The organism is Blastococcus capsensis (genome assembly GCF_030165005.1).
Classification (GTDB): Bacteria; Actinomycetota; Actinomycetes; order Mycobacteriales; family Geodermatophilaceae; genus Blastococcus; species Blastococcus capsensis.
In genome coordinates, this window is sequence record NZ_JASNNW010000004.1 from 1 (window position 1) to 113,043 (window position 113,043).

General features: G+C 73.5%; 111 protein-coding genes, 1 tRNA gene, 1 other RNA gene and 2 riboswitches (1 of these 115 only partly in view). Of the genes, 62 read left to right on the forward strand and 51 right to left on the reverse strand.

Annotated features, from left to right (window positions below; translation table 11 throughout):
* Positions 1-238 precede the first annotated feature (238 nt).
* From QOZ86_RS04770 to QOZ86_RS04795, 6 genes are all read right to left on the reverse strand, one after another.
* Positions 239-1,651 (reverse strand): acyl-CoA carboxylase subunit beta, encoded by a 1,413-nt coding sequence (locus QOZ86_RS04770; RefSeq protein ID WP_284490815.1) that lies wholly within the window; start codon positions 1,649-1,651, stop codon positions 239-241.
* Between the two features lie 44 nt (positions 1,652-1,695).
* Positions 1,696-2,937, reverse strand: a complete 1,242-nt coding sequence (locus QOZ86_RS04775; protein WP_284490816.1) for a beta-ketoacyl-[acyl-carrier-protein] synthase family protein — start codon at positions 2,935-2,937, stop codon at positions 1,696-1,698.
* 112 nt (positions 2,938-3,049) lie between these two features.
* Entirely contained in the window at positions 3,050-3,295 is a 246-nt protein-coding gene (locus QOZ86_RS04780) for an acyl carrier protein (protein ID WP_284490817.1), read from the reverse strand.
* A gap of 133 nt (positions 3,296-3,428) precedes the next feature.
* On the reverse strand, positions 3,429-4,397 hold the full coding sequence (locus QOZ86_RS04785) for a beta-ketoacyl-ACP synthase III (protein ID WP_284490818.1): 969 nt from the start codon (positions 4,395-4,397) through the stop codon (positions 3,429-3,431).
* Complete coding sequence (locus tag QOZ86_RS04790; RefSeq protein ID WP_284490819.1) at positions 4,394-5,596, reverse strand: acyltransferase domain-containing protein; 1,203 nt, start codon at positions 5,594-5,596, stop codon at positions 4,394-4,396. Before QOZ86_RS04790 ends, QOZ86_RS04785 begins: the two co-directional genes overlap by 4 nt.
* 160 nt (positions 5,597-5,756) lie before the next feature.
* Positions 5,757-6,935 carry a PucR family transcriptional regulator gene (locus QOZ86_RS04795; RefSeq protein WP_284490820.1) on the reverse strand — a complete coding sequence of 393 codons (1,179 nt, stop codon included), beginning with the start codon at positions 6,933-6,935 and terminating at the stop codon, positions 5,757-5,759.
* Positions 6,936-6,979: 44 nt separating this feature from the next.
* Here QOZ86_RS04795 and QOZ86_RS04800 point away from each other — a divergent pair, with 44 nt between their 5' ends.
* Both QOZ86_RS04800 and QOZ86_RS04805 read left to right on the forward strand, forming a co-directional pair.
* Positions 6,980-7,576, forward strand: coding sequence for a pirin family protein (locus QOZ86_RS04800; RefSeq protein ID WP_284490821.1), 597 nt, complete (start codon positions 6,980-6,982; stop codon positions 7,574-7,576).
* 2 nt (positions 7,577-7,578) lie between these two features.
* Entirely contained in the window at positions 7,579-8,832 is a 1,254-nt protein-coding gene (locus QOZ86_RS04805; RefSeq protein ID WP_284490822.1) for a M20 metallopeptidase family protein, read from the forward strand.
* 181 nt (positions 8,833-9,013) lie between these two features.
* On the opposite strand, the gene aceE is transcribed toward QOZ86_RS04805, so the two are convergent.
* Entirely contained in the window at positions 9,014-11,815 is a 2,802-nt protein-coding gene (gene aceE / locus QOZ86_RS04810) for a pyruvate dehydrogenase (acetyl-transferring), homodimeric type (protein WP_284490823.1), read from the reverse strand.
* A gap of 422 nt (positions 11,816-12,237) precedes the next feature.
* Between aceE and QOZ86_RS04815 the strand changes: the two genes are divergently transcribed.
* The 3 genes from QOZ86_RS04815 (at position 12,238) to QOZ86_RS04825 (ending at position 13,471) form a co-directional block, all read left to right on the forward strand.
* Entirely contained in the window at positions 12,238-12,657 is a 420-nt protein-coding gene (locus QOZ86_RS04815; protein WP_284490824.1) for a DUF3052 domain-containing protein, read from the forward strand.
* 236 nt (positions 12,658-12,893) lie between these two features.
* A complete protein-coding gene (locus QOZ86_RS04820) occupies positions 12,894-13,355 on the forward strand; it encodes a peroxiredoxin (protein ID WP_284490825.1) in 462 nt (153 codons plus the stop codon).
* A 44-nt stretch (positions 13,356-13,399) separates the two neighbouring features.
* Positions 13,400-13,471 (forward strand) — tRNA-Val (locus QOZ86_RS04825).
* A gap of 496 nt (positions 13,472-13,967) precedes the next feature.
* Here QOZ86_RS04825 and QOZ86_RS04830 read toward each other — a convergent pair.
* Entirely contained in the window at positions 13,968-14,117 is a 150-nt protein-coding gene (locus QOZ86_RS04830; RefSeq protein WP_284490826.1) for a hypothetical protein, read from the reverse strand.
* Between the two features lie 62 nt (positions 14,118-14,179).
* On the reverse strand, positions 14,180-14,992 hold the full coding sequence (locus QOZ86_RS04835; RefSeq protein ID WP_284490827.1) for an esterase/lipase family protein: 813 nt from the start codon (positions 14,990-14,992) through the stop codon (positions 14,180-14,182).
* 220 nt (positions 14,993-15,212) lie between these two features.
* Between QOZ86_RS04835 and QOZ86_RS04840 the strand changes: the two genes are divergently transcribed.
* Positions 15,213-16,124 (forward strand): alpha/beta hydrolase, encoded by a 912-nt coding sequence (locus tag QOZ86_RS04840; protein ID WP_284490828.1) that lies wholly within the window; start codon positions 15,213-15,215, stop codon positions 16,122-16,124.
* A 19-nt stretch (positions 16,125-16,143) separates the two neighbouring features.
* Here QOZ86_RS04840 and QOZ86_RS04845 read toward each other — a convergent pair whose 3' ends face one another.
* From QOZ86_RS04845 to QOZ86_RS04860, 4 genes are all read right to left on the reverse strand, one after another.
* On the reverse strand, positions 16,144-17,196 hold the full coding sequence (locus QOZ86_RS04845; RefSeq protein WP_284490829.1) for an NAD-dependent epimerase/dehydratase family protein: 1,053 nt from the start codon (positions 17,194-17,196) through the stop codon (positions 16,144-16,146).
* Positions 17,193-18,629 (reverse strand): WS/DGAT/MGAT family O-acyltransferase, encoded by a 1,437-nt coding sequence (locus QOZ86_RS04850; RefSeq protein ID WP_284490992.1) that lies wholly within the window; start codon positions 18,627-18,629, stop codon positions 17,193-17,195. Before QOZ86_RS04850 ends, QOZ86_RS04845 begins: the two co-directional genes overlap by 4 nt.
* Positions 18,630-18,781: 152 nt before the next feature.
* Positions 18,782-19,774 (reverse strand): alpha/beta fold hydrolase, encoded by a 993-nt coding sequence (locus tag QOZ86_RS04855; RefSeq protein ID WP_284490830.1) that lies wholly within the window; start codon positions 19,772-19,774, stop codon positions 18,782-18,784.
* Positions 19,775-19,901: 127 nt separating this feature from the next.
* Positions 19,902-21,863, reverse strand: a complete 1,962-nt coding sequence (locus QOZ86_RS04860) for an FUSC family protein (protein ID WP_284490831.1) — start codon at positions 21,861-21,863, stop codon at positions 19,902-19,904.
* Positions 21,864-21,924: 61 nt separating this feature from the next.
* On the opposite strand from QOZ86_RS04860, the gene QOZ86_RS04865 reads away from it, so the two are divergent.
* Positions 21,925-22,746, forward strand: coding sequence for a Nif3-like dinuclear metal center hexameric protein (locus QOZ86_RS04865; RefSeq protein WP_284490832.1), 822 nt, complete (start codon positions 21,925-21,927; stop codon positions 22,744-22,746).
* 10 nt (positions 22,747-22,756) lie between these two features.
* On the opposite strand, the gene QOZ86_RS04870 is transcribed toward QOZ86_RS04865, so the two are convergent.
* Positions 22,757-23,494 (reverse strand): hypothetical protein, encoded by a 738-nt coding sequence (locus QOZ86_RS04870; RefSeq protein ID WP_284490833.1) that lies wholly within the window; start codon positions 23,492-23,494, stop codon positions 22,757-22,759.
* A 105-nt stretch (positions 23,495-23,599) separates the two neighbouring features.
* On the opposite strand from QOZ86_RS04870, the gene QOZ86_RS04875 reads away from it, so the two are divergent.
* The 4 genes from QOZ86_RS04875 (at position 23,600) to QOZ86_RS04890 (ending at position 27,880) form a co-directional block, all read left to right on the forward strand.
* Complete coding sequence (locus QOZ86_RS04875; RefSeq protein WP_284490834.1) at positions 23,600-25,399, forward strand: carbon starvation CstA family protein; 1,800 nt, start codon at positions 23,600-23,602, stop codon at positions 25,397-25,399.
* Positions 25,396-25,851 (forward strand): hypothetical protein, encoded by a 456-nt coding sequence (locus QOZ86_RS04880; RefSeq protein ID WP_284490835.1) that lies wholly within the window; start codon positions 25,396-25,398, stop codon positions 25,849-25,851. Before QOZ86_RS04875 ends, QOZ86_RS04880 begins: the two co-directional genes overlap by 4 nt.
* A gap of 93 nt (positions 25,852-25,944) precedes the next feature.
* Complete coding sequence (locus QOZ86_RS04885) at positions 25,945-26,685, forward strand: zinc ribbon domain-containing protein (RefSeq protein WP_284490836.1); 741 nt, start codon at positions 25,945-25,947, stop codon at positions 26,683-26,685.
* A 100-nt stretch (positions 26,686-26,785) separates the two neighbouring features.
* Positions 26,786-27,880 (forward strand): bifunctional RNase H/acid phosphatase, encoded by a 1,095-nt coding sequence (locus QOZ86_RS04890; protein ID WP_284490837.1) that lies wholly within the window; start codon positions 26,786-26,788, stop codon positions 27,878-27,880.
* A gap of 29 nt (positions 27,881-27,909) precedes the next feature.
* Here the strand turns inward: QOZ86_RS04890 and QOZ86_RS04895 are convergent, their stop codons facing one another.
* Complete coding sequence (locus QOZ86_RS04895) at positions 27,910-28,083, reverse strand: hypothetical protein (protein WP_284490838.1); 174 nt, start codon at positions 28,081-28,083, stop codon at positions 27,910-27,912.
* Here QOZ86_RS04895 and QOZ86_RS04900 point away from each other — a divergent pair.
* The 5 genes from QOZ86_RS04900 to QOZ86_RS04920 all read left to right on the forward strand — a co-directional run bounded on the left by QOZ86_RS04900 (position 28,082) and on the right by QOZ86_RS04920 (position 32,030).
* Complete coding sequence (locus tag QOZ86_RS04900) at positions 28,082-28,441, forward strand: DoxX family protein (RefSeq protein WP_284490839.1); 360 nt, start codon at positions 28,082-28,084, stop codon at positions 28,439-28,441. The genes QOZ86_RS04895 and QOZ86_RS04900 overlap by 2 nt on opposite strands.
* A gap of 140 nt (positions 28,442-28,581) precedes the next feature.
* A complete protein-coding gene (locus tag QOZ86_RS04905; RefSeq protein ID WP_284490840.1) occupies positions 28,582-29,304 on the forward strand; it encodes a PIG-L deacetylase family protein in 723 nt (240 codons plus the stop codon).
* A 29-nt stretch (positions 29,305-29,333) separates the two neighbouring features.
* An RNA gene (rnpB, locus tag QOZ86_RS04910) (RNase P RNA component class A) lies at positions 29,334-29,736 on the forward strand.
* Between the two features lie 301 nt (positions 29,737-30,037).
* A complete protein-coding gene (locus QOZ86_RS04915; protein ID WP_284490841.1) occupies positions 30,038-30,811 on the forward strand; it encodes a GVDTG sorting domain-containing protein in 774 nt (257 codons plus the stop codon).
* 374 nt (positions 30,812-31,185) lie between these two features.
* A riboswitch (cyclic di-AMP (ydaO/yuaA leader) is annotated at positions 31,186-31,280 on the forward strand.
* A 24-nt stretch (positions 31,281-31,304) separates the two neighbouring features.
* On the forward strand, positions 31,305-32,030 hold the full coding sequence (locus QOZ86_RS04920) for a LysM peptidoglycan-binding domain-containing protein (protein WP_284490842.1): 726 nt from the start codon (positions 31,305-31,307) through the stop codon (positions 32,028-32,030).
* A 126-nt stretch (positions 32,031-32,156) separates the two neighbouring features.
* Here QOZ86_RS04920 and QOZ86_RS04925 read toward each other — a convergent pair whose 3' ends face one another.
* The 3 genes from QOZ86_RS04925 to QOZ86_RS04935 form a co-directional block, all read right to left on the reverse strand.
* Positions 32,157-32,786 carry a class I SAM-dependent methyltransferase gene (locus QOZ86_RS04925; protein ID WP_284490843.1) on the reverse strand — a complete coding sequence of 210 codons (630 nt, stop codon included), beginning with the start codon at positions 32,784-32,786 and terminating at the stop codon, positions 32,157-32,159.
* Between the two features lie 111 nt (positions 32,787-32,897).
* Positions 32,898-34,160: an APC family permease gene (locus tag QOZ86_RS04930; protein ID WP_284490844.1), complete on the reverse strand. Its 1,263-nt coding sequence runs from the start codon at positions 34,158-34,160 to the stop codon at positions 32,898-32,900.
* Between the two features lie 82 nt (positions 34,161-34,242).
* A complete protein-coding gene (locus QOZ86_RS04935; RefSeq protein WP_284490845.1) occupies positions 34,243-34,662 on the reverse strand; it encodes a flagellin in 420 nt (139 codons plus the stop codon).
* Between the two features lie 47 nt (positions 34,663-34,709).
* Here QOZ86_RS04935 and QOZ86_RS04940 point away from each other — a divergent pair, with 47 nt between their 5' ends.
* The 9 genes from QOZ86_RS04940 (at position 34,710) to QOZ86_RS04980 (ending at position 42,620) form a co-directional block, all read left to right on the forward strand.
* Complete coding sequence (locus tag QOZ86_RS04940) at positions 34,710-35,369, forward strand: prepilin peptidase (RefSeq protein WP_284490846.1); 660 nt, start codon at positions 34,710-34,712, stop codon at positions 35,367-35,369.
* Between the two features lie 184 nt (positions 35,370-35,553).
* Positions 35,554-35,772: a Flp family type IVb pilin gene (locus tag QOZ86_RS04945; RefSeq protein WP_284490847.1), complete on the forward strand. Its 219-nt coding sequence runs from the start codon at positions 35,554-35,556 to the stop codon at positions 35,770-35,772.
* 89 nt (positions 35,773-35,861) lie between these two features.
* The gene (locus QOZ86_RS04950) at positions 35,862-36,272 is read left to right on the forward strand and encodes a TadE/TadG family type IV pilus assembly protein (protein WP_284490848.1); all 411 of its coding nucleotides are present in this window, start codon (positions 35,862-35,864) and stop codon (positions 36,270-36,272) included.
* A complete protein-coding gene (locus QOZ86_RS04955) occupies positions 36,260-37,231 on the forward strand; it encodes a pilus assembly protein TadG-related protein (protein ID WP_284490849.1) in 972 nt (323 codons plus the stop codon). The genes QOZ86_RS04950 and QOZ86_RS04955 overlap by 13 nt, the downstream gene beginning before the upstream one ends.
* Before the next feature lie 10 nt (positions 37,232-37,241).
* Positions 37,242-37,985: a Flp pilus assembly protein CpaB gene (gene cpaB / locus QOZ86_RS04960; protein ID WP_284490850.1), complete on the forward strand. Its 744-nt coding sequence runs from the start codon at positions 37,242-37,244 to the stop codon at positions 37,983-37,985.
* Positions 37,986-38,040: 55 nt separating this feature from the next.
* Entirely contained in the window at positions 38,041-39,234 is a 1,194-nt protein-coding gene (locus tag QOZ86_RS04965) for a CpaE/TadZ family protein (protein ID WP_284490851.1), read from the forward strand.
* Positions 39,231-40,703 (forward strand): TadA family conjugal transfer-associated ATPase, encoded by a 1,473-nt coding sequence (locus tag QOZ86_RS04970; protein ID WP_284490852.1) that lies wholly within the window; start codon positions 39,231-39,233, stop codon positions 40,701-40,703. The genes QOZ86_RS04965 and QOZ86_RS04970 overlap by 4 nt, the downstream gene beginning before the upstream one ends.
* 2 nt (positions 40,704-40,705) lie before the next feature.
* A complete protein-coding gene (locus QOZ86_RS04975) occupies positions 40,706-41,647 on the forward strand; it encodes a type II secretion system F family protein (protein WP_284490853.1) in 942 nt (313 codons plus the stop codon).
* Positions 41,648-41,711: 64 nt separating this feature from the next.
* A complete protein-coding gene (locus tag QOZ86_RS04980; RefSeq protein WP_284490854.1) occupies positions 41,712-42,620 on the forward strand; it encodes a type II secretion system F family protein in 909 nt (302 codons plus the stop codon).
* Positions 42,621-42,759: 139 nt separating this feature from the next.
* Here QOZ86_RS04980 and QOZ86_RS04985 read toward each other — a convergent pair whose 3' ends face one another.
* Positions 42,760-43,104: a DUF8129 domain-containing protein gene (locus QOZ86_RS04985; RefSeq protein WP_284490855.1), complete on the reverse strand. Its 345-nt coding sequence runs from the start codon at positions 43,102-43,104 to the stop codon at positions 42,760-42,762.
* 174 nt (positions 43,105-43,278) lie between these two features.
* On the opposite strand from QOZ86_RS04985, the gene QOZ86_RS04990 reads away from it, so the two are divergent.
* From QOZ86_RS04990 to QOZ86_RS05015, 6 genes are all read left to right on the forward strand, one after another.
* Positions 43,279-44,412: a baeRF2 domain-containing protein gene (locus QOZ86_RS04990; protein WP_284490856.1), complete on the forward strand. Its 1,134-nt coding sequence runs from the start codon at positions 43,279-43,281 to the stop codon at positions 44,410-44,412.
* A gap of 34 nt (positions 44,413-44,446) precedes the next feature.
* Positions 44,447-44,704: a DUF2795 domain-containing protein gene (locus QOZ86_RS04995; RefSeq protein WP_284490857.1), complete on the forward strand. Its 258-nt coding sequence runs from the start codon at positions 44,447-44,449 to the stop codon at positions 44,702-44,704.
* Between the two features lies 1 nt (position 44,705).
* Positions 44,706-44,936: a hypothetical protein gene (locus tag QOZ86_RS05000; RefSeq protein ID WP_284490858.1), complete on the forward strand. Its 231-nt coding sequence runs from the start codon at positions 44,706-44,708 to the stop codon at positions 44,934-44,936.
* 1 nt (position 44,937) lies between these two features.
* Positions 44,938-45,321 carry an acyl-CoA thioesterase gene (locus QOZ86_RS05005; RefSeq protein WP_284490859.1) on the forward strand — a complete coding sequence of 128 codons (384 nt, stop codon included), beginning with the start codon at positions 44,938-44,940 and terminating at the stop codon, positions 45,319-45,321.
* 1 nt (position 45,322) lies between these two features.
* Positions 45,323-45,955, forward strand: coding sequence for an alpha/beta fold hydrolase (locus QOZ86_RS05010; RefSeq protein ID WP_284490860.1), 633 nt, complete (start codon positions 45,323-45,325; stop codon positions 45,953-45,955).
* A gap of 69 nt (positions 45,956-46,024) precedes the next feature.
* On the forward strand, positions 46,025-46,453 hold the full coding sequence (locus tag QOZ86_RS05015) for a ChaB family protein (RefSeq protein ID WP_284490861.1): 429 nt from the start codon (positions 46,025-46,027) through the stop codon (positions 46,451-46,453).
* 38 nt (positions 46,454-46,491) lie between these two features.
* Here the strand turns inward: QOZ86_RS05015 and QOZ86_RS05020 are convergent, their stop codons facing one another.
* Positions 46,492-47,796, reverse strand: coding sequence for a M24 family metallopeptidase (locus QOZ86_RS05020; RefSeq protein WP_284490862.1), 1,305 nt, complete (start codon positions 47,794-47,796; stop codon positions 46,492-46,494).
* 89 nt (positions 47,797-47,885) lie between these two features.
* The gene (locus QOZ86_RS05025) at positions 47,886-48,998 is read right to left on the reverse strand and encodes a GGDEF domain-containing protein (protein WP_284490863.1); all 1,113 of its coding nucleotides are present in this window, start codon (positions 48,996-48,998) and stop codon (positions 47,886-47,888) included.
* A gap of 175 nt (positions 48,999-49,173) precedes the next feature.
* Between QOZ86_RS05025 and QOZ86_RS05030 the strand changes: the two genes are divergently transcribed.
* From QOZ86_RS05030 to QOZ86_RS05045, 4 genes are all read left to right on the forward strand, one after another.
* A complete protein-coding gene (locus QOZ86_RS05030) occupies positions 49,174-49,356 on the forward strand; it encodes a hypothetical protein (protein ID WP_284490864.1) in 183 nt (60 codons plus the stop codon).
* Between the two features lie 70 nt (positions 49,357-49,426).
* On the forward strand, positions 49,427-50,122 hold the full coding sequence (gene npdG, locus QOZ86_RS05035) for an NADPH-dependent F420 reductase (protein ID WP_284490865.1): 696 nt from the start codon (positions 49,427-49,429) through the stop codon (positions 50,120-50,122).
* Positions 50,123-50,176: 54 nt separating this feature from the next.
* Positions 50,177-50,872: a helical backbone metal receptor gene (locus tag QOZ86_RS05040; protein ID WP_284490866.1), complete on the forward strand. Its 696-nt coding sequence runs from the start codon at positions 50,177-50,179 to the stop codon at positions 50,870-50,872.
* A 19-nt stretch (positions 50,873-50,891) separates the two neighbouring features.
* Entirely contained in the window at positions 50,892-51,278 is a 387-nt protein-coding gene (locus QOZ86_RS05045) for a DUF2784 domain-containing protein (protein WP_284490867.1), read from the forward strand.
* A 93-nt stretch (positions 51,279-51,371) separates the two neighbouring features.
* Here the strand turns inward: QOZ86_RS05045 and panB are convergent, their stop codons facing one another.
* The 3 genes from panB to QOZ86_RS05060 all read right to left on the reverse strand — a co-directional run bounded on the left by panB (position 51,372) and on the right by QOZ86_RS05060 (position 55,177).
* Positions 51,372-52,202, reverse strand: coding sequence for a 3-methyl-2-oxobutanoate hydroxymethyltransferase (panB, locus tag QOZ86_RS05050; RefSeq protein ID WP_284490868.1), 831 nt, complete (start codon positions 52,200-52,202; stop codon positions 51,372-51,374).
* Complete coding sequence (locus tag QOZ86_RS05055) at positions 52,199-54,031, reverse strand: NAD+ synthase (protein WP_284490869.1); 1,833 nt, start codon at positions 54,029-54,031, stop codon at positions 52,199-52,201. The genes panB and QOZ86_RS05055 overlap by 4 nt, the downstream gene beginning before the upstream one ends.
* A gap of 114 nt (positions 54,032-54,145) precedes the next feature.
* Positions 54,146-55,177, reverse strand: coding sequence for a universal stress protein (locus QOZ86_RS05060; protein WP_284490870.1), 1,032 nt, complete (start codon positions 55,175-55,177; stop codon positions 54,146-54,148).
* A 103-nt stretch (positions 55,178-55,280) separates the two neighbouring features.
* On the opposite strand from QOZ86_RS05060, the gene QOZ86_RS05065 reads away from it, so the two are divergent.
* From QOZ86_RS05065 to QOZ86_RS05090, 6 genes are all read left to right on the forward strand, one after another.
* Positions 55,281-55,709, forward strand: coding sequence for a MarR family winged helix-turn-helix transcriptional regulator (locus QOZ86_RS05065; protein WP_284490871.1), 429 nt, complete (start codon positions 55,281-55,283; stop codon positions 55,707-55,709).
* Between the two features lie 123 nt (positions 55,710-55,832).
* Positions 55,833-57,173: a glutamine synthetase family protein gene (locus QOZ86_RS05070; RefSeq protein ID WP_284490872.1), complete on the forward strand. Its 1,341-nt coding sequence runs from the start codon at positions 55,833-55,835 to the stop codon at positions 57,171-57,173.
* A 129-nt stretch (positions 57,174-57,302) separates the two neighbouring features.
* Complete coding sequence (locus tag QOZ86_RS05075; protein ID WP_284490873.1) at positions 57,303-58,022, forward strand: type 1 glutamine amidotransferase; 720 nt, start codon at positions 57,303-57,305, stop codon at positions 58,020-58,022.
* Positions 58,019-61,129 carry a bifunctional [glutamine synthetase] adenylyltransferase/[glutamine synthetase]-adenylyl-L-tyrosine phosphorylase gene (locus QOZ86_RS05080; protein WP_284490874.1) on the forward strand — a complete coding sequence of 1,037 codons (3,111 nt, stop codon included), beginning with the start codon at positions 58,019-58,021 and terminating at the stop codon, positions 61,127-61,129. Before QOZ86_RS05075 ends, QOZ86_RS05080 begins: the two co-directional genes overlap by 4 nt.
* Before the next feature lie 117 nt (positions 61,130-61,246).
* A complete protein-coding gene (locus QOZ86_RS05085; protein ID WP_284490875.1) occupies positions 61,247-62,377 on the forward strand; it encodes an AMIN-like domain-containing (lipo)protein in 1,131 nt (376 codons plus the stop codon).
* A gap of 49 nt (positions 62,378-62,426) precedes the next feature.
* Positions 62,427-62,753, forward strand: coding sequence for a CDGSH iron-sulfur domain-containing protein (locus tag QOZ86_RS05090; RefSeq protein WP_284490876.1), 327 nt, complete (start codon positions 62,427-62,429; stop codon positions 62,751-62,753).
* 46 nt (positions 62,754-62,799) lie between these two features.
* Here QOZ86_RS05090 and QOZ86_RS05095 read toward each other — a convergent pair whose 3' ends face one another.
* Complete coding sequence (locus tag QOZ86_RS05095; RefSeq protein WP_284490877.1) at positions 62,800-63,813, reverse strand: iron-containing redox enzyme family protein; 1,014 nt, start codon at positions 63,811-63,813, stop codon at positions 62,800-62,802.
* A gap of 97 nt (positions 63,814-63,910) precedes the next feature.
* On the opposite strand from QOZ86_RS05095, the gene QOZ86_RS05100 reads away from it, so the two are divergent.
* The 4 genes from QOZ86_RS05100 (at position 63,911) to QOZ86_RS05115 (ending at position 67,446) form a co-directional block, all read left to right on the forward strand.
* Positions 63,911-64,732 (forward strand): SDR family NAD(P)-dependent oxidoreductase, encoded by an 822-nt coding sequence (locus QOZ86_RS05100; RefSeq protein WP_284490878.1) that lies wholly within the window; start codon positions 63,911-63,913, stop codon positions 64,730-64,732.
* Positions 64,733-64,836: 104 nt separating this feature from the next.
* Positions 64,837-65,421 carry a hypothetical protein gene (locus QOZ86_RS05105; protein ID WP_284490879.1) on the forward strand — a complete coding sequence of 195 codons (585 nt, stop codon included), beginning with the start codon at positions 64,837-64,839 and terminating at the stop codon, positions 65,419-65,421.
* A gap of 122 nt (positions 65,422-65,543) precedes the next feature.
* Entirely contained in the window at positions 65,544-66,083 is a 540-nt protein-coding gene (locus QOZ86_RS05110) for a DUF1353 domain-containing protein (RefSeq protein ID WP_284490880.1), read from the forward strand.
* A 676-nt stretch (positions 66,084-66,759) separates the two neighbouring features.
* Positions 66,760-67,446 carry an SPFH domain-containing protein gene (locus tag QOZ86_RS05115; RefSeq protein WP_284490881.1) on the forward strand — a complete coding sequence of 229 codons (687 nt, stop codon included), beginning with the start codon at positions 66,760-66,762 and terminating at the stop codon, positions 67,444-67,446.
* Between the two features lie 110 nt (positions 67,447-67,556).
* Here the strand turns inward: QOZ86_RS05115 and glnA are convergent, their stop codons facing one another.
* Positions 67,557-68,993, reverse strand: a complete 1,437-nt coding sequence (gene glnA / locus QOZ86_RS05120) for a type I glutamate--ammonia ligase (protein ID WP_284490882.1) — start codon at positions 68,991-68,993, stop codon at positions 67,557-67,559.
* 191 nt (positions 68,994-69,184) lie between these two features.
* Here glnA and QOZ86_RS05125 point away from each other — a divergent pair, with 191 nt between their 5' ends.
* Positions 69,185-69,607 (forward strand): RDD family protein, encoded by a 423-nt coding sequence (locus QOZ86_RS05125; RefSeq protein WP_284490883.1) that lies wholly within the window; start codon positions 69,185-69,187, stop codon positions 69,605-69,607.
* A gap of 258 nt (positions 69,608-69,865) precedes the next feature.
* Here the strand turns inward: QOZ86_RS05125 and QOZ86_RS05130 are convergent, their stop codons facing one another.
* The 3 genes from QOZ86_RS05130 to QOZ86_RS05140 form a co-directional block, all read right to left on the reverse strand.
* Positions 69,866-70,738, reverse strand: coding sequence for a DUF4191 domain-containing protein (locus QOZ86_RS05130; RefSeq protein WP_284490884.1), 873 nt, complete (start codon positions 70,736-70,738; stop codon positions 69,866-69,868).
* 60 nt (positions 70,739-70,798) lie between these two features.
* A complete protein-coding gene (gene lipA / locus QOZ86_RS05135; protein ID WP_284490885.1) occupies positions 70,799-71,785 on the reverse strand; it encodes a lipoyl synthase in 987 nt (328 codons plus the stop codon).
* A 79-nt stretch (positions 71,786-71,864) separates the two neighbouring features.
* Positions 71,865-72,920, reverse strand: a complete 1,056-nt coding sequence (locus tag QOZ86_RS05140) for a hypothetical protein (RefSeq protein WP_284490886.1) — start codon at positions 72,918-72,920, stop codon at positions 71,865-71,867.
* Positions 72,921-73,037: 117 nt separating this feature from the next.
* Here QOZ86_RS05140 and QOZ86_RS05145 point away from each other — a divergent pair, with 117 nt between their 5' ends.
* Positions 73,038-73,967 (forward strand): LLM class F420-dependent oxidoreductase, encoded by a 930-nt coding sequence (locus tag QOZ86_RS05145; RefSeq protein WP_284490887.1) that lies wholly within the window; start codon positions 73,038-73,040, stop codon positions 73,965-73,967.
* 10 nt (positions 73,968-73,977) lie between these two features.
* Here the strand turns inward: QOZ86_RS05145 and QOZ86_RS05150 are convergent, their stop codons facing one another.
* Entirely contained in the window at positions 73,978-76,293 is a 2,316-nt protein-coding gene (locus QOZ86_RS05150; protein ID WP_284490888.1) for a putative bifunctional diguanylate cyclase/phosphodiesterase, read from the reverse strand.
* Positions 76,294-76,561: 268 nt separating this feature from the next.
* Between QOZ86_RS05150 and leuS the strand changes: the two genes are divergently transcribed.
* Both leuS and QOZ86_RS05160 read left to right on the forward strand, forming a co-directional pair.
* Positions 76,562-79,480, forward strand: a complete 2,919-nt coding sequence (gene leuS, locus QOZ86_RS05155; RefSeq protein WP_284490889.1) for a leucine--tRNA ligase — start codon at positions 76,562-76,564, stop codon at positions 79,478-79,480.
* A gap of 71 nt (positions 79,481-79,551) precedes the next feature.
* Complete coding sequence (locus QOZ86_RS05160; RefSeq protein WP_284490890.1) at positions 79,552-79,725, forward strand: hypothetical protein; 174 nt, start codon at positions 79,552-79,554, stop codon at positions 79,723-79,725.
* Positions 79,726-79,757: 32 nt separating this feature from the next.
* On the opposite strand, the gene lipB is transcribed toward QOZ86_RS05160, so the two are convergent.
* Together lipB and QOZ86_RS05170 are read right to left on the reverse strand one after the other, a co-directional pair.
* Complete coding sequence (gene lipB / locus QOZ86_RS05165; RefSeq protein ID WP_284490891.1) at positions 79,758-80,420, reverse strand: lipoyl(octanoyl) transferase LipB; 663 nt, start codon at positions 80,418-80,420, stop codon at positions 79,758-79,760.
* A 213-nt stretch (positions 80,421-80,633) separates the two neighbouring features.
* Positions 80,634-81,890 carry an NAD(P)/FAD-dependent oxidoreductase gene (locus QOZ86_RS05170; RefSeq protein ID WP_284490892.1) on the reverse strand — a complete coding sequence of 419 codons (1,257 nt, stop codon included), beginning with the start codon at positions 81,888-81,890 and terminating at the stop codon, positions 80,634-80,636.
* A 118-nt stretch (positions 81,891-82,008) separates the two neighbouring features.
* On the opposite strand from QOZ86_RS05170, the gene QOZ86_RS05175 reads away from it, so the two are divergent.
* Complete coding sequence (locus tag QOZ86_RS05175; RefSeq protein ID WP_284490893.1) at positions 82,009-83,622, forward strand: serine/threonine-protein kinase; 1,614 nt, start codon at positions 82,009-82,011, stop codon at positions 83,620-83,622.
* A gap of 19 nt (positions 83,623-83,641) precedes the next feature.
* Here the strand turns inward: QOZ86_RS05175 and QOZ86_RS05180 are convergent, their stop codons facing one another.
* The 3 genes from QOZ86_RS05180 to lpdA form a co-directional block, all read right to left on the reverse strand.
* Positions 83,642-84,547, reverse strand: a complete 906-nt coding sequence (locus QOZ86_RS05180) for a TIGR01777 family oxidoreductase (RefSeq protein ID WP_284490894.1) — start codon at positions 84,545-84,547, stop codon at positions 83,642-83,644.
* A gap of 84 nt (positions 84,548-84,631) precedes the next feature.
* The gene (gene sucB / locus QOZ86_RS05185) at positions 84,632-86,503 is read right to left on the reverse strand and encodes a 2-oxoglutarate dehydrogenase, E2 component, dihydrolipoamide succinyltransferase (protein WP_284490895.1); all 1,872 of its coding nucleotides are present in this window, start codon (positions 86,501-86,503) and stop codon (positions 84,632-84,634) included.
* A gap of 48 nt (positions 86,504-86,551) precedes the next feature.
* Complete coding sequence (gene lpdA / locus QOZ86_RS05190) at positions 86,552-87,931, reverse strand: dihydrolipoyl dehydrogenase (RefSeq protein ID WP_284490896.1); 1,380 nt, start codon at positions 87,929-87,931, stop codon at positions 86,552-86,554.
* Between the two features lie 155 nt (positions 87,932-88,086).
* On the opposite strand from lpdA, the gene QOZ86_RS05195 reads away from it, so the two are divergent.
* Positions 88,087-88,425 carry an oxidoreductase gene (locus QOZ86_RS05195; RefSeq protein WP_284490897.1) on the forward strand — a complete coding sequence of 113 codons (339 nt, stop codon included), beginning with the start codon at positions 88,087-88,089 and terminating at the stop codon, positions 88,423-88,425.
* Positions 88,426-88,551: 126 nt separating this feature from the next.
* On the opposite strand, the gene QOZ86_RS05200 is transcribed toward QOZ86_RS05195, so the two are convergent.
* Positions 88,552-90,063, reverse strand: coding sequence for a leucyl aminopeptidase (locus QOZ86_RS05200; protein WP_284490898.1), 1,512 nt, complete (start codon positions 90,061-90,063; stop codon positions 88,552-88,554).
* A gap of 35 nt (positions 90,064-90,098) precedes the next feature.
* On the opposite strand from QOZ86_RS05200, the gene gcvT reads away from it, so the two are divergent.
* Complete coding sequence (gcvT, locus tag QOZ86_RS05205; protein ID WP_284490899.1) at positions 90,099-91,217, forward strand: glycine cleavage system aminomethyltransferase GcvT; 1,119 nt, start codon at positions 90,099-90,101, stop codon at positions 91,215-91,217.
* Positions 91,218-91,232: 15 nt separating this feature from the next.
* Here gcvT and QOZ86_RS05210 read toward each other — a convergent pair whose 3' ends face one another.
* The 4 genes from QOZ86_RS05210 to QOZ86_RS05225 form a co-directional block, all read right to left on the reverse strand.
* The gene (locus tag QOZ86_RS05210; protein WP_284490900.1) at positions 91,233-92,378 is read right to left on the reverse strand and encodes a YihY/virulence factor BrkB family protein; all 1,146 of its coding nucleotides are present in this window, start codon (positions 92,376-92,378) and stop codon (positions 91,233-91,235) included.
* Between the two features lie 91 nt (positions 92,379-92,469).
* A complete protein-coding gene (locus tag QOZ86_RS05215; RefSeq protein ID WP_284490901.1) occupies positions 92,470-92,742 on the reverse strand; it encodes a DUF4235 domain-containing protein in 273 nt (90 codons plus the stop codon).
* Positions 92,739-93,236, reverse strand: a complete 498-nt coding sequence (locus QOZ86_RS05220) for a DUF3618 domain-containing protein (RefSeq protein WP_284490902.1) — start codon at positions 93,234-93,236, stop codon at positions 92,739-92,741. The genes QOZ86_RS05215 and QOZ86_RS05220 overlap by 4 nt, the downstream gene beginning before the upstream one ends.
* The gene (locus tag QOZ86_RS05225; protein ID WP_284490903.1) at positions 93,233-93,679 is read right to left on the reverse strand and encodes a phage holin family protein; all 447 of its coding nucleotides are present in this window, start codon (positions 93,677-93,679) and stop codon (positions 93,233-93,235) included. The genes QOZ86_RS05220 and QOZ86_RS05225 overlap by 4 nt, the downstream gene beginning before the upstream one ends.
* 109 nt (positions 93,680-93,788) lie before the next feature.
* Between QOZ86_RS05225 and QOZ86_RS05230 the strand changes: the two genes are divergently transcribed.
* Entirely contained in the window at positions 93,789-94,001 is a 213-nt protein-coding gene (locus tag QOZ86_RS05230; RefSeq protein WP_284490904.1) for a hypothetical protein, read from the forward strand.
* Positions 94,002-94,070: 69 nt separating this feature from the next.
* Here the strand turns inward: QOZ86_RS05230 and QOZ86_RS05235 are convergent, their stop codons facing one another.
* A complete protein-coding gene (locus tag QOZ86_RS05235) occupies positions 94,071-95,456 on the reverse strand; it encodes an aldo/keto reductase (protein ID WP_348637948.1) in 1,386 nt (461 codons plus the stop codon).
* Positions 95,457-95,610: 154 nt separating this feature from the next.
* Positions 95,611-96,228, reverse strand: a complete 618-nt coding sequence (locus QOZ86_RS05240) for a DUF3043 domain-containing protein (protein ID WP_284490906.1) — start codon at positions 96,226-96,228, stop codon at positions 95,611-95,613.
* A gap of 152 nt (positions 96,229-96,380) precedes the next feature.
* On the opposite strand from QOZ86_RS05240, the gene QOZ86_RS05245 reads away from it, so the two are divergent.
* Positions 96,381-96,728, forward strand: coding sequence for a HesB/IscA family protein (locus QOZ86_RS05245; protein WP_284490907.1), 348 nt, complete (start codon positions 96,381-96,383; stop codon positions 96,726-96,728).
* Positions 96,729-96,847: 119 nt separating this feature from the next.
* Here QOZ86_RS05245 and asnB read toward each other — a convergent pair whose 3' ends face one another.
* From asnB to QOZ86_RS05260, 3 genes are read right to left on the reverse strand one after another with little or no spacing between them, the layout of a single operon-like run.
* Positions 96,848-98,779, reverse strand: coding sequence for an asparagine synthase (glutamine-hydrolyzing) (gene asnB, locus QOZ86_RS05250; protein ID WP_284490908.1), 1,932 nt, complete (start codon positions 98,777-98,779; stop codon positions 96,848-96,850).
* Positions 98,780-98,823: 44 nt separating this feature from the next.
* On the reverse strand, positions 98,824-99,174 hold the full coding sequence (locus QOZ86_RS05255) for a DUF3817 domain-containing protein (RefSeq protein WP_284490909.1): 351 nt from the start codon (positions 99,172-99,174) through the stop codon (positions 98,824-98,826).
* Complete coding sequence (locus QOZ86_RS05260; protein ID WP_284490910.1) at positions 99,164-99,532, reverse strand: metalloprotease; 369 nt, start codon at positions 99,530-99,532, stop codon at positions 99,164-99,166. Before QOZ86_RS05260 ends, QOZ86_RS05255 begins: the two co-directional genes overlap by 11 nt.
* 253 nt (positions 99,533-99,785) lie before the next feature.
* On the opposite strand from QOZ86_RS05260, the gene ctaC reads away from it, so the two are divergent.
* Together ctaC and QOZ86_RS05270 are read left to right on the forward strand one after the other, a co-directional pair.
* Positions 99,786-100,688 (forward strand): aa3-type cytochrome oxidase subunit II, encoded by a 903-nt coding sequence (ctaC, locus tag QOZ86_RS05265; protein ID WP_284490911.1) that lies wholly within the window; start codon positions 99,786-99,788, stop codon positions 100,686-100,688.
* A 51-nt stretch (positions 100,689-100,739) separates the two neighbouring features.
* The gene (locus QOZ86_RS05270; protein WP_284490912.1) at positions 100,740-101,144 is read left to right on the forward strand and encodes a cytochrome c oxidase subunit 4; all 405 of its coding nucleotides are present in this window, start codon (positions 100,740-100,742) and stop codon (positions 101,142-101,144) included.
* Between the two features lie 1,018 nt (positions 101,145-102,162).
* On the opposite strand, the gene qcrB is transcribed toward QOZ86_RS05270, so the two are convergent.
* From qcrB to ctaE, 4 genes are all read right to left on the reverse strand, one after another.
* On the reverse strand, positions 102,163-103,848 hold the full coding sequence (gene qcrB, locus QOZ86_RS05275; protein ID WP_284490913.1) for a cytochrome bc1 complex cytochrome b subunit: 1,686 nt from the start codon (positions 103,846-103,848) through the stop codon (positions 102,163-102,165).
* The gene (gene qcrA / locus QOZ86_RS05280; protein ID WP_284490914.1) at positions 103,848-104,960 is read right to left on the reverse strand and encodes a cytochrome bc1 complex Rieske iron-sulfur subunit; all 1,113 of its coding nucleotides are present in this window, start codon (positions 104,958-104,960) and stop codon (positions 103,848-103,850) included. The genes qcrB and qcrA overlap by 1 nt, the downstream gene beginning before the upstream one ends.
* 73 nt (positions 104,961-105,033) lie before the next feature.
* Entirely contained in the window at positions 105,034-105,876 is an 843-nt protein-coding gene (gene qcrC / locus QOZ86_RS05285; RefSeq protein ID WP_284490915.1) for a cytochrome bc1 complex diheme cytochrome c subunit, read from the reverse strand.
* A 7-nt stretch (positions 105,877-105,883) separates the two neighbouring features.
* Entirely contained in the window at positions 105,884-106,501 is a 618-nt protein-coding gene (ctaE, locus tag QOZ86_RS05290) for an aa3-type cytochrome oxidase subunit III (protein ID WP_284490916.1), read from the reverse strand.
* Positions 106,502-106,634: 133 nt separating this feature from the next.
* Here ctaE and QOZ86_RS05295 point away from each other — a divergent pair, with 133 nt between their 5' ends.
* Positions 106,635-107,063, forward strand: coding sequence for a response regulator (locus QOZ86_RS05295; protein WP_284490917.1), 429 nt, complete (start codon positions 106,635-106,637; stop codon positions 107,061-107,063).
* A complete protein-coding gene (gene trpD, locus QOZ86_RS05300) occupies positions 107,060-108,118 on the forward strand; it encodes an anthranilate phosphoribosyltransferase (RefSeq protein ID WP_284490918.1) in 1,059 nt (352 codons plus the stop codon). The genes QOZ86_RS05295 and trpD overlap by 4 nt, the downstream gene beginning before the upstream one ends.
* Before the next feature lie 20 nt (positions 108,119-108,138).
* On the opposite strand, the gene QOZ86_RS05305 is transcribed toward trpD, so the two are convergent.
* Positions 108,139-108,426, reverse strand: a complete 288-nt coding sequence (locus tag QOZ86_RS05305) for an Lrp/AsnC family transcriptional regulator (protein ID WP_284490919.1) — start codon at positions 108,424-108,426, stop codon at positions 108,139-108,141.
* Complete coding sequence (locus QOZ86_RS05310; protein ID WP_284490920.1) at positions 108,423-110,204, reverse strand: DEDD exonuclease domain-containing protein; 1,782 nt, start codon at positions 110,202-110,204, stop codon at positions 108,423-108,425. The genes QOZ86_RS05305 and QOZ86_RS05310 overlap by 4 nt, the downstream gene beginning before the upstream one ends.
* Positions 110,205-110,297: 93 nt before the next feature.
* On the opposite strand from QOZ86_RS05310, the gene QOZ86_RS05315 reads away from it, so the two are divergent.
* From QOZ86_RS05315 to QOZ86_RS05330, 4 genes are all read left to right on the forward strand, one after another.
* A complete protein-coding gene (locus tag QOZ86_RS05315; protein ID WP_284490921.1) occupies positions 110,298-110,555 on the forward strand; it encodes a M15 family metallopeptidase in 258 nt (85 codons plus the stop codon).
* A gap of 82 nt (positions 110,556-110,637) precedes the next feature.
* Positions 110,638-110,958: a hypothetical protein gene (locus QOZ86_RS05320; protein ID WP_348637947.1), complete on the forward strand. Its 321-nt coding sequence runs from the start codon at positions 110,638-110,640 to the stop codon at positions 110,956-110,958.
* Between the two features lie 182 nt (positions 110,959-111,140).
* Positions 111,141-111,319: riboswitch (cyclic di-AMP (ydaO/yuaA leader) on the forward strand.
* 40 nt (positions 111,320-111,359) lie between these two features.
* Positions 111,360-112,421 carry a C40 family peptidase gene (locus QOZ86_RS05325; protein ID WP_284490922.1) on the forward strand — a complete coding sequence of 354 codons (1,062 nt, stop codon included), beginning with the start codon at positions 111,360-111,362 and terminating at the stop codon, positions 112,419-112,421.
* Between the two features lie 349 nt (positions 112,422-112,770).
* Positions 112,771-113,043 carry the start of a M48 family metallopeptidase gene (locus QOZ86_RS05330; RefSeq protein WP_284490923.1) on the forward strand. It continues 993 nt past the right edge of the window, so the window shows 273 of its 1,266 coding nt (coding positions 1-273); its start codon is at positions 112,771-112,773; its stop codon lies off the right edge, out of view.

Genomic DNA, 113,043 nt, shown 5'->3' on the forward strand with positions numbered 1-113,043 from the left:
CGAACACGACACTTCCGGCCGGACCCGGAAGGCGTCGTAGCCTGGAACCGGTCGTCCGGGCGCCGTCGGGGAAGCGGCGCCCGGACGACCTTCCACGTTTCCGGGAGCGTGATGGCCCGCGCCGACGACGTCCCCGAGGCGGTCATTCCGCAGCCCGGGATGTCCGCCTCCGGGACATCGTTGAGAGGCGGCCCCGGCCGGCGGGAGGCCCAGTGATCGGCGGCCGCGCCCGCCCCTCTCAGAGCGGGATGTTGCCGTGCGCCCCGCGACCGAGCGGCGCCGAGGCGAGCGCCTCCACCAGCCGCTGGCGGGTCCGCGACGGCTCGACCACCTCGTCGACGACGCCGATCTGCAGCGCCCGGTTCACCCCGCCGGCGATCCGCTCGTGCTCCTCGGCCAGCTGGGCGTGCAGCGCTTCCCGCTCACCGGGCGGTGCGGCGGCCAGCTTCTTCCGGTGCAGGATGCCCACGGCGGCCTTCGCGCCCATGACGGCGACCTCGGCTCCGGGCCAGGCGAAGACCGCGGTGGCGCCCAGGGACCGGGAGTTCATCGCGATGTAGGCGCCGCCGTAGGACTTGCGCGTCACCAGCGTCACGCGGGGGACGACCGCCTCGGCGAAAGCGTGCAGCAGCTTGGCCCCACGCCGGACGACGCCGTCCCACTCCTGGCCGACGCCGGGCAGGTAGCCGGGCACGTCGACCAGCACCAGCAGCGGAACCCCGAACGCGTCGCACATCCGCACGAACCGGGCCGCCTTCTCCGCCGACGCGGAGTCCAGGCAGCCGCCCAGCCGCAGGGGGTTGTTGGCGATGACCCCCACGGTGCGCCCCGCCAGCCGGCCGAGGGTCGTGACGACGTTCGGTGCGAACCGCGGGTGCAGCTCCAGGCCCGGCCCGTCGAGCATCGCCGACACCAGCGGCTTCACGTCGTAGGCACGGTTGGTCTGCTCCGGCAGGAAGGACGCCAGCTCGGTGGCGGAGTCCTCGCCGGTGGGGGCGAAAGTGCCCTGGGCGGCGAGCAGGTCGACGGCCAGCCGGGCCGTCTCGAGCGCGGCGGGCTCGGAGTCGGTGACCACGTGCACCACGCCGCTGCGCCGGCCGTGGGTATCCGGGCCGCCGAGGCTCTCCATGTCGACGTTCTCCCCGGTGACCGAGCGGACCACCTCGGGACCGGTCACGAACACCCGGCCGGCCGGCCCCATGATCACCAGGTCGGTGAGCGCCGGGCCGTACGCGGCGCCGCCCGCGGCCGGGCCGAGCACCACCGAGATCTGCGGGATCCGCCCCGAGGAGCGGACCATCGCGGCGAACACCTCGCCGACGGCGTGCAGCGCGGTGACGCCCTCGGCCAGCCGCGCGCCGCCGGAGTGCCAGATGCCCACGACCGGCACCCGCTCGCGCAGCGCGGTGTCGATCGCGTCGACGATGTGCCGGCAACCGTCGACGCCCATGGCGCCGCCCATGACCGTCGCGTCGGTGCAGAAGGCGACGGCCGGGCTCCCCGAGACGGTGCCGCGGGCGGCCATGACCCCGGAGGTGTCCCGGGCCCCGAGCTGCTGCATCGTGTCCGTGTCGAAGAACCGGCGCAGCCGGTCCTCGGGGTCACGCGGGTCGTGGGTGGGCAGCGGGGGCGCGGCCTGGGCGGTCGTCACGGCGTCTCCTCGGGAAGCGGGCCAGGGGCCACGGGGTGGGGCGCTCAGGCGGTCGTGAAGACCAGCGCGATGTTGTGCCCGCCGAAGCCGAAGGAGTCGTTGACCGCCGCGCTCAGCGTGGTCCGGCGCGGCTCGTGCCGGACGATGTCCAGCGCCTGGACGGCGGCGTCGTCGTCGGGGTCGTCCAGATTGGCCGTCGCCGGGACGATCTGCTCGCGCAGCGCCAGGATGGCGAACACCGACTCCAGGGCACCGGCCGCGCCGAGCAGGTGGCCGGTCTGGCTCTTGGTGGCGCTGACCAGCACGTGCTCGCCCAGCGAGGAGCGGATCGCCGCGGCCTCGGCGGTGTCGCCGACCGGGGTCGACGTCGCGTGCGCGTTGACGTGCCCGATGTCGGCAGGGGAGAGCCCGGCGTCGCGCAGTGCGGCCGTGATCGCCCGGCCGGCGCCCTCGCCCTCCGGGTGCGGGGCGACGAGATCGTAGCCGTCGGCGCTGGCGCCGGCTCCGGCCAGCTTCGCATGCACGCGGGCGCCCCGGGCGGCGGCGGAGTCGGCCCGCTCGAGCACCAGCGCGGCCGCGCCCTCGCCGAGCACGAAGCCGTCGCGGGCCTTGTCGAACGGGCGGGACGCGCGCTCGGGCTCGTCGTTGCGGGTGGACATCGCCCGCATGGCGGCGAACCCGGCCATCGGCAGCGGGTGGACGCAGGCCTCCGCGCCGCCGACCAGGACGATGTCGGCCCGATCGAAGCGCAGCAGGTCCAGGCCCCAGCGGATGGCCTCGGCGCCGGAGGCGCAGGCGCTGACCGGTGCGTGCACGCCGCCCTTGGCGCCGACGGCCAGCCCGACGGCGGCGGCCGGGCCGTTGGGCATGAGCATCGGGATGGTGAAGGGCGAGACCCGCTTGGGGCCCTTCGCCTCCAGGACGTCGTCCTGCCCCAGCAGGGTCAGCGCGCCACCGATGCCGGTGCCGAAGACGACGGCGATCCGCTCGGGGGCCACGCCGGAGTCCGCGGCGCCGGACCCGGCCCAGGCCTGCTCGGCGGCGATGACGGCCACCTGCTGGCTCCGGTCGAGCCGGCGGGCGCGCACCCGGTCGATCTGCTCGGCCGGGTCGGCGGCGAGGCGGGCGACGAGCTGGGCCGGGAACTCCTGCGCCCACTCGTCGGTGATCCGGCTGACGCCCGAGCGCCCGGCGAGCAAGGCGTCCCAGGTGCTGGCCACGTCGCCGCCGAGCGGCGTGGTGGCACCCAGGCCGGTGACGACGACGTCGGTGGTGGACGGGCTCATGGGATCTCCTCGTGCGGGACGACGGCCGGGGAGGCCGGATCGGGGGGGAGGGCTTTCCCCCGGTGTGGGAGCGCGGCGCAGCCGCTCCGCTCCCACACCGGAGGTGCGAGGGTCAGCCCTGGTTCTTCTCGATGAAGCTCATCGCGTCGCCGACCGTCTTGATGTTGGCGAGCTGGTCGTCGGGGATGGCGACGCCGAACTTGTCCTCGACGGCGGTGGCGATCTCGACCATCGACAGCGAGTCGACGTCGAGGTCCTCGGTGAAGGACTTCTCCGGGGTGGCGTCGGCGGGGGACACCCCGGCGACCTCCTCCAGGATCTCGGCCAGACCGGACTGGATCTCCTGGGTGCTGCTCACGCGACGGGTCCTCTCTCTCGGATGGGGCGGTAGAAGGACCCCGTCCTGCCCACCACTCGCAAGCTCGTGGCGGTGCCCTGGACGGGGCCGTTCGTCGTCCGGGACTGGGTGTCCCGGGGATCTGGGGCGGCGCTCACGGCAGGACGACGACTTGGCCGGCGAAGGTCAGGCCCGCTCCGTACCCGAGCAGCAGGGCGACGTCCCCGCTCTTGGACTCGCCGCTCTCCTGCAGGGCCGAGAGCGCCAGCGGCACCGAGGCCGAGGACGTGTTGCCGGAGCGGACGATGTCGCGGGCGATGACCGTGCGCTCGGGCAGCTTCAGCCGCTTGGCCATGAGCTCGATGATCCGCAGGTTCGCCTGGTGCGGCGCGAACACGTCGATGTCGTCGGGCCCGACGCCGGCGCGGCGCATGGCCTCCACCAGGGTGTCGGTGAGCTTGGTGGTGGCCCAGCGGTACACCGCCTGGCCGGCCATGCTCATGCCCGTCTCGTCCGGGGGGATGGCGATCGCCTCGTGCAGGTCGCCGTCGCTGCCCCACACGGCCGGGCCGATGGCCGGCTCGTCGGAGGCGCTGACGACCGCCGCCCCCGCGCCGTCGGCGAAGATGACCGCCGTCGCCCGGTCGTCGAGGTTGGTGTAGTCGGTGAGCCGCTCGCCACCGATGACCAGGGCGTTGCGCGCCGTGCCGCTGCGGATGGCGTCGGCGGCCGCGCTGAGCGCGTAGCACCAGCCGGCGCAGCCGGCGTTGAGGTCGAAGGCGCCGGGGCGGGGCACGCCGAGCTGGTAGGCGATCCGGGGCGCGAGACCGGGGATCGCCTTCGGCGGGCTCGTGGTCGCGAGCAGGACGAGGTCGATGTCGCCGGCGTCGAGTCCGCTGGCCGCCAGCGCCTTGCCGCCGGCGGCGACGGACATCTCCACGAGCGTCTCGTCGGGTTCGGCCCAGCGCCGTTCGGCGATGCCCACCCGGCTCTGGACCCACTCGTCGTTGGTGTCCATCCGCTGGGCGAGGTCGTGGTTGGTCACCCGGCGGCGGGGGCGGTAGCTCCCGAAGCCGAGGATGCGGGCACCGGGGGCGCCGGCCGGTAGCTGGAGTCGGGTCACGCGGTCACCTCCGGGTAGAGCCGGGCGATCGGGTCGCCGGCGTCGACGAGGTCGCCCTCGTGCACCAGCCATTCGGCCAGCACACCGTCGTAGGCGGCGGAGACGTTGAGCTCTTCCCGCCGGCCGCGGATGCACCCCAGCGGCGTGCCCGCAGGCAGGCGCGTGCCCTCGGCGACCTCGGCGGGGCTGACGGTGCCGCGGGCGGGGGCGACGACCATCCGCCAGTCGGGGAAGTACTCGGCCTCGGCGCGGCCGCGCTCGGCCTCGATGAGCGCCCGGGCGTGGTCGAGGTCCGCCGGGCTGCTGACGGCGAGCACCTCGATCCCCGCGCCCTTCCACTCGCGCTTGGCCAGCCCCGCCAGCGCCCCGGCGGGCGGCAGCTCGATCACGGCGGTGACACCGAGCTCGCGCATGGTGGCCAGGCAGGAGTCGAAGCGCACCGGGCTGGTGACCTGGCTGACCAGGCGGGCCAGCGCCTCGCGGCCGGAGTCGACGGCGGCGCCGTCGGCGTTGGAGAGCAGCAGCCGGCTCGGGTCGGCCGGACGCACCCCGCCGACCAGACTTTCGAGCTCCTCGCGCGCCGGGGCCATGTACTCGGTGTGGAAGGCGCCGGCGACCGGCAGCGGCATGACGCGGGCCTTGGTCGGCGGGTCGGCCTTGAGCGCGTCGAGCCCGTCGAGCGGGCCGGCGGCCACGATCTGGCCTGCCCCGTTCATGTTCGCCGGGGTCAGCCCGTGCCGGCCTATCGCCTCGAGGACCTCGTCGGGGTCGCCGCCCAGGACGGCGGACATCCCGGTGGGTGTGCGGGCGCACGCGGCGGCCATGGCCCGCCCGCGGACGGCGGTGAGCGCGATCGCCGCCTCGACGGACAGCACGCCGGCCAGCGCGGCGGCGGTGAGCTCACCGACGCTGTGCCCGGTGATGACGACGTCGCGACCGGTGTGCGGCGTGTGGGTGACCGTCCCGGGGAGGCCGCCCAGCTCACGGGCGACGAAGATGCTCATCGCGACGACGAGCGGCTGGGTGACGGCGGTGTCCTTGATCGCCTCGGCGTCACCGGTGGTGCCCAGGGTCAGCAGGTCCGCGCCGGCGATGGCCCCGGCCCAGCGGAAGAACGGCTCCGCTCCCGGCAGGTCGAGCCAGTCGGTGAGCATCCCGGGCTTCTGGGCCCCCTGACCAGGGGCGAGGACGGCGAGCACCTCCACACCGTGCCAGTGATCACCGCGGCGCGCGGCAGGATCGAGTACGAAAGGACACCGTTGATCTTTGTAGGATTCCTCCAACACGCGCACGCGTTCGGCGTCGTCACCGATCGCTCAGTGGTGGGAACCGCACGCCTGACGCCCCTCGGCGACGGGCTCAGTGCCAGAGCGACCGGTCGCGGTCCAGGGCCGCCAGGACGAGCGCGACCTGCAGGGTCCAGCTGCCGCGGGGGTCGGTCGCCGAGAGGCCGGTCAGCTCGGCGGCGCGCTTGAGCCGGTACCGGACCGTGTTGGGGTGCACGAAGATCGCCCGCGCGCTGGCCTCCAGGTTGCCGCCGCTGTTGAGCACCGCCCGGACGGTCTCCAGCACACCGCCGCCGGCCGAGCGCAGCGGCGCGGCCACCCGCTCCTGCAGCGCCGCCCGGGCCAGCGGGTCGCCGTCGAGCGCGCGTTCGGCGAGCAGCGCGTCCGCGGCGACCGGGCGGGGGGCCTCGGGCCAGGCGCGCGCCGCCCGCAGCCCGGCGAGCGCCGCCGCCGCCGAGACCGCGGCCCGGCCCAGCCCGTCCACGACCGGGCCGGTGACCACCGGGCCGTCGCCGAACTCGTCGCTGATCCGTTCCGCCACGGTCTCGAGGTCGCCGGTGCCGCCCAGCACCACGACCAGCTGCTCGGCGTGCACGCCGACCAGGATGTCGCAGCGCAGGCTCCGCGCGGCGCGGCGCACGGCGCCGTGCGGGTCGGCGAGCCCGGACGGGGTCGCCCCGACGACCACGAGGGCGAACGTGCCGGCCGCCCAGCCGAGCGCCGCCGCCCGGCCGGAGAGCTCGTCGGACCGTTCGCCACGCACCAGGGCGTCGACGACGAGCGCCTCCAGGCGCGCGTCCCAGGCCCCCCGGCTCTCGGCGAAGCTGGCGTAGACGTGCGCCGTGGCGAAGGCGACCTCCCGGCTGAACTGGAGGACCGCCAGCCGCAGGTCCTCCTCGTCCCCGGGCGCGGCCACGGAGGCGACGCGCTCCTCGACCACCTCGACGGTGACCTTGATCAGGTCCACCGTCTGCTTGAGCGCCACCGCCCGGACGAGCTCCCGGGGGGCCGCGCCGAACACCTCCCCGGTGAGCCGGGGCGGACGGCCGGGGCTGCGGCACCAGTCGACCAGGGAGGCGATACCGGCCTGCGCCACGAGCGTCACCCACGATCGCTGGTCGGCCGGCATGGCCCGGAACCAGGACAGGTCCTCGTCCATCCGGGCGACGGCCTGGGTGGCCAACGACCCGGACGCGCGCTCCAGCCGCCGGAGCGTGGCATCGCTCGGCGGGCGGTTGGTCACCCGGCTCACCCGGTCAGCGTGTCACGTCGGCCGAGCTCGGGAAGAGTGGAGTGGTGAACGTTCCCCCGGTCGGCGCCCTCGGGACCACCCCGGTGACCGGTCTGGAGTCCCGGGTCGTCCTCGCCCCCGACGACGGCTCCCTCGGCCCGCTGCTGCGGATCGCCGACGACCGGCTGGCCCCCGGGGCCGGCTACGGCCGGCACGAGCACCGCGCGGTCGACGTGGTCGCCGTCGTGCTCGCGGGGACGCTGACCCACCGGTGGGCGGCCGGGGCGCAGCTGACCACCGGCGACGTCGCGGTGCTGCGTGCGGGAGCGGGGCTGGCCCACGACGAGGTGGCCGGCAGCGAGGGTGCCTGGGTGCTGCAGTGCTACCTGCGCAGCGCCGCACCGGCCGTCCCCGCGGCCCCGGCGGCCCACGTCGTCCACCGGGGGGCCGGTGGATGGGTGGACCTCGGCCGCGCGGACGCCCGCCTGTGGATCGGGCGCACCGAGGCGGGCGGTGAGCTGACGGCGCCCCCGGGGACGACGCTGGTCGCCGACGCCGGAGCGGTGCGCCGAGCCGACGGCGGGCGGGTGCGGCTGCAGGGACCGGGCCGCGTCCTGGTCTGGCAGCTCGACGTCGAGCGACCGGCCTGGGCAGAGTGGTGAGCATGGAATCGGCCTCCTCGCAGGGTCCCGCCGCGAGCGTGCGAGCGGAGGGGGGCGAGGAGGTCCTTTCTCTGCTCGCCGCCGCGTACTCCGACGCCGACCGCACCATCGAGCTGCGCCGGCAGCTGCACCGCACCCCGGAGATCGGGCTGCACCTCCCACGCACCCAGGCCACGGTCCTCGAGGCCTTCGCCGAACTGCCCATCGAGGTGACCACGGGTACCACCACCAGCTCCGTCGTCGGGGTGCTGCGGGGTGCCCGCCCGGGGCCCACCTACCTCTTGCGCGGCGACATGGACGCCCTCCCGGTGCACGAGGACACCGGCCTGCCCTTCGCCTCGCAGGTGCCCGGCGCGATGCACGCCTGCGGGCACGACACCCACGTGGCGATGCTGGTGGGTGCGGCCCGGCTGCTCGCGGCGCGGCGGGAGGCGCTGGCCGGGCAGGTCGTCTTCATGGTCCAGCCGGGGGAGGAGGGCTTCCACGGCGCGCGCTACATGCTCGAGGAGGGCCTGCTCGACGTCGTCCCGGAGGCGCCGGTCAGCGGGGCGTTCGCGCTGCACGTCTCGTCCACGCTGCCCAGCGGCACGGTCAACGTCCGCCCGGGGGCGATGATGGCCGCCGCGGACCAGTGGCGGATGACCGTGCGCGGCCGCGGGGGGCACGCCTCCGAGCCGCACGCGGCCGCGGACCCCATCCCGGTGGCCGCCGAGATCGTGCTCGCGCTGCAGTCGATGGTCACCCGCCGGGTCGACGTCTTCGACCCCGCCGTGGTGACCGTCGCCCACATCGAGGCCGGCTCCACCAACAACGTCATCCCCGACACCGCCTACCTGGAGGGGACGATCCGGACCCTTTCGCCCGAGCGGCGGGCCGATGTGGTGGCCTCGGTGGAGCGGGTGGCCGGCCACGTCGCGGCCGCGCACGAGATGGCGCTGCACTGGGAGCACATCGAGGGCTACCCGGTCACCATGAACGACCCGGGCATGGCCGCCCAGGTGCTGGAGGCGGCGGCCGACCTCCTGGGCCGGGAGGCCGCGGTGCTCATGCCCGCGCCGCTGATGGGTGCCGAGGACTTCTCCTACGTGCTGCAGCGGGTGCCCGGCGTCATGGCGTGGCTCGGCGCCCGGCCGCACGGCGTCGACCCGGCCACCGCGCCACCCAACCACTCCAACCTCGTCGTCTTCGACGAGGAGCCGCTGCCGGCCGGCGTGGCGCTCTACGCGCGGATGGCGCTGCAGGCACTGTCCGGCTGATGCGACCGGGCGGGTCCAGCCTGCCGAACCGACGTGGGGGCCCCCCCGGGCGCGGGGCCCCGCCAGGCCGGCCGGGGGGAAGCGCGGGGGGCCCCCCGCCCGCCCCGGGGGGGGGGGGGGGGGGGGGGCCGCCCCCCCCCCGTCAGCCGGTCAGGGTCGATCCGCGTGGGGCACCGGTCGTTCAGGTCGCCGGGCTGGGGTCCGACCGCTCCTCGGCCGGCGCGGCCTGCACGTCGCGCACCTGGTACTTCTCCACGGCCTGCCGGACCGTCGCGCGTTCGACCTGCCCCTCGTCGGCCAGCGACGCCAGCGTGCGGACCACGATCGACTCGGCGTCCACGTGGAAGTGCCGGCGCAGCGCCGGGCGGGTGTCGGACAGCCCGAACCCGTCGGTACCCAGCGTCGACATGCCGCCGGGCACGTACGGCGCGATGAGGTCGGGGACGGCGCGCATCCAGTCCGACACCGCCACGACCGGGCCCACGGTCTCCTGCAGGCGCGAGGTCACGAACGGCATGCGCGGCTCCTCCTCCGGGTGCAGGAGGTTCCACTCGGCGCACTCGTCGGCCTGCCGGCGCAGCTCGCCCCAGGACGTCACCGACCAGACGTCGGCCGAGATCCCCCAGTCCTGCGCCAGCAGTTCCTGCGCCCGCAGCGCCCACGGCACCGCGACGCCGGAGGCGAGGACCTGTGCCTTCGGGCCGTCTCCCTGTGGGCCCTCGGCGTAGCGGTACATGCCCGCCAGCAGCCCCTGCACGTCGAGCCCCTCGGGCTCGGCCGGCTGGACGAACGGCTCGTTGTAGACCGTCAGGTAGTACATGACGTCCGGCGACCGGTGCCCGCCCAGCGGCGAGCCCTGGTCCTGGCCGTACATGCGCACCAGGGCGTCCTTGGTGATGTGCGCGACCTCGAAGGAGAACGCCGGGTCGTAGGAGACCACCGCCGGGTTGGTGTGCGCCAGGAGCAGCGAGTGCCCGTCCTCGTGCTGCAGGCCCTCGCCGTTAAGCGTCGTCCGGCCGGCCGTGGCGCCGAGCACGAAGCCCCGCGTCATCTGGTCCGCCGCCGCCCAGAAGCCGTCACCGGTCCGCTGGAACCCGAACATCGAGTAGAAGATGTAGATCGGGATCATCGGCTCGCCGTGCGTCGCGTACGAGCTGCCGACGGCGGTGAACGATGCCGTGGACCCGGCCTCGTTGATTCCTTCGTGCAGGATCACGCCCTGCTCGGATTCCTTGTAGGCCAGCATCAGCTCGCGGTCGACCGACGTGTAGCGCTGCCCGGCCGGGTTGTAGATCTTCTGCGACGGGAAGAGGGAATCCATCCCGAAGGTCCGTGCCTCGTCGGGGATGATCGGCACGAAGCGGGGGCCGAGCTCCTTGTCCTTCAGCAGCTCCTTCAGCAGGCGGACGAACGCCATCGTCGTCGCCACCTCCTGCTTGCCCGAGCCGCGGCGCAGCACCTCGAGCGCCTTGTCCTCGGGGGCCTTGAGGGTCTTGAACTCCGCCCGCCGTCGCGGCACCGCGCCGCCCAGCGCCCGGCGCCGCTCGAGCATGTACTGCATCTCGTCGGACTCGGGGTCGGGCTTGTAGTAGGGCGGCAGGGTCTTGTCCAGCGCCTCGTCCGGGATCGGCAGGTAGAGCCGGTCGCGGAAGTCGGCGAGGTCCTCCGCGGTCAGCTTCTTCATCTGGTGGGTGCTGTTGCGGCCCTCGAAGTGGCTGCCCAGCGTCCAGCCCTTGATGGTCTTGGCGAGGATCACCGTGGGCTGGCCCTTGTGCTCCATGGCGGCCTTGTAGGCGGCGTAGACCTTGCGGTAGTCGTGCCCGCCGCGGGCGAGGTCCCAGACCTCCTTGTCGCTCATCCCCTCGACGAGCTTGCGGGTGCGGGGGTCCCGCCCGAAGAAGTGCTCGCGGACGAACGCGCCGTCCTCGGCCTTGTAGGTCTGGTAGTCGCCGTCGGGCGTGGAGTTCATCAGGTTGACCAGCGCGCCGTCGCGGTCGGCGGCCAGCAGCTTGTCCCAGCCGCGGCCCCAGATCACCTTGATCACGTTCCAGCCGGCGCCCCGGAAGAACGACTCCAGCTCCTGGATGACCTTGCCGTTGCCGCGGACCGGGCCGTCGAGCCGCTGCAGGTTGCAGTTGACGACGAAGGTGAGGTTGTCCAGCTCCTCACGGGCCGCCAGGCCGATCACGCCCAGCGACTCGGGCTCGTCCATCTCGCCGTCGCCGAGGAAGGCCCACACGTGCTGGTCGGAGGTGTCCTTGATGCCCCGGGCGTGCAGGTAGCGGTTGAACCGGGCCTGGTAGACGGCGTTCATCGGCCCGAGGCCCATGGAGACGGTGGGGAACTCCCAGAACTCGGGCATGAGCCGCGGGTGCGGGTAGGACGACAACCCGCCGCCGGGGTGGCTGACCTCCTGGCGGAAGCCGTCGAGCTGGTGCTCGGTCAGCCGGCCCTCCAGGAAGGCGCGGGCGTAGATGCCCGGGGAGGCGTGGCCCTGGAAGTAGATCTGGTCGCCGCCGCCGGGGTGGTCCTTGCCGCGGAAGAAGTGGTTGAAGCCCACCTCGTACAGCGAGGCCGAGGAGGCGTAGGAGGAGATGTGCCCGCCGACGCCGATGCCCGGGCGCTGCGCCCGGTGCACCATGATCGCGGCGTTCCAGCGGATGTACGCGCGGATCCGTCGCTCGACGTGCTCGTCGCCGGGGAACCACGGCTCCTGCTCCGGCGGGATGGTGTTGATGTAGTCGGTGCTGCGCAGGGCCGGCACGCCCACCTGCTGCTCGCGGCTGCGCTGCAGCATGCGGAGCATCAGGTACCTGGCGCGGTTCCGGCCGGCGTGGTCCACGACGGCGTCGAGGGACTCCAGCCACTCCTGGGTCTCGTCGGGGTCGGTGTCGACCAGCTGACTGGGGAGCCCGTCGGTGATGACCGCTCGGGCGTGTCCTTCCCGGGCGGGGTCGCCGACCGGCTGCTGCGGTGCGCTCATGGCCCTATCGTCCACCGCCGACGTAGCCCTCGTCACGTCCGCTGCCGCTGGATGGAGAAGTCGTGTCGCGCCGCGGCCCGTCCCTGCGGCGGAGGCGGTGGCCCTACCAGGCTTGCGTCGTGCCGGTCATGGCCTACGCTTCCGCCTGCGGTGCCGTGACCTACGGCGCCTCCCGGATGTCCGGCCCTGACGGGCCGGGCGGCGGGCGCGTCGGTGGAGCGAGAGGGGTGACATGACCGGGGTGCGGGTGGTTCTCCCGCTGGTCGTGTCCGTCGTCCGCGCGCGCCCGTCCGGCCTCGTCCCGATCTCGTGGCCCGTACGGTCGTCGGTGTGACGCGTCCCCGTGCGCTCACCGGTCCGACAGGGCACCATCCACCCCACACCAGGTCAGCAGAGGACCCACCCATGGAGGAGCAGCAGGGATGAGCGTCGACAGCGCCGGCATGGCGGCCCGGCTGGGCATCAAGCCGGGCATGGTCGTGCAGGAGCTCGGCTGGAGCGAGGACGCCGACGAGGACCTGCGCGACTCCGTCGTCGAGGTCTCGGGCAGCGAGATGGTGGACGAGGACACCGACGAGGTGGCCGACGTCGTGGTCCTGTGGTGGCGGGAGGACGACGGCGACCTGTTCGACGCCCTCACCGACGCGCTGACCTCGCTGGCCGACGAGGGCGTGGTCTGGCTGCTCGTGCCGAAGTCCGGCCGCCCCGGCCACGTCGAGCCCGGTGACGTCACCGAGGTCGCGCCCACCGCCGGTCTGTCGCAGACCAGCAGCATCTCCGCGGCTAAGGACTGGTCGGGCATCCGCCTGGTCACGCCGAAGGCCGCCCGCAGCCGCCGCTGATTGAAGGGCCACCCCTCCCCCCACGCCTCGCAGGCTCGGCGCAGGCCCCTGAGGGGTGGCCGCTCCAGCACGTCACCAGGCTCGCGGCGGGTCCCTGCAGGAGGGCCGTTCCAGCCCGTCACCAGGCTCGGCGCGGGCCCTTGAGGGGTGGCCGTTGCAGTACGTCACCACGCTCGCGGCGGGCCCCTGGCAGGGGGCCGTTCCGGCACGTCACCACGTGAGGCACGATCACGGGCATGAGCCTCTCCGTCGGTGACCGCGCGCCCGAGTTCAGCCTCCCCGACCAGGACAAGCAGGTCGTCTCACTCGCCGACCTGCGGGGCACGCCTGTGCTGCTGGTCTTCTACCCGTTCGCCTTCTCCGGCATCTGCACCGGTGAGCTGTGCCAGCTGCGCGACGAGCTGGGCGCCTACACCGGTGCCGGGGTGAAGGTGCTCGCGATCAGCACCGACCCCGTCTTCAGCCTCAAGGCGTTCCAGGCACAGGAGAACCTCGACTTCCCGCTGCTGTCGGACTTCTGGCCGCACGGGGCCACCGCCCAGACCTACGGGGTCTTCAACGAGAAGGCCGGCATGGCCGTGCGGGGAACGTTCCTCATCGACGCCGAGGGCACCATCGCCTTCGCCGAGGTCAACGGGCCCGGGGACGCCCGCCAGCAGAGCGGCTGGAAGGACGCGGTCGCGAAGCTCGCCGCCTGAACGCCGACCGGCCACAGGGCCCGGGGCCATACCCTGGGCCCGCGGGGCGCGTAGCTCAGCGGTAGAGCTCTCGCCTTACAAGCGAGCGGTCGCAGGTTCGAACCCTGCCGCGCCCACCCCACCTGACCGCGTCGTACGGGGTGCACCCGGTTTCCGGCCCGCGTGCGTAGGACGGCGGTCGTGCGACCCGCGACGGCGACCCTCCTGCGCATCGTGGCGCACTACGGTCGCCGCATGCCGTACTGCGACGCCGACGACGGGACCCGGCTGCACTACGACCGGCTCGGGGTCGGCGGCGGCGAGCCGCTGGTGGTGCTGGCCGGCGGCGCGGCGCGGCATCCGTCCTACCTCGGCGACCTTGCCGGGCTCGGTGAGGTGCGCCCGCTGGTGGTCCCGCACCTGCGGGGGATCGGGCGCTCGCCCCCGGAGCGCTGCGCCGGCGTAGCGGTTGAGCACGCTGAGCACGGTGACCAAGCGCAGCAGGCGCAGTGGTCGCAGCATCGGCAGGACCACGACGGCCAGGTCGAGCAGGTGCGTGCGGACGAACCGCCCTCGGTCGTGCGCGAGCACCAGCCGCACGACGTAGTCGACGGCGAAGGCGGCCCAGGTCACTCACGCGACGACGTCGAAGGCGGTCCGCCACGGCCGGGCCAGGTCGGGGTCGAGGATCGGCCATGCGCAGGCGGCGAGGAACAGCAGCGAGGCTGCGGTCAGCGGCCACTCCGCCGTCCGTTCCCAGCGTTGGAGGCGGGTGGGGGACACCCGCCGAGGATCCCGTCCGCCCATCCGGCGCTTTCCCCGCCGGAGAAGGGGATGCGCCGTTCTCAGGCGGCGGACTGCGCGGAGATGGTGTCCGGGCTCGGCGCCGCCGGCGTGGCGGGCTTCGGGAAGGCGGGGCGCAGGAACGCCGGGGCCTTGAACGGCGCCCACTCGCCCTCGGGCTGGGCCAGCCGGTCGGCGATCGCCCACAGCGCCGCCGGGTGGTGGCCGATGCCCAGGTGGCTGGCGGTGACCGCGATGTTCTCGCAGCGCTCGCCGGGCACGTCCAGGCAGGTCTGCCAGTGCACGATGCCGTCGTAGTGCGAGTAGATCGACGTCGCGGGCACCGGCAGGGGGCAGCCTTCGGACTCGAGCGGGAACTGACGCTGCTCCACGTGCAGGTGGGCGTAGCGGTCGAACGCCTTGCTGGCCCGGGTCTGGCTGTGCCGCTCGATGCGGAACGGGCTGCCGAGGGTGATCACCTGGCGCACCTGGTCGGGGCACTGCCGGGCGAGGTCGCGGGCGAAGATGCCGCCCAGGCTCCAGCCGATGACCGTCACCTCGCGGCGGTAGCGGCCGTGCAGGTAGTCGAGCTTGTCGCGCAGTCCGTTGACGCAGGTGGCGGTCGGGCCGATGTTGCGGCCCAGGCCCCAGCCGTGCACCCGGTAGTCGAGCCGCCGGAGCGTCGCGCGGAGAACCCGGGTGGAGGAGTCGTCGGCGAGCAGCCCGGGCAGGACCAGCACCGGGTGCCCGTCGCCCCTGGGTAGCCGCTGTGCGAGCGGGCGGGCGGCCAGGTAGAGGCCGAAGTCCGCGACCGCCCGCCCGGGCTCGCTCAGGTAGAGCGGAAGAGCCGGACCGTCACCCTGCTGTCGTGCCACGTCGTCCTCCTGGCTGCCGTCCGTTGGTGGAACCGCTGTACCAATGTGCGGTCTGGCTCACACTTCCGCGGGCGCCCCGCGCGCACAGATGTTGCCGAACTGTGTCCTGCGTCATATCAGTCGTGGTCGTTCCGCTGGTGGGCGGCCGGAGGGCTGGTGCTGCGGGAGCTGGCAGGACGTGCCACCGTACGGGCGGCCTGACACGGGGAGAGGGGTACCGATGGCGCAGAGCGGCATGCCGGGGCGCAGCGGCATCGTGGATCTGGGCGGGCCGGTGCACTACGTCGACTTCGGCGGCCCGGAGGAGGGGCCGGCGGTCGTGCTCGTGCACGGGCTGGGTGGCTCGCACCTGAACTGGGACCTCGTCGCCCCACTGCTGCGCGACCACGCGCGCGTGTGGGCGATCGACCTGCCAGGTTTCGGACGCAGCGAGCCGGGGAGCCGCACGGCCGGCGTGACCGCGAACGTCGGCGTCCTGCACCGCTTCCTCACCGAGGTGGTCGCTGGACCGGCCGTGCTCGTCGGCAACTCGATGGGCGGGATGATCTCCATCCTGGAGGCGGGCGAGCACCCGGAGGCGGTGCGCGGCCTGGTGCTGCTCGACCCCGCCGTCCCCGGTCCCCGCCGTGCCCTCGACCCGCTCGTCGCGGTGACCTTCGCCCTGTACGCGATCCCCTTCGTCGGAGAGCGGTTCCTCTGGTGGCGGCGGCAGCGTCGGTCGGCGCTCGGCCGCGTCTGCGACATGCTGCAGCTGGTGGGCGTCGACCCCGACCAGGTGCCGTCGCACGTCATCGACCGCTCGGTCACCCTCCTCGAGGAGCGGCGCGACGTCGCGGGCATGGACCGCGCCTTCCTGGCCGCCGCTCGTTCGGTGCTGCGGGTGCTGGCCGATCCTCGCCGCTACCGCGCGGCGATGGCAGCGATCGACGTCCCCGTGCTGCTGGTGCACGGCGACCGCGACCGGCTCGTGTCCGTGCAGGCGGCCCGCGACATCGCGGCCCGCCACCCCGGATGGCGCTACTCCGAGTGGGCCGGCGTGGGCCACGTGCCGCAGCTGCAGGCGCCGGGGCGGCTGGCCGACGAGCTGCTCGACTGGATGCGCGAGTCCGCACTGACTCGCTCCCCGGCCTGAGTCCGAACACCGCGGGCCGTTAGTTTCCGGGGTGGAGCGTGTCGCGCAGCGCCTCCAGCCCGGTGTACCGGGGCGACCACCCGAGCTCCTCGCGGGCCCGCGTGGTGTCCATGATCGCCGGCCGACCGGCTGCCTCGATCCACTCGGCCACCGGCGGCAGGAACGGCAGCCGCGAGACCGCCCGCGCCGCCGCCTGCGCGGGCGCGGCGGGGAGAGGGATCGGGATCGCACCGAACTCCCGGGCGACGTCGGCGGCGGTCAGCACGCCGTCGCCAGCGATGTTGTAGGCCCCGGGCGGGCCGGCGCCGAGCACGCACAGCAGCAGGGCCTGGCCCACGTCGTCCTCGTGGACGAACTGGAGCGGGTGCTGCGGCACGAGCAGCGGTACGGGGAGCGGGCGGGGCCGGTCGAACAGCCGCCGCCCCAGCGGGGCCAGCGGGCCGGGCAGCACGTCCTTGGCGCCGACGGCGTTCGGACCCAGCACCACCGGCGGGCGGATGAGGTAGAGGGCCGGCTCGGGCGCCGTCGCGGCCGCGTCCCGCAGGAGGTGCTCCAGCTCGGCCTTCTCCTGGGCGTAGAAGAGCCGCGCCGCCGGCCGCACCGGCCACTCCTCGGAGATCAGCTCCGGGTTGTCGCGGTGGAAGCCGTAGGCGGCCACCGACGAGGCGTGGACGAAGCGCCGGGCGCCGACGGAGGCAGCCGCCCGGAACGCGTTGAGCGTTCCGTCGACGTTGATCGACCGGGTCGTCCCGCGCGAGGCGTTCCCGGTGACGAGGAATGCCAGGTGGACGACGACGTCGGCGCCGGCGAACGCCTCCCGCAGGGCGTCGGGGTCCCGCACGTCGCCCTGCCGGTACTCCATCTTGGTCCAGCCGCGCTCGGCCGGGTCGAACGGCCGGCGGGCGATGCCGATGATCCGGGCGATCCGGTCGTCGTCCTGCAGGAGAGGGACCAGCCCGGCTCCCAACGTGCCGGTCGGCCCGGTGACTGCGACGGTGAGGCCGTCGTCGTCCCTCCGCTTGCGCTTCCGGGAGCCGTTGCCGGCGCTTCCGCGCTGCTCGACCGGGCTCACCGAGCGCCCGCCCGGGCCGACCGCGGACCCTTCGGCTGGGTGACGTCCGGGGTGGCCTGGTCGGCCCGCGCGTACTCCAGCAGCTCCTCGATGCCGCGCCGGATGCCGCCGGAGAGGACGTCGACGTCGGGGAAGGCGTCGAAGTCGGCGTTGATCCCGAAGGTCATGGTGTTCAGGTAGCTGAAGATCCCGATGGAGCAGCGGGTGCCGCCGGCGATCGGCACGTAGGCGTGCGCGGTGCACATCCGCCGGCCGAGGACGTAGAGCGGCACGCGGGGCCCCGGCACGTTGGTGGTCACCGCCTGGCACCACATCTGCCCGGCCTTCACCGCCGACCGGATACCGAGCGACAACAGGGTGGGGGCCACGAAGTCGCCCATCGAGATGATCGACGGCACGTCGACGGCCTGCATGGCCTTCTTGTACTCGTCCATCTGGCCGCGGACGGTCCGCAGCCGGGAGACGGGGTCGGGGTCGCCGACGGGGAGGTCGACGAAGACGCACGAGACCTGGTTGTCCAAGGTCCCGCGCTGCTTCGCCGAGCGCACCGACACCGGGACCATCGACCGGACCACGAGCTTCTCCGAGGAGAGCTCGCCGCGGCCCTGCAGGAGGTCGCGGAAGCCCTTGGTGATCGCGGTGAGGACGACGTCGTTCACGGTGCCGCCCAGCGCGGTGCGGACCGCCTTGAACTCCTCGAACTTCCCCTGCGTCCAGGCCCAGCGCCGGTGCGGGCCGATGTGCCCGTTCAGCGACCGGGCGGTGGGGGTGGCCGCCTGCTTGGCCAGCGAGGGCAGCGTCTGGGCGAGCGTGCGCCCGGCCCCGGTGACGCTGCGGGCGGCGGTGCCGACGCCCGGCAGGCTGGTGAGGGTCCGCATCGGCTGGGCGGCCGCCTCGGCGACCGCGCCGGCGACGAGGGCCACCGACGACGGGTCACGGCGCGGCGTCCAGTCCCGGGGGTCGTCGTGCGCCGCCTCCGGGTCGAGGTCGAACATCAGCTGCATCAGGTCGGTGCCGGCGACGCCGTCGACCATGCAGTGGTGGACCTTGGAGATGATCGCCCAGCGCCCCTCGGCCAGGCCCTCCACGAGCCACAGCTCCCACAGCGGCTTGGCCATGTCCAGGCGCTGCCCGAGCACCCGGCCCGCGAGGTTCCGCAGCTGCTCGTCGTTGCCGGGAGAGGGCACCGCGGTGTGCCGGACGTGGTACAAGATCTGGAAGTGGGGGTCGTCGACCCACATCGGACGGCCGAGCTGCAGCGGGACCTCGCGCACCCGCTGCCGGTACCGCGGCACGAGGGGCAGCTTGCTCAGCAGCAGGCGCACCACGTCGCCGTAGCTGGGGGCGGGCCCCTCGAAGACGGCCACCGACCCCACGTGCATGGGCGTGTTCTCGCTCTCCGCGAAGTAGAACCCGCTGTCGAGGGCGCTCATGCGGTCCACGTCTCACTCCTCGCCGCCCCGGTCGCCTCTGGCCAGGGCCGTCGCACGTATCGGCCGGCAGCCGAAGTTATGTGTGCCGCGCAGTGCGCGCCAACCGATCTTGTGGCCCGGCGCACATCCTGGGGTGCCCGGGATCCGGCTGCTCAACCGGCCTCGCGCGCCCGGTGGTCCACGCGGTCGAGCAGGTCGAGGAAGGCGCGGTCGACCACGGCCCGGCGGGTGAGGTTGACGCTGTGACCGGCCCCCGGCACCACCACCAGTTCGGCACCGGCCCCGATGGTCTCGGCGATCCGCCGGCCGTGGGAGGCGGGGGTGAGCCGGTCGTGCGTCGCGGCCACCACCGTGACCGGCACGCGGCGCAGCACCGGCAGGGCGGCGGTCTCGTCGTGGTCGAGGAATGTCGCGTAGAACGCCATCGTCACCGGCAGCGGGGTCTCCTCCAGCAGTTGCTGGACCAGGCGCACGCTGCGCGGATCGGCGTCGTCCCGCCCGAAGAGCAGCCGGCGGATCGCGCGGCGGCCGAGGACGGTCCCGCGCCGGCGCCGCCGCTCGAGGAACGGGGCCAGCCTCTGCAGCACCCACAGGTAGACCGACAGCAACCCCACCCGGCGCATGACCTTCACGGCGAACGCGAGCAGCCCGGTGTCCACGAGCCCGCCGGCGGAGGTGGCCAGCAGGAACGCGCCGACGACGCGGGTGCCGAACAGCTCCGGACGCTGCCGGGCGAGCGCCAGGATGCTCATCCCGCCCATCGAGTGCCCGGCCAGCACGACCGGTCCGCTGGGGACGACGGCGTCCAGCACCTGACCGAGGTCGCGCCCGGTCCGGTCGATCGTGGCCCGGGTCAGCGGCGTCCAGCCGGAGCGACCGTGCCCCCGCTGGTCCCACAGCACCAGGCGGACCCGGCCGCGCAGCGCTTCCCGCTGCAATTCCCACTCGGCCAGCCGGGCGGTGAACCCGTGGGAGAGGACGACGGTCAGCGGCGCGTCCGAGCCTCCGCCCGACCCACCGCCCCCGGCCGGTCCGTCGAACTCCACGTGCAGGTCGACGCCGTCGTCGGTGGTCACCGTCCGGGACCCGGGTGGAGGCGGCCCGTCGAGCGGGGGCAGGGTCAGCAGCGGCGGGTCGTTCGGCACGGCGCCATCCCAGAGGGCGCGGCCGCCCGGCGCAACCGGGGGCGGGACGGGATGCGGTTGCGACGACCGCTAGAAGCCGCCTGCGCCGGGACGACGACGGGCGCGCGAGGACCACCGATGGAGCGGCTCAGTGCCCGGCACGGCGACCGGGCGCGGCCTCGCGGACCAGCCGGCGGGCGGTGTCCACCTCCCGGGCCACCGGGGCGAGCACGCCCTCGGCGTGCAGTTCGGCGTCGTCGGCGGCCTGCTGTGCCCGGACGTCGCCTTCCAGCCGGCGGATGGCCCGGCGCAGCACCGCCACCTGCGCCGGGTCGGGGGCCGGCTCGCCGCCGCGCGTGGCGATCACCGCTTCGGTGACCGCGTCGGAGGTGCGTTCCAGCTGCACGATCACCGGCCACCACGCAGCCGCGCGGCTGCTGATCGGAGGAGGCTCGGCCAGCCGCCGCTGCAGCTGGGTCTGCAGCTCGGTGAGCGCGCGGTAGTTCCGCCGGCGGGCTCGGCGGCGCTCGGCCGGGCCGCCGGTGAAGGCGGCGTCGACGAAGGCATCGAGGGCCAGCACCGCGTCCCGGAAAGCCTCGTCCAGCGGCGCCCGCCAGGTCTGCGGCCAGAGCAGGTAGCCGAAGACCAGCACGATCGCGCAGCCGATCAGCGTGTCGAGCAGCCGCGCGCCGACCAGCCCCGGGCCGCTGGGCAGCGCGAGGTCCAGCAGCAGGATGATCAGCGGCGTCTGGAACACCGAGAACATGCCGAAGTTCGCATCCCGGGCCCACGGCAGCACGGCCGCCGAGACGGTGAGCGCGACGAGCACCCAGGCGTCGTGGGGGAGGACCGCCAGCAGCGCCGAGCCGAGCAGGACGCCCAGCAGCGTGCCGGCGCCGCGCTGCACGGCGCGGGTGAACACCGACCCGAAGTCGGGCTTCAGCACGATCGCGACGGTGAGCAGCACCCAGTAGGCACGTTCGATCGGCAGGTGCTGGCGGGCGATCTCGGCCACGGTCATGCACAGCGACAGGCGGACGGCGAAGGCACGGGTGTCGGCGCTGCCCAGGGTGTGCTCGACCAGCTCGTGCGCCCGTGCCCGCAGGCTCCGCGGCGCGGTCGTCGCTGCGGCGCTGGCCCGTTCTCCGGGATCGCCGACGACGTTCCAGACCAGCCGCACGCCGTGCCGCACCGCGCGCACGGCGGGGGAGCCCGCATCCAGCGGCGCCGGCAGCCGGCCGGTCAGCTCGCCGCTGCCGGTGAGCGCCGCGGCGAAGGCGTGGACGGCGGCCACGTCCTCCGGGTCGGGCGGTGTCCCTGCCCGGGCCGCGGCGACGGCGCCCTCGACCAGCGGTGCGGCGGCGTTCAGCACCCCCGCGAGCTCCGACAGCTCGCGGCTGCGGCCGGCCGATCGGCTCCGGCTGCGGATCACCCGGTCGTAGGCGGCGTTGAGCGCGGTGGTGAGGGCTCGCCGCGCCTCCTGTGCGCGGTCGGTGCCGACGGCGGCGAGGAGGGCCTCGATGCGGCTGAACACCGCCGCCACCGCGGCCCGGTCCGGGTCCAGGAGCTCGCTCCGGGCCTGGACGAGCGTGGTGAGGGCCGCCCATCCCGCGCCGCACAGGAAGAAACCGACTCCCGCGGCGGCCGGCAGCGGGGTGACCAGCCCCGAGGCGAGCGCGGTGTAGATCAGCAGCTGCAGCGCGCCGAGGGAGAGCGCCGCGTTGACGGCGCTGACCAGCGCCGCGATCGCCGAGAGCGCGGCGATGACGACGACGGGCGCCCAGCCGCCGCCGGTGGCGTACTGGCCGGCCAGGAGCCCCAGCATGCCGAAGACCGTGGCGGCGCCGGTCCGGCGCAGCCGGTCGCGCAGCGGCCCGGGCTGGGGCGCCAGCGCCGCCGCCAGCGCACCCATCGTCCCGAACACGCCGGCGCCGAGGACGGCCTCGGACTCCAGCCCGCCCAGGGTCACCGCCAGCGCCAGCGGGGCGGGTACCGAGACGGCGAAGCGGGCGACGTCGCGCCACGGCACCGGTGGCGGCGTGGTGCGCACCAGCTCCTCGAGCCACGCCGGGGCCCGCAGCGCCCGTTCCCGACGCCGCTGGTCCGCCACAGGGAAAGCTTGGCATTCCACCGGGTCGGTCGCCGGGACCTTCCGCCTACCCTGCGGAGTCGTGACCGTGCGACTCGGTGAAGTTCTCGCCGCCCTGGACGCCCGCTACGACCCCGCGCTCGCCGAGAGCTGGGACGCCGTCGGCCTGGTGTGCGGCGACCCGGCCGAGGAGGTGCGGCGGGTGCTGTTCGCCGTCGATCCCACGGCAGCCGTCGTCGACGAGGTGATCGAGACCGGGACCCAGCTGCTCGTCACCCACCACCCGTTGTTCCTCAGCCCCGTCCACGGGGTGCCGGCCGACGACCCCAAGGGCCGGCTGGTGCACCGGCTGGTGCGGGCCGGCGCGGCGCTGTTCGTCGCGCACACCAACGCCGACCGGGCGCCCGACCACGGGGTCAACGCCGCGCTGGCCGGCGTCCTGGGGCTCGTCGACGCTGTTCCGCTCCAGCCGGTCGCGCACGATCCCCGGGCGGGCCTGGGGCGGGTGGGCCGCCTCCCGGAGGCGATCCCCCTCCGGGAGTTCGCCGGGCGGGCCGCCGCGGCGCTGCCGGTCACCGCCGGCGGGGTGCGCGCCGCCGGCGACCCGGACCGGATCGTCGGCACGGTCGCGGTGTGCGGCGGCAGCGGCGGCTCGCTGCTCGGCGCGGCGGCTGCGGCCGGCGCCGACGTGCTGCTGACCAGCGACCTGAAGCACCACCCGGTGTCCGACGCCCTGGAGGTGCCCGGCCCGGCGCTGTGCGACGTGGCGCACTACGCCTCCGAGTGGCCCTGGCTGCCGGTGGCCGCTGAGGTGCTGCGCGGCGACCTGGGCGGCCGGGCGGAGGTCGCCGTCTCCACCCGGCGGACCGATCCGTGGAGCCTCCGGGCGGACGCGCCGGGGTGACCGGTCCGGGCTACGCGTGACCGGCGGCCTTGAGCGCCTGGATGCAGGCCCGCTCGAGGCTCCGCTGGCGGCGCATCCGGGCGAAGAGCCCCGGCACCGGCTCCAGCTGCCGGGTGGCGGCCGGCCGCACCCCGGTCAGCCCGCCGTCGGCGTACCGGCCGGTGGTGGTGTGCACCGTCCACCGTTCGACGTCGGGCACGGAGATCTCCTGGCCGATCAGCACGGCCGGGCCGGAGGCCTCCGGAGGCCCGTCGAGCACCGGCAGGGGATCGGCGTCCCAGTCGGGGACCCGGACGGTACGGACGTGCAGGCGACCGTCGTCGACGCCGAGGACGGCGTCCGCCGGGCCGTCGCGGCGCCCGCCCGGGACGACGTCGACGGCATCGAGCACGAGCACCAGACGCGGGAGGTACCACCAGTGCTCGCGGCGCAGCATGGGTGAGTCCGCCAGGGCGCGCGCCGGCGGGTGCTTGCGCACCTCCTGGGCGAGCAGCTCCTCGGTGAACAGGTCGCCGTCGCCGTCCTCGACGAGGGTCAGGCGGCCGGTCGCCACGAGCGGCGCCCACCGGGAACCGGCCAGCCGCGGATCGGAGAGGACCAGTGCCGCGGTGTCGCTCGCGGCTGCCGCACGGGCCGTGCCGACGTGCGCCCAGGGCATCGCGACCGTCGGCTTCCCTCCCAGGAGGAGGGGGACGACCCCGATGGCGCCCGGAGGTCCGTCCGGGCTGCGCCATAACAGTTCGGCCACGCCCGCCGAGCGAAATGCGGCCTCAACACTTGTGGGGTCCATCACCTGGTTGTCTACTCCCCTCGGACGGCGGCAACCGAGCCGCCTTGGGACCAGGGAGTCGCCGTGCCTGCGATCGTCGTGGCCGTCGTGGTCGGGGTGCTGTTCTTCCTCGGCTACCGGTACTACTCCAGCTATCTCGCCAGGAAGGTCTACGCCCTCGATCCGGCGTTCGTCACGCCGGCGCACGAGTTCAACGACGGCAACGACTTCGTGCCGACCAACAAGCACGTGCTGTTCGGCCACCACTTCACCTCGGTGGCCGGTGCCGCGCCGATCGTCGGCCCGGCCATCGCGGTCTTCTGGGGCTGGGGACCGGCGTTGCTGTGGATCGTCCTCGGCACGATCTTCGCCGCCGGGGTGCACGACTTCGGCGCGCTGGCGGTCTCGGTGCGGCACAAGGCCAAGAGCATCGGCACGCTGGCCGGCGACGTGATCAACGGCCGCGCGCGCATGCTCTTCATGATCATCATTTTCTTCCTGCTCACCCTGGTGAACGCGGTCTTCGCCGTCGTCATCGGCAACCTGTTCGTGGGCAACCCCGCGGCCGTCATCCCGATCATCGTGGAGATCCCGATGGCCATGGCGATCGGGCAGTACATCTACAAGACGCGCTCGTCGGCGCTGATCCCGTCGATCGTCGGCGTGATCGTCCTGTACGCGCTGATCCTCGTCGGCCAGGCGTTCCCGATCTCGCTCGACGGCCTGGCCGAGGCGCTGGGTGTCGAGCAGACCCGCAACGTCTGGGTCGTCCTGCTGTTCATCTACACCTGGGTCGCCTCGCGCATCCCGGTCTGGATGCTGCTGCAGCCGCGGGACTACATCAACAGCCACCAGCTCTTCATCGCCCTCGGTGTCATCGCGCTCGGGGTGATCGTCGGCATGAACACCATCCAGGCGCCGGTGGTCAACGACGTGCCGGAGGGGTCGCCGAACTTCTTCCCGTTCCTGTTCATCACCGTGGCCTGCGGGGCGGTCTCCGGATTCCATTCACTGGTCTCCTCGGGTACGACGTCCAAGCAGCTGGACAAGGAGACCGACGCCCGCTACGTCGGTTACATGGGCGCGGTCGGCGAGGGCTCGCTGGCCACCGGCGCAGTGCTCGCGGCCACCGCCGGCGTCGCGGCGTCGGAGGTGGAGTGGAACGCGCTGTACGCCGACTTCGCGACCGCGTCCGGCGGCGCCGCCGGCAACTTCGTCAACGGCGTGGCGCAGTTCGCCAACAACCTCGCGATCCCGCTGGACCTCGCGACCACCTTCGCGGCGGTCGTCGTCATCAGCTTCGCGGCGACGACGATGGACACCGGCGTCCGGCTGCAGCGCTACCTCGTGCAGGAGATCGGCGAACAGCTCAGGATCAAGGTGCTCGCCCGCAACCTCACCGTGGCGACGACCGTCGCCGTCCTCATCCCGCTGGCGATGGCGCTGCTGCCCGGTGGCGGCGCGTCGGGCTACACCTTCGGCGTCCTGTGGCAGCTGTTCGGGACGACCAACCAGCTGACCGCCGGGCTGGCGCTCTCGGTGATCGCGGTGTGGGTGACCCGCCGCGGGCGCAACCCGCTCGCCGCGATCATCCCGCTGGTCTTCCTGCTGGCCATGACCACCTGGGCGCTGATCCTGAACCTGCGGAACTTCATCGAGGCCGAGCAGTGGGTGCTGGCGCCGCTGGACGCGCTGATCTTCGTCCTGGCGATCTGGCTGATCGTGGAAGCGGTGCTGGCGCTGGTCGCGGCCCGGCGGGAACGCCCCGCCGTGCCGGTCGAGGGCACGGGCACCGGGGAGGAGTCCGTCGTCGCCCGGGCCAACCCGGACCAGGCGACGTCCGACGTCCCGCTGGGCGGGGCCGACCGGGACGACCGCCGGTGACCTCGCGGGTCGTCCTCGTCCGCGGCCTCCGCGACGTCGCTGCCTCCGGCGGGTGCTGCAGCGGCGACGTGCGGCCGTTCGACGAGGGCGGCTCGCACTGCCACGCACCGCGCGACGAGAGCGACGACGGCGTCGCCCCGGTGTACCGCGCCCTGCGCGCGGCGCTGCCGGGCGACGTCGCCGTCGAGATCGTCTCGCCGTCGAACTGGGTGTGGCTGGTGCCGGAGCTGGTGCGGGGCGGCCGCCGAAGGGGCCTGCGCGGCCCGGCGCTCCGGCGGTCGGTGCGCGCCGGGATGGCGGTCGAGTCGCTGATCGTCGACGGCGTGGTGCTCGCCTCCGGCCGGCTGCCGGCCCCCGCTGCCGCGGTCGCCGCGGTCGAAGCCGAACTGGCCCTGCGGGAAGCCGGGCACGGGCCGGCTCACCGGCGCGGGGCGAGGGCGGTGCGCAGGTAGCAGAAGGACCCCCGTGCCCCCCACCACTCGCATGCTCGTGGTGGGCCCCTGCACGGGGGCCGGAGGTGGTGGGCGCACGGGTAGGTTGGACGGGTGAAAGCTGACCATTTCGAGCAGCAGAAGCTTCTGGAGCTGGCGGCGGAGGACGTCGCGCTGACCCAGCTCGCGCACCGCAGGCGGACGTTGCCGGAGGCCGCCGCCGTCGAGTCCGCCGCCGGGGCGGAACGGGCGCTGGCCGACGACGCCGTCCGGGCCGAGACCGCGGCGCGGGACCTGCAGCGTGAAGTGAAGCGGCTGGAGGCCGACGTGGAGACGGTCCGGGCGCGCGCGGCCAAGGACCAGAAGCTGCTCGACTCCGGCAGCGTCTCGCCGAAGCAGATGACCGACCTGCAGCACGAGCTGCAGTCACTGGCGCGCCGTCAGTCGGATCTGGAGGACCAGGAGCTCGAGCTCATGGAACAGCTCGAGACCGCCGAGGCGGCGCTCCGGTCCGCCCAGGAGGGCCGGGACGAGGCGCGGGCAGCGCTCGAGCGGGCCGAGCAGCTGCGCGACGACGCGCTGGCCGACATCGCCGACGGCACCACCCGGCACGAGGCTGCGCGGGCCGCCGTCGCCGGGGGCATCTCGGCGCCCTTGCTGAGCCTCTACGACCGGATGCGCACGCAGACCGGCACCACCGGGGCGGCGATGCTGAAGACCCGGCAGTGCCAGGGGTGCCGGATCGAGCTGAACGGCCGAGACCTGGCCACGGTGCGCAACGCCGACCCGCACGAGGTCGTCCGCTGCGAGAACTGCGGCCGGATCCTGGTGCGCACGGCTGAGTCAGGACTGTGACCGCGAGAGCGACGGTCGAGGGAGCATCGCCCCAGGCTGGGGGCACCTCCCGCTTGCGGGGGACAGCGACCGAGGAGCGGATCGAGACCGGAGCCGAGCGATGACTCGCCGGTTCATCGTCGAGGCGGACGGCGGCTCGCGGGGCAACCCCGGGCCGGCCGGTTACGGCGCGCTGGTGCGGGACGCGCAGACCGGGCGGGTGCTGGCCGAGCGCGCCGCATCCGTCGGCCGGGCGACCAACAACGTCGCCGAGTACGGCGGCCTGGTGGCCGGCCTGCAGGCAGCGCTCGACCTCGATGCCTCCGCGCAGGTCGAGGTCCGCATGGACTCCAAGCTCGTCGTCGAGCAGATGTCGGGGCGCTGGAAGATCAAGCACCCGGACATGCAGCAGCTGGCGCTGCAGGCCCAGCAGATCGCCCGCAAACTCGGCGGCGTCCGGTACACCTGGGTGCCGCGGGCGCAGAACGGCGCCGCCGACGCCCTGGCCAACAGCGCGATGGACGGCAAGCCGGTCCACCGCGACATCGCGGCCGAGCCGTCCGTGGCCGAGGACGACGTCCAGCCCACGGCCGAGCCGGCGCCCGTCGTCACCACGGTCACGCACCTGCTCCGCCACGGCCAGACCGAGCACACCCCCGAACGCAGGTTCAGCGGCCGAAACGACCTGCCGCTGTCCCGCACCGGGCGGGCCGAGGCCGAGGCGGCCGGGGTACGCGTCGCCGCGCTGGGCGTCGAGGTGGTCGTCGCCTCCCCGCTGCGCCGGACCCGGGAGACCGCCGAGATCGTGGCCGCCGCGCTGGGGCTGCCCGTCGAGTTCGACGACGACCTGGTGGAGCTGGACTTCGGCGACCTGGAGGGGCTCACCTTCGACGAGGCCCGGGCCCGGCACCCGCTCGCGGTGCGCCGGTTCATGGGGGAGGTCACCGTCGCCGCGCCCGGCGGGGAGTCCATCGCCGACGTGAGCGCGCGGGTGGCCGGTGCGCGGCGTCGCGTGCTGACCCGGCACGCCGGCAAGACGGTGCTGCTGGTCAGCCACGTCACGCCGATCAAGCTGCTGCTCGCGGCCGGGCTGGGAGTGGGCGACGACGTCGTCCACCGGGTGTTCCTGGAGGCGGCCTCCCTGTGCACCGTCGCCTGGACCTCCGACGGCCGGGCTTCGGTACGGCTGGTGAACGACACCGCGCACCTGCGCTGACCCCTGTCGCGTCGACCATCGGCGAACGGCTAGTTGGTCACGTTCGCCGCCACGGTGCCCAGCCCGAGCGCGACGAGCGTGGGGAAGAGGATCAGCGAGCCGCCGCCGGCGATGGAGTTCACGACGCCCGCCAGGAGTGCGATCCCGGCCGCGATGAGCAGGTCGGCGGCGGATATGACGCGTGACCCTACGGTGAGACGCATGCGGGCAGAGACGCGAGCGCTGGGAATGGCTGCCGGGCTGACCGGGACCGGGGTGTTCCACCTGGTGCGGCCGCAGGTCTACGAATGGATGATCCCTCCGGAGCTCGGCCCCGCCCGGCCGTGGGTGATCGGCAGCGGTGTCGTCGAACTGGCCACCGCGGCGCTGCTCGCGGTGCCCGGGACCCGGCGCGCCGGCGGCTGGGCGGCGGTCGGGCTGCTGCTCGGGGTGCTGCCGGCGCACCTGCAGACGCTTCGGGCCACCCGGCACCAGCCCGCCAAGCTGGCGGTGGCCGCGGCCCGCATCCCTTTCCAGGTGCCCATGCTGCAGGCCGCGCTGCGGGTGGCCCGCGGCCGCTGACCCGGTGCATCGTCGCCGTGCCGGCGACCGCGCCTGGGCGCGCTGACCGCCGGTGCCGCGGCGCGGTGCCCAGGACCGCGCTGCGGGGCGGCATCCCCGCCACACCGCGGATCCGCCCCATCGACGGCAGACTCGGCTCCGTGCCCACCGCTCCCATGCCCGACGACTGGCAGCGCGCCCTCGTCGTCGCCGCCCATCCCGACGACATCGAGTACGGCCTCGCCGCCGCCGTCGCGGTGTGGACGGCGGCCGGCAAGGAGGTGCACTACCTGCTGGCCACCCGTGGTGAGGCGGGCATCGCCGGCATGCCGCCGGAGGAGGCCGCGCCGCTGCGCGAGGCGGAGCAGCGCGCATCGGCCGCCGCCGTGGGGGTGACCGAGGTGGAGTTCCTCGACCACCGGGACGGCGTGCTGGAGGCCGGCCCGGCGCTGCGGCGGGAGCTGGCCGGGGGGATCCGGCGGCACCGGCCCGACCTCGTGGTGACCATGTGGGGCGGCGACACCTGGACGCCGCCGGGCGTGAGCCCCGGGGCGCTCAACTCGCCCGATCACCGGGCGCTGACCCGGTCGGTGCTCGACGCGGTCGCCGACGCCGCGAACGAGTGGATCTTCCCGGACCTGACCGAGGAGCCCTGGTCGGGCGTGCAGTACGTCGCGGTGCAGCACATGGGCGGCGAACCGCCGCACGCGATGGACGTCAGCGGGGGAGTGGCGGCCGCCGTCGCGTCGCTGACCGAGCACCGGCGGTACCTCGAGGCTCTCTCGGACGAGTCGGTCGATGAACAGGCACGGCGACAGATCGACATGTCGACCCTGACCGAGGACGGCGACCGCCGGGTGGGCTTCTCGCTCTACTGGGGATGACCGCCCCTTACACTGGCCGGCACGACGGACGAGTCGGCTGGGCGGTCGCGTCGGCGGGGGAGACCCCGTCGCCGAGGAACGTCCGGGCTCCACAGGGCAGGGTGGTCGTTAACGGCGACCCGGGGTGACCCGCGGGACAGTGCCACAGAGAACAGACCGCCAGCGGCTCGCCGCTGGTAAGGGTGAAACGGCGGTGTAAGAGACCACCGCACACCGGGTGACCGGTGTGGCTCGGTAAACCCCACCCGGAGCTAGGTCAAGAAGGGACGGCGGTTCGCCGACGTCCTGCGCAGGCGTTCGAGGGCGGCCCGCCCGAGCCTGCGGGTAGACCGCTCGAGCCGGCCGGCAACGGCCGGCCTAGATGGATGACCGCCCATCGGGAGGCCGCGAGGCGCCCGTGGACAGAACCCGGCGTACAGGCCGACTCGTCCGTCGTCCCCCTCCGGCCGGGACCTGCCGGCGCGGTCCGATCGGTGTGTCACGGAACGTCATGTGCACGATCGGGTGATGCGCGTTCGAGATGAACCGGTCCGGGCATCGGATGCGAACGCCCTGTGGCGGGCCTGGTGGACGCGGACCTCTCCGGGGCCGACCACCGCACTGCCGGGTTCTCCCCGACCTGCGTTCTCCGATCGGCGAACCGATTCGCCGTCCGCACACGGGTGCCGGTTCCGAACCGTGCCCGATGCCCTCCGCACCACGGGAGGGTTGACCCCGAGACGAAGGAGTCCTCATGCGCAAGGCATTCGCACTTCCGACCGTCGCCCTCGCCGCCGCGGCGTTCCCGCTGCTGACCGCGACCTCGGCGCTGGCCGCCCACGACGGCAGCTACCAGGCCGACCTCGGGTCGCTGAACGACTCCGGCGTCACCGGCACGGGCATGGTCACGCTCGAGGGCGACCAGGCCACCGTCACGGTCGAGGCGAACGGGGTCCTCGCGGGCTCCCCGCACGCCCAGCACTTCCACATCGGCGCCCAGGGCGTCTGCCCGCCCGCGTCCGCCGACTCGGACGGTGACGGCATCATCAGCACCGCCGAGGGGCAGCCGTTCTACGGCATGATCGGGACCTCGCTGACCACCGAGGGCGACACCGGGCCGGACAGCGGCCTGGCCGTCGACCGGTTCCCGACCCCCGAGAACGACTCGTACACCTACGAGCGCACCTTCACGGTGACCCAGGACGTGCAGGAGGCCTTCGCGGCCGGCAACGCGGTGCTGGTCGTCCACGGCATCGACGTCAACGGCAACGGCTCCTACGACGCCGAGGCCGGCCAGAGCTCGCTGGACCCGTCGCTGCCGCTGGAGGCCACTGCTCCCGCTGCCTGTGGCGTGCTGAACGCCTCGCAGATGGGCCAGATGCCCGCCGGTGGTGCCGAGACCGGTGCCGGCTCGACCAGCGGCATCGAGCAGCAGGCCGCGATCGGCGTGGGTGCCCTCGCCGCGGCCGGTGCGGCCGCCGCCGGCGCCGTCGCCTACCGCCGCCGTCAGGCCACCGACCAGGCCTGATCGCACAGCCCGGTCCGGGGGGGGGGGGGCGGCCCCCCCCCCCCCCCCCCGGCCCCCCCCCCCCGGGGGGCCGCGGGGGCCCCCCCCCCCCCCCCCGGGCCCCCCGGCCCCGGCTCGATCGGCGGCCCGTGATCCCGGTCGCCGATCGGGCCTTCGGGTATCGAGGCCCACCGATCATGGAGGAGCGGGGCGCTGCGCTCATGGCTGGTGACGCGCCGTGCTTCTTCGCGGAGGGTCCCAGAAAAGCTAGCGCGTGACCTATTGGCGCCCCGCCCGGCCTGTCTAGCCTTCGCAGGTCCGCCGATCGGCGGACCCGGATGGCCGCCCGCCGAACCTGCCCACGGCCACCGGAGGCGTCGAGACGACGGGCAGACGCGGGGGACCCACGGACAGTGGCCCTCCGGGCCTCGGGGTGAAGCCGCACGACGCGGCCGGGCAGCTCTCGCCCGAACCCGACAGCTAACTCCGCAGGCGGTGAGAGGCTCACCACTCCATGCGCACCAGCTACCGCACCAAGCAACGACACCGTCGTCCCACCCGCAACCGCGCCGTCGCGGCCGTGGCGTACCCCGCCGTCGTCCTCGCGGCGGTATCGGCCGTCTCGCTCGGGAACATCGCTCCGGCGGCGGCACACACCGGGGAGCACACGGTTCGTTCCGGCGACACCCTCAGCAAGCTCGCGGCCGGCCATGGCACCTCCTGGCGGGGCATCTACGCCGACAACCGCGCCACGATCGGCGCCAACCCGAACCTCCTGCGCGTCGGGCAGGTTCTGCGCATCGGCGGCGCAGCGACCCTGGCGGCCGCGCCGAGTGCGGCTCCTGAGCGTGCCAGCCGATCGGGCCGGGCCGCCCCGGCTCCGTCGCCCGCACCGGCTGCGGCTCCGCGCTCCTACGGTGCCTGGGACCCGCACGTCCGGCCCGCCGTCCAGGAGGTCGCCGAGCGGTTCGGCGTCTCGACGGTCGTCACGCGCCCCGGCCACAGTCCCACCCAGGGCCGCGCGGCCGACTTCATGGTCCACACCGACCGTGCCAAGGGTGACGCCGTCGCTCAGTACGTGATCGACAACGCGGCCCGATTCGGCGTCGAGTACGTGATCTGGGCCCAACGGGTCGCCGGTCCGTGGACCGGTTGGGCGTGGCGAGACATGGCCGACCGCGGATCCGCCACGGCCAACCACATGGATCACCCCCACGTGTCCTTCCGGCCGGCTGGATGACCCACCTCGGGGCCGCGGGGCTCCGGGACCGATGAACGAGCGCCCCCTGCCCGGTTCAGGGCAGGGGGCGCTCGTCGGTGCAGGGGCGCGGCTCGCGCCGCCCGCGCTCGGACGTCGCCGCGGCGGTCAGGCGGCGACAGCGGTGACGAACGTGCAGATCCCCTCGCCGGAGTCGGCCCGCTGGCGCACCCCGATGAGCCACAGCAGGCCGATCTCGACCCGGTGGGCGATCCGGCGCGGCCCTTCGAACCAGGTGCTGCCGGCGGTCGTCACCGTGACGTCCTCGAACCCGGCCAGCCGGACGTGCTCGGTGAGCATCCAGTCGGGGAGGATCGTGATGTGTCCGGGCCGGTGGTAGTGCGTCGGGCCGAAGATGAACGGCGCGCCGCGCAGGAACATCTTCAGCCGGGAGTGCGGGTGGGTCACGTTCGGCGTGCTCACCAGCAGCTTGTCGCCGGGCCGCAGCAGTGACCTGATCGAGCGCAGCACCTTCCGCGGGTTCTCCACGTGCTCGAGGGTCTCGACGCAGACCACCATGTCGAAGGGGCCGCGGGTCTCCTCGGTCCACTCCGGATCGTCGAGGTCCAGGCGGTGGATCCAGTCGTGGTCGTGCGGCGGCTCCAGGTCGGTCGGCACGACGTCGAAACCGGCGTCGCGAAGCCGGCAGGCCAGCGCGCCGCACCCGGCGCCGACCTCCAGGATCCGACCGCCCTCCGGCAGCGCCCGGCGCACCAGCTCGACGGTGTACTCGTGCACCCCCGGAGCGGCATGGACGCCGTGTCCCCGGTACGACCCTGTGGCAGCGGTCCGGGGCGGGGTGGGGCGCGGTTCCGCGGTCACGTCGGGAGTCTGACCCACCTGCGGTCGTCAGGCGCGGTGATCGGGCGGGCGGCGCCCGAGTGCCCGGAGACCGGCACCCACGGCAAGGGTGGCGACGCCGACCGCTACCGATGACCAGGGCAGTGTCGCGGCCAGGACGATGCAGCCGGTGCCGCCGGCCACCTGCAGCGCCCGCGGCCAGCGCCGGTGGTCGGCCGGCTGCGTGTACGCGGCCACGTTCGCGACCAGGTAGTACAGCAGGACGCCGAACGACGAGAACCCGATGAGGGCCCGCAGGTCGGCGGTCAGGACCAGCCCGCACACGACCGCGCCGAGGGCGAGCTCCGCGTGGTGCGGCACCCGGTGCCGGGGGTGCACCGCGGCCAGCCAGCCGGGGAGGTCACCGGTGCGGGCCATCGCCAGGCCGGTCCGTCCCACCCCGGCGACCAGCCCCAGCAGCGCGCCGAGCGAGGCCGCCGCCGCGCCGATGCCGACGAGCGGGGAGGCCCACTCCCACGGCCCGGCCGCGACCGCGCCGGCGACGGGGGTCCCCGATGCGGCGATGCCCCGCGGTCCCAGCGCGACCAGCAACGTTCCCGCCACGACGGCGTAGACGGCGACGGCGATGCCGAGCGCCAGCGGGATGGCCCGGGGGATCGTCCGGGCCGGGTCGCGCACCTCCTCCCCGAGGGTGGCCAGGCGGGCGTAGCCGGCGAAGGCGAAGAAGAGCAGCCCGGCCGCCTGCAGCACGCCGTACCAGCCGTGCGGGACGTCGGACCAGTCGGTCAGCCGACCGGCGTCCGCGGTCTCCGCCGAGAGGGCCGCGAGCACCGCCACGGCGAGCGCGGCGAGCACGACCGCCAGGAGCAACCGGGTCAGGCGGGCCGTGCGGGTGATGCCTCGGTAGTTCACCGCCACCAGCGCGACGACGGCGGCGACCGCGGCCGGGCGCTGCCAGGCCGGCGGAACGGTGTAGGCGGCGAAGGTCAGCGCCATGGCGGCGCAGCTGGCGGTCTTGCCGACGACGAACGCCCAGCCGGCGAAGAAGCCCCACCAGGGGCCGAGGCGTTCGCGGCCGTAGACGTAGGTGCCGCCGGACTCCGGGTACTGCGCGGCCAGCTGCGCCGAGGCGGTCGCGTTGCAGTAGGCCACCACGGCGGCCAGGCCCAGACCGATCAGCAGCCCCGAGCCGGCGGCGCGGGCCGCCGGGGCGAAGGCGGCGAAGACCCCGGCGCCGATCATCGACCCCAGACCGAGGACGACGGCGTCCCCGGTGCCCAGCCGGCGGTCCAACCGCGGCTCGCTGCTCATCGGACCCCTCTCCGCCTGGCGCCGCGGGTGACTCCATCACACCGGCCCGCGCGCTCACCGGGCAGCCGGCCGCGGGGTCAGTTCAGCAGGTGCAGGATGCCCTGGGTGCCTGGTCGGCCTCGGCGAGCATCGCCGTCCCGGCCTGGACCAGCACCTGGTTCCGGGTGAGGAGGGTCATCTCCGCCGCGACGTCGGCGTCGCGGATGAGGGAGAACGCGGCCGTCGTGTTCTCCACCGACACGTCCGGCCGGGCGACGGTGTGCTCCAGGCGGTTCTCGATCGCGCCCAGGCCCGCCCGGATCGCGCTGACCCGGCTGATCGCCCCGTCGATGGCGCGCACCGCCGCGCCGGTGTCCAGCGTGGCCGAGTAAGTTCCAGCTGAGCCGTTGCCCGTCGGCGACGGTCGATCCGGTGCCCGGGGTGGGGTCTCGCCGGTGGACACCAGTCCGCTGGAGGCCGCGGTGCGGAGTCGCCACCCAGCCTGCCGGAACAGGGGTCGCACCTGTGCGAGGGTGACGTCGTGATCACGCCGCGTCAGGTACGCACGCCGTGACCGGGGTGCTCGTGGGCCTCGCGGCAGCCGCCGGGCTGGTCGTGGGCGCGGGCGCCAACCGGGCAGCCGGTGCCTTCCCGTGGCGCGCCGACGGAGCGCCCGGCGCCCGGCGTGCCGTTCGTCGGCCGCTGCTGGAACTGGCGACCGCGGCGCTGTTCGCCCTGGTGGCCCTGCGCGCCGGCCCGGCGGCGGAGCTGCCCGCTTTCCTCGCCGTCGCGGGGGCGGGCGTGCTGCTGGCCGTGATCGATCTGCAGCACCGGCTGCTGCCCAATCGGGTGATCGGCCCGGCCGCCGGTGTCACCGCCGGCCTGCTGACCCTGGCCGCGGCCGTGGACGGCGCCTGGGACGCCCTGCTCCGCGCCGGCATCGCGGCGGCGGTGCTCTTCGGCAGCTACCTGGTGCTGGCGCTGATCTCACCTTCCGGGCTCGGCATGGGTGACGTGAAGCTGGCCGGGCTGCTCGGCCTCCCGCTCGGCTGGCTCGGGTGGGACGCGGTGCTGCTCGGCGCGGTGGCCGGCTTCGTCGTCCAGGCGGCCCTGGCCCTGCTCCTCCTCGCCACGCGGCGGATCGGGCTGAAGGCGGAGCTGCCGTTCGGTCCGGCCATGCTGCTCGGCGCGGCGGTCGCCATCGGCTGGAGCGGGTCGCTCGCCGCCTGAGCGCCGCTGTTCCGTAACGGTGCGTGAGCAAGGCCCCTCGCCGTCGCCCTGATGGTGGAGCGATGTCCCCGGATGGGGTGAGGACCGCTCAAGCCGCGACCCGTCCTGCCCGACTAGCCCTCCAGTAGCTGCGATCCGGATCACGCCGATCCGGATCCACGGCCCACGACTGAGGGAGTTCCACATGATCAACGCCTACGCCACGCTCGCCAGCCTCGTCGCCTTCGCGCAGGACCGCCTGAAGCGCGAGGAGAAGGGTGCGACCGCCGTCGAGTACGGCCTCATGGTCGGCCTCATCGCCGTCGTGATCATCGCGGCGGTGACCCTGCTCGGTGAGCAGCTGAACGGCCTCTTCCAGTCGGTCACCGGCAGCCTCGGTGGCACCACTACCACGACCCCGTAAGCGCATCCGGTCCGGTAGCGGCCGTGACGGCGCAGCGGCCCCTTCGCGGGGCCGCTGCGCCGCTGCACGAGGAGAGGCGGTGACCAGAGATGACCAGACGTCTGCGCGGCGAGCGCGGCGCCACCGCGGTGGAGTTCGCCTTCATCGTGCCGCTGCTGCTCGTGCTGGTCATCGGCATCATCGAGTTCGGCCACGCCTTCCAGGTGCAGGGCACGCTCTCTGCGGCCGCCCGTGAGGGCGTGCGGGCGATGGCCCTGCGCAACGACCCGGTGGACGCACGGGCCGTCGTCCGCACCGCCGCCGCGTCGCTGAGCCCGGTGATCACCGACGACCAGATCGACATCGTCATCGTCGGCGGCACGGAAGAGACCTGTCCCACCACGGGCGCCGGCGACACCGCCGTCCGCCTCACCATCGCCTATCCGAAGCCGTACCTGACCGGCTTCTTCGGTTCCCAGATCGAACTCACCGGAACGGGGGTCATGCGATGCAACGGCTGACCTCCCGAGCCCGGCGCAGGCTGGACGGCGAACGCGGCGCCACCGCGGTCGTCTTCGCGCTGCTGCTGGTCCCCATGCTCGGTTTCGCGGCGATCGCAGTGGACATCGGCGCCCTCTACGCCGAGCGTGCCCGGCTCCAGGTCGCGGCCGATGCCGCCGCCATCGCCGTGGCCCAGGACTGCTCGCGCGGCAACTGCGGCGACATGCAGGCGACGGCCCAGCACCTGATCAGCCTCAACGACCCCACCGGCACGGCCGGCCAGCCGGTGCTCAGCAGCGACCCGCTCAGCGTGACCGTCACCGGTGGCGCCCCCAAGGAGCACTGGTTCGCACCGGTGATCGGGCACGACCGCAGCCAGGTTTCGGCCACCGCGACCGTCGGCTGGGGCGCTCCCAGCCAGGGCACCGCGGTGCTTCCGCTGACCTTCTCCTGGTGCTCCTTCGCGGCGCAGACCGGCGGCGGGCTGCCCTCGACCGAGACCGAGCAGACGATCATGTTCAGCAAGTCCGACGACGTCGGTGGCTGCACCGGACCGTCGGGCAACTTCGTGCCCGGCGGCTTCGGGTGGGTGGTGCCTGACGAGGGCAGGTGCCACGCCACCTCCGCCATCGGTCAGAACCTCACGTCCGATCCGGGTGTCGCGCTGCCGTCGGGCTGCACCCAGGCCGATCTCGACGGGTGGCTGGACCAGACCATCCTGCTGCCGCTCTTCGACGATTTCGGGGACGGCGGGAGCAACGGCTGGTACCGCGTCTACGGCTACGCCGCCTTCACGCTGACCGGCTACGCCGTCAACGGCTCGATCAAGAGCGGCAACAAGGTGTGCGGGCCGGGCACGAACTCCAGCGACCGGTGCGTCACCGGCTACTACACCCGCTTCGTCGAGCTGTCCGACGCCTGGAACTACAGCCCGAACGCCCCGCAGACGGGCGCCTCCATCCTCCGACTGATCCGATAGGGCCCCACTCGTGAGACGTCGACTCCTGGCCGCTGTCGCGGCCCTCGTCCTGCTCGTCGTCGGCACCGTCGTCCTCGTGGGCTACGTGCGCGGCGCGGAGAACCGTGCCCTCGCGGGGGTGCAGACGGTGGACGTGCTGGTGGCCGGAGCCTCCATCCCGGCCGGCACCCCCGGCAGCGCCCTGGCAGGACTGGTGCGCACCGAGCTGCTGCCGTCGAAGGCGGCGCTGCCGGGCCGGGTCACCGATCTCGCCGCGCTGGCCGACCGCGTGACCACCGTCGACCTGGCGCCGGGGGAGCAGTTGCTCGGCAGCCGCTTCGTGCGGCCCGAGGAGCGGCAGGCGCCCGGCACGGTCCCGGTGCCCGAGGGGATGCAGGAGGTCAGCATCGTCCTGGAGCCGCAGCGCGCCGTGGGCGGCCGGCTGGCCGCCGGCGACACGGTGGGCATCTTCGTCTCCATGGGCGGCGACGCCGGAGGAACCACCCACGCCGTCCTGCACGAGGTCCTGGTCACCCAGGTGCAGGGCGCCCCGGCACCGCCGGCGCCGCCGGCCGACGGTGCCTCAGCCGTCTCGGGTCCCGCTCCCTCGGGCAGTCTCATGATCACCTTCGCGGTCACCGCCGCCCAGGCCGAGGCCATCGTCTTCGGCGCCGAGCACGCCAGCATCTGGCTGTCCCTCGAGCCCGTCGACCCCGACGTCGCCCGCACGCAGGTGCTGACGCCGGACACCATCTACGGAAAGGCCTACTCATGAGCGGGCGCTCGTCAACACGGTGCAGCCGTTCCGCTCCGGCACCGGAGGTGGGTCCGTGAGCCGCGTCGTCCTGGCCGGAGCGGGCGAGGACCTGATCCTGCGGGTCAAGCAGGCCACCGACGGCGACGTCCACGTCCTGCCGCCGGGCCGGCTGCCCGGCGACCCGGCCCGCCTGTTCGAGCAGCTGGTCGACGGCGAGCTGCCCGACGTGCTGCTCGTGGGCCCGCACGCCCCGGCGGAGGAGGTGCTCAGCCTGGCGAGCCGGCTCGACGTCCAGTCGCCGGGGATCACCGTCGTCCTGGTGACCGATCCGTCGCCGGAGATGTGGCAGGCGGCCATGCGCGCGGGCATCCGCGACCTGCTGCCGCCCGACGCCGACGTGGCGGACATCTCCGCTGCCGTCGAGCGCGCCGGGCGGGCAGCCGCGGGCCGGCGCCGGGTGCTGCGGCCCAGCAGCGAGACCGACCGCTACGCGGGACGGGTCATCACCGTCGCCTCGCCCAAGGGCGGGGTGGGGAAGACGACGGTCTCGACGAACCTGGCGATCGGGCTGACCGCGGCCGCGCCGCAGTCCACCGTCCTGGTCGACCTCGACGTGCAGTTCGGCGACGTCGCCTCGGCGCTGGGCCTGGTGCCCGAGTACACGCTCCCCGACGCCGTTCGCGGGCCGGCAGCCGAGGACACCATGGTCCTCAAGACCTTCCTCACCCAGCACCCGAGCGGGCTGTTCGCCGTGTGCGGTGCGGAGTCCCCGGCGGCCGGTGACACGGTCAGCGGGGAGGACGTCACCCGCCTCCTCGCCTCCCTGGCCCGCGAGTTCCGCTACGTCGTCGTCGACACCGCACCGGGCCTGTCGGAGCAGACCCTGGCGGCGCTGGACCGCGCCTCCGACGTGGTCATGCTGACCAGCATGGACGTGCCCGGCGTCCGTGGGCTGCGCAAGGAGCTCGACGTGCTGCGCGAGCTCGCCATGATCCCGGCGGGGCGGCACGTCGTCATGAACTTCGCCGACCCGAAGGGCGGGCTGACGGTGCGCGACGTCGAGACGACGATCGGCACCGGCGTCGACGTCGTGCTGCCGCGGTCGAAGGCCGTGCCGGCCTCGACGAACCAGGGCGTCCCGATCCTGGCCAGCGGGGGGCGCCGCGACCCGATGGTGCGCGAGCTGCGCCGGCTGGTGTCCCGCTTCTCGGCCACCCCGCTGGTGAGCTCCGGCCGCTACCGGGCCAAGCACCGGGCATCGTCGTGAACCTCGCCCAGCGGCTGGAGGCCGCGCGCGGTGGGGGAGGGGCGGCGCCTGCCACCGGGCAGCCCGCCCCCGCCCAGGCGCCGGTGGCCGCGCGGCCCGCGGCGCCTGCGGCGACCCCCGCCGTCCGCACCCTGCCCAAGCCCCGTCCGGCCGTGCCCACGGCACCCGTGCCGCCGACCGACGCGCTGGCCCGGCTCAAGGACCGCGTGGGAAAAGCGCTGTTCGAGCGCATGGGCAGCCGGATGAACGACCCCTCGATGGCCGAGGACGCGCTGCGCGCGGTCGTGCTCAAGGAGCTGGACGAGGTCGTCGAGGAGGAGAACGTCCCGCTCAGCACCGAGGAGCGGCAGCGACTCACCGCCGAGTTGGCCGACGACGTGCTGGGGTACGGGCCGCTGCAGCGGCTGCTCGACGACTCCGCGGTCAGCGAGATCATGGTCAACGGCCCGGACGCCATCTACGTCGAGCGCAGCGGCCGGCTGGAGCGCACCGCCACGCGGTTCACCTCCGAAGAGCACCTGAGGCGGGTCATCGACCGCATCGTCTCCCGGGTGGGACGGCGGATCGACGAGTCCTCGCCCCTGGTCGACGCACGCCTGGCCGATGGCTCCCGTGTCAACGCGGTGATCCCGCCGCTGGCGTTCAGCGGCTCCACGCTGACCATCCGCAAGTTCTCCAAGGACCCGTTCACGGTCGAGGACCTGATCAACTTCGGCACGCTCTCCCCGGAGATGGCCGAGCTGCTCAACGCCTGCGTCGAGGCCCGGCTCAACGTGATCGTCTCCGGCGGTACCGGTACGGGGAAGACCACGCTGCTCAACGTGCTCTCGTCCTTCATCCCCGACGGCGAGCGCATCGTCACGATCGAGGACGCCGTCGAGCTGCAGCTGCAACAGGACCACGTCGTCCGGCTGGAGTCCCGGCCGCCCAACATCGAGGGCAAGGGAGCGATCACCATCCGCGACCTGGTCCGCAACTCCCTCCGCATGCGGCCGGACCGGATCGTGGTGGGGGAGTGCCGGGGTGGGGAGTCCCTGGACATGCTCCAGGCGATGAACACCGGCCACGACGGGTCGCTGTCGACCGTGCACGCCAACACCCCGCGCGATGCGATCGCCCGGCTGGAGACCCTGGTCCTGATGGCCGGCATGGACCTGCCGCTGCGGGCCATCCGCGAGCAGATCGCCTCCGCCGTCGACCTCGTCGTGCAGGTCACCCGCCTGCGCGACGGCAGCCGGCGCGTCACCCACGTGACCGAGGTGCAGGGCATGGAGGGGGAGACCGTGACCCTGCAGGACGCGTTCCTCTTCGACTACTCCGCCGGCGTCGACGCGCACGGGAAGTTCCTCGGCAAGCCGGTGCCTACCGGCGTCCGCCCCCGGTTCACCGACAAGTTCGACGACCTGGGCATCACGCTCTCGCCGCGGGTCTTCGGCGCGGTCGAGCCGGCCGCTGCCAAGAGGTGGTGACCATGTCCGCAGCCCTCCTGCCCCTCGGCATCGGGGCGGTCGCCGCGGCCGTGCTGATCGTCGCCCTCGTCGTCCTCCCGGGCGGCCCGTCACGGGTGCCGCTGAGCCGCCTCGACCCGTCGGTGGCGCCTCCCACGTCGACGCTGGCCGGTGCCGGCGCGGCGGTCGGGACTGCCGTGGAGAAGGTGCTGCACAAGCGCGGTCGGCTGGCCGCCGGCGCCGCGGCGCTGGAGCGGGCCGGCATGTCGACGACGCTGCCCAACTTCGTCCTCGCCGTCGGGCTGACCACGGTCGTCGGCACGGTCGTCGGGGCCCTGCTGGGGGGCCCCCTGGTGGCGGTCCTCTTCCTCGTGCTCGTCCCGTTCGGCGCCAGGCTGGTGCTCGGTTTCCGCGCCGGGCGGCGGCAGGCGGCCTTCGCCGACCAGCTCGACGACTCGCTGCAGTTGATGGCCAGCAGCCTGCGCGCGGGCCACAGCCTCCTGCGTGCGGTCGACTCGGTGTCGCACGAAGCGGAGGCGCCGACGTCGGAGGAGTTCGCCCGGATCGTCAACGAGACCCGCGTGGGCCGCGATCTCAACGACGCGCTCGACGAGGTCGCCGCGCGCATGGGCAGTGAGGACTTCAGCTGGGTCGCGCAGGCCATCGCCATCCACCGCGAGGTCGGTGGCAACCTCGCCGAGGTGCTCGACGCGGTCGGCAACACCATCCGCGAGCGCAACGCCATCCGACGGCAGGTGAAGGCGCTCTCGGCCGAGGGCAAGCTCTCGGCGACCGTGCTGATGGCGCTGCCCTTCGGCGTGACCGGGTTCCTCTCGGTCAGCAACCCGGAGTACCTGGCGAAGTTCACCGAGAGCCTCGTCGGCTACGGCATGCTCGCCGGGGCGGCAGTGATGCTCCTGCTCGGCGGCCTGTGGCTCAGGAAGACCGTGAGGATCACCTTCTGATGACCAACACTGCTCCGCAGGGGAACCGGGACACGGTCCTCGTCGCTGCCCCGCAGGGGGAGCCGTGCTGACGCCGTCCTCGCCTGTCGCCGTGCTCCTGGCCGCGGGAGCCGTCTCCGTGGCCCTGCCCGTGCTCGGCTGGTCGCTGTTCTCCGGAGCGGGCGCGGCGAGCGCCCAGGCCCGCGACAACCTCGTGCGCGGCATCGTGGCGGCCGGTCCCGTCGGCCCGGCCGGCCGCACGGGCCCGGGCCTTCTCTCCAGGCTGGCGCGGGGCCTCACCCCGCGGGGGACGGTCGCCCGGCTGGACCGCCTGGCCGGCCGGGCCGGGCGCCCCGCGGCGTGGCCGGTGCCGAAGCTCGTGGCGGCGAAGCTGGTCCTCGGACTGGTCGCGGGAGCGCTCGGGCTTCTCCTGGCCACGTCCTCACCGGGCCCGTTGACCGGTGGTGCCGCGATCATCGGCACCGTCGTCTGCTATTTCCTCCCGGAGCTGCTGCTGCACAGCCGCGGGCAGGAGCGCCAGGAGGCGATCGCCCTGGAGCTGGCCGACACCCTCGACCAGATGACCATCGCCGTGGAGGCGGGGCTGGGGTTCGAGTCGGCCATGGCGCGCGCCGGCAACAACGGAAAGGGCGCGCTGGCCGAGGAGCTGGTGCGCACCCTGCAGGACATCGCCGTCGGCCAACCGCGGCGCGACGCCTACCTGGCTCTGGCCGAGCGGACCGGCGTCCCGGACCTGCGCCGGTTCATCCGCGCCGTCGTGCAGGCCGACCAGTACGGCGTCTCCATCGCCGACGTGCTGCGCACCCAGGCGGCGGAGATGCGGCTCAAGCGCCGTCAGCGTGCCGAGGAGAAGGCCATGCAGATCCCGGTCAAGGTGATCTTCCCGCTGATCCTCTGCATCCTGCCGACCCTGTTCATCGTGCTGCTCGGTCCGGCGGTCATGGACATCGCCGCCGCCTTCAGCGGGCCGTGACATCGTCGTCCTCCGGACGACACCGCGACCAACTGCCGTACACGGCGGCGAATGCGACGAACTCGTGGCCATCAGCAGCTGATGACCACGAGTGCGTCGCATTCGGCGGGCTGGATCAGGTCGCACTAGGCGGGCTGGATCAGCCGGTCGAGCGGGGCTGCGCCGGGTTGGTCGGGTCGCCCTGCGACGGCGGGTTCATCTTCGGTCCCGTCGTCGCCTCGGACACCTTGGAGCCCCCCGCGGCCGCCGGCGCAGCCTCGGGGGCGGGTGCCGCCGGGTCGCCACCGGAAGGCTCGGCGCCCTCGGCGAGCCCGTTCAGCCGGTGCTCCATCGCGGCCACCACCTGCATGCGGTTGGCGTGGGAACGCTCGTAGTCCAGCAGCGTCTTGAGGTCATCGGAACCCAGCGTGCGGATCCGGGACGTGAGCGAACCCACGGGCAGGTGGTCGTAGTCGGGCAACGGCAGATCGTCGCGCACGGTCATCGCTCATCCTCTCGAGAGGTTCTCGGGTCGGGAGCCGCCTACCCGGCCGCCTGCGATCCGACACCGGGTGTGAGCTGCCGGTCGGTGGGTAGGCGGCGACGGCGGGAGTCGCGGCCACCGGTCGCGGCTCCCGGTCCGAGCACCCCCGATCGACCGAGGAGTTGTCCCGCTGTCATGGACGTGTCCTTCCTGGAGCCGGTGTTCGCCGCCGCTGGGCCCTACGCCACCGTGTGCGCCGACGTCACCCACACCACCGAGAGCGCCGACGCGGAGCTCGATCTGCGGGTGCGTGCGCTGACCGAGCAGCTGGCCGAGCAGGGCGCCCCCGAGGCCGTCGTCGAGGCTGTGCGCGCCCGGTTGACCGAGGGCAACGAGGGGGGCGAGGCCGGCACGCTGAAGGGCCGGGCGGTCGTCGTCGCCGCCGACGGGTCGGTCGTGCTCGACCAGGTGCTGGCCGACGCTCCTGCCCGCGAGACCGCCGAGTGGGCGCCCCACCCCGACCTGCTCCCGGTGCTGCGCCAGCTCGCCGGCCGGGTGCCGCACATCGTGGTCGTCGCCGACCGGGTGGGCGCCGACATCACCGTCGCGGGGCTCGCGGGCCAGCCGGACGAGGAGCGGCAGGTGGAGGGCGACACCTTCCACATGCGCAAGGTGAAGGTCGGCGGCTGGGCGCACAACACCTACATGCACACCGCCGAGAACCAGTGGGAGGAGAACGCCGGGCTGGTGATCGACGAGCTGACCTCCTTCGCCCGTCGCCTGCAGCTCAGGTTCGTCCTGATCGCCGGCGATGTGCGGGCCCGGCAGATCCTCAGCGACAAGGCGCCCGCCGCGTGGTCCGATCTCGTCGTCACCATGGAGGAGGGCGGCCGTGCCGCCGGTGCCGACCGCGAGCCGGTCGAGCGGCGGACGGCGGAACTGATCGCCGAGCACGAGGCCCGCGACATCGCCACCGCGGTGGAGCAGGTGCAGGGCGCCGGCGCGCACGGTCTCGCCGTCGCCGGCACCCCGGCCGTCGTCGAGGCGCTGCGCAAGGGTCAGGTCGAGACGCTGGTCCTCACCGACCCCTGGGACGACGACGCCACGCTGCTGGTGGGCAGCGGCCCGCTGGAGCTCGGCGTGAAGCAGCAGGACATGGACGCCCTGGGCGTCCACGGTGAGGTCGTCCCGGCCGGCGCAGCGCTCGTCGAGGCCGGGGTCGCCAGCGCCGCCGGCGTGCTCGTCGTCCCTGGTGCCGCGCTGCCCGGCGAGGAGCCGGTGGCGGCGATCCTCCGCTACACCGACGCCTCCACGCCGTCGGCCCAGTGATCCAGACCCGCACCGGACGACCCGAGGAGACCCCGTGACCGACCCGCACCAGCCCGCCACCCCGCCCGGCACCAGTGCGGGCGACATCGAGCGCCGCGCGGCGATCGCCGAGGCCCTGGGCAAGGAGGTGTGGCCGGCCGACCGCGACCAGCTGGTCGCCAGAGCCCAGGAGGGGCCCGCTGCCGACCGCGTCCTCGCCGACCTCCGGCGGCTGCCCGCAGACCAGCAGTTCGAGAACGTCCAGGAGGTCGCCGAGGCGCTGGGCCTGGGCACCGAGCAGCAGCGGTTCTGAGGTGACCACGCAGAAGAAGCCCAGCCCCGAGGCGCTGGACAACGTCACCGAAGGCAACATCGAGACCCGCTCCCAGCTACTCCCCGAGGAGGAGGCGGTGAAGGGCAGCGGCATGGAGGAGGTCGCCGCCGAGGTGATCCTCGCCGAGTCCGAGGAGCGCACGGTCAACACCGATGCCGACGACGCCCAGGGCGGGCACCGGCAGTCGTCCGACACCGCCGACTTGCCCTGACGTGCGGCACGAGCACCCGGTCCGGCTGCGCTGGTCGGACCCCGACATGCTGGGGCACGTCAACCACGCACGGGCGCTGAGCCTCCTCGAGGACGCGCGGTTGGCGCTGGGCGACGACCACGCCGGCGGCGGGCTGATCCTGGCCCGTCTGGAGGTCGACTACCTGCGCCAGCTCTACTACCGGGTCGGTGAGGAGCTCTGCGTGCACAGCTGGGTGACCCGGCTGGGCAGCAAGTCCTTCACCCTCCGGCAGGAGCTGGCGCAGGACGGCGAGGTGGCGATCCGGGCCGACGTCGTCCTGGTGGTGTTCGACTACGGCACGAACGCCAGCCGGGCCATGACCGACGGCGAGCGCGCGCACTGGAGCCGGTACCTGGAGGGCTGAGGTGCCGTTCTTCGACGGCTTCACCGAGCAACGGGTCGACGTCGGCGGCGGTGTCGTCCTCCGGGTGCGCAGCGGCGGCCGGGGGCCGCCGGTGGTTCTGCTGCACGGGCACCCACGGACGCACACCACATGGCATCGGGTCGCCCCGCTGCTGGTCGCCGCCGGGCACACCGTCGTCTGCCCGGACCTGCGCGGCTACGGGCGGTCCACGGTGGTACCGACGACTCCCGACCACGCGCCCTACTCGACGCGCGCGATGGCGGGTGACGTCGTCGCCCTGATGCGGTCCCTCGGCCACGACCGGTTCGCCGTCGTGGGCCACGACAGGGGCAGTTACGTGGCGCTGCGCACGGCGCTGGACCACCCGGGCGCCGTCAGCCGGCTGGCGGTGCTCGACTGCATCCCGATCGTCGAGCACCTGGACCGGGCCGCCGAGGAGGCCGACCGGGCCGCGGGACGGAAGGTCACCTGCCCGACCCTGGTGCTGTGGTCGGCCCGCGACGACATCGAGCAGCTGCACGGGGACCCGCGGGCGATCTGGGCCGGCTGGACCACCGACCTGCGCGGCGGCAGCCGGATCGAAAGCGGGCACCACATGGCCGAGGAGGCGCCGGAGGAGCTGCTCCCGCGCTGATCGGCGTTCCTCGCGATGTGATCATCTCCGGCGTCCTGGGTAGGGCCGCTCCCGACGAGAGGAGAGGTCATGCCCAAGACGAAGAAGGATGGCAAGGCGAAGAAGGAAGAGCTGCCGAGCACGATCCAGCGCTCGGACAAGAAGGCGCAGCGCACCTACGCCAAGGCGCACGACTCCGCAGTGGAGTCCTACGGCGAGGGCCGCCGGGCGCACCAGACCGCGTACTCGGCGCTCAAGCACACCCACGAGAAGGTCGGCGATCACTGGGAGCCCAAGGAGGGCGGCAAGAAGGGACCCTCCGACGAGCAGGCCGAAGGCGGCCGCGGTACGAACAAGGAGACCAAGGGTGGGGTCGACGCCAACGCCACCAAGGACCATCTGAAGAAGTTGGCCAAGAAGCTGGACATCTCCGGCCGCTCGAAGATGAAGAAGAAGGAACTGGTCGACGCCATCCAGAAGGCGAACGGCAAGAAGACCGCCGCCGCGCGGAAGAAGTAGGTCGCCCACCGGCGGTCCCTGTGCGGGACCGCCGGTGGTCAGCCGATGAGCAGGAACTCGGTCTGCCGGCCGTCGAGGTACTCCACGCCGTCGTCGGTGAGCGCGATGCCCTCCTCGAGGCCCAGCCGCACGCACTGACCGCCCCACTCGGGCACCGGCCGGCGGACCGCGAGCTCCAGCGCGTACGCCGTGTCGCGGTGCACCGGGTAGTCGCCGGCCCCCGGTACGCCGCCCTGCTCGTCCCACTGCCCGATCGCCGGTCCGGCGCCGTGGCCGTGGTAACCGATCGGGTGCGAGTAGACGTCGCCGTCGATCCCCTCGGCGACCGCGGCCACCCGGGCCGCGGTCAGCACCTCGTTGCCCGTGCGGCCGGGCACGAGAGCGGCGGTGGTGAGCTCCTGCAGCCGGTTCGCCGTCCGCAGCGCGGCCCGCAACCCGTCGGGGGCGGCGGACTCGCCCGGGCGGAGCACGTAGGCGTTGCGCTGGGTGTCGGTCCGCAGCCCCAGGCTGGTCAGCCCCACGTCGCACTGCATCAGGTCGCCGGGCTGGACGACGGCGTCGTAGGGGACCGCGGGCAGGAGCGTGCCCTGCTCCTCGGTGAGGGGCACCCCGGCCCGCTGCAGCACGACCGTGGGCTGGAACCACGGTTCCACGCCCAGATCGTGGAAGCGCTGCCGGATCCACCAGGCCACGTCGAGCGCCGTCGTCGTCCCCACCGTGACGACGGCAGGGGAGAACGCCTCGGCGATTACCTGGTGCACCAGCCGGTTGAGCACGTGCAGCACCGCGATCTCCTCGGCCAGCCGGGTCTCCAGCCACCCGACGGCCAGCTGCTCGGCCGACACCAGCCGCTCGGCGTAGGGTCCGAGCGCCTCGGTGAGCAGGCGGTGGTCGGTGTGCGACAGACCGTCGGCCAGGGCGAACCGTTCGGAGACGTCGACGCCGATCCGGAGCGGACCGGCCTGCTCCACGAACCGCCGCACCTCCGCCCACTGGGCACGTTCGGTGGCGCGCCCGGTGGAGCGCGCGGCCGTCCAGGCGGGCAGGAACTGCCCCACCGGGTACCGGGAGACCGCCGCGGGGGTGACGCCGTCGTCGCTGCGGTGCAGCAGCAGGATCGTCCGCCGCCGGGCCGTGAGCCAGGTGGCCGGCAGCAGCGTGGCCAGGACCGGGTCCTCGTTGTACTCGCGGCCGACCACCACCCACAGGTCGATGCCGGCCCGGTCCATCAGCCCGGGGAGCACGTCGAGGAGCCGTTCGGTCAGCCACCGGTCGCGCACGTCGGCCTGCTCCCGCAGCGGCAGCGGGACCGTCCGCGTCGGATCAGGCGCGACGAGCGACATGCCCTAGAGCGAAGCAGAGAACCGCCGAACCCACCGGTCGAGACGCCGGAGCGCGGCCGGCGCCGTCCCCCGGTCGTGCGACAGCGCCGTCAGCAGACGGTCGTCTGCTCCGGCTCCGGCGACCGCGCGGAGGTGCACACCCGGTCCCGCCCCGCGCGCTTCGCCTCGTACATGGCGACGTCGGCCCGGTCGACGAGCCGCCACAGCGCGGCGACGGGGTCCTCGCCGTCGACCGGGCGGGCCACGGCCAGGCCGACCGATGCGGTCACCGCGTGCCGCTCCGCGCCGTGGCTCTCCGCCACGGACGTCCGGAGGCGCTCGGCGAGGCGGATCGCCTCCGCGAGGTCGGTGACCGCGCCCAGGACGACCAGCTCCTCGCCGCCGGTACGGGCCAGGACGTCGGCCGGGCGGACGGTGCTCTGCAGCGACCTGGCGACGGCGCCGAGCACGGAGTCGCCCACCGCGTGCCCGAACTGGTCGTTGAGCCGCTTGAAGTGGTCCAGGTCCAGCACCATGGCGCTCACCTGGGTGGCGTCCCGGCGCGCCTGGCGCCACAGCCGCGGCGCCTGCTCGACGAGGTACCGGCGGTTGTGCAGCCCGGTCAGCGGGTCGAGGCGGCTGAGGGTCTCGGTGGCCACCAGGAGCCGCTGCACCCGCCGGCGGAGCAGGAAGACCCCCACCGCCGCGGCGTTCAGCGTGCCGGCGCTGACCCCGACCTGGACGCCGAGCCCCACGGCGCTGTCGTAGCTCGGCCACAGCGCCGCGAGGCAGACCGCCGCCGTCACCACCATGTGCACGTAGAGCTGCCGCAGATCCAGGAACCAGGCCGCCACGAGTGCCGGGAACAACAGCATCAGCGGGGTGGCGTACCGCAGCGGGTCCTCGATGCAGAGCACGACGACGAGGTAGATCAGGTCGCCGAGCAGCACCAGCGCGAAGGTGTGCCCGCCCCCGACCCGGCCCCGCACCGCCAGGGAGACGGCGATCGCGAGCAGCAGGAGCATGGTCCCGCCGTAGACCCAGCGGGCTGTCCCATCGCGGAGCACCCCGTCCACGACGAGGTTGATCGAGCCCATGAGCGCACCGACGACGAGCAGCACGGCCAGCGTGACGGCGGCGACCTCGCGCTCCACACGGTCGGCCGCGGCCGGTTCCGGAGCGCTGATGCCGAGGTCAGGAGCGCGTCCGTCCGGGTGGATCACTGCAGCAGGATGCACGACGGATTCGTTTCCCGGCACCGTCTCGTGCGCGACGGGCCGGGGATGCAATCGATCGGAGGATCCCCCGCCGGCGGCAGGCCCGGACCGGCCGAGGCCTGAGCGGGCGCGGCCGGGGGATGCCAGGCTGGTGGGAGGACGACGAGCGAAGGAGCGGTACATGGCCGAGGGACCCTGGTTCTTCTGTCTCAAGCACCACGCGGTCGAGCCGCGGGAGGGCTGCGCCGAGCGGCACCGGCTGGGCCCGTACGACACCCGGCAGGAGGCCGAGCACGCCCTCGAGGCCGTCGCCGAGCGGAACGAGGAGCTCGATGCCGAGGATCGTCGCTGGAAGGGCGACTGAGCCCGGTTTCCGCGGCGGGGCATGATCGGTCGGAGGAGCCGGGCTGTCCGGCGCCGCGGAAGGGGTGGACGTGACGGACGGGCGCGCGGTCGAGGAGCTGGTCGTCGGAGTGCTGGGTGGCACCGGGCCGCAGGGTCGCGGGCTGGCCGTCCGGCTCGCCGCCCAGGGCCAGCGGATGCTGCTCGGGTCGCGGGACGCCGACCGCGCGGCGGAGGTGGCCGCAGAGGTCGCCGAGCGGGCGGCGACGGTCGCCGGGAACGCCGCCGTCTCGGTCACGGGCGGCTCCAACGTCGACGTCGCGGGCGCTGCGGACCTCGTCATCGTGGCCGTTCCCTTCGCCGGGCACGGCCAGACGCTCCGCGAGCTCGTCACTCCGCTGGCCGGCAAGGTCGTCGTCGACTGCGTCGTGCCCATGGGCTTCGACGAGCTGGGCGCCTACGTGCTCGACGTGGAGGAGGGCAGCGTCGCCCAGCAGGCGGCTGCGCTGCTGCCCGACTCGCACGTTGTGGGGGCGTTCCACCACCTGTCGGCCAAGCTGCTGGAGGACCTCTCGCAGCCGACCATCGACGGCGACGTGATGGTGGTCGGCGACGACCGCGCCTCGATGGACACGGTGCAGGCGCTGGCCGGGCGCATCCCCGGCATGCGCGGCATCTACGCCGGCCGGCTGCGCAACGCCCGCCAGGTGGAGGCCCTCACGGTCAATCTCGTGTCGGTGAACCGCCGCTACAAGGTGCACGCCGGCATCCGCGTCACCGACGTGTAGCCGTTGCGGGACGACCGGGGAACGGCCTACGGCGGTCCGCCGCCGCGCCGTGTCGTGTCGCTGGTCCCGTCGCTGACCGAGGCGATCGCGGCCACCGACGCCGGGCTCCTCGCCGGCGCCACCGACTGGTGCACCCATCCGGCCGGCCTGGACGTGCCGCGTGTCGGCGGGACGAAGTGGCCGGACCTCGCCCGGGTGCTCGAGCTGGCCCCCGACCTGGTGGTCGCCAACGCAGAGGAGAACCGGGACGAGGACGTCGCGGCGCTGCGGGCCGCCGGCGTCCCGGTCTGGGTCACGGCCCCGGCCACGGTGCCGCAGGCGCTCGACTCGCTGGCCCGCATGCTCCAGGTGCTGGGCCGCTCCGATCCCGCCTGGCTGCGGCGCGCCCGCGACGTCTGGGCGGCTCCACCGGCGGTGCCTGCCGTCGACGCCGTCGTCCCGATCTGGCGCCGTCCGTGGATGGTGCTGGGCCGGGACACCTTCGCCGGCGACGTGCTGGCGAGGCTGGGCGTGCGCAACGTCTTCGCCGGGCACGCCGACCGGTACCCGCAGCTGGGCCGGGACGAGCCTGCGGCCGTCGCCGCGGAGCTGGTGGTGTTCCCGGACGAGCCGTACGCGTTCGCCCCGGACGACGGGCCGGAGGCGTGGCCGCAGGCCCGGCCGGTCTTCGTCAGCGGCCGGCACCTCACCTGGTACGGCCCGTCGCTGGTCGAGGCCCCGGAGGTGCTGGCGCGCCGGCTGTCCGGGTGATCGGTGCCAGACTGCGGGCGTGCTGCTGCTCGCGGACGCGGTGGCCGTCCTGCACGCGGCCGCCGTCCTGTTCATGCTCACCGGCGCGCTGCTCGCGCTCCGGTGTCCCCGGGTGCTGTGGCTGCACGTGCCGGTGGGCCTGGCGATCCTGGCCGTCAACCTGGCCGGGGCCGACTGCCCGCTGACCGAACTGGAGCTCTGGCTGCGGAAACGCGCCGGGGCGGACCCGTTCCAGAGCGGGTTCCTCGGGCACTACGTCTTCGACCCGCTGGGCCTCGACGTCGCCGCGACCGGTACCCGGCTGGGCGTCTACACCGTGGCGTTCGGGCTCAACGCCCTCGGCTACGGGCTGCTGACCGTGCGGCACCGCCGGCGGAGGGGGCGCATCCCGGCCGCGATGTCCTGACGAGCGGGGGCCGGAGGCCGCCCCGAGGGGGCACGCAGCGGCTCAGCCCGACCGGGGCACGGCCATCGGCGCGGTCGATCGCCCGGAGGGCGATCAGTCGAACGAGTGCTCGGGTCCCGGGAAGACCCCACCGCGGACCTCGTCGGCGTACTCCTTCGCCGCACGCAGCAGCTCGCCCCGCAGGTCGGCGTACTTCTTCACGAACTTCGGCACCCGACCGCCGTTGAGGCCGGCCATGTCCGGCCACACCAGCACCTGCGCGTCGCAGTCCACGCCGGCGCCGATGCCGATCGTCGGGATGGACAGCTCCTTGGTCACCCGACCGGCGATCTCGGCCGGCACCATCTCCAGGACGACGGCGAACGCGCCGGCCTCCTGCACCGCGTGCGCGTCGGCGAGCAACTGCTCGGCGCCGGCGCCACGGCCCTGCACCCGGAAACCGCCGAGGGCGTGCTCGCTCTGCGGCGTGAACCCGATGTGCGCCATCACGGGGATGCCGGACTCCTGCAGCAGCGTGATCTGCGGAGCCACCCGCGCTCCGCCCTCGAGCTTCACCGCCTGCGCACCGCCGTCCTTCATCATGCGGACGGCGGTGTCGAAGGCCTGCTGCGGCCCGCTCTCGTAGCTGCCGAACGGCAGGTCGGCGACGATCAGCGCCCGCTTCGTGGAGCGGGTGACCGCCCTGGTCATCACCAGCAGGTCCTCCACGGTGACCGCGACGGTGCTGGTGTGCCCGAGGACGACGTTGCCGGCGGAGTCACCCACCAGCATCACCGGGATGCCGGCCTCCTCGAAGATGGCCGCGCTGTAGGTGTCGTAGGCGGTGAGCATCGCCCACTTCTCGCCGCGGGCCTTGGCCTGCTGCAGGTGGTGGATCCGCACCCGGGCCGACGAGGAGCCGCCGTAGAGCACCGACTCGGTCATGGCTTCGCTCCCTCTCGCACGGTGGGCAGGGTCTCGCGCCACCGGTTGGTGACGGGCAGGCGCCGGTCCCGCCCGAACGCCTTCAGGCTGATCTTGGTGCCGGGGGCGGACTGGCGGCGCTTGAACTCGGCGCCGTCCACCAGTCGCAGCACCCGCGCCACCACCTCGGGGTCATGGCCCCTCTCCAGCAGCTCGGCCATGCCGAGGTCGCCGTCGACGTAGTCGGCGATGACCGCGTCGAGCTCCTCGTAGGAGGGCAGCGAGTCGCTGTCGACCTGACCCGGCGCCAGCTCCGCCGACGGCGGCTTGTCGATCGAGTTCCGCGGGATCGGTTCGGTCTCCCCGCGGCGCCGGGCCTCGTCGTTGCGCCAGCGGGCCAGCTCCCAGACCAGGGTCTTGGGCACGTCCTTGATGGGTGCGAACCCGCCGGCCGAGTCGCCGTACAGGGTCGAGTAGCCGACGGCGATCTCGCTCTTGTTGCCGGTCGTCAGCAGGAGGTGCCCGTGCTGGTTCGACAGCCCCATGAGCAGCGTGCCGCGGACCCGCGCCTGCAGGTTCTCGGCCGCGACGCCGGTGAGCTCGGCCGCCCCGTGGAAGGCGTCGACCATCGGCGCGATCGGCACCGCGGAGTAGTGCAGGCCGGTACGGTGCGCGAGGTCCTCGGCGTCGGCGAGCGAGTGCTCGCTGGACCACTTCGAGGGCAGCCCGACGCCGTGCACGCGGTCGGCGCCGAGCGCGTCGACGGCCAGGGCGGCGACCACGGCGGAGTCGATGCCGCCCGAGAGCCCGAGCACCACCGAGGGCATGCCGTTCTTGTCGATGAAGTCCCTGAGGCCCAGCACCAGGGCCCGCCAGACCTCCTCGCAGTCGCTGAGCGGATCGGCGATCGTGGGCGGCTGCGCCTCGTAGACATCGACCGGCTGCTCCGACAACACGTGCCGGGTGACGGTCATCGGGCCGACCCGGCCTGCGCGCCGCTCGGGTACCGCAGACGGGTCGAGCGCCAGGTCGACGGTCAGCAGGTGCTCGACGAACTGCGGCGCCCGGGCCAGCAGCTCGCCGGTGGGGGAGACCGCCATCGAGTCGCCGTCGAAGACGAGCTCGTCCTGGCCGCCGACCTGGTTGCAGTAGAGGATCGCCGCCCGCGCCTCAGCGGCCCGGCGCTGCACCAGCGGAAGCCGGAGATCGTCCTTGGCCCGCTCGTACGGTGAGGCGTTGGGGGAGACGACCAGGTCGACCCCGGCCTGACCGGCCACTCCGCACGGGCCGCCCTCCACCCAGAGGTCCTCGCACACGGTCAGGGCCACGTCCACCCCGTGCAGCCGCACGACGGGCAGCTCGGTGCCGGGCACGAAGTAGCGGGCCTCGTCGAAGACGCCGTAGTTGGGGAGGTGCCGCTTGTAGTAGCGGACGACGACGTCGCCTCCGTGCAGGAGCGCGGCGGCGTTCCGCGGCGCGCCCCGGCGGGGGTTGGCGTCGGAGGGCCGATCGTCGTCGGTGGGGGGCTCGTCCACCGGTGCCGGGCCGCTGCCCTCGGTGTGCGCCAGGTACCCGACGACGACGGCGAGGTTCCCGAGCCCGTCGGCGGCCAGCCGGGCCCCGAGGTCCACCAGCGCCTGTTCGCTGGCGCGGGCGAAGGACTCCCGCAGCACCAGGTCCTCCGGGGGGTAACCGGTCAGCGTCATCTCCGGGAAGACGACGAGGTGGGCGCCGGCCTCTGCGGCCTTCGCCGCCCAGCGGAGGACGAGGTCGCTGTTGCCCGCCAGGTCGCCGACCCGGGTGTCGACCTGCGCCATGGCCACCCGCAACTGCACCGGCTGCTCGTTCACACCGCACAGTCTCGCCGTTCACCGCGGGACAGGGCCAGGTGGGGGACCGGCCAGATGATCACCGGGGTCCTGCGCCGACGGGGTGGCAGGTGCCGTCGGACTGCCGGCCACGTCCTACCGCCGGAGCCCCGGGCGGGTCCGCCTGCCCGTCGGGGCCGGCGGGACGACGGCCACGGCTCCGGGCACCCCGTCGACCACGGCGCGGCTCACCGACCCGAACACCGCGCCACGGGCCGGCCCGCGCCCGCGGGTGCCCACCACGACGAGGGCGGCGCCGGCCGCGCCCTCGATCAGCGCGGAGGTCGGATCCCGGCGGACCACCTCGACGTCCACGGGGACGTCGGGGTACTCCGTGCGCCACCGGGCGAGCGAGGTGTGCAGGAGGTCGTACGCGCCCACCTCGCTGGTCATCAGGGGCGCGGTGACCGCTTCCAGGTCGGCGGGGCGGTCGGCGGCCCAGGCGTGGACCGCCGTCACGGTCAGCCCGCGCTGGTGCGCCGCCCGGAAGGCGAACCCGACGGCCGCATCGCACCGGCGGCTGCCGCCGACCCCCACGACGACGCGTGAGCCGATCGCCTCCGGCGGAGTCGCGCCGGCCGTGGGACGGACCACCGCGACCGGGCAGCGTGCCGAGGCGCTGAGCCGGGCGGCGAGGGAACCCGGCAACCGCCGCTGCGTGCTCCGCGGCTGCCCGGTCGACCGGCAGCCGAGCACGAGCAGCCGTGCCTCGCCGCTCTGCCGCAGCAGGACGTGCCCTGGGCTGCCCTGCACGAGATGGGCAGTCACCTCCAGGCCAGGGTGCACCGACCGTGCGTGGGTGACGGCCGCTTCCAGCACGTGCGCGCCCGTGGCCTCCGCCGTCCGTAGGTCCACGAACCCGGGGAACATGCCGAAGGGGTCCAGCCCGGTCGGGAGGCGCAGCACGTGGACCACCCGCAGCGGGCACTGCTGGGCCGCGGCCTCCGCGGCCGCCCACTCGACGGCGCGCCCCGCGGTGTCGCTCCTGGCGGTCACCCCGACGACGACCGGGGCGGCGAGCCCGCGGAGGCGGTCGGCGACCGGCAGCACCATGCGGGCGAACTCCGGGTCCGAGAGCAGGTCGCCCTCGATCTCCCGCACCGTCCGACGTTCCCTGTCACTGAGCACGAGCGCCTCCTCAAGGCGATCCGCACCGGGGGTGTTGCATCGTAACGCGATACATCCGGTCGCGGTAGCGGACGACGCGCTGCGCCCGTGGTCTCATGTCGGCGTGGCCGCTCCCGACGACGCACCCGGCGGTCCGCCGCTGAGCAAGCGGGACTTCGAGGCGCTCGCCCGTTTCCGGTTCGGCATCCGCCGGTACCTGCGGTTCAGCGAGGAGACGGTGCGCCGGCACGGGCTCACCCCGCAGCAGTACCAGCTGCTCCTGGCGATCAAGGGCTTCCCGGACCGGGATTGGGCCACGGTGCGGGAACTGGCCGACCGGCTCCAGCTGCGGCACCACAGCGTGGTGGAGCTGGTCAACCGGGCGCAGGGCCAGGGTCTCGTGGACCGGACTCCGCACCCGACGGACGCGCGCGCGGTACGGGTCGTGTTGACGGCCGAGGGGGAGCGCATCCTCGCCCGGCTCAGCGCGCTGCACCGGGATGAACTGCGCCGGCAGGACACCGCGCTGTTCCCGCCCACCTGGGAGGGTTGATCCGGCAACCAGGACGGCCACGACCCGATCGGGAAAGCGCGGCACCGTGTGCGAAACGCCCGGACGGGGCACGCTTGCGCTGATTTCACATCCCGGAAACGAGCGGACTGGATCATGGCGGGCATGGACCGACAGCAGGAATTCGTCCTGCGGACCCTCGAAGAGCGCGACATCCGCTTCGTGCGGCTGTGGTTCACCGACGTCAGCGGCTACCTCAAGGCCGTCGCGGTGGCCCCCGCCGAGATCGAGGCCGCGTTCGCCGAGGGCATCGGCTTCGACGGGTCGGCGATCGAGGGCTTCGCGCGCGTCTACGAGTCCGACATGCTCGCCAAGCCCGACCCCGGCACGTTCCAGGTGATGCCCGCCCGCGAGGGGCGGGCCAGCGACACCGCCCGGATGTTCTGCGACATCACCCTGCCCGACGGCTCACCCTCGTGGGCCGACCCCCGCCACGTGCTGCGCCGGGCCCTGGCCAAGGCCGCCGACATGGGGTTCACCTTCTACACCCATCCCGAGATCGAGTTCTTCCTGCTGAAGGACCTGCCCACCGACGGCAGCGCCCCGCAGCCGGCGGACACCGGCGGCTACTTCGACCTGTCCACGCACAACGTGGCGCACGACTTCCGCCGGGAGGCCGTCTTCGCGCTCGAGGCCATGGGCATCTCGGTGGAGTTCAGCCACCACGAGGTCGCGCCCGGCCAGCAGGAGATCGACCTCCGGTACGCCGACGCGCTGTCGATGGCAGACAACATCATGACGCTGCGGCACGTCGTCCGGGAGGTGGCGCTGGCCCAGGGTGTGCATGCCACGTTCATGCCCAAGCCGTTCACCGAGCTGGCCGGCTCCGCGATGCACACCCACCTGTCGCTGTTCGAGGGCGACCGAAACGCCTTCCACGACCCGGCCGACCCGATGCGGCTGTCCACGACCGGCAAGCAGTTCATCGCCGGCCTGCTCACCCACGCCCGAGAGGTCACCGCCGTCACCAACCAGACGGTGAACTCCTACCGGCGGCTGCTGGCCGGCACCGAGGCGCCGACCGCGGCGACGTGGGGCCGGGCCAACCGCTCCGCGCTGGTGCGGCTGCCCTCCTACAAGCCGAGCAAGGCGCAGTCCGCCCGCGTCGAGATCCGCTCGCCGGACTCCGCGTGCAACCCGTACCTCACCTTCGCCATCCTGCTGGCCGCCGGGCTGCGGGGCATCGAGAGGGGCTACGAGCTGCCGCCGGAGGCCGAGGACGACGTCTGGTCGCTGACCGACACCGAGCGCCGCGCGGCCGGGTACGAGGACCTGCCGGTCTCCCTCGGTGAGGCGCTGACCGCGATGCAGGGCAGCGAGCTGGTCGCCGAGACCCTCGGCGAGCACGTGTTCGAGTTCTTCCTGCGCAACAAGTGGGAGGAGTTCAACTCCTACCGCCGGAACGTGACGCCGTTCGAGCTGCAGCGCTACCTGCCGGGGCTCTGAGGAAGGAGCCCCTCGCTCCCCACGGCGTGCTCCGTGGAAGGACCCCGCCCTCCTCACCACTCGCAAGCTCGCGGCGAGCCTCCGGACGGGGCCGCCCCTGCGAGGGGGCCGTTCCATAAGCTCACCTCCGTGGCCCGCCTGCTCGTCGTCGTCCCCAGCGAGTCCGACCCGCCCGCGCGGTTGGGGGAGTGGCTGCGGGCCACGGGACTGGAACTCGACGAGCGGCACCTGGGACTCGGCGACCCGCTGCCGCCGACCCTCGACGGGTTCGACGGGCTGGTGGTCCTCGGTGGCCCGCAGTCGTCGATGGACGACGAGACCACCAGCCCCGAGCTCGTCGGCGTCCGCGCCCTCCTGCGGCAGGCCATCGACGCGGACCTGCCCACGCTGGCGGTCTGCCTCGGCGCCCAGCTGCTCGCGCAGGCGGGCGGTGGCCGCATCCGCGTCGGCGTCGACGGGCCCGAGGTGGGCGCCACCCTGGTGGCCAAGCGCGACGCCGCCGACGCCGACCCGGTGTTCGGGCCGCTGCCGCTGTCGCCCGACGTCATCCAGTGGCACCACGACGAGATCGCCGAGCTGCCGACCGGCGCCACCCTGCTGGCGAGCAACCCGCACTACCCGCACCAGGCCTTCCGGGTGGGGTCGGGGGTGTACGGCCTGCAGTTCCACATCGAGACGACGCCCGAGACGGTGCGTGCCTGGGCCGGCAGCGACCCGGTGGGTGTGGCGGCCAGCCCGCTGGACGTCGAGGCCCTCTGCGCCCGCGCCACCGCCGCGCACGACGACGTCGCGGAGGCCTGGCAGCCGTTCGCCACCCGGTTCGCCGGGCTGGTGAGGGCTCGCGCGTGACCGCGCCCCAGGCGGAGATCCCGCGCCGGGCGATCGTCCGTCTGGTCCGCTTCGGCTTCGAGGACGGCGAGCGCGCCGCCCGGCTGCTGTCGAACCCGTCCCTGGGCCTGTGGGACCTGGAGCGCAACGAGCCGGCCGATCCGGAGGCCGGCCCGGTGGTTGCCGCGCTGGCCCGTGCCGGCGATCCAGACCTCGCCGTCCGGTCGCTGCACCGCCTCGTGGAGGCGCTGGACGCTGCCGACGACACCGGAGGAGCGGCCGCGACGCTGCTGGCCCGGCTGCGCGGTTCCGGGCACCTGCGGGGCCGGCTGATCGCCGTCCTCGGCGCCAGCTCCGGCCTGGCCGACCACCTGGCCGCCCACCCGCTGGACTGGGACGTCCTCGATGACGAGGAGTACGGGCCGAACCGGCCGACCCCGCACGCCCTGGAGCAGCAGATGCTGCGCGCCGTCGGTGCCGACCCCGACGACCCGCCCTGGGGCGTCCGGCTGGGCAAGGGGGCGCCCGACCCCGCTCCGGAGCGCGTGACCGCGCTCCGGCTGGCCTACCGGCGGGCGATCCTCTCGCTCGCGGGGCGGGACCTGGCCGACGGCGTGCCGGCCGAGGAGGCTGCCGCGGAGCTCGCCGACATCGCCGCCGCCGTGCTCGCCGCCGGGCTGGCGATCGCTGTCGCCGAGCAGCCGGCCGACGCCGCGGCCTGCCGGCTGGCGGTCATCGCCCTCGGCAAGACCGGTGGGCGGGAGCTGAACTACGTCAGCGACGTCGACGTCGTCTTCGTGGCCGAGCCGGTCCACCCCAGCGATCCCGAGAGCCCGGCCCTGGCCAGCGCCACCCGCGTGGCCGCGGCGCTCATGCGGATCTGCCGGGAGGCGGCCTGGGAGGTCGACGCGGCGCTGCGCCCCGAGGGCAGGGCGGGCGCCCTGGTGCGCACCGTCGCGGGGCACGCCGCCTACTACGACCAGTGGGCCGACACGTGGGAGTTCCAGGCGCTGCTCAAGATGCGCCCGGTCGCCGGTGACCCGGACCTGGGCCGCTCCTACGTCGAGGCGTTGTGGCCGCTGGTGTGGAAGGCCGGCGACCGGCCCGGCTTCGTCGGCGAGGTGCAGGCCATGCGCCGCCGGGTGGAGGCCAACATCCCCCCGGCGCAGGCCGAGCGGGAGCTGAAACTCGGCCGGGGCGGCCTGCGCGACGTCGAGTTCGCCGTCCAGCTGCTGCAGATGGTCCACGGGCGGGTCGACCCCGGCCTGCGCGTGGGCGGAACCCTGCCGGCGCTCATGGCCCTGTCGGCCGGTGGCTACGTCGGGCGGGACGACGCCGCGACGCTCATCGCCTCCTACCGCTTCCTGCGCACGGTCGAACACCGGCTGCAGCTGCTCCGCCTACGCCGCACCCACCTGCTGCCGACCGACGAGCAGCAACTGCGCTGGCTCGCCCGGTCCCTGGGCTACAAGCCGGACCATCGCGGCGACGCCGTCGCCGTGCTGCGGGCGGAGCTGGCCCTGCACACCCGCGAGGTGCGCCGGCTGCACGAGAAGCTCTTCTACCGCCCGCTGCTGTCCGCCGTCGCCCGGGTGCCGGGGGAGCAGCTGCAGCTCGGGTCGAAGGCGGCCGGTGACTGGCTGCGGGCGCTGGGCTTCGCCGATCCTGACGGGGCGCTGCGGCACCTGGGCGCGCTCACCGGCGGGCTCTCCCGGTCGGCGTCGATGCAGAGGTACCTGCTGCCCGTGCTGCTGCAGACCTTCGCCTCCTGCCCGAACCCCGACGCCGGGCTGCTGGCCTACCGCCAGGTGAGCGAGGCCCTCGGTGGCAACCAGTGGTACCTGCGCCTGCTGCGCGACGAGGGGCAGGTGGCCGAGCGGCTGGCCCGGCTCCTGGGCTCGAGCCAGTACGTCGCCTCGCTGCTCACGCGCACGCCCGAGGCGCTGCGGTTGCTCGCCGACGACGCCGAGCTCGAGCCCCGGGAGGCGGCCACGCTGACCAGGGCATGGCGGCAGGCCGCCGGGCGGGCGCCCGATCCGCAGGCCGGCATCCGGGTCATCCGCGGGCTGCGTCGGCAGGAGCTGCTGCGGATCGCCTCCGCCGATCTGCTGGGCCGCCTGGACGTGCACCGGGTGGGGCGGGCGCTCACCGACGTCGCCGTCGCCACGCTGCAGGCCGGGCTGGACACCGCGCTGCGGGCGCACGCCCTCGAGACCCGCGTCGAGGTCGCGGAGCTGCCCATGGACCTCGCCGTCATCGGGATGGGGCGCCTGGGCGGGGCCGAGATGGGCTTCGGTTCCGACGCCGACGTGCTGTTCGTGCACCGGCCCCGGGCGGTGCGGGGGGAGACCGCAGCCGACGAGACGAAGGCGTCGGCCGCGGCGAACGCGGTGGCGCACACGCTCCGTCGGCTGCTCGCCGAACCGGCGCCGGATCCCGCGTTCGAGGTGGACGCCGACCTGCGGCCCGAGGGCCGGCAGGGTCCGCTGGTGCGCAGCCTGTCGGCGTTCCGGGAGTACTACGAGCGCTGGGTGTCGGTCTGGGAGGTGCAGGCGCTGCTGCGCGCGGTGCCGGTGGCCGGCGACGAGGACCTCGGCGCCGCGTTCACCGCCCTCGTCGACCCGATCCGCTATCCGGCCGAGGGGCTGTCCCCGGAGCAGGTCGCCGAGATCCGCCGGATCAAGGCCCGGGTGGAGCGGGAACGGCTGCCCCGGGGCGCCGATCCCGCCACCCACACCAAGCTGGGCCGCGGCGGCCTCGCCGACGTCGAGTGGACCGTCCAGTTGCTGCAGCTCCAGAACGCCGCCGAGGTCCCCGCGCTCCAGGCGCCCTCGACCCCGGGCGCGCTGGACGCGCTCACGGCGGCGTCGCTGCTCGACGTCGACCGGGCCGACGCGTTGCGGGCCGCGTGGGAGCTGGCGACCCGCGCGCGGAACGCGATCTTCCTGGTGCGCGGGCGTCCCAGCGACCAGCTGCCCCGGCCGGGGCTGGAGCTGGCGGGGGTCGCCCGGGCGTGCGGGTACGGGGTGGACGACGACCCGGGTCAGTTCGTCGACGACTACCGCCGCACCACCCGGCACGCCCGGACCGTGGTCGAGCAGGTCTTCTACGGCCAGCCGGGGCAGTGACCCGGCGCGGGTCGCGGTGTGACGATCCGGTTGCATCGGGCCGGGACGGGTTGGCAGCCGGGACGTGCGGCAAGGGCTCCGGGAGAACCTGACCCCGAGACCAAGGCAGGACAGGCGATGCGCTTCCTCTCCGCCGGATTCTGCGCGGCCCTGCTCCTCACGTCGTGCACGACGGACGACGGCTCCTCGGCCGGCGCCGACCCGACCGCGTCACCGACCGCGTCACCGACCGCGTCGCCCACCGAGTCACCGCCGGCCACCGAGCCGCGCGACGACCCGGCTGACGAGCCGGGCGGCCAGCCGTCGGACGACGGCCCGATCGCGCCGGTCGGCGCCGGTGACACGGCCGGGTCCACCGCCCCGGGGAACGGCCCGCCGGTGGCCCTCACCGACGTGCGGCTCGGCGTCCACGACGAGTTCGACCGGATCGTCTTCGAGGTCGCCGGCGAGGGGGAGGCCGGCTGGCAGATCGGCTACACCGACGAGCCGCGGGCCCAGGGATCGGGAGCCCTCGTCGAGGTGCCCGGCGACGCCGTCCTCGGCATCACGCTGACCAACATCGCGCTGCCGGGTGACGCGCCGGAGGGCGTGCAGCCCTGGGCGGGGGCGTCCACGCTGACCGTCGACGGTGCGTCCGTGCTCGGCACCCTGGTCGAGGACACCCTCTACGAGGGGCGGTACACCTACTTCGCCGGGCTCGACCGGGAACGGCCGTTCGCGGTGGGCACGCTGACCTCGCCGCAGCGGATCGTGGTCGACGTCCTCGCGGAGGAGCCGACGGCTCCCGTCGGGCTCTCGCAGCGCTGCGCGAGCCCGGCCGGCTTCTCGATCTCCTATCCGGAGGGATGGTCGGTCAACTCGGGGCTGACCGTGCCCGCGTGCACGCGGTTCGCCCCGGAGCCGTTCACGGTGCCGCCCGGTACCGACGCCCGGGTGGGTGCGGTGACCGCTTCGGTGGAGTCCGTTCCCTTCGACCGCGTCGCGGACTCGGGCAGCGCCGACGAACGGAGCCGGACCGAGACCACGGTCGACGGCCGGACCGCGGTCCGGATCGAGCGGGTCTCCTCTGGTGAAGGCCTCTGGCCCGAGGGGGTGCGGACGACCAGCTACGTCGTCGACCTCGGCGAGGGAGAGGACGGACCCCGCATGCTGGTGGTCAACACGATCGACCTGCGGCAGTTCGACTACGCGGCCAACGTCCGGGTCCTGGACCGCATGGCGGAGACGCTCGAGTTCACGGAGTCCTGATCCGGGGCCGGCGCGGTGTGGTCCCGCGTCGTCAGGGCATGCTGGGAGCGTGTCGCGATCACTGTCGGCCGAGCCGGACCGCCCCGAGGACGTCGACCCCGGAGGCGTGCCCGCGGGCGAGCCTGCGGACGGCGCCACGATCACCCCCTACCGGGACGGACCGCTGATCGTGCGCGGCAACTTCCGGCTGGTCGACCAGGACGGTGCGGAGATCGATCCTGGCCGGGAGACGGTCGCGCTGTGCCGGTGCGGCAAGTCGGGGATCAAGCCGTTCTGCGACGGCTCGCACAAGCGGGGCGGGTTCTCCGCCCCGAGCGCGCCGAGCAGGCCGCGTCCGGCCGCGCAGCTCCGCCGCGAGGACCGTCGGGAGGCCTGACCCTCCCGATGCTCCCCGCGGATCAGCGCGCCGCCTGGCGCGGCGCTCAGGCGGCCAGCGCGGCCTGACCGCGCAGGCCCGAGCGGCCGGCCTCCCACGCGCCCAGCAGGTGGCGTGCCGCGAGCCCGTCGAGGGCCAGTGACGCGCCGGCGCCGAACAGCACGTCGGCAGCCAGCCCCGGCTCCTCGACGACCAGCGATCCGCACATGTCCACCGACGCGATCTGCTCGTGGACGGCGTCGGCCTCCACGTGCTCGTCGTAGAAGACGGTCGTGCGCTCGTCGAACCCCAGCCGGCGGAGCCCGGCGGAGTACCGCCGGCTGGGCTCGGACGACGTCATCTCCACGGCGGTGAGGTGGCCCAGCGCCGCGGCGCGCAGCCGGCGGTGCAGACCGAACAGCGACATGGTGTTCACCGCGGCGAAGGCGACCGCCGGGGCCTCGTTCCACAGCGCGCCGTACCCGGCGTCCAGGTCGAGGTCGCGCATCAGCCCGGCGAACAGCTCGCTGTGCATCCGCTCGGCGGAGCCGCCGCCGTACTCGTCGGCCTGGATCTCCACCATCGCGGCCTTGGCCCGGCCGGACAGCCGCGGGATGGCGAACGTGTGCGGATCGCCCTCCTTGAGGTGGTACACCGACCGCAGGGTGAGGTGCTCCCGCCACTGCTCGAGCGTGCCCTGCTTGGCGAGGTAGGACGACAGCGACGGGCCGTCGTCGGCGGCGATCAGCGCCGTCAGCTGCTGGTCGATCGGCTCGTCGGTGACCGGGACGTCGCCCGCCAGTTCCCGCAGCGCCGCCTCGTGACGCCGCTCCAGGCCGGCCCGCAGCCCGATCAGCGCGGGATCCCACTCCCAGTCCTCGGAGACGCCCTCGAAGCCGCGGTAGTGGAGCTCGTAGCAGACGGCGAGCGCCAGCTGCCGGTCGTCGTCGGTCAGCGCCGCGGCGTCGTCCTCGGCCACCCGCCGGGCGCGCTCGAGCGTCGTCGCGGAGAGGCCGGTGCAGGTGGTGAGGTCGCGGAAGAGGGCGTCGGTGAGAGGGCCCCGTGACTCGGGCAGGCGCATGATCGTCAGCATGCCCACCGACCGCGGAAAGGATGCGCGGGTGGGTGTGATGTCGCCCGTGGGTAGGAGGCGGCCATGACCTCTCTCCGACCGCGTCGTGCTCGTCACCGGGGGAAGCGCGGGCATCGGCCGCTCCACCGTCGCCCGACTGGCGGCCGACGGCGCGCGCGTCGTCACCTGCGCCCGTCACGGGGACCGGCTGGAGGAGGCGTTCGGCGGCCTGCCCGAGGTGCGCACGGCCGTCGCCGACGTCGCCGATGCCCGCGACCGGGCCGCCCTCCTCGACCGGGTGCTGGACGAGCACGGCCGGCTGGACGCGGTGGTGCACAACGCGGGCCTCGGCTGGGCCGGGCTGCTCGAGGACATGCCGGGCGAGGCCGTCGAAGGCATCGTCGCGCTCAACCTCACCGGCGTCGTCGAGCTGACCCGGCTGGCGTTGCCGCACCTGCTCGGGTCGGCCGCCGACCGGGGGCGGGCCGATGTCGTGCTGGTCTCCTCGGTCGCCGCCTGGTCGCAGGTCCCGCCGCTGACCGTGTACTCGGCCACCAAGGCGGGGGTGCAGGGGTTCGCGCGCGGCCTGCGCCGGGAGGTGACCGCCCGGGGCATCCGCGTGCACACCGTCAATCCGTTCTTCGTGGAGACCGAGTGGCTGGCCCGGGGCCACGGTCACGCGCCGGTGTCGGACGAGGACGCCCGCGGCCGGCTCTCCCGCGGCATCTCGCCCGACCGGGTGGCCGACCGGATCGGCGACCTGCTGAGCAGCTCCCGGTCCCGGACCGTCACGGTGCCGCGCTGGGCGGGTCTGGCCCGTCTCGGGGAGACGCCGCCGGTGGACCGGGTGCTGGACCGCCTGCTGTCGGGCAACGCCGGCCGCATTCGCCGGTTCGCCGCCCGGACGGTGGCCGAGCGGGTGGGCTGACGGACGCGCCGAGCGGCGGGTTCTCGGATCGGCACGTTCCGGATGCGGTGTTGCTGGATACAGAGGGGTGGTCCGTCGCCCCGTCCGGAAGCAGGTACCGCAGCATGCGTCTCCTCCTCGCCGCCGCCTCCTCGCTGGTGGTCCTGGCCGGCTGCGGGACCACTGACGCGGCCGTTCCCTCCGCGTCCGCGCCGCCGTCCACCGGTACGGAGACGGTGGTCGCGGTCGCCGCCGAGAAGACCGCCCGGTGCGACCACCCGGCCGGGTTCAGCGTCGCCTACCCGGCGGACTGGTCGGTCAACTCCGGCGAGGTCCTCCCGCTGTGCAGCTGGTTCGACGGCGAGTCGTTCTCCGTGCCGGAGGCCACCGACGTCCGGATCGCCGCGATCACGCTGTCGGTCCGGCCGGCGGACGAGCTCGTGGCCGAGTGGCCCGACGAGACGGCGCGCACGTCGGTCGACGTCGGCGGGCGGGCGGCGATGCGCGTGGAGCAGGTGACCGGTCCCGGGTTCTACCCGGCGGGGACCCCGATCACGACCTACGTCGTCGACCTCGGCGCCCAGCTGCCCGACGGCGGCGTCCTCGTGGCCGACACCGTGGGCCTGCCGGGCTTCGACCACGACCGCGACGTCGAGGTGCTCGACGCGATGATGGCCTCGCTGGTCTTCGACCAGGCCGCCCGCGTCTGACCGCCCGGCCACCCGATGCGCCGCGCGGGTAGGAATCGGCGCGCCAGGCATGATCCCGCCCGCGTCCAGGACCGCGGCGTCGCAGCACTGCGCTGAGCACGGGCGAGACGGGGGAGGGGCGCGTGCCGTTCGAGGTGGGGGACGTCGTCGTCCGGACGCTGGACGACGAGCACTGGGCAGTGGTGGAGCCCCTGGTCTACCGCGGGACGCGGGACCGCTTCGTCGTGCCCGCCGGGTTCCGGACCGACTTCGCCACGGTGCCGCGCGTGGTGGTCTGGCTGGTGCCGCGCTTCGGCCGGTACACGGCCGCGGCGATCCTGCACGACTGGTTCGTCACCGTAGGCATCGAGAGCGGAGTGGTGACCGCGCGGGAGGCCGACGGGGTCTTCCGCCGGGTGATGCGGGAGAGCGGCGTGCCGGTGGTCCGTCGCTGGCTGATGTGGACCGGGGTGCGGTGGGGTGCCTTCGGCGACCCGGTGCGGGGAGCAGGCTGGTGGCACAGCGCACCCGGGGTGCTGGCCATCTCGCTGCTCGCGGCGCCGGTGGTCGTGCCACCCGGCCTGCTCATCGCGGTCGCGCTGTCCGTCTACGCCGTCGTCGAGGCTGCCGTCGGGGTGGTCACCGGATCGCCACCGCGGGACGCCGGCTCGTTCCGCACCTGAGTGGCCCGGCGTGGCGCGGAGAGCCTCTGCAGGGAAACGGCCTGATCGCGTGTCGTAACCGAGGGTAGCGGGTAGTCGCTCAGGCAGCTGACCGTGCCCACCGGATCCACGGAGGCCTCTCCGCGCCTGGATCACCCGACCCCGCCCGGAGACATCGACCATCTCATCGCCGAAGACCACGCGATCGTCGAGCGGCCGTTCCAGCACTGGAGGCCGGTCGTGGCAACCGCCGGTGCTGACGCCGACCGCGGCACGCAAGCAGCTGGGCCGAAGGCAGCCGTCCAGAAGGTCATGGCCGAGCGGGGCATCGAGGCCCCCGAGCCGGTCGGCTCCGTGGACGACCTGATGGTCCCCGGCGGCACCGGCGGGCAGCAGCGGCGGCGCACCGCATCGCGGTGGCGGAAAACGGGAGGCGCTGCGACTGCCGGGCGGCTACAGTCCTGCCCGCCCGAGGTCAGCAGCCGGGCGGCATCGCCGCCGCAGGTCCTGCGCGTCGGCCCCGGGCATTGCCATGTGGGCAAGCGTCTCAGGAACGCGCGGGTTCGACTCCCGATGCCGTTCGGCGCGTGGCCATCCCGGCTCCGGCGGTCTGCAGCGCTGCGTGCGCTCCCCGCCGGCGCCCGACCACGCGCCGGACGGTCCGCGCGCCGGGGGGCGGGGAGAGGAGGGCAGGAACGTGCAGATCGTGGTCCAGGAGTGGGAGCGGGTCCTGCTCTACCGGGACGGCCGGTTCGAGGCGATCCTCGGAGCAGGCCGCCACCGCCGGGTGCGCTGGCGGCGCCGGCGGGTCCGTGTGCTGATCCGGCCCCGGCTGCTCGTCGTCCCGAGCCAGGAGGTGCTGACCGCCGACGGACTGTCGGTCAAGGTGAGTCTCACCGTCGCGGTCCGGACCGCGGATCCCCGGCGCTGGTACGAGGCCGTCGAGGACGCCGACGGCTTCGTCTACGCCGGTCTGCAGATCGCGCTGCGCGAGGCGGTGGGTGCGCGGACCCTGGACGAGCTGCTCGCCGCCCGCGGTGCGCTCCCCGACGACCTGCGGAGTCTGGTCGGCGGCTCCGCGGAGGCCGTGGGGGTGGCGATCGACAGCCTCTCGCTCCGCGACGTCATGGTCCCTGCGGAGCTGCGGCGGGCCGCCGCCGAGGTCGCGACGGCGCGTGCCCAGGGGCAGGCCGCTCTGGAACGCGCCCGCTCGGAGGTGGCGGCGACGAGGGCGCTGGCCAACGCGGCCCGCATGGTGGCCGAGCAGCCGGCACTGCTGCAGCTGCGCACGCTGCAGGCCGTGGCGGCCGGCGGAGCGACGGTCGTGCTGACCAACGGTCCGGCCGGCGTGGAGCCGATCGGCACGGGACGCCGCGACGGCTGACCCCGGTTCCGCGACGCTGCCCCCGGTTCCGCGGCGGATTCCCGGCTCCCGGCGCACTGCGGCCCCCGACCTCGGTGAGGTCGGGGGCCGCGGCGCGTCAGCAGGCGAGATCAGATGTCGTAGTACATGGCGAACTCGTGCGGGTGCGGGCGCAGGCGGATCGGGTCGATCTCGTTCTCCCGCTTGTACTCGATCCACGTCTCGATCAGGTCGGGCGTGAACACCCCGCCGTCGATGAGGTACTCGTGGTCGGCCTCGAGGTTGTCGAGAGCGGCGTCCAGCGAGGCCGGCACCTCCTCGATGCCCAGGGCCTCCTCGGGCGGCAGCTCGTACAGGTCCTTGTCCACCGGCGCCGGCGGCTCGATCTTGTTCTTGATGCCGTCGAGGCCGGCCATCAGCATCGCCGAGAAGGCGAGGTAGGGGTTGGCCGACGGGTCGGGCACCCGGAACTCGATGCGCTTGGCCTTGGGGTTGTCGCCGGAGATCGGGATGCGGCAGCAGGCGGAGCGGTTGCGGGCCGAGTAGACGAGGTTGATCGGCGCCTCGTAGCCGGGCACCAGGCGGTGGTAGCTGTTCACCGTCGGGTTGGTGAAGGCCAGCAGCGACGACGCGTGCGACAGCAGCCCACCGATGTAGTGCCGGGCCATGTCGGACAGGCCCGCGTAGCCGGTCTCGGCGTGGAACAGCGGCACGCCGTCCTTCCACAGGCTCTGGTGGCAGTGCATGCCGGAGCCGTTGTCGCCGAACAGCGGCTTGGGCATGAACGTGGCGGTCTTGCCATGCGCCCAGGCGGTGTTCTTGACGATGTACTTGAACAGCATCAGGCTGTCGGCCGACCGCAGCAGCGTGTCGAACTTGTAGTTGATCTCCGCCTGGCCCCCGGTGCCCACCTCGTGGTGGCCCCGCTCGAGCTCCAGCCCGGCGTTGGCCAGGTTGACCATCATGGTGGCCCGCAGGTCGCTCTGGTGGTCGACCGGCTCGACGGGGAAGTACCCGCCCTTGGTGGCGGTCTTGTAACCCAGGTTCGGGCCGACGCCGTTCTCGCCGGTGCGGGAGCCGGTGTTCCAGGAGCCCTCGACCGCGTCGATGTGGTAGTAGCCCTCGTTGATCCCCGTGCCGTGGCGGATCGAGTCGAAGACGTAGAACTCCGCCTCCGGGCCGAAGAAGGCGGTGTCGGCGATGCCGGAGCTGCCCAGGTACGCCTCGGCCTTCTTCGCCACGTTCCGCGGGTCGCGGCTGTAGGGCTCGAAGGTGATCGGGTCGTGGATGAAGAAATTGACGTTCAGCGTCTTGTGCTTGCGGAACGGGTCGACGAACGCGCTGTTGGCGTCGGGGAGCAGGAGCATGTCCGACTCGTTGATCGCCTGGAACCCGCGGATCGAGGAGCCGTCGAAGCCGAGGCCATCCGTGAACGTGTCCTCGCCGAACGTCGACGCAGGGATGGTGAAGTGCTGCATGACGCCGGGCAGGTCGCAGAAGCGGACGTCGACGAACTCGACATCGTTGTCGCGGATGTAGGCGGCGACCTCGTCGGGACTGTTGAACATCGATCCTCCGGGTGTGGGCGGACTGCCGTTCGGCACGCTACGAGCGGGGAGTTGCCCTGCCGTGTCCCGAGTGTTTCGGGGCGGTAACAACACCCTGGACGTGGCGCCCGTCAGGTCGGCCCTCTGCAGGGCCCCGCCGCGAGGTTGCGAGTGGTGGGGCGGCAGAGGGTCCTCTTACTACGCTGGCGGTCATGGTCAGAGATGTCGGACAACCCTCTCAGGCCCCGGGCCGCGGCGCCTCCCTGGGGTTGCCCGCCGAGGGGCCGGGGTCGCTGGCCCCCTTCACCCGGCGGGTGGGTGGCTACCTCGTGGACGCCGTCGGCGCGGCGCTGGTCGCATGGGCGTTCACCGCCCCCGAGGGGCCCGGCAACTGGAGCCTGCTGGTGTTCGGCCTGCTCACCGTGGTCACGCTGATCGTCTTCGGCCAGACCCCGGGGCACCGGGTGTTCGGCATGCGGCTGGCCCATCCGACGCCCGGCGCGCGGCTGGCGCCCTGGCGCGCCGTCGTCCGCACCGGCCTCCTCATGCTGCTGGTTCCGGCGCTGCTGGTGGACGCCGACGGGCGTGGGCTGCACGACCGGCTGACCGGGACCGCCGTCGTCCTGGACTGCTGAAGGACCACCCCCTGCCCCCCACCGCTCGCAGACTCGCGGCGGGACCCTGCGGGGCGGCCGTGCGCCGGGAGCGTCCTGCAGACCACGCCGCCGTGCGTGCGGTGCACCGGGCCGCCTTCACCACCGACCCCGCTACCGGAGCCGTTCGCGCAGCGGACGACGTCCCCGAGGCTCGCCTGGTGGACGCGCTACGGAGACCCCGGGGTCGTCCCTGTGGCGGTCGCTCCCACGGACGGCGCAACGCCGGCGGGGAAGGGCTCAGCCGCGGCGGCGCACCTGGCGCTGGCTCACCGACATCTGCCGGCCGCCCGGGAGCGGGCCACCGGGCACCGGCATCCGCGGCCCACCGAGCGCGCTCATCCGGCGGCCCAGCGAATTGACCTCGGCGGCGCTGAGGTTCCGCGGCAGCTTCATGACGTGCGTGCTGAGCTTCTTCAGCGGCACCTGGCCCTCGTCGTCGCCGACGAGCACGTCGTAGATCGGCGTGTCACCGACGACCCGGGCGATCTTCTTCTTCTCCTGCGCGATCAGGCCGCGGACCCGGCCCGGCACGCCCTCGCCGACGAGGATGATCCCCGGCCGGCCGAGCACGCGGTGCACCGCGTCCATCTGCGGGGTGCCGGCCACGCCGGAGCTGACCCGCCAGTCCCCGCGCATGCCCTCGAGGACCCACGCGGCCGCCCCCGGCTGCCCCTCCACCTGCCGGTAGGCCGAGCCCTGGGCGCGGCGGCCGAACACGATGAGCGCGGCGAGGGCGCCGAAGAGCACCGCCAGCGGGATGAACAGGAGGGGCGAGCTGAGCAGGATGCCGACGAGCTCGATGACGGCGGCGACCGCGACGAACCAGATCAGCATGATCCAGGGCAGCTTGGGGTCGTTCTTCCGCGTCAGGGTGTAGGCCTGCTTGATCATGCCGCCCTGGCTGCGGAGCTTGCGCATCCGACCGACCTTGGGCTGCCCGTTCTTGTCCAGCTTGGGCGCCTTGCCCGCCTTGCCCGCCTTGCCCGCCTTCCCGGCGGCGGTGGCCCCGGCCGCGGTGGCACCGGAGGTCCGGCCGCGCCCACCGTCCTTCGGGGTGCGCCCGGCGCTGCCGCCCGGGGCGGTGGAGTCAGAGGACCTGCTGCGTGCCATGTCCCCAGGATAGGGGCGTGCGCCGCGCTGTCCCGGACACGCCGGCCGGAGTCGCGGCGATCAGGCCTGCGGGGTGAGCCCTCGGGCCTCGATCGCCTGCTGGTACAGCCGGCCGGCGCGGTAGGAGCTGCGCACCAGCGGGCCCGCGAGCACGCCCGGGAAGCCGATCTCCTCGGCGTCCTTCTGGAACTGGACGAACTCGTCGGGCTTGACCCACCGCACGACGGGGTGGTGCCGCGGCGAGGGCCGCAGGTACTGGGTGATCGTGAGCAGGTCGCAGCCGGCGTCGTGCAGGGCCTGCATCGTCTCGACGACCTCGTGCGGTTCCTCGCCCATGCCCAGGATCAGGTTGGACTTGGTGACCAGGCCGGCCTCGCGGGCCGCGGTGATGACCGCCAGCGAGCGATCGAACCGGAAACCCGGGCGGATGCGCTTGAAGATCCGGGGCACCGTCTCGACGTTGTGGGCGAGCACCTCGGGCCGCGAGGAGAAGACCTCGGCGAGCTGGTCGGGGTCGGCGTTGAAGTCGGGGATGAGCAGCTCGACGCCACATCCAGGGAGCTGGGCGTGGATCTGGCGGACCGTCTCGGCGTAGAGCCAGGCGCCGCCGTCCGGCAGGTCGTCGCGGGCGACGCCGGTGACGGTCGCATACCTCAGGCCCATGGTGGCGACGCTCTCGGCGACCCGGCGCGGCTCGTCGGCGTCGAACTCGGCCGGCTTGCCGGTGTCGATCTGGCAGAAGTCGCAGCGCCGGGTGCACTGGTCGCCCCCGATGAGGAAGGTGGCCTCCCGGTCCTCCCAGCACTCGTAGATGTTGGGGCAGCCGGCTTCCTCGCAGACGGTGTGCAGGCCCTCACGGCGCACCAGTGACTTGAGCTCGGTGTACTCGGGGCCGGTCTTGAGCCGGGTCTTGATCCACTCGGGCTTGCGCTCGATGGGGACCTGGCTGTTGCGCACCTCGAGGCGCAGCAATTTGCGGCCGGCGGGCTCGATCCGGGAGTCCTCGACAGGGGACTGCTCAGGGATCCTCGGCGGCGCCTCGCTCATGATCCCCACGGTACTCGCGCAGACACCACCGCCCCCGTCGCGACGGCGACGGGGGCGGTGGTGGTGCTGCTACGGGCGGTCAGACCTGCTTGTCGGCCGGTCCCGCGGTCGGGCCGGCGTCCGAGCCGCCGCCGCTGGAGAACGGCTCGGGGGCGTCGGTGCCGTTGACGGTGGCGTCGTCGGGACCATCGCCGTCGACCAGCTGGGCGTCACGGACTCCCATGTCGGACTCGGCCGGCGCGGAGTCGCTGGTCTGCGACGCCGTGGAGACGGTCTTGCCTGAGGTGCTGTCGGAACTGGGCACGGGGTCCTCTCGGTAGCTGGGCACCGGGCCGTCCCCGGCCGGTGCGGGCGTCCACGCGTCGGCCTTCTTGCGCCGCAGCAGGACGAACACAGCGGTACCCACGGCCAGGAGGGCGAACACCCACGGCCAGCGCGTCGGCTCGGGCTCCTGCCGGCGCTGCACCGTCCTGGCAGTCGCGAGCGCCGCCTTCTCGAACTCACGGTGCTTCTTGCCGGCCTTCTTGCGCGCCTTCTTCGCCGCCTTGCGGGCCTTGCGCGAGGACTCCGCCGCCGCGGCGGCGAACTCCGCCCGACGGGCGTCGAGCTCGCAGCGGGCGCTGTCCACCCCGGCGATCAGGGTCCCGCGGGCGCTCTCCAACGCCGGCGACACGGCCTCGCGGGCCGCGGTGACCCGAGGCATGGCGTAGGACAGCGCCGCGATCTGGGCCGCGGTCAGCCGGGGCGCGAGTTCGTCCCGGTACGCCTTCTGCGCCGCCCCGCGGGCCGCCTCCACACGAGGGGCGACGTCGGCGGCAGCCCGTGCGGCGGCCAGCTGCGCCGCGGTGATCCGCGGGGCAGCGGCCTCACGGGCGGCATCCACCCGCGGGCCGATCGCGTCGCGGGCGGCCTCCACGCGGCCGCCCAGGTTCTCCCGAGCGGTGGCCACCGCCGGCGCGGTCACCCCCACAGCGGCGGCCACCTTGGGGGCGACGGCCCGCTGGGCCGCCTCCACGTGCGGAGCCAGTTGTTCGGCGGCGGCGCGACCGGCCTCGGTCACCGCCGTCCCCAGGTGGGCGAGGCCCTCCTGTACTTCGGCGCTGATGATCTCGCCGCGCGTCTTCTTGTGGAACACGTGCTGCACCTCCGAGTTGATCGTCTGGCGGTCATCCTGCCCGCTCCGGCGTCCCCGCACACCCTGAACCGAGCGGCGGCTGCATACACCGACGTGGTCGGCGGTTACCTTCCGGCGGTGCAGCTGCGCATCTTCACCGAGCCCCAGATGGGCGCCACCTACGACGACCTGCTGGCCGTCGCCCGGCGCACCGAGGAGACCGGCTTCGACGCCTTCTTCCGCTCCGACCACTACCTGACGATGGGTGGCGACGGGCTGCCCGGGCCCACGGACGCGTGGATCACCCTCGCCGGGCTCGCCCGGGAGACCAGCCGGGTCCGGCTGGGCACGCTGATGACCGCGGGAACCTTCCGGCTGCCCGGCCCCCTGGCGATCTCCGTCGCCCAGGTCGACCGGATGAGCGGCGGCCGGGTCGAGCTGGGCATCGGCTTGGGCTGGTTCGAGCAGGAGCACAGCGCCTACGGCATCCCCTTCCCGCCGCTGGGCGAGCGGTTCGACCGCTACGAGGAGCAGCTCGCCGTCATCACCGGGCTGTGGAACACCCCGCTCGGGGAGAGCTTCGACTTCGACGGCCGCCACTACCAGCTCGCCGGTTCGCCGGCGCTGCCGAAACCGGTGCAGGACGGTGGCATCCCGGTGCTGATCGGTGGCCGGGGGAAGCAGCGCACCCCGCGCCTGGCCGCCCGGTACGCGGCGGAGTTCAACGTGCCGTTCATGGCCGCCGAGGAGAACGCCCGGCTCTTCGCCGGCGTCCGGGAGGCCTGCGAGGAGACCGGTCGAGACCCGTCGTCCCTGGTGTACAGCTCGGCGCTGGTGGTCTGCGTCGGCAAGGACGAGGCCGAGCTCGCCCGCCGGGCCGCCGCCATCGGCCGCGACGTCGACGAGCTGCGCCGGCACGGGGTCGCCGGCACGCCCGCCGAGGCGGTCGACGTCCTGGGTCGGTACGCCGAGGCCGGAGCGCAGCGGGTGTACCTGCAGGTGCTCGACCTCGCCGACCTGGACCACCTGGACCTGGTGGCGGGCGAGGTGGCGCCGCAGCTGCGCTGACGGCTCCGACTCAGTACCGGGCCGAACGTTCCGGGTCCAGCAGCGGGTGCTGCGGACGCTCGAGCCAGTGCAGGAAGTCCCCGACCGGCATCGGCCGGGCGATCGCGTAGCCCTGGGCGACGTCACAGCCCAGCCGGCCCAGGGCGGCACAGCTCGCGGCGTCCTCGACCCCCTCCGCGACCAGTCGGAGCCCGAGGTCGTGCGCCAGGGCCACGGTGTGCCGCACGATCGCGCTGGCGCGCCGGTCGCTGACCACGTCGGCGGTCAAGCTCCGGTCGAGCTTGAGCTCGTCGGCCGGCAGGTGCCGCAGGTAGGCCAGCGAGCTGTACCCGGTCCCGTAGTCGTCGATCGAGGTCCGGACGCCGAGCCCGCGCAGCTCGGCGAGCACCTGGCGACCGCGTTCCGGATCAGCCATGAGGGTGTCCTCGACCAGTTCGAGGGTCAGCGCCTCGGCCGGCAGGCCGTGCCGGTGCAGGGCCGCGGCCACCTTGCCGGGCAGGTCGAGGTCGTTGACGTTGGCGGCCGACAGGTTGACCGAGACCGGGACGGCGCCGGTGGACCACCAGAGCTCCGCCGCGGTCAGGGCCAGCTCGAGGACCTTGTCGGTCAGGGGTCGCATCAGGCCGGCCTGCTCGGCGGCGGGCAGCAGGTCGGCGGGGGAGAGCAGTCCGCGGATCGGGTGCTGCCACCGGACCAGGGCTTCCACGCCCACCACCCGACCGTCGGCGAAACCGACCTGCGGCTGCAGGTGGACCAGCAGCTCGTCGCCGTGGAGCGCCGCGCGCAGCTCCTCCATCGTCCGCAGCCGGTCGCCGCTGCCGCCGTGGGGATCGGGGACGTAGACGTGCACCCCCTCCCGCGCGGCCTTCGCCGCGTACATTGCGACGTCGGCGCAGCGCAGCAACTCCTGGAACGTCGCAGCCGGGACCGGTGCGGTGGCCACGCCGATGCTCACGCCGACGTGCAGCCGGATGTCCTCGACGGGGAACGGCTGGAGCATCAGCGCGCGCAGTCGCTCGGCGCGGGCGTGTGCCTCGTCGAGGGAGGCCTCCGGCAGCAGGACGGCGAACTCGTCGCCGCCCAGCCGGGCCAGCATCTCCCCGGTCCGCAGAGCGGGCAGCAACCGCGGGCCGACCTGGCGCAGCAGCTGGTCGCCTGCGGTGTGGCCGAGACTGTCGTTGACCTCCTTGAAGCCGTCGAGGTCCAGGAGCAGCAGAGCCGCCGGGCGCGGGGCCGAGGCGGAGACGAGGACCTGTTCGGCCTTCTCCAGCAGTGCCCGGCGGTTGGCCAGCCCGGTGAGTTCGTCGGTCCGGGCCTGCTGCTCGACCTCGTGGAACGCTCGCACCTCCCGGAAGGTGACCGCCGTCCGAGCCAGCGCGGCCAGCGCGCAGCCGATCGCCGTCCAGGCAGCGGCGGGCGGCAACGCATCGCCCCAGCCCACTGCCAGCACCAGCAGGCCGGCGGTCTGGGCGGCCAGTGGGAGGGCGAGCAGCCGCCAGCCCACGCGCGCCCGCCCGTCGGTCGCGCGATTCTCGGCCGGCGCCGAGCCGGGGAGGGAGTCCGGCCGGGCGCTGTGTGCGGCCAGCGCCGTCAACGCGATCCCGGTCAGCCAGGCGAGCTCCAGCGGGTCGCCGTCCGCGGCGGTGCCGTGCACGGTGGCCCAGAAGAACAGCAGGTCCCCGAGGAGCACGAAGCCCATGGCCGCGGTGGAGAGCAGCAGCGTGCGGTCGACGTTCACCCCGAGGATCGCCCCGACGGCGACCAGCGTCGCCATGAGGACGACGTCGGCGGCCGGCCAGGCCAGCTGCGCCATCGGCAGCAGGACGCCGCTGGATCCGTCGAGGTACGGCCCGAGGAGGAACGCGACCCCCACGGACACGGTGCCCAGAGCGCCGATCAGGCCGTCCAGCCAGGTGCTCGGGTGGAACCGCGGCACCCGGGCGCGGATGAAGCCGAACAGCGTTCCGTAGAGGCAGAGGTAGGCGGCGGACGAGAAGCCGTAGGCGCCGTAGAGCAGGACGTCGGAGTCCGGAGCCTGTGCGGCGGCCGTGCGGAGGGCGTTGGACGGGATGCTCAGCAGCAGCCCCACGGCCAGCGACCGCCAGGCGGTGCGCTCCGGTGGGATGCGGGCGGCGGCCAGCCAGCACGCGGCGGCCGCCGGGAGGTACGGAAGGTTGTAGGCGACCAGGGCGTGGAGGTCGGTCCACAGCGAGCCGGCGGGTCGGTGGACCAGGCCGGCGGCGAACGCGGCGACCAGGGCGACCGTGAGTGCCAGCAGCCGCCCGGAGGCGGAGGTGCTGGCTCCCCGCGTCGCCCACTGCGCCATCCCCACCTCCTGCAGATCGGATCCGGGAGCTCACGGCTGCACCGCAGGCAGCGCCGAACCGCTCGTACGAGGGAGGCGGGCGCCGGGCGTACCACGCCCTCGCTGTGCGGGCCCGGAGTAGGCTCTCACCGTGACCGGGCGGCTTCCTGCTTCACCGGCCGTGCTGATCTGAGACGTCCAGACAGCACGGCGACCCCTCCTGCGTGAGGGGTTTTCTTATGTCCGCCGTCGGTACCGCACCACTGCATGGGACCCGGGAGCACCAGCGATGAGCCAGACCGCCGACCAGCCGAACGTCGAGCAGGCGCCGGGTGACGTGCCGCCGCACCGGTACACGCCGGCGCTCGCGCAGCGCATCGAGCTGGCCTGGCAGGACCGGTGGGCGGCCGAGGGCACCTTCCACACGCCCAACCCTGTCGGCCGGCTGAGCGCGGGCTTCGAGAGGGTCGCCGACCGGCCCAAGTACTTCGCCATGGACATGTTCCCGTACCCGTCGGGCGCCGGGCTGCACGTCGGGCACCCGCTGGGCTACCTCGGCACCGACGTGACCAGCCGGTTCCGCCGCATGGACGGCGACAACGTCCTGCATCCCATGGGCTACGACGCCTTCGGCCTGCCCGCCGAGCAGTACGCCGTCCAGACCGGCCAGCACCCGCGGATCACCACCGAGGCGAACATCGCTGCCATCCGGGCGCAGCTGCGCCGCCTGGGCGTCGACCACGACGACCGCCGCAGCTTCGCCACGATCGACCCGGCGTACTACAAGTGGACCCAGTGGATCTTCCTGCAGATCTTCGGGTCCTGGTTCGACGCGGACGCGGGCCGGGCGCGCCGGATCGAGGAGCTGGTCGCCGAGCTGGACGCCGGCACCCGCGAGCCGGGTGAGGGCACCAACCCGTACGACCGCCCCTGGGCGGTGCTGGGTGCGGCGGAGCGCGGCGTCGTCGTCGACGCGCACCGGCTCGCCTACCTGCACGAGGCGCCGGTCAACTGGTGCCCCGGACTGGGCACCGTGCTGTCGAACGAGGAGGTCACCCCCGACGGGCGCTCCGAGCGGGGCAACTTCCCGGTGTTCCGGCGCCCGCTCAAGCAGTGGATGATGCGGATCACCGCCTACGCCGACCGGCTGCTCGACGACCTGGACCGGCTGGACTGGTCGGACTCCCTGAAGCTGATGCAGCGCAACTGGATCGGCCGCTCCACCGGTGCGCGGATCCGGTTCGCTGCTGGGGCGGTGGGGCGGCCTGGAGGCGCAGCGGAGACGATCGAGGTCTTCACGACGCGGCCCGACACCCTGTTCGGGGCCACCTACATGGTGCTGGCTCCGGAGCACCCACTGGTCGAGGCCCTGACCGCCGACGCCTGGCCCGAGGGCGCCGACCCCCGGTGGACCGGGGGCCTGGCGACGCCGGCGGAGGCCGTCCGCGCCTACCAGCGGCAGGCCTCCCGCCGGTCCGAGCTGGACCGCCAGGACGCCGGCCGGGAGAAGACCGGCGTCTGGCTGGGGGTGACCGCAGTCAACCCCGTCGACGGCCGGGAGCTGCCCGTCTTCATCGCCGACTACGTGCTCACCGGCTACGGCACCGGCGCGATCATGGCCGTGCCGGGAGAGGACCAGCGGGACTGGGACTTCGCCCGGGCCTTCGGCCTGGGCATCGTGCCGACGGTCGAGCGGCCGGCCGGCTTCGACGACAGCAGCGGCGCCTACACCGGCCCCGGCCGGATGATCAACTCGTCGAACGAAGAGATCTCGCTGGACGGGCTGGACAAGGCGACGGCGATCGCCACGGTCACCGACTGGCTGGTGCGGCGGGGCGCGGGCGAGGCCACCACCACCTACAAGCTGCGGGACTGGCTGTTCAGCCGGCAGCGCTACTGGGGCGAGCCGTTCCCGATCGTCTACGACGAGCACGACCGGCCTGTCGCGGTGCCCGAGTCCCTGCTCCCGGTGCTGCTGCCCGAGGTGGACGACTACTCGCCCAAGACGTTCTCCGACGACGACGCCGACTCCGCCCCGGAGCCGCCGCTGTCGCGGGCCACCGAGTGGACGACGGTCGAGCTCGACCTGGGCGACGGCGTGCAGAAGTACCGCCGCGAGACCAACACGATGCCCAACTGGGCGGGCTCCTGCTGGTACTACCTGCGCTACCTCGACCCCGGCGACGACACCCAGATGGTGGACCCGGAGCTGGAGCGCTACTGGATGGGCCCGCGCGGCGAGGGCGACGTCGGCGGTGTCGACCTCTACGTCGGCGGTGTCGAGCACGCGGTCCTGCACCTGCTGTACGCGCGGTTCTGGCACAAGGTGCTGCACGACCTGGGGTACGTGTCCAGCGAGGAGCCGTTCCGCCGGCTGGTCAACCAGGGCTACATCTCCGCCTACGCCTACACCGACGAGCGCGGCTTCTACGTGCCCGCGGCCGACGTGGAGGAGAAGGACGGCAGGTTCTTCTACGAGGGGGAGCCGGTCAACCGCGAGTACGGGAAGATCGGCAAGAGCCTGAAGAACATGGTCACGCCGGACGAGATGATCGGCGCCTACGGAGCGGACACGTTCCGGGTCTACGAGATGTCGACCGGCCCGCTGGAGCAGTCCCGGCCGTGGGAGACCAAGGCCGTCGTCGGTTCCCAGCGGTTGCTGCAGCGGATCTGGCGGGTCGTCGTCGACGAGCAGACCGGTGCGGTCCGCGCCTCCGACGCCGAGCCGGCCGAGGAGACGCTGCGGGCGCTGCACAAGGCGATCGACGGCGTGCGTGACGGCTACGCGACCCTGCGGTTCAACATCGCGATCGCCCGGATCACCGAGCTGACCAACCACCTGACTCAGGTCCACGGCGCCGACACCCCCGTGTCCCGGGCGGTGGCCGAGCCGCTGGTGCTGCTGGTGGCTCCGCTGGCCCCGCACCTGGCCGAGGAACTGTGGTCGCGCCTCGGGCACGACGAGTCGACGGCCTGGACGCCGTTCCCCCAGGCCGACGAGCGCTGGCTGGTGGAGGACACCGTGCAGGTCGCCGTCCAGGTGAACGGCAAGGTGCGGTCGCAGGTGACGGTGCCGGCCGGCGCCGACGCGGCGGCGCTGGAGGCCGCTGCGCGGGCCGACGAGAAGATCGCCGGCTACCTCGAGGGGGCCACGATCCGCCGCGTCGTCGCCGTCCCCGGCCGGCTGGTCAACTTCGTCCTCGGCTGAGCCCGCCCTGCCGGTGGGCGGTGCAGCCGCGCCGCGCCGCCCACCGGCACGCGGGACCGTCAGGACTCCGCGTGCTTGCCGCCTTCCCAGCCGGCATCCTGCAGGTGGTCGGCGGCCCAGGCCAGCGGCGAGCGCTCGAGCTGTCCACGGCACGGAAGGTGTCCTCGTACTGCGGCAGCGACTCGCGCGGCAACGGCTCGGTCCTGGGCATGGCGGTCCTCCTCGGGGGCGGAGGATCCACCTGAGCGCTAAGACATCCGCGATCCGGGCGGAACCGCTAGCGCGCCGCGGCGGTCTCGCCGACGGTGAGGACGGCGCGCATCGCAGCCGCGACGGGCCCGACGGCCTCAGCGGTGGTGATCGGGCCGCCCAGCTCCGCCGACAGCGACGTGACTCCGGCGTCAGGGATCCCGCAGGGGATCATGTTGCTGAACGCGGTCATGTCCGGGTCGCAGTTGAGCGCGAAGCCGTGCATCGTGACGCCGCGGGCGACCCGGACCCCGATCGCGGCGACCTTCCGCTCCGGACGGGAGCCGGAGCCCGGTGCGTCGGCGGCCACCCAGACGCCACTGCGGCCCTCGACCCGGCCGGTGGTCAGACCGAACCCCGCGCAGACCTCGATCAGCGCCTCCTCGAGCCGGCGCACGTAGGCGACCACGTCGACCGGGTCGGGCAGCGCGACGATCGGGTAGCCCACCAGCTGGCCCGGCCCGTGCCAGGTGATCTTGCCGCCGCGGTCGACGTCGATGACCGGCGTGCCGTCGAACGGCCGCTCGTGCGGCTCGGTGCGCCGGCCGGCGGTGTAGACCGACGGATGCTCGAGCAGCAGCAGGGTGTCGGGAATCTCGCCGGCCACCCGCTGGGCGTGCAGCTCCCGCTGCCGGTCCCAGGCCTCCTCGTAGGGAACGGTCCCGGCGCGCACCACCCGCAGTTCGCTCACGTGGCCCAGCCTATGCCCGGCTCGGGCGGGTCGTCGCGGCTCGAGGCGGGCTCCACCGCGGTGGAGTCGGGGCCCCGCTCCACCCGGTAGGCCGCCGCGCCGGCGCGGCGGCCACCGCCTCCACCAGTTCGGTGCCCCGGTGGACCAGCCCGGGCACCGTCGTCGGTGGCGTGGCCGCCGGGGAGGCCGGGATCGTAGGTGCGCTCGCGGGCATCAGCCGGTGCTCCGCCGGGCGGGTGGCCCGGGGCGGCGGAGCACGCCGAGGACGGCGCGCGCCGCGCGGGCGCCGCTGGCCATCGCGCCCTGGATGGACGGCGTGTCCCGGTGGTCACCGCAGACGAACAGGCCGTCCCCGAGGTCGACCGGGCGGCGCAGCTGCAGCGGCGGCAGCGCAGCCGGCTGGGCGCCGCGCACCGTGACCGAGGTGAGGTGCTCGAGATCCGACGGCGACACGTCGTGGGCCGCCGCCACCTCGGCGCGCACCTCGGCCTCCGGGGTCGGGTCGAGGGTGGAGCTGGCGACCAGCGCGCGCTCGTCGGGGCTGTACCGGGGCTGGGCATCGGAGACCACCGCGCTGTTGACCAGCCGGCCACCCGGCTGCCCCAGCACGATCAGCGGCGTCGGCCAGGGAGACTCGGGCAGCACGTGCAGGTGCGTGGTGACCTGCCGGGGTGCGGCGGCGTCGACAGCAGGGAGCAGCCCGGCCGCCGTGACGGGATCGGTCGCGACGACGACGGCGTCGGCCCGCCACGTGCCGTCGTCCGTGACCGCCGCTCCGGGGCGTACCGAGCGGACGGCGGTGTGCAGGTGCACCCGCCCGGGGCCGAGGCGGGCAGCCAGCTGTGCGCCGATGGCCTGCATGCCGTCGGCCGGGAGCCCGGTGGCCCCCCGGACGAAGCTGCGCCAGAGCAGGCGCACGTACCGGCTGGAGGAGGCCAGCTCGTCCTCGAGCAGGACTCCGGCGAGGAAGGGCCTGAGGAAGCGGGCCACGGCGGCGTCCCCGACGCCCGCCGCGCGCAGCGCCCGTACCGCCGGCTCGTCCGGAGTCCGGAGCAGGTGGCCGACGGGGGCGTACCCGGCGCGGGCGGAGAAGGCGACCAGGGCGGCCTTCTCCCGGAGGGACCCCAGTGGCGCTGCCGCCGTGCCCGGCGCCGCGGCGGGGCGCCGCCGGGGGTCGACGACCCGGTGCACGCGGCCATCGACCCGGAGCACCGCCCCCCGCTCGAAGCAGCCGAGCTCCAGGGCGGGCAGGTCGAAATCGGCAGCCCTGGGGTAACCGGTGTTGAAGACCTGGAATCCGCGGTCGACGACGAAACCGTCGATGCGCTGGCTCGCGACGCGCCCGCCGACGTGCCCACCTGCTTCGAGCACCTGCACGTCCAGGCCGGCCCCGGCCAGCCGCGTCGCCGCCGACAGCCCTGCCAGCCCCGCCCCCACGACGAGGACCTCGGCCCGCAGCGGCAACGACACCGTCCGAAGGTAACCGGCGGCGGCCGTGGCCAACCGCCTGGACGGGTCCTCGGGGACGGCGGCCGGGCCTGTGGACAGCCGCAGCGGCGGATGCGCCGACCGCCCTACTCTCCCCGTCATGTCCGCCGTCGTCCCGCCCGGAGAGCCGGGCGCCAGCCGGCCGCCGGCCGTTCCCGGCTACACCCTCGAGGCGCTGCTGGGGCGGGGCGGCTCCGGGGAGGTGTGGCGGGCCGTTCCGCGGGAGGGCGGGGCGCCGGTCGCGGTGAAGGTGCTGGTCGCCGGGGACCCGGAGCGGCAGGCGCGCGAGGCTGCGCTGCTCGGGGAGCTGGATCACCCGCACCTGGTCCGGTTGCACGAAGTCGTCCACCAGCCCCGCCGCGGCGGGGCGCCGCGAGTGGCACTGGTGCTCGAGCTGCTCGCCGGGGGCAGCCTCGCCGACCTGCTCGGCCGGCGCGGCCGGTTGCGTCCGGGCGAAGTCGTGACGGCCATGGCCCCGGTGGCCGCAGCCCTCGCGCACGCGCACGGGAACGGCGTAGTCCACGGCGACCTGTCGCCGGGCAACATCGTCTTCACCGCCGAAGGTCGCCCGGTGCTCACCGATCTGGGGGTCGCCAGGGTGCTGGGGGAGACGGCGGCCGCCGAGGTCACTCCCGCCTACGTCGACCCGGCGGTCGCCCGTGGCGGCGCCCCGGGGCCTGCCTCCGACGTCTTCGGTGTCGCCGGGGCGGCCTTCCACGCGCTCACCGGGATCGCACCCTGGAACGCGGCGACCCCGGCCGACACCCTCGCGGTGGCCTCTGCCGGCCACATCCCCGACCTGACCGAACTCGCCCCCGAGGCGCCACCGGAGCTGGTCGCGGTCATCTCCCGCGGCCTCGCGTCGGATCCGCTCGACCGGGGCAGCGCCGCAGCCTTCGCGCTGGACCTCCGGCGCGCGTGCCGGCCGGAGCCCGTGGCCCTGTCCGCGACGGCCGGCGCGGCCGGAGCCGGCCGTCCCGGCCGGCGGTCCGAGCTCACCCACGTGGTGCCCGGCCGCCGCCCCCGGCCGGCCCCGGCCATCGTCGGTCCCACGGCACGGTCCCACCGCCGGGCGAGAGGCGTCGCCGCGGCCCGGCCGAGCGGTCCGCCGGCCCGGGTGCTGCTCGTCGCGGCGCTGGTCCTGGCGGCGCTGGCCGTCACCGCCTGGGCGGGTACCCGCTGGGCCGGGAGCAGTGGCGCCCCGGGCACGTCCGTCGCCGCGGCGACCTCCGCCGCCCCCGCGTCGTCGGAGCCGGTCACCCCGCCGGACGTCCTCCCGCCGTCCCCGTCCCCGGTGGTCGCCGGAATCCCGGATCCGGTGACCGCCGACGACTGGCGCGCTCTGGTCACGGAGCTGTACGCCCGACGGGCCGAGGCGCTGAGCGGTGACCTGGCGGTGCTCGGGGAGGTCTACGCCCCGGGAAGCCCTCTGCAGGCCGCCGATGCCGAGCACGCCCGCACGCTCGCCGCGGCGGGCGAGCAGCTCAGCGGGTTCGCCCCGGCCGTCGTCGAGCTCGCCGTCGTCTCGAGCACGGGGGAGCGGGCCGAGCTCCGGCTGACCGACCGCTGGCCGGACTACCGCGTGGTGCCTGCCGGACGCCCGGACGGGGAGGTGCTGCGCACGGTGCCCGGCCGGCCGGACGCCGAGGTCCGGATGACGCTGGCGCGCACCCCCTCCGGATGGCGGATCGAGTCGGCCGAACGGATCGGCTGACCGGCCGCGGCGCCGCCGGTCACTCCCGGGCGACGGCGGCCCGGAGGGCGGCATCGACGTCGGCGTGCCGGAACCGGAAGCCGGCTCCGGTCAGCTCTGCGGGCACGGCGCGCTGGCCCGCCAGGGCTCCGACCTGGGCGAACTCACCCAGCACCACCCAGAGCGCGGGGCCGGGGACGGGCAGCGCCGTAGGCCGGTGCAGGACCCGGCCCAGAGCCGCCGTGAACTCGGCGTTGGTCACCGGCTCCGGCCCGCACAGGTTGACCGGCCCCGAGACGGGACGGGTGAGCAGGAACCGGATCGCCGCGACCTCGTCGTACAGGCTGATCCAGGGCATGTACTGCCTGCCGGACCCCAGCCGGCCGCCCAGTCCGGCCCGGAAGATGGGCAGCATCCGGCCGAGCAGGCCGCCACGCGCGAGCACCAGGCCGGTGCGCAGCCGCACCACCCGCACGCCCGCGTCCGCGGCCGGGCGGGTGGCGTCCTCCCATGCGACGCAGACGCGGGCGAGGAAGTCGTCGCCGGCCGGTGCGGCCTCGTCGACGATCCGGTCACCCGTGTCGCCGTACCAGCCGACCCCCGAGGCGTTGAGCAGCACCCGTGGCCGGTCGGGGGCGGCCCCGACCGCATCGGCGAGCGCCTGGCTGAGGGTGGCCGTCGAGTCCACGCGGCTGGTCAGCACCGCCTGCTTGTGCCGCTCGTTCCACCGGCGGTCGCCGACACCCACGCCGGCCAGGTTGACGACCGCGTCGACGTCCCTGAGCAGGGCGGGATCGATCCGCCGGTGCTGGGGATCCCAGCGGTGCTCCGCGGCGGTCCGCGGCGTGCGGCGGACCAGCTGCACGACCTCGTGCCCGTCGGCGCGCAACGCGGGCAGCAGGGCGCTGCCGATCAGCCCGGAGGCCCCGGCGACGGCGATCTTCATGCGGCACTCCCCGGCGGGCGCGTGTTCGGAGGGCACAACGGACTCGGGGCCCCGGTGGTCACCGGGGCCCCGAGCGGGTGTCGATCAGGAGAGGCCGAGCTCACCGTGGAACTGGCCGGCCTCGAGCCGTTCCCGCACCGTGGTGAGGAAGCGGGCGGCATCGGCGCCGTCGACGATCCGGTGGTCGTAGGTGAGGGCCAGGTAGACCATCGACCGGACCGCGATCACCTCGCCCAGCTCGGCGTCCTGGACGACGACCGGGCGCTTCACCACCGAGCCGGTACCGAGGATGGCCACCTGCGGCTGGTTGATGATCGGCGTGTCGAAGAGCGCGCCGCGGCTGCCGGTGTTGGTCAGCGTGAACGTGCCCCCGCCCAGCTCGTCGGGCGTCACCTTGTTCGTGCGGGTGCGCTCTGCCAGGTCGCTGATCTTGCGGGCGAGCCCGCCGAGGCTCAGGTCGCCGGCGCCGTGGATCACCGGCACCAGCAGGCCCCGCTCGGTGTCGACGGCGACCCCGAGGTTCTCCGCGTCGTGATAGGTGACCGTCCCCGCCTCGAGGTCGATCGAGGAGTTCACCGACGGGTGCTGCTTGAGCGCCTCGACGGCGGCCTTCGCGAAGAACGGGAGGAACGACAGCTTCACGCCCTCGCGGGCCTCGAAGCCGCCCTTCGCCTGCTGCCGCAGCTGCGCGATGCGGGTGACATCGGCCTCCACGACGGTGGTGAGCTGCGCGCTGACCTGCAGGGACTCCACCATGCGCTTGGCGATGACCGTGCGGAGACGGGACAGCTTCTCCGTGCGGCCGCGGACCGAGGTGTCCGGCGTGGCCGCCGGGGACGGGGTCCGGGTGCCGGTCGAGCTCGACGGTGCCGGGGCGGACGCGGCCGGGGCGGCGGACTTCTGCGCCGCCGCGAGCACGTCCTGCTTCCGGATCCGGCCACCGACGCCGGTACCCGAGACGGTGTTCAGGTCGACACCGTTCTCGGCGGCCATGCGGCGCACCAGCGGCGTGACGTACTGACCACCGCCACCGCCACCGCCACCGCCACCGCCGTCGCCGTCGCCGTCGCCCGACGGAGCGGAAGTGGACGGCGCCTGGGGTGCCACCTGGGGCGCCGGTGCGGGCGTCGGCGAGGCGGCCGGCTGGGCGCCGCTGGCGCCGTAGTCGCCACCGGGCTGCGACGTCTCGGTCGTGGCCTGCTTGGCCGCCGGGGCGGCCTGGGGCTCCGGAGCGGCAGGAGCCTGTTCTTCCGCGGCTTCCTGCTGCGGTGCGGGAGCGGGAGCGGATCCGCCGCCGGCGGCACCGGTGCCGATGACGGCGAGCTGGGCGCCGACGTCGACGGTCTCGTCCTCGTTGACGGTGATCTCGAGCAGGGTTCCGCTGACCGGAGCAGGAATCTCGGTGTCGACCTTGTCGGTGGAGACCTCGAGCAGCGGCTCGTCCGCCGTCACCTCGTCGCCGACGGCCTTGAGCCAGCGGGTGACGGTGCCCTCGGTGACGCTCTCGCCGAGGGCCGGCATGGTCACCGGGGTGCCCTCACCGCCACCGCCACCGCCACCGCCACCGCTGTCCGCCGACGCGGTCGCCGGCTCGTCCTGCGGGGCGGGCTGCTCCTCCTGCTGCGGCTCAGGGGCGGCGTCCTCGACCTGCTGGTCAGGGGTCTGCGGCGTGGTGTCGGCGTCCTCCGCCGAGGCGGGCGGGGCGGCGTCGCCACCGCCGTCGCCACCGATGACGGCCAGCTCCGCGCCGACCTCCACGGTCTCGTCCTCGGCCACCAGGATCCTGGTCAGCACGCCGGCGGCCGGCGACGGGATCTCGGTGTCGACCTTGTCGGTCGAGACCTCGAGGAGGGGCTCGTCGACCTCGACCTGCTCACCCTCTTGCTTGAGCCAGCGGGTGACCGTGCCCTCGGTGACGCTCTCGCCCAGGGCGGGCATGGTGACGGACGTCGGCATCGGGGGAGGACTCCTTCTGGCGCGGTGCGGGGATGGGGGAGTGATCGATCAGCCGTGCACGTGCAGGGGCTTGCCGGCCAGCGCGAGGTGCGCCTCGCCGAGTGCCTCGCTCTGGGTCGGGTGGGGGTGGATGAGGCTGGCGACGTCGTCGGCCTCGGCCTCCCAGTTGTAGATGAGCTGGGCCTCGGCGATGAGCTCGCCGACGCGGCTGCCGACCATGTGGATGCCGACGACCGGGCCGTCGGGGGCCTGGATCAGCTTGACCGCACCCGTGGTCTTGAGGATCTGGCTGCGACCGTTGCCGGCGAGGTCGTAGGTGAGGGTCTTGACCTCGCCGTAGCGCTCCTTGGCCTGCTCCTCGGTGAGCCCGACCGAGGCGACCTCGGGGTCGGAGTAGGTGATCCGGGGGACACCGGCGTAGTCGATCGGTGCCGGCTCGAGCCCGGCCACCCGCTCGGCGACGAGGATGCCCTCGCCGAAGCCGACGTGGGCCAGCTGCAGGGTGGGTACGAGGTCGCCGACGGCGGAGATGGTGGGGATGTTGGTGCGCATGTACTCGTCGACGAGGACGTAGCCACGCTCCATGGCGACGCCGACCTCCTCGTAGCCGATGCCCGAGCTCACCGGGCCGCGGCCGACGGCGACGAGCAGCAGCTCGGCCTCGATCTCCTTGCCGTTCTCCAGCGACACCTTGACGCCGTTGTCCGTGGTCTGCACGCCGGAGAAGCGGCTCCCGAGCTCGAAGGCGATCTTGCGCCGGCGGAACGCGCGCTCCAGCAGCTTCGAGGCGGACTCGTCCTCGAGGGGGACCAGGTGCGGCAGGCCCTCGACGATGGTGACGTCGACGCCGAAGGACTTCCAGGCGCTGGCGAACTCGCAGCCGATGACGCCGCCGCCGAGGATGATCGCGGAGCTGGGTACGCGATCCAGGTTCAGCGCGTGGTCGCTGGTGATGACCTTCGTGCCGTCGATCTCCAGGCCCGGCAGCGAGCGGGGGTAGGAGCCGGTGGCCAGCAGGACGTGCTTGCCCTCGTAGGTCTGACCGTCCACCTCGACCGCCGTGGGGGAGACCAGCCGGCCCTCGCCCTCGACGTAGGTGATCTTGCGGGCCTTCACCAGCCCCTGCAGGCCCTTGTAGAGCTTCGAGACCACGCCGTTCTTGTAGTTGTTGACGCCGTCCATGTCGATGCCGGCCAGCGACGTCTTGACGCCGAACTGCTCGCCCTCGCGAGCCAGGTCGGCCACCTCGCCGGCGTGCAGCAGGGCCTTGGTGGGGATGCAGCCGCGGTGCAGGCAGGTACCGCCGACCTTGTCCTTCTCGACGAGGACGACGTCCAGCCCCAGCTCCGCGGCGCGGAAGGCTGCGGCGTAGCCGCCCGAACCACCCCCGAGGATGACCAGGTCAGCGGGAGAGGCGGGTGCGGTCACGGGTGCTCCTCAGGTGCGTCGGGCGGCGGCCCCGCTCGAGCGGGCGGGGGCTGTGCCCCATCCTGCCACTCCGGGAACGAGCCGGTGGGGACCACCGTTGCTCTCACGGGCGTCGCGGTGATCACCGGCGTCCGTCGAGGAGGACGGAGACGGGTATGGGCCTGCTCGACCGATGGCGCGCGCGCCGGGGCAGGGGCGCCGTCGGCGGGCGGGCCACGCTGGACCGCGGGTCGCAGCGGGAGGATCTCCGGCACCTGGAGGAGTTCGTGGCCAGCCGGCGCGGCGTCGAGGGCTACGTCGAACCGCGGACCGCCGTCACCGAGGCGACGATCGTGCTGGTTGCGGCCGACGGCGAGTGGACCCGCCGGCGCATCGGCGGTCCCGAGGTGGCCCGCCGGCTCTCCCGCGAGCTGGCGATCCCCGTCTACGACGCCCAGGTCACCGGCTATCCGCAGCGCATGCGCGACTGGAACCTCCGGCAGAAGCCGGACTGACTATGACACTGCGATCCTCCGGATCGCACCGCGTCCACGTGCCGTCCCCCGATCGCGAGGAGCCGCTTCGTCGTCCCTGCGCGAACCCCTCCGGGGCTCACTCGGGACGACACCCCAACCTCACTGTCAGTCGGCGATGAGGTCCTCGATGGTGGCGAGCAGGGTGCGCACGGGGACGCCGGTGCCGCCCTTGGGCGTGCAGCCCCACGGCGCACCGGTGTTGTAGCTCGGCCCGGCGATGTCGATGTGCGCCCACGGCAGTCCGGACGGTACGAACTCCGCCAGGAAGTGGCCGCCGACGAGCATGCCGCCCAACCGGTCGGTGGTCGCGTTGACGAAGTCCGCGACCGTCGAGTCCAGGCCCTTGCGCAGCTCCGGGGGGAGGGGCATCGGCCACATGGCCTCACCGCTGCGCCGTGCGGCCACGATGACGGCATCGCGCAGGTCGTCACTGCCCATGACGCCGGCGGTGCGGCCGCCGAGCGCGACCGTCTGGGCGCCGGTGAGCGTGGAGGTCTCCAGGAGGACGTCAGGAGCGTCCTCGGCCGCGCGCGCGATGGCGTCGGCGAGCACGATGCGACCTTCGGCGTCGGTGTTGGTGATCTCCGCCTTCTTGCCGTTGCGGAAGGTGACGACGTCGGCGGGGCGGTAGGCGGAGCCGCTGGGCAGGTTCTCCGCCATGGGCACGGTCGCGGTGACCTCGACCGGCAGGCCGAGCTGGGCGACGAGGCACACGGTGGCGATCACGGCGGCGGCGCCGGCCATGTCGCTCTTCATGTCCTCCATCTTCGCGGCGGGCTTGATCGAGATGCCGCCGCTGTCGAAGGTGATGCCCTTGCCGACCAGGGCGATCTTCTTGCGTGCTCCGGGGCCGGTGTAGGACAGCCGCAGCAGGCGCGGCTTGCGGGTGGAGCCGCCGCCGACGGCGAGGATGCCGCCGTACCCACCGGCCGCGAGCGCGTCCTCGTCGAGGATCTCGGTGGTCAGCCCCAGCTTCTCCCCGGCGGCGGCGCCGCGTGCGGCCAGCTCGGCGGGGAAGAGGTCGTTCGGCGGGGTGTTGACCAGGTCGCGCACCAGCGTCACCGCGTCGGCGACGGCGCGTACCCGGCGCAGGGCCGCCTCGGCGGCACCGGCGCCCGGGACGACGATGGTGAACTCGCTCGGCGGCGTGGGCCGGTCCGCGGGCAGCTGCGACTTGTAGGCGGTGAACTCGTAGGCCCCGAGCAGGGCGCCTTCGCCCACCGCGTGCAGTCGCTCGGCGTCCGGGGTGCCCCCCACGGCGGCCAGGAGGCTCACGACCGACCGGCGCCCGCGCAGCGCACGGCTGGCGGCGCCGGCGGCGCGGCGCAGCGTCTCGGGCAGGTAGCCGCCGGACGGCTCGGGTGCGCCGAGTCCGACGACCGCGACGACCGGGAAGGGCCCCTGCCCGAACGAAGGCAGCCGGGTGACCTCGTCCTGCGCGCCCTTGGCGCCCAGGTCGGCCAGCGCCGGGAACAGCCGGCCCCCGAGCAGTCGGTCGACGGCTTCTGCCCCAGGGGTGGGTAGGAGCCCGTCGGGACCCTTGCCCACGGCGACGACGACGGCGTCGCCGGTCAGCTTCTCGAGCGGGTGGTCGGTGGCAGAGATCGTCGGCGGCACCGCACGATCGTATGGGCACCGCTAGCGTGCCTTGCGTGAGCCCGCTGACCTCCCCGCTCCAGGACCGGCACCTCGCCGCCGGGGCCAAGTTCGCCGACTTCGGTGGCTGGTCGATGCCGATCGAGTACGCGGGGGGTGGGGTGCTGGCAGAGCACGCCGCGGTCCGTGAGGGGGTGAGCGTGTTCGACGTCTCCCACCTTGGCACCGGGACGGTGCGCGGGCCGGGGGCCGCGGAGTTCGTGAACTCCTGCCTCACCAACGATCTGTCGCGCATCGGCCCGGGTCAGGCGCAGTACACGTTCTGCTGCGTGCCCGACGGAGAGGAGCAGGCCGGCGGCGTGGTCGACGACCTGATCGCCTACCTGCACGGCCCCGACGACGTCCTGCTGGTCCCCAACGCCGCCAACGCCGCCGAGGTGCTGGGCCGGCTGGCCGACGCCGCGCCGACGGGGGTGGCGGTGGAGGACCGGCACACGGAGGTGGCCGTCCTCGCCGTGCAGGGACCACGGTCGCTGCAGGTGCTCGAACTCCTGGGTCTACCCGGCGAGATCGGCTACATGTCCTTCGTCAGGGGCACCGGGGGTGGCGCGGCGGAGGTGACCGTCTGCCGCACCGGCTACACCGGCGAGCACGGCTACGAGTTGCTGGTGGCCGCGGACCGGGCCGAGCAGTTGTGGGACGCCCTGCTCGAGGCGGGGCAGGACCTCGGCATCCGCCCGTGCGGTCTCGGTGCGCGCGACACGCTGCGCACCGAGATGGGCTATCCGCTGCACGGCCACGAGCTGTCCCGCGACGTCACCCCCGTGCAGGCGCGGGCCGGCTGGGCGGTCGGCTGGCGGAAGCCCGCGTTCTGGGGGAGCGATGCGCTGCGGGCGGAGAAGGAGGCCGGCCCGGTCCGGCTGCTGTGGGGGCTGCGCGCCACCGGCCGCGGCATCCCTCGCGCGGGCATGGCCGTCCTGGACGAGGCCGGCCGCCGGATCGGCGGGACCACCAGCGGCACGTTCTCCCCCACGCTGAAGACCGGCATCGCGCTGGCCCTGCTCGACACGGCGGCCGAGGTGAGTGAGGGCACCGAGCTCGCCGTGGACGTCCGCGGCCGCCCGCAGGCCGTGGAGGTCGTGAAGCCCCCGTTCGTGCCTTCGCACGTGCGCTGAGCCGCCGCCCTCCGGTCAGGGGGCGTTCTTGCGCGTCGGGTCGCCGTCGCCCTTCTCGGGTTCTGCCTTGGCGGGGAGCGTGTCGGCCTTCACCGCGCCCCGCCGTCCCATGGGCTGCGGCTCACCCTCGGTGGTGTCTTGGGCGGTCTGGTGCTCGGCCTCGGAGTTGATCTCCGCTCCCAGGAGGACGAGGTAGCAGGTGAGGTACAGCCACAGCATCAGGACGATGACGCCGGCGATCGCACCGTAGGTGGCGTCGTAGGAGCCGAAGTTGTTGACGTAGAAGGTGAAGCCCAGGCTGACCAGCGCCCAGACGACGGTGACGACGATCGAGCCCAGGCTCACCCACCGGAGGCGGGGGGCGTCCCGGTCGGGGGCGACGCGGTAGAGGACCGACAGCGATCCGGCGACGACGGCGAGGAGTGCGATCCACCGGGCGGTCTCGGCCAGCACCGTGCCGACCGCGCCCAGCGGGAGTGCGTCGATCACCACGGGCAGGACGGCGACGAGGCCGATGGTGAGGATGACGAAGACGATCGCGCCGAGGGTGAGTGCCAGCGAGAGCGCCCGGAGCTTGATGAAGTTGCGGGTCTCCACCTCGTCGTAGGCGATGTTGACCGCGGTGACCAGGTTGCTCACCCCACCCGAGGAGCTCCACAGAGCGGCCAGGATCGAGACGATCAGGCTGAGGGTGAGCGCGCCACCGGCGTTCTCGGTGATGGCGGTGACCTGGTCCTCGATCAGGGTCTGCGCGCTCTCGGGCAGGCCGGCGGTGAAGGACTCCACCTGGGCGGCCGCCCGCTCCTCCGAGGCGACGAGCCCGTAGATGGAGATCAGCGCCAGCAGCGACGGGAAGATGGCCAGGAAGCCGAAGAAGGCGACGCCGCCGGCGATGATCGGCATGTTGTCGGCGTTGTTCTCCGCCCAGGCGCGCTTGAGGACCTGTTTCCACCCGCGCGCCGGGATCTGCGTGGGGGCCGCGGCGTCGATGCCCGGCAGCTCGTGCGGGGCGGGAGCGTCGGCGGGGAGCGGGTGGCGGTCCTGGGCGGGGTTCCCACCGCCGGCCGCCGCCGTCGCCGCGGCGGCGCGCCGCGCGGCCTTCTCCTCGACCCGCTGGCGGATCCGGTCGGCAGCGCTCTCGCGCGGGCGGGTGCCGGTCATGGACGTGTACCCCCTGGGAGCTGGGCCGTCGTCCGGCCGTGGGCTGGGAACGGGCGCGGTGCCCGGGACGGCGCCCGGGCACCGCGGGTGGTCAGTCGCCCGGCCACGTCCCGGTGAGCTTGGTGAAGCCGCGGGCGCCGGCGCGGTCGATGGCGGCCTTGGTGGCGGCGAAGAGCGCACCCTGGATGGCGGCGGCGATGACCACCTCCCGCATCCGGTACTCGCTCTGGAGCGCGCCGGGGGCGTCGTCCTCCTTCGCGATGATCCGCCACACCTGCTTGAACACCGCGCCGGAGACCACCCCGGCCGCGATGCCGCCCAGCAGGCCGATCGGCCGGTAGACGAGCTTGGCTCCCTTGCTCACCGCTTGTTCCTTCCCAGGATGGTCCGACGTCGAGCGCGCTTGGCCGCCTTCTTGATCCGCCGGGCGTCACGACGTCGCTGCTTCGCCATCCGCTGTGCCGCGGTGCGCCGCCTTTGCGCGCGTTCCTCTGCAGCCGCCCGCCGGGCGGCGGCGCGGACCTCGGCCGCCATCGCGGCGGTCGCCGCCCTCCTGGCCTTGCGCCGGCGCCGCGCGCGCCACGTCAGCAGACCGAGCGCGGCGGCGACCAGTCCGGCGGCCCCGCCCGCCACCGCAGGCGGGTTCTCCCGGTACGTCTCCACGGCGGTGTCACGGGCGCGGAAGGCGCTCTCCTTCGCGCGCGCCGGGACGTCCAGCCGCTCGCTGAGCTCGTCCACCGTGCGTCCCAGTTGTTCCCGGGTCGCTTCGATGTCGGCCCGGATCGCGTCCGGGTCGGACGGCCCGTCGGCATTCCCGTCGTGCCCACCCTCGGGGCGGGAACTGCTCGGCGTGCTCACCGGCGTGCACTCTCCTTCACGGTCGCGATGTCTGTCCTGGTGCTCGCGATGGCCTCTGCGGGGATGGGCGGGCTGCCCTTCTGCACGTCCTTCTTGCCGACCAGCGCGAGCACTCCGGCGACGGCGAACAGCACGACCGCGACGATCAGGGCGGCCAGCCACGCAGGCAGCACGAGGGCCAGGGCGAGGATCGCCGTGGTGATCAGCACGGCGAGGCCGAAGAAGGCGAACAGTCCGGCGCCGCCGAACAGGCCGGCACCGATGCCGAGCTTCTTCGCCTTCTGGGTCATCTCGGCCTGGGCGAGGCGGGCCTCGTCGCGGACCAGGCGGCTGATCTGCTCGGTCAGCTGGCCGACCAGTTGCCCGGTCGACGCGTTCTCCGGCAAGGGTTGTTCGTCGGCGCGGGTGGCGCCTGCGGTGGTGCCGGGGCGGGGTGCAGTCATCGGTCCTCCGGATCGGGTGGGTCGATGGAGCGTCATGCCCCTCTTCGTGCACGGATAACCGGGCAACCGGTCACAGCAGGGTCGCCGTGAAGTCGCTAGCCTGCCCCGCATGACCTGGCACTGGCGTCTCGAGGACAGCTCCGGAGCGGCCGTCGAGCCCTCCTCGATCGGGGTGGAGGTCCCGGAGGCCGACAACCAGGGTGACGCCGAGTCGTGGCTGGGCGAGAACTGGCGCGAGCTGCTGGACCGCGGGGTCGCCCAGGTCTCGTTGTTCGAGGACGAGCGCAAGGCCTACGGCCCGATGGGGCTGTCCGCCAGCTGACCCTCTGCTCGAGGTCGAGAGTTGTGGCGGCAGGTCCCCTCCCGGCGGTAGCCGGCAGGGGACCTCGCCTCAGCCGCGCGCGGTCCTGGCCGGGTTGCGCTCCACGACGTCCCCCAGGACGTCGTCGATCCGGGTCATGACGTCGGCGTCCAGGGTGACCCCGGCCGCGGCGACGTTGTCCTGCACCTGCTCCGGCCGGGTCGCGCCGATGATCGCGGCGGCCACGTTGCGGTTCTGCAGCACCCACGCCAGGGCGAGCTGGGCCATCGACAGGCCGAGGTCCTCGGCGATCGAGCGCAGCTGCTGCACGCGTCCGAGCAGTTCGTCGGTCATGAACCGCTGCATGGACTGGCCGGCCTCGGGGTGCCCGGCCCGGCTGTCGGCTGGCGGCTGCTCGCCCGGGCGGTACTTCCCCGTGAGGATCCCCTGGGCCAGCGGGGACCAGACGATCTGGGACAGGCCCTCCTGCTCCGATGTCGGCACGACCTCGGCCTCGATCACCCGCCACAGCATCGAGTACTGCGGCTGGTTGCTGATGAAGGGGATGCCGAGCTCGCGGGCGAGCGCCGCCCCGGCGGCGATCTGCTCGGCGTTCCACTCGGAGACGCCGATGTAGAGGGCCTTGCCCGACCGCACCAGGTCGGCGAAGGCGGTCATCGTCTCCTCCAGCGGCACCGACGCGTCGTAGCGGTGCGCCTGGTAGAGGTCGACGTAGTCGGTCTGCAGCCGGCGCAGCGAGGCGTGGCAGCTCTCGATGACGTGCTTGCGCCCGAGCCCGCGGTCGTTCCTGCCGGGACCGGTCGGCCAGTAGACCTTGGTGAACAGCTCGATCGATTCCCGCCGCTGCCCGGCCAGGGCGGCGCCCAGCACCGTCTCGGCGCGGGTGCCGGCGTAGACGTCGGCGGTGTCGAAGGTGGTGATGCCGGCGTCCAGGGCAGCGCGCACGCAGGCGTGCGCCGCGTCCTCCTCCACCTGCCCGCCGTGGGTGAGCCAGTTGCCGTACGCGATCTCGGAGATGGTCAGGCCGGAGCGGCCGAGGCGTCTGAAGTCCACGGGTGGCGACGTTAGGCGCCGGGCGAGACGAGCGCCCGGTCGGGCCCGGCGACCAGCACCGCCCCGTCCTCGACCAGCCGGGCGCCAGGTCGGCACCTCGTGGTCACCGGCGAGCGCGCGGATGTCGTAGCCGGCCCGGCGCAGCACCGCACCCGCGGTCACGGGCACCAGCTCCACCGGGTCGTCCGGACCGAGCCAGGGCCGGACCGCCTCGAGCACGGGCGAGGGGCCGACCACGGTGAGGGGCTCGCTGCGGCGCACCCACTGGCGCGCCAGCAGCACCAGCGGCGCGCAGTGATCGGGACGGTCATGGGTGACCAGCACGGCGTGCACGCCGGCCAGGCAGACATCGACCGGTGGTGGCGCCGCTGCGAGGTCGAGCAGCGGGACGTCGTCGACCAGGGCGGACGTCGGACGGCGGAACTCGCCGCGCCGGCGGGCGTCGGCGCAGGACTCGCCGGTGCACCACGGGTTGGGTCAGCCGTCGGCGGCGCCCAGGAGGGTGATGCGCATCACGCGCGCCGCGCCGTCGCGCGGCCGGGCCGCACGAGGGCGCTCAGACCTCTGCGCCGAGCGGGACCTCCGGCTTGGGGAAGCGCCACCGGCGGATCATGGTGGACCGGCTGATGCCGTACCAGACCAGACCCGTCATCTTGTGGTCCTGGCCGGGGAACCGGCCGGCGACCGTGCGCTTGATCTTCCGGCCGAGCACGAACGAGTCGATGATCAGCACCATGAAGTAGGCGACGGCGACGAAGCTCGTGTAGCTCTTCACCGCCATGCTGGGCACCAGGGTGCCGACCAGCATCACCGCCGCCAGAGCGAGGAAGAAGCTGCCGATGTTGCGGCGGCTGTCGACGAGATCACGGACGAGCCTGCGGACCGGCCCACGGTCGCGGGCCGGCAGGTAGCCGTCGTCCCCGCGGGCCATGCCTTGCCGGGCCTCCGCGCGGCCGGCGGCCTGCTGCGCGCGCATCCGCTTGTATGCCTCCTTGCGCGTGGTCGGCGGAGGCGGCGGCGGGCCCGGCCGCTTGCCCTGGGCCACGTGGCGCTTCGGCGTCGGGCGGCCCTTGCCGCCGGCCTTGACCAGCTGCTCGGTCAGCTCACCGGTGCTCCCGGAGGCGGCGTCGGGCGTCTCGGCGTGGTTTCGGCGGCCGGGCAGGCGGAGCTTCACGGCCGCCAAGTCTACGTGTGTGAGCAAGGCAGCCCCGGAGGACGAGGCCGGAGCCGTACAGTGGGTGCGCACGGGAAGAGGTGCCGTTCCGGCGGCGTTCGTTCGCGACAGGACGCGCCTACGCGGACACCTCGGAGGGAGAGGACAGGAATATGACGGTGCAGGACACCACGGCCACCGGCGTCGTGCTCAGCGACCCGGCGGCCGCGAAGGTCAAGGCCTTGCTGGACCAGGAGGGCCGCGACGACCTGCGGCTGCGCATCGCCGTCCAGCCCGGCGGGTGCTCCGGCCTGCGGTACCAGCTCTTCTTCGACGAGCGGTTCCTCGACGGTGACCAGACCTACGACTTCGACGGCGTCGAGGTCATCGTCGACCGGATGAGCGGCCCCTACCTGGGCGGTGCGGTCATCGACTTCGTCGACACCATCGAGAAGCAGGGCTTCACGATCGACAACCCGAACGCGCAGGGTTCCTGCGCCTGCGGCGACTCGTTCAACTGAGAAAGGACCCCGTCCTTCCCACCCTTCGCAAGCTCAGGGCGGGACCCGGGACGGGGCCGCGAGCGTTGCACCACCGAGGCCCGGAATCGACGCGATTCCGGGCCTCGGTGGTTCGAGGCTCACAGCCGCACGGGGTAGACGGTCTCCGGGATGACCGGCTCGATCCGCGCCTCGACGAAGATCCCGTGCCAGATCATGAAGACCAGCAGGGTCCACAGCTTGCGGGAGTAGTCGACCGGTGAGCCGGCCCGCTGGTTCTTCCGGTGCGCCGCCAGCATGGCGAAGACCTGCTGCTTGTCCAGCCATTCGTCGGTCTGGCTGTTCTCGACGACCTGCCGCGCCCAGTCGTGCAGATCCTCGGCCAGCCAGTGCCGGGTGGGCACCGGGAAGCCGAGCTTGCGGCGGTCGAGGACGTGCGGCGGCACGACCTGCTCCAGCGCCCGGCGCAGCGCGTACTTCGTCGTCTGCTTGGTCACCCGCTGGTCGACCGGGATGGTCGAGGCCACCCGGAAGACCTCCGGGTCGAGGAACGGCACCCGTAGCTCCAGCGAGTTCGCCATGGTCATCTTGTCTGCCTTGACGAGGATGTCACCGCGCAGCCAGGTGAACAGGTCCACGTACTGCATGGCGGTGACGTCGTCGTAGCCTGCCGCGCGGGTCCGCTCGTACAGCTCCCGGGTGACGGCGACGTGCGAGAGGTCGGGGTCCCGCTTCTCGAGGAACGTCAGCTCCTCGTCCCGGAAGATCCGGGCGTTGCCGTAGTAGCGCTGGTCGAGCGGGATGGCGCCACGGCGGAGCAGGTCCTTGCCACGCATGCCGTCGGGCAGCTTCGTCGACAGGGTGCCGAGCGCGCGGCGGAGGGACCGGGGGAGCTTGTCGAACGCGGCCAGCGACAGGGGCTCGCGGTAGATGTTGTAGCCACCGAAGAGCTCGTCGGCGCCCTCACCGGAGAGCACGACCTTCACGTGCTTGCGGGCCTCGCGGGCGACGAAGTACAGCGGCACGAGCGCGGGGTCGGCGACCGGATCGTCCAGGTACCAGACGACCAGGGGGATCGACTCGGCGAACTCCTCCGGCGTCACCACCTTGGTGATGTGCTGCACACCGATCGCCGCCGCCGACTCGGCCGCGACGTCGATCTCGGAGAAGCCGTCCCGCCCGAACCCGACGGTGAAGGTCATCAGGTCGGGGTTGTAGCGCTTGGCCAGCGCGGCGATCGCCGTGGAGTCGATGCCCCCGGAGAGGAAGGAGCCGACGGTGACGTCAGCGCGCATGTGCATCCGCACCGAGTCGTCCAGGACCTCGGCGATCCGGTCGTAGAGGTCCTGCCGTTCGTCCTTCGCGACCGGCCGGACCGGGAAGGTCGGGTGGAAGTAGCGCTGCGTCCGCAGCTCGCCGTCGACGACGGTGAAGCTGGTCCCGCTCTCGATCCGGCGGATGCCGCGGTGCAGCGTCGCGGGCTCCGGCACGTACTGGAGCGTCAGGTAGTGCTGCAGCGAGGCGCCGTCCACGCCGCCGGCGGCGGTGCTGCCGCCGAGCATCTCCAGCAGGGCCTTCTTCTCGGAGCTGAACACCAGCGCGCCGTCGGCCAGCCGCGCGGTGAACAGCGGCTTGATGCCGAACGGGTCGCGGGCCCCGAAGACCTTCTTCTCCTCGGTGTCCCAGATGAGGAAGGCGAACATGCCGCGCAGCCGGTGGACGACGTCCTCGCCCCACTGGTGGTAGCCGGCGACGATCGCCTCGGTGTCGCCCTCGGTGGCGAAGGTCGCCCCAGCGGCCGTCAGCTCCTCGCGGAGCTCCAGGTAGTTGTAGATCTCACCGTTGAAGACGATCCGGTAGCGGCCATCGGCGTAGGGCATCGGCTGGTGGCTGTGCTCGATGTCGATGAACGACAGCCGGTTGAACCCGAACACTGCCCGCCCGTCCCACCAGGCCTCGTTCTCGTCGGGGCCGCGGTGCCGCAGGCAGTGCTGGGCCCCGCGGACGGCGGCGACGGTGGTGTCGGTGACGCGCTCGGCGTCGGTGGAGAAGTAGGCGAGCAGGCCACACATGAGGCGCGGGACTCCGGTCGAGAGGGCGGGCGGGGCCGCGAGGGTCAGACGCGCTCGCCGGCGCGCATCTTGCGGGTGACGTTGCGTTCGGCGACGAACGACAGGAACGGGATCGTCCCCAGGACGAGGCTCACGATGGTGCCCTTGAGGGTCCACTTCGCGCGCAGCGCGAGATCCACCGCGGACAGGAAGAACAGGGCGTAGAGCCAGCCGTGCGCGGTGCCGAGCACGGTCGAGGGCTCCGGGATGCCGGCCAGGTGGTCCAGCGGCACGGCGACGCAGATCAGCAGGATCAGCAGCACGCCGACGACGGTGGCCATGACCCGGTATCGCTGGAGGGCAGCGGCGATGGCCTGCTCGGAGTCGCGGGCGGGCGCGGTGCGCTCAGCGGCCATTGCCGGTGCTCCGCTGACCCAGGGCCTTCTCGTTGAGCTCGGCCAGGTAGGCGTTGTAGGCGGCCATCTCCGGGTCGCCGGTCGTGTCGATCCGCGGCCGCTGGTAGAGCACCACCGCATGTCCCGGCCGGTCCTCGTCCGGGTCGCGGTGCAGCTCGACCCGCACCATGCGCACGTAGAACCACAGGCCCATGAACCCGTAGAGCGGCCACTGCAGCGCATAGCTCCAGTTCACCGCGCCGCCACCTGCCTCGGCCTTGGACAGCTGCCAGTAGCCGAGGAAGAACGTGGCGACGAACAGGGCGACCACGAGCAGGTGCAGGAGCACCCATTTCGGGGTCAGGAGCCGGGTGAACACGCCCTCGACTCTAACCGTCGTCCCGGCGGAACCGGCCCCTGTGACCGGCCCCGCCGCGCTTCGGGCGGCGCCCTGCCGGCCTGGAACCCCGGGTCCGACCCGCCCGGCCGTCTCCGGTGGTCGGCCCCAGAGGCGGGTCGGCTAGTCTCGGCCCACACTGTGATCGGCGGGAATCCACTCCGCCGAGCACTGGTGGAAGACCCGCTGGAAGGACCGTCCGGGTGTCGGGCGGAGGACGAGGAGGCAGCGAGCAGTGGCTCGAGGCAGCAGGCTCGCGCGGCTGGCCGCGCTCGGTCTCCTGGGGGTCCTGACCCTCACCGGATGTGCCATCACCGAACGTGAGTTCTGGGTCGAGAACTTCGTCCGGTTCGGGTGGCCGGAGGGCATCACCGACCAAGCCGAGTCCATGCGCACGCTGTGGATCTGGTCTTCCTACGCGGCCCTGCTCATCGGCGGCGTGGTGTGGGCGCTCATCGCGTACACGGTGATCGCCCACCGCAAGAAGGGCGACGAGCTGCCGCGGCAGACTGCGTACAACCTGCCGCTGGAGATCGTGTACACGATCATCCCCTTCGTCATCATCGCCGGCCTCTTCTTCTTCACCGTGGTGACGCAGAACGAGGTGCTGGACCGTGACGAGGAGCCCGACACCACGATCGCGGTCAACGCGTTCAAGTGGAACTGGCAGTTCGTCTACCCCGAGACGGCAGGACCTGACGGCGAGCCGGTCGACACCGTCGGTACCAGCACGGAGATCCCGATCCTCGTGGTGCCGACCGACCGGACCGTCCAGTTCGACCTGGCATCGGCCGACGTCATCCACTCCTTCTGGGTGCCGGAGTTCCTCTTCAAGCTGGACATCATCCCCGGCAACGAGAACGGCCGCGACAACGTCTTCCAGGTGACCGTCCGCGAGGAGGGTGCCTACGTCGGCCGGTGCGCCGAGCTCTGCGGCACCTACCACGCGTACATGAACTTCGAGGTCCGCGCCGTCACACCGGACGACTACGACGCGTACCTCGACGCCCGCGAGTCGGGTCTGAGCACCTACGAGGCCCTGGAGGAGATCGGCGAGGAGGGCGTGGCCAGCACCACGACGCCCCTGGACCTGATCCAGACGAAGGTCGTCGAGCAGTTGCAGTCCGCCGGTGACTGACGCTCCCGCCCCCGTTTCCCGGATCGCACAGATGCACGAGGAGGCACGGCCGTGAAGGTCGAGGCACTGATCTTCAACCTGATCGCGGTGTTCTGCTTCGTCGCCGCGATCGTCTACGGATTCTGGTCGCTGGAGCCCATCGGCACGACGGCCCTGGCGCTCTCCGGCACGCTCACCCTGCTCATCGGTGGGTTCTTCTGGTTCGTCTCCCGTCGCATCGACGCTCGCCCGGAGGACCGCAAGGATGCCGAGATCGCCGACGGCGCCGGCGAGCTGGGCTTCTTCAGTCCCGCCAGCTACTGGCCGATCGGCTTGGCGTTGTCCGTGGCGCTGACCGGCCTGGGCGCCGCCTTCTGGTACTCCTGGCTGCTCCTCATGGGTGGTGTGGCCGTCGTGATCACCGTCGGCGGCCTGCTCTTCGAGTACTACGTGGGGCAGAACGCCCAGCAGAGCTGATCTGCGCAGCACCGACCGTGCGAGGGTCCCTTCCGCCGACCGGCGGAAGGGACCCTCGCACGGTCGCGGCAGTGGTCGCCGCCGTGCGCACGGGGTTCCGTGGTCGGTGACGCGGTCGCCCGGACGCGGACTCCACCGCTGCGGCAGGCGCCGGTTGGCGAGCGCGGAGGATGACCGGGGCAGCGGCTCCGGGCGCCCCGCGCCGCAGGACGGCAAGGCTGCCACATCGAAGGTGTGGCCGCGCCCGTGCACAGCCCCTGCCGCGCCCGGCGGTCGACGCCGCAGCGCGCGTCCACGACGGCCCTGCGACCTCCGGTCGGGGCGGTGCGAGCTCCCGACCGCGCCGCTCCGGCTCTGCCGCCCCGCGGAGGCATCCCCGACGTCCTGAGGCCTGCCCTGACCTGACCGTCGGCGCCGAAGCGGACCGGCTCGGAGGGAGACGGACCGTGACGCGGCCCGGAACGGATCCCTGCGGCGTGGGACCGCGGGCGTCCGGCTTCCCGGCCGGACCGACGGAGCAGGCGCTCGTGCGCCGTCCCTGCAGGTGCCGGTCCAGCGCTGGCCGCACGTGCCGGAACGCCGTCACCGGTGGGTGCGACGGGAAGAGGGAACTCCCGCGGGTCCGGCCCGGCGTCTGACGTCGGTGCGCGTCCGGGAACGATCTCGGAGCCCGCTGCTGAGACGCAGGTGTGCGTACGAGGTGTGCGGGCGCCGCTATGCCGTGATGCCGCGACGCGGGGAGGGCCGCAAGCAGTGGGGCCTCCACGCCGGCGTGACGTCGACGCACCTGGCGCCGGGCACGGCCGGGTGCACTGGGCCGCCGTCCGCTGTCCCGCGCTGGACCCTCCGCTGTCCCGCGCTGGACCCTCCGCTGTCCCGCGCTGGACCCTCCGCTGACCCGCGCTGGGCCCTCCGCTGTCGCTCGTGGGCCGACGGACGACCACCCGTCCCGGCACGGTCGGAGAATGGCGAAGAGCCCCGGCGGATGTCCACCGGGGCCCTTCCGTGCCGTGCTCGATCAGTCGCGCGGATCCTGCGGACGGCCACCGTCGGAGGGGCGACCGCCCTCGGACGGACGGCCCGACGTGGTCAGCTCGCGGCCGCGCTCGCCGGCCGACAGGCCCCGGCCCTCGCGCTGCTGCTCGAGCTCCACCACGGTCGGCTCCTCCACGGGGGAGAAGAAGCCCCGGATGGCCCGACGCGCACCGCCGGCCTGGTTCATCCGCTTGGGCACCGGAGCTCCGCCGTACGCGAGCTGGCCGTGACCGTGCTCGTCCACCGGTCCGAGCGGCTGGTGGACCTCGATGAACTCCCCGTGCGGCAGCCGGCGGATGACACCGGTCTCGATCCCGTGCTCGAGCACTTCGCGGTCGTGCTGCTGGAGTCCCAGGCAGATCCGGTAGGTGATCACGTAGGCGATCGGCGGAAGCACGATCATCCCGATCCGGCCGGCCCACGTCATCGCGTTCAGGCTGATGTCGAACTTGTCGGCGACGACGTCGTTACCGCCCGAGATGAACAGCACCATGTAGAAGGTGATGGCCATCAGGCCCAGCGAGGTGCGTACCGGTACGTCGCGCGGCCGCTGGAGCAGGTGGTGCGACGCGGTGTCGCCGGTCAGCTTCCGCTCGATCATCGGATAGAAGAGCAGGAGCGTGAAGACGATGCCGGGGAGCACGGCCGTGGGCCAGAACAGCGCCGGGATCGTGTAGTCGCCGGGGAGGTTGAGGTCCCACGCCGGGAACAGACGGCTCGAGCCGTCCAGCCACATGATGTACCAGTCGGGCTGCGACGCGGCCGAGACCTGCGCCGGGTTGTAGGGGCCCCACAGCCAGACCGGGTTGATCTGCACCAGACCGCCCAGCGCGGCGCACACACCGAAGACGACGAACAGCAGGCCGGTCGCCTTCCCCGCGAAGGTCGGGAAGAGGCGGTTGCCCACCACGTTGTGCTCGGTGCGTCCCGGACCAGGGAACTGGGTGTGCTTCTGCTTCACCAGGATGAGCAGGTGCGCCGCGATCAGCGCCAGCATGATCGCCGGGATCAGGAGCACGTGCGCGATGTAGAGCCGGCCGACGATGAGTTCACCGACGAAGTCGCCGCCGAAGACGGCCCAGTGCGTCCAGGTGCCGATCACGGGGATGGCCAGGATGATCGCCGACATGATGCGCAGCCCGGTGCCCGAGAGTAGGTCGTCGGGCATCGAGTAGCCGGCGAAGCCCTCGAGGAACGACAGGATCAGCAGAACCACGCCGATCAGCCAGTTCGTCTCACGCGGACGACGGAAGGCGCCGGTGAAGAAGATGCGCAGCAGGTGGACGACCATCGAGGCCACGAACAGCAGGGCCGCCCAGTGGTGGAGCTGGCGCATGAAGAGCCCGCCACGGACGTCGAAGGAGATGTCCAGCGTGGAGGCGTACGCGATCGACATGTCCAGGCCCCGCAGCGGGTCGTAGGACCCGTCGTAGGTGACCTCGACCATCGACGCCTGGAAGAAGAACGTGAGGTACGTGCCCGACAGCAGCAGGATGACGAAGGTGTAGAGGGCGATCTCCCCGAGCAGGAACGACCAGTGGTCGGGGAAGACCTTGTTGAGCGTGCGCCGGACGGGGCCGGCGACGATGAGGCGGTCGTCGATCTCGAGCGCGGCCTTGCCGAGCTTCGTGGTCGGAGCCCCCGGCGCCGTGGCGGTGCGAGCTGCCATCAGATGCGCTCCCGGTTCCAGTAGGTCGGACCAACAGGCTCAATGTAGTCGCTGCGGGCGACGAAGAAGCCTTCGTCGTCGACAGCGATCGGGAGCTGCGGCAGCGAGCGGGTGGCCGGGCCGAAGATCGGCTTGGCGCCCTGGGTGACGTCGAACTGCGACTGGTGGCAGGGGCAGAGCAGTCGGCTGGTCTCCTGCTCGTACAGCGACACCGGGCAGCCGGCGTGCGTGCAGATCTTGGAGTAGGCGACGTAGTCGCCGTAGCCGAAGTCGGCCTGGCCCTCGCGGGGCCGGTCCTCCTCGGTCTGCTCGGGCCGCAGCCGGATGAGCATGGTGGCGGCGTCGGACTCGAAGTTGCCGCCGGGCACGGCCGGGAACACCGTCTCCAGCGATCCGGGCAGCTGGTCACCGGGGCGGACCGGGGAGCCGTCGATGCGCACCAGCCGGATGCCTTCGGCCCACGAGGTACGGCCCAGCGGGTTGCCGGTGTTCGGGTTTTTGATCAGACCACCGAGGGGGGCCAGCAGCATGACGCCGACGGCCGCGCCCATGAAGCCCAGCGACCGGGTGATCAGCTTCCGCCGGGGGAGACCGCTGTTGTGGTAGCCACCCACCAGCGTGGCGCCGGTGGTGACGCGGTCGAAGTGCGAGCCGTCGTGCTTGTCCTGCACCGCGGTCTCGTGGGGCAGCAGCTTCTTGGTGTAGAGCACCAGGCCGACACCCACCAAGGTGAGGGACAGGCCCATGAAGAGCCCGAGGAGCGGGGTGAACAGGGCACTCCAGGCAGAGCCGTCCTCCGCCCACGACCACTCGGGGAGGAACCAACCGGAGCCGATGTACACGACCAGGAACAGCAGGGCGAAGACGCCGGCGAGGGCGAAGCTCCAGCCGACCTGGCGGACCGCCCGCTTCTCGAGGCGCGAGCCCGGCTCGGGGCCCGGGTCGACGTGGAGGACCTCCACGCCGTCGTACCGGGCACCGAGCAGGTCGAGGTCCTCGCGCCTCATGGCGGCGAGCTGCTCAGGGGTGTAGTCCTCGTCCGGGCCGCCGTGCAGCGGCCCTTCGGTGTCCGCACCGCCGGCCGAGCCGGGGCGGGTGTCGCGCGTGTTCACGCTTCCTCCTCGCTGGCGGTCGTGATCAGCGACCGCGCAGCTGCCGTGTTGATCGATGAGCTCGCAGGCGTGCTCACGCCTTGCTGCCCATCCAGAAGATGCCGAACAGGAGGGCGCCGATGCCGACGACCCAGACGACCAGGCCCTCGCTGACCGGGCCGATGCGGCCGATGCCGGCACCGCCCGGGTCGGCCATGTTGTCGATGGTCTGGATGTAGGTGATGATCGACCGCTTCTCCTCGGGGGTCAGCTGGTTGTCCCCGAAGACCGGCATGTTCTCCGGCCCGGTCAGCATCGCGGTGTAGATCTCCAGATCGTTCGAGCCCTGCAGGCTGGGCGCTGCCTTGCCGGAGGAGAGTGCGCCGCCCTGACCCACGAAGTTGTGGCAGGACGCGCAGTTGAGCCTGAAGAGCTCACCGCCCTCGGCCAGGTCGCCGCCCCGCAGGTCACCCGAAGGCAGGGTGGGGCCGCCGCCGTTGGCCTGGACGTAGGCCATCAGCTGGTCGATCTCCTCGTCGGAGAAGACCGCGGGCTTGTCCGGCGCGTCGGCCTCCTGGCGCACGAGCGGCATGCGCCCGGTGTGCACCTGGAAGTAGACCGAGGCCTCGCCGACACCGATCAGCGACGGGCCCCGATTCGGCACGCCCTCGAGGTTCTCGCCGTGGCAGCTGATGCAGCTGCGCTCGTACAGCTCGCGCCCGGCTGCTTCGGCGGCGGACTCGCTCGTGGTCTCGTCCGCGGCCTGGGCCGGGGCGAACACGGAGTACAGCGCGCCGGTGAGGACGAGCGAGGCCATGAGGCCCGCGACGTTGGCGAGACGCCGGCGGTGCTTGGAGCGGCGGCGTGCGCGCGCCCGGTCGACGGGCGTACCGGCGTCGGCGAGCGGGGTGTCGGACTGCGGGTTCGTGGTGGACACCGGTTCCCTAGCGGATCAGGTAGATCGTGGCGAAGAGCCCGACCCACACGACGTCGACGAAGTGCCAGTAATAGGAGACCACGATGGCCGAGGTCGCCTGCGCCGGCGTGAAGCGGCCCATGGTGGAGCGGATGAGCACGTAGACGAAGGCGACGAGCCCACCGATGACGTGCAGGGCGTGGAAGCCCGTCGTGATGTAGAACACCGAGCCGTACGTGGACGACGCGATGGTGGTGCCGTGCACGACCAGCTCTCGGTACTCGTTGGCCTGGGCCAGCACGAAGACCAGGCCCATCACGAAGGTGATCGTGAACCAGCGGCGCAGGCCGTACACGTTCCCGTTCTCCGCCGCGAAGACACCGAACTGGCAGGTGACCGAGGAGAGCACGAGGATCACGGTGAAGAACGTGGCGTACGGCAGGTTCAGCTCGGTGGGCTCCGGCGGCCAGCCGAGCTCGGCGTCGGCCCGGGCTCGGGCGGTGAAGTACATGGCGAACAGGCCGGCGAAGAACATCAGCTCGCTGGCGAGCCAGATGATCGTGCCGACGCTGACCATGTTCGGTCGGGTCAGGGAGTGCACCCGCGATGTGTCGAAGGTGCTGCTCGCGACGGGGGCCGTTGTCACGGGGCTCATCATGGCACCGGCATGCCCCCGTCACGACCGCGGGTGCGGTGGGCGTGGCGTCACCGTGACCGGCTTGATACCGACTCGCCGGTGTCGGCCTGCGACGACGGCCCTGGGCACTAGGCTCGGCCACGTGAGTGCTGCCGAGAACTCCGCCGCGCCGGCGACCGTGCTCCTCTACAGCCACCGTTCCGAGGTGCGCGACGCCGTCCGGACGGCGGTGGGCCGGCGTCCGGCCGTCGACGTGGGGCCGATCACCTGGGTGGAGTGCTCGTCCGGTGACGAGGTGGTGGCCGCCGTCGACGCCGGAGGCATCGACCTGTGCGTGCTCGACGGCGAGGCGCAACCCACCGGTGGCCTCGCGCTGACCCGGCAGCTGGAGGTCGAGGTCGCCGATCGGCCGGCTGTCTGCATGCTCATCGCCCGGCAGCCCGACCGTTGGTTGGCGCACTGGTCGCGCGCCGAGGCGACCCTCGCCTTCCCCGTCGACCCGCTCGTCGCCCCCGGGGTGGTGGCCGACCTGCTCCGCAGCCACGCGCGGCGCGCCGCGGTCGGCCCGTGACGCGGTCGGCGCCGTCCCCCGCGCCGTCGTGGCCGGGGCTGCTCAACCGTCTCCTGGCCGGTCAGGACCTGTCCGCCGAGGACACGCGCTGGGCGATGCGTGAAGTGATGACCGGCGAGGCGACGCCGGCCCAGGTGGCGGGGTTCACCGTGGCCCTGCGCGCCAAGGGCGAGGCTCCGGCGGAGGTCGCAGGGCTGGCCACCGAGATGCTGGCCCAGGCGACGCCGGTCGAGCTGCCGCTGGACTGCGTCGACATCGTGGGCACCGGCGGCGACGGAGCTCACACCGTGAACATCTCGACGATGGCCGCGGTGGTCACGGCCGCTGCCGGCGCGCCGGTGGCCAAGCACGGCAACCGCGCTGCGTCCTCGTCGTCGGGCGCCGCGGACGTGCTGGAGGCGCTGGGCGTGGTCATCGACCTGCCCGCGACAGGTGTGGCGCAGTGCGTCCACGAGGCCGGTATCGGGTTTTTCTTCGCGCCGGTGTTCCACCCGGGCATGCGCTACGCCGGGCCCGCCCGGAGGGAGATGGGGATCGCCACCGTCTTCAACTTCCTGGGTCCGCTGACCAACCCTGCCCGGCCGGTCGCGGCGGCCATCGGCTGCGCCAACGAGCGCATGGCGCCGGTGCTGGCCGAGGTCCTGGCGGCGCGGGGCACCCGTGCGCTGGTCTTCCGCGGTGACGACGGACTCGACGAGCTGACGACGGCCACCACCTCGGCGGTGTGGACGGTGCGGGACGGCGCGGTCGAGGCCGAGCGCCTGGACCCCTCGGCCCTGGGCATCGAGGCACCCGGGCCCGATGCCCTGCGGGGTGGTGACGCGCGAGTCAACGCGGAGGTGTTCCGCCGGGTGATGGACGGCGAGCGCGGGCCGGTGCGGGATGCGGTGCTGCTCAATGCGGCGGCCGCCCTGGTGGCCTTCGACGAGCGGCCGGCCCGACTGCACGACGCCCTCGCGGATGGGCTGCGCAGGGCGGCCGACGCCGTCGACGACGGTCGGGCGTCAGCGCTGCTGGACCGCTGGATCGACGTCAGCCGGGCCGCTAGGGGCTGATGGCGGACGGGGGTCCCGCTTCAGTCGGCGCTGTCGAAGCCGATGGAGAAGGCGGCCTCCAGGTCGTGCCGCGAGTAGGCGCGGAAGGCGATGTGCGTGTCGGTGTCGACGACGCCGGGGACCTTGTTGATGCGGCCGGCGATCACCTCGGCGACCTGCTCGAACTCGCGGACCCGGACGATGGCGATCAGATCGGCATCGCCAGCGACGGAGTAGACCTCGCTGACCCCGTCGAGCTCGGCGACGGCCTGTGCGACCTCCGCGATCGAGTCGGTGCTGGCGTCGATCATCACGATGGCGGTGATCACGCCGGGGATGCTATCCGTTCCGGGCGGGCGCGGGTGCCCAGCGACCGGCCGTCGGCGAACGGGTCGCGGGCGTCGCGGCCGCTCTCCACGCGCGCGAGGAAGCCGCTGTAGGCGCCGGTACCGGGCGCGGGACTGGCCAGCGTCCCGGTGAGCTGCACGAGCCGGGTGCCCGGCTTCTCCAGCCAGCGCAGCACGAGCTCGGTCTCGTCCACCGACGTGGTCCGTTCGCCGTCCGCCCCGGCCACCGTCTCCGCCGTCGCGAGCAGGACCGGGAGGACGCTCCGCACCGTGGTTCCCCGGGGGGCGTTGCCGGCGGCCGCCAGCCGTCCCAGCCGGATGACCGACAGCTGCCAGCCGTCGTCGCCGTCGGGACGGGCCAGCACCAGCTCCGGCACGGCGGCCAGGGACGCCAGCCGCTGCCGCCGCCGCACAGCGCGGACGAGCACCGCGATCCGGTCGCGCAGCACGGCGGCGTCCTCGTACCGTTCCTCGCCGGCGAGCCGGTCCACCCGTGCGATCAGCGGGGCGAGCAGCGGCTGCGGGTCGGAGGTGACCGCGGCGGCGAAGACGCCGGCGACGTCGGCGTAATCCAGCACCGACTGGGCGCCGGTGCACGGGGCACCGCAGCGCCCCATGCCGGCCAGCGCGCAGGCGCTGATCGGGACGCGGGGGGACAGTCGCGCGGTGCACTGCCGCAACGGCAGGGCCTCGTGCACGGCTGACACGGCCGCATCGGCCGCCCGACGGTCGGGGAACGGTCCCAGGAACACCCCTGCGTCGGGTCGTACCCGCCGCACGACCGACAGCCGGGGGAAGGGCTCCTCGGTGAGCCGGACCCACAGGGCCCGTTCCGGGAACCGGGAGCGGCGGTTGTACCGGGGTTTGTGCTCGGCGATCAGCCGGAGCTCGCGGACGGCCGCCTCGAGGGCGTGCGCGCAGGGGATGGTGTCCACCCGCTGGGCCAGGGCGACCATCTCGGTGATCCGGCTCCGCTGCTCCCCGGAGGTGAAGTAGCTGCGGACCCGGCTGCGCAGGTCGGTGGAGGTGCCGACGTAGAGGGGCTCGTCGCGGGGCCCGCGGAAGAGGTAGACGCCGGGGCCGTGGGGGACGCCGTCGGCCAGGTGCCGCTTGCGCCGGCGCTCGGGGTCGACCTGACGGGTCAGCCCGGTGAGCTCCTCGAGCGTGGTGACCCCGAGGGGGCCGAGCCGCTCGAAGAGCCCGTGCAGCACGTCGACGGTGGCACGGGCGTCGTCGAGCGCACGGTGGGTCGGCGAGGTGGTGGCGGAGAAGTACGGGGCGAGCGTGGCGAGCTTGCAGTTGGGAACCTCGTCACGGCTGAGCAGCCGGCGGGCGAGGACGGCGGTGTCCACCGACGCCGACGCCGGCCAGGCGAGGCCGTTCTTCGCACAGGCGGCCTTGAGGAAACCCAGGTCGAACGGGGCGTTGTGCGCGACCAGCACCGCGCCGCCCGCGAACTCGAGGAAGGACGGCAGGACCGAACCGATGCGCGGCGCCGCCGCGACCATCGTGGAGGTGATCCCGGTGAGCACGCTGATGTACGACGGGATCTCGTGGCCCGGGTCGACCAGTGTCTGGAACTCGCCGAGCACCTGGCCGCCGCGCACCTTGACCGCACCGATCTCGGTGATCGCGCTGTCCTTGGGCGAGCCGCCCGTGGTCTCCAGGTCGACGACGACGAAGGTGACCTGCGCGAGCGGGGTGCCGACCTCCTCGATGGTGACCTGCTGGTAGCGCGGCGATGCGGTGGAGGGTGGCACGGGTCGGACGCTAGGTCGGGGTGCTGACAGTCGGGGGGACGCGCGCCGCCGGGGCCGGCGGCCGACGGCCCCCGACCGGGCGCCCACATCTGCATGACCGACTCCTACCGCACCTACGCCAGCCAGGTGCGGTCGTACGGGGACAAGCCGGCGCTCACGGCGGTGCCGGGGACCAGCAACCACGGCTGGGGACTGGCGGTGGACCTCTGCGGCGGGATCCAGACGTTCGGCACACCACAGCACGCCTGGATGGTGGCCAACGCCGGCCGGTTCGGATTCCTGCATCCGACCTGGGCCGATCCCGGCAACGGCCGCGAGGAGCCGTGGCACCGGGAGTATGCCAGCGGTTGAGCGGGCCGGGTGCCGGCGGCTGCGGCGGAATTGTCGGTGCCTCCTCCTACCGTGCGGAACGAGTCACGGAGGAGAAGAAACGATGCTCATCGACTGCGACACCTGCACCGCCCGGGGGACCGGCTGCGCCGACTGCGTGGTCACCGTCCTGCTCGGGGCCCCACCCGGATGGCAGGGGGTCGATCCGGTCGTGGTGCCGATGACCGGGCGCCCCGGTGGTCCTGTACCGGTCACCGCCGAGGACGTCGTGCTCCCGCCACCGGGCGTGGTGGTGGAGTTCGACGACGTGGAGCGCCGGGCCGTCCGGGCGCTCGCCGACGGTGGCCTCGTGCCGCCGCTCCGGCACCGGGAGGACGTCGACGGGCCGGGGCACGAGGGCGCACGCGGCCGACGCACGGGCTGATGCCGAGGGCGCCCGGTGCCCATCGCTCTACACCAGGAATGCCGTAGTACGAGGCAGGCGCGCCGTGTCGCCCGGGTTGTGCGTCACATCCGCATCGTGCTTCCCAGTTGTCACAGCAACGTCACGGTCGCTAGGGTCCCCTCCGTTCGGCCGGGTGGTCGTCATCCGTCAGGGATGGCCTCGTCCGGACACCGCCTAATCACCGAGAGCGCGCAGGACCGGCGCCCGAGGTGTACCGGGGACCCACCGCACTTCTGGGGTGAGTTCTCCTGCGCACCGGTTCGCCGGCGCGCAGGGGATAGGGCCAGTCTTCCCAGCCCGAACCCGTCAGCTAACTCGGTCGGCGGTAGCTGAGGAAGAACGGAGAGCCGCCGCTCGTGGCGACCCCACACGCACCACAGATGCACGTCCGCGAACAGCTCCACACCGATCGCCAGGTGGCCTCCACGCGTGGTCGCCGCTTCGGGCCGCTGCGCTCCGGTCTCCTGATCAGCGCCGTCGCTGCCGTGACCGTGACCTTGCTGCCGGCCACAGCGTCCGCCGTCCCCGACGAGGCGAGGACCGCCGACCAGGCGGCCGCCCGGGTGGCCGAGGCAAGCCACGAGCTCGAGGTCGTCTCCGAGCAGCTCAACGATGCGCGCGTCCTCCTCGCCGAGCACCAGGCCGCGGCGACGACCGCCGGCGAGGCCGTCGTCGCCGCGGAGGTTCAGCTCGCTGCCCTCGACGGGCAGATCCGCCGGCTGGCCCGCAGCGCCTACACCGGCAGCGGCATGTCACAGCTCGACCTCCTCCTGACCAGTGACTCGTCCGACGAGCTGGTGTCCTCCCTGAGCACCCTCGAAGCGATCGCGGAGCACACCGACGAGGTGCTCACCGAGGTGGAGCAGGCGTCCGAGGAGGCCGCCGGGTCGCGGGAGACGGCGGCCGCCGCCACCGCCGAGGCGCGGCGCGTCGTCGACGAGATCGCTGCCAAGCAGCAGGAACTCGAGCGCAACGTCGCCGACTACCAGCGGCAGTACGACGCGCTCACCGTCCAGCAGCAGCAGGAGGTGGCCCGCGCACACGGGGGCGAGAGCCTTCCGGCGCCCAGTGGCGTGACCGCCCCCAGCTCCGCGGCGCAGGCGGCCGTCGACACCGCGCTCGCGCAGCTCGGCGACCCGTACGTCTGGGGAGCCGGCGGGCCGAACGCCTTCGACTGCTCCGGGCTCACGTCCTACGCGTACGCCGCGGCCGGCGTGATGCTGCCGCACTCGAGCCGCGCCCAGTCGCAGATGGGCGTCCCGGTCTCGCGCAGCGAGCTGCAGCCGGGTGACCTGCTGTTCTTCTACAGCCCGGTCAGCCACGTCGCGATGTACATCGGCAACGGTCAGATGGTGCACGCCTCCACCTCCGGCCAGCCGGTGAAGGTGGCCAGCGTGGATGCGATGGGCAGTTTCAACAGCGCCCGCCGGATCGCCGGCTGAAAAACACCCCCTGCCCCCCACCGCTCGCAGGCTCGCGGCGGGCCCCTGCAGGGGGCCGCATCGCAGCGAGCGCCAGCGAGCGAGGAGCGGACCGGGGTGTGGAAGCCGGCAGGTGTGATCGCCGGCTGACAGCCGCGGGACCCGCCAGGGCCGGTGGCCTCTTCGGAGGTCACCGGCCCTCGTCGTCGCGACGGATCGGGAGGACGTCATCCGTCATCCCCCGGCGGGGCCAGCATCGACGACCTCGGGCCTCTGCTCGTGGAGGCGTGGGCCGGCGGCACCCCGGCATCCCGGGGAACGACAGCCGACCGATCCGGGGCCGTCGGCCGGCGCATCTAGGATCGGCCGGGTGAACGCTCGCCGGGCCGCCCTGGTGGCCGCGGCCGTCCTCGGTCTCGCCGTCGTCGTGGTGATCGTCGTGCGGACGCCGTGGAACGTCCTCCCGGAGCCGCCGGGCGGGTACACCGAACCGGACCCCACCGCCGGGCTGGGCGCGGACCGGATCGAGCGCGCGGAGGCCTTCGCCGCCGCGCTCCGGCCGGCATCCCTCGTGTCGATCGTGCTGGGGCTGGTGGTCTCGGCGGTCCTCGGGCTCACCCCGCTGGGTGGGCGGCTGGTGCGG

What these genes read in the sequence shown, in the direction of transcription:
- QOZ86_RS04775 (WP_284490816.1), bottom strand. Translation starts at nt 2,937, where the DNA reads ATGAGCCCGTCCACCACCGACGTCGTCGTCACCGGCCTGGGTGCCACC.
- QOZ86_RS04805 (WP_284490822.1), top strand. Translation starts at nt 7,579, where the DNA reads ATGGAATCGGCCTCCTCGCAGGGTCCCGCCGCGAGCGTGCGAGCGGAG.
- aceE (WP_284490823.1), bottom strand. Translation starts at nt 11,815, where the DNA reads ATGAGCGCACCGCAGCAGCCGGTCGGCGACCCCGCCCGGGAAGGACAC.
- QOZ86_RS04815 (WP_284490824.1), top strand. Translation starts at nt 12,238, where the DNA reads ATGAGCGTCGACAGCGCCGGCATGGCGGCCCGGCTGGGCATCAAGCCG.
- QOZ86_RS04820 (WP_284490825.1), top strand. Translation starts at nt 12,894, where the DNA reads ATGAGCCTCTCCGTCGGTGACCGCGCGCCCGAGTTCAGCCTCCCCGAC.
- QOZ86_RS04840 (WP_284490828.1), top strand. Translation starts at nt 15,213, where the DNA reads ATGGCGCAGAGCGGCATGCCGGGGCGCAGCGGCATCGTGGATCTGGGC.
- QOZ86_RS04850 (WP_284490992.1), bottom strand. Translation starts at nt 18,629, where the DNA reads ATGAGCGCCCTCGACAGCGGGTTCTACTTCGCGGAGAGCGAGAACACG.
- QOZ86_RS04890 (WP_284490837.1), top strand. Translation starts at nt 26,786, where the DNA reads ATGACTCGCCGGTTCATCGTCGAGGCGGACGGCGGCTCGCGGGGCAAC.
- QOZ86_RS04900 (WP_284490839.1), top strand. Translation starts at nt 28,082, where the DNA reads ATGCGGGCAGAGACGCGAGCGCTGGGAATGGCTGCCGGGCTGACCGGG.
- QOZ86_RS04895 (WP_284490838.1), bottom strand. Translation starts at nt 28,083, where the DNA reads ATGCGTCTCACCGTAGGGTCACGCGTCATATCCGCCGCCGACCTGCTC.
- QOZ86_RS04915 (WP_284490841.1), top strand. Translation starts at nt 30,038, where the DNA reads ATGCGCAAGGCATTCGCACTTCCGACCGTCGCCCTCGCCGCCGCGGCG.
- QOZ86_RS04920 (WP_284490842.1), top strand. Translation starts at nt 31,305, where the DNA reads ATGCGCACCAGCTACCGCACCAAGCAACGACACCGTCGTCCCACCCGC.
- QOZ86_RS04930 (WP_284490844.1), bottom strand. Translation starts at nt 34,160, where the DNA reads ATGAGCAGCGAGCCGCGGTTGGACCGCCGGCTGGGCACCGGGGACGCC.
- QOZ86_RS04945 (WP_284490847.1), top strand. Translation starts at nt 35,554, where the DNA reads ATGATCAACGCCTACGCCACGCTCGCCAGCCTCGTCGCCTTCGCGCAG.
- QOZ86_RS04950 (WP_284490848.1), top strand. Translation starts at nt 35,862, where the DNA reads ATGACCAGACGTCTGCGCGGCGAGCGCGGCGCCACCGCGGTGGAGTTC.
- QOZ86_RS04955 (WP_284490849.1), top strand. Translation starts at nt 36,260, where the DNA reads ATGCAACGGCTGACCTCCCGAGCCCGGCGCAGGCTGGACGGCGAACGC.
- QOZ86_RS04975 (WP_284490853.1), top strand. Translation starts at nt 40,706, where the DNA reads ATGTCCGCAGCCCTCCTGCCCCTCGGCATCGGGGCGGTCGCCGCGGCC.
- QOZ86_RS04985 (WP_284490855.1), bottom strand. Translation starts at nt 43,104, where the DNA reads ATGACCGTGCGCGACGATCTGCCGTTGCCCGACTACGACCACCTGCCC.
- QOZ86_RS04990 (WP_284490856.1), top strand. Translation starts at nt 43,279, where the DNA reads ATGGACGTGTCCTTCCTGGAGCCGGTGTTCGCCGCCGCTGGGCCCTAC.
- QOZ86_RS05015 (WP_284490861.1), top strand. Translation starts at nt 46,025, where the DNA reads ATGCCCAAGACGAAGAAGGATGGCAAGGCGAAGAAGGAAGAGCTGCCG.
- QOZ86_RS05020 (WP_284490862.1), bottom strand. Translation starts at nt 47,796, where the DNA reads ATGTCGCTCGTCGCGCCTGATCCGACGCGGACGGTCCCGCTGCCGCTG.
- QOZ86_RS05030 (WP_284490864.1), top strand. Translation starts at nt 49,174, where the DNA reads ATGGCCGAGGGACCCTGGTTCTTCTGTCTCAAGCACCACGCGGTCGAG.
- panB (WP_284490868.1), bottom strand. Translation starts at nt 52,202, where the DNA reads ATGACCGAGTCGGTGCTCTACGGCGGCTCCTCGTCGGCCCGGGTGCGG.
- QOZ86_RS05070 (WP_284490872.1), top strand. Translation starts at nt 55,833, where the DNA reads ATGGACCGACAGCAGGAATTCGTCCTGCGGACCCTCGAAGAGCGCGAC.
- QOZ86_RS05085 (WP_284490875.1), top strand. Translation starts at nt 61,247, where the DNA reads ATGCGCTTCCTCTCCGCCGGATTCTGCGCGGCCCTGCTCCTCACGTCG.
- QOZ86_RS05095 (WP_284490877.1), bottom strand. Translation starts at nt 63,813, where the DNA reads ATGCGCCTGCCCGAGTCACGGGGCCCTCTCACCGACGCCCTCTTCCGC.
- QOZ86_RS05105 (WP_284490879.1), top strand. Translation starts at nt 64,837, where the DNA reads ATGCGTCTCCTCCTCGCCGCCGCCTCCTCGCTGGTGGTCCTGGCCGGC.
- glnA (WP_284490882.1), bottom strand. Translation starts at nt 68,993, where the DNA reads ATGTTCAACAGTCCCGACGAGGTCGCCGCCTACATCCGCGACAACGAT.
- QOZ86_RS05125 (WP_284490883.1), top strand. Translation starts at nt 69,185, where the DNA reads ATGGTCAGAGATGTCGGACAACCCTCTCAGGCCCCGGGCCGCGGCGCC.
- QOZ86_RS05130 (WP_284490884.1), bottom strand. Translation starts at nt 70,738, where the DNA reads ATGGCACGCAGCAGGTCCTCTGACTCCACCGCCCCGGGCGGCAGCGCC.
- lipA (WP_284490885.1), bottom strand. Translation starts at nt 71,785, where the DNA reads ATGAGCGAGGCGCCGCCGAGGATCCCTGAGCAGTCCCCTGTCGAGGAC.
- QOZ86_RS05150 (WP_284490888.1), bottom strand. Translation starts at nt 76,293, where the DNA reads ATGGCGCAGTGGGCGACGCGGGGAGCCAGCACCTCCGCCTCCGGGCGG.
- leuS (WP_284490889.1), top strand. Translation starts at nt 76,562, where the DNA reads ATGAGCCAGACCGCCGACCAGCCGAACGTCGAGCAGGCGCCGGGTGAC.
- QOZ86_RS05175 (WP_284490893.1), top strand. Translation starts at nt 82,009, where the DNA reads ATGTCCGCCGTCGTCCCGCCCGGAGAGCCGGGCGCCAGCCGGCCGCCG.
- QOZ86_RS05180 (WP_284490894.1), bottom strand. Translation starts at nt 84,547, where the DNA reads ATGAAGATCGCCGTCGCCGGGGCCTCCGGGCTGATCGGCAGCGCCCTG.
- sucB (WP_284490895.1), bottom strand. Translation starts at nt 86,503, where the DNA reads ATGCCGACGTCCGTCACCATGCCCGCCCTGGGCGAGAGCGTCACCGAG.
- QOZ86_RS05195 (WP_284490897.1), top strand. Translation starts at nt 88,087, where the DNA reads ATGGGCCTGCTCGACCGATGGCGCGCGCGCCGGGGCAGGGGCGCCGTC.
- QOZ86_RS05210 (WP_284490900.1), bottom strand. Translation starts at nt 92,378, where the DNA reads ATGACCGGCACCCGCCCGCGCGAGAGCGCTGCCGACCGGATCCGCCAG.
- QOZ86_RS05225 (WP_284490903.1), bottom strand. Translation starts at nt 93,679, where the DNA reads ATGACTGCACCCCGCCCCGGCACCACCGCAGGCGCCACCCGCGCCGAC.
- QOZ86_RS05230 (WP_284490904.1), top strand. Translation starts at nt 93,789, where the DNA reads ATGACCTGGCACTGGCGTCTCGAGGACAGCTCCGGAGCGGCCGTCGAG.
- QOZ86_RS05245 (WP_284490907.1), top strand. Translation starts at nt 96,381, where the DNA reads ATGACGGTGCAGGACACCACGGCCACCGGCGTCGTGCTCAGCGACCCG.
- asnB (WP_284490908.1), bottom strand. Translation starts at nt 98,779, where the DNA reads ATGTGTGGCCTGCTCGCCTACTTCTCCACCGACGCCGAGCGCGTCACC.
- QOZ86_RS05255 (WP_284490909.1), bottom strand. Translation starts at nt 99,174, where the DNA reads ATGGCCGCTGAGCGCACCGCGCCCGCCCGCGACTCCGAGCAGGCCATC.
- qcrB (WP_284490913.1), bottom strand. Translation starts at nt 103,848, where the DNA reads ATGGCAGCTCGCACCGCCACGGCGCCGGGGGCTCCGACCACGAAGCTC.
- QOZ86_RS05315 (WP_284490921.1), top strand. Translation starts at nt 110,298, where the DNA reads ATGACCGACTCCTACCGCACCTACGCCAGCCAGGTGCGGTCGTACGGG.
- QOZ86_RS05320 (WP_348637947.1), top strand. Translation starts at nt 110,638, where the DNA reads ATGCTCATCGACTGCGACACCTGCACCGCCCGGGGGACCGGCTGCGCC.
- QOZ86_RS05325 (WP_284490922.1), top strand. Translation starts at nt 111,360, where the DNA reads ATGCACGTCCGCGAACAGCTCCACACCGATCGCCAGGTGGCCTCCACG.